Source organism: Pseudomonas sp. S12(2018), assembly GCF_024355235.1.
Lineage (GTDB): Bacteria > Pseudomonadota > Gammaproteobacteria > Pseudomonadales > Pseudomonadaceae > Aquipseudomonas > Aquipseudomonas palmensis.
This window is the reverse complement of sequence record NZ_QLAD01000005.1, coordinates 113,745-225,919: the sequence shown is the minus strand read 5'-3', so window position 1 is coordinate 225,919 and position 112,175 is coordinate 113,745. Positions and strand designations below refer to the sequence as shown.

The following is a 112,175-nucleotide window of genomic DNA, read 5'->3' as shown; positions in this document are numbered from 1 at the left end:
GTTGGGCATCATAAACCCGAAATGCGCTTTGAGCATGTACCTGTGTTCGGCTTTCGGGCCCCTTCGCCGGCAAGGCCGGCTCCTACCGGTTCGCAACCGTCTGCAGGAGCCGGCCTTGCCGGCGAAGGCAGCGCCGCGGTCCTATGCCGGGTAACGCTCGCGCCCCCACCCCAGCATCGCCACCAGCATCTGCTCCAGCACCCGCTGGGTCGGCTGCGCCAGATCGTCGCGGTAGGTGAACGGCGCCACCTCCTCCATGTAGTTGCACTGCGCCAGTTCCATCTGCACCGCATGCACGTCGTTGGCCGGGGCGCCATAGTGACGGGTGATGTGCCCGCCCTTGAAGCGCCCGTTGAGCACATGGCTGTAGCCCTGCGCGCCGGCCGCCACCGCCCTGACCCGCTCGGCCAGCGCCGCGTCGCAGCTCGCGCCATTGAAGGTGCCGATGTTGAAGTCCGGCAACGTGCCGTCGAACAGGTGAGGGATCACCGAGCGGATCGAGTGCGCATCCCATAGCAACGCATAGCCGAACTGCTCGCGCAGGCGCGCCAGCTCGCCGGTGAGGGTGTCGTGATACGGCCGCCAGATGGCCTCCAGGTAGCCCGCCCGTTCGGCCGCACTCGGCTCCAGCCCCGCCTTGAACAGCGGCTGCCCTTCGAACAGCGTGGCCGGGAACAGCCCGGTGGTGGCGCCGGCATACAGCGGCTGGTCATCCTCGGGCCGGTTCAGGTCGATGACGAAGCGCGAATACTCGCCCACCACCACGCTGGCGCCCAGCTCACGGGCAAAGGCGTAAAGGCGCGGAATGTGCCAGTCGGTGTCCGGCAGGCCCCTGGCCTCGTCCACCAGCCCGGCCTCGACCGCCGGGGTCAGCCTGAGCCCGGCATGGGGAATGCTGACCAGCAGCGGCAGCGTACCCTGGTGAAAACTCACGACCTTGTCCATGCAGCCTCCCCTTTATCGGTCAGTTCAACGCCGTGGCGCACCACCCGCTTGTGCAGGTCGCCGCCCAGCCAGTAGGCCAGGTCTGCCGGCCGTTCGATGTCCCAGGCCACGAAGTCGGCCACCTTGCCGACCTCCAGCGAGCCATGGCTGTCGCCCAGCCCCAACGCCGTGGCGGCATGCACGGTGACACCGGCCAGGGCTTCTTCGGGGGTCATGCGAAACAGGGTGCAGGCCATGTTCAGCATCAGGCGCAGCGACAAGGCCGGCGAGGTGCCGGGGTTGAGGTCGCTGGCAATCGCGATCTTCACGCCGTGCCTGCGCAGCGCGTCCATCGGCGGCAGCTGGGTTTCGCGCAAGAAGTAGAACGCCCCCGGCAGCAGCACCGCCACCGTACCGGCCTGGGCCATGGCGATGGCATCGGCCTCGTCCATGAACTCCAGGTGATCGGCCGACAGTGCCTGGTAGCGCGCCGCCAGGCTCGAACCGTGCAGCGACGACAGCTGCTCGGCATGCAGCTTGACCGGCAGGCCCAGCTCGCGGGCCTTGAGAAACACCCGCTCGACCTGCGCCGGCGAAAACGCCAGGTATTCGCAGAACGCATCCACCGCGTCCACCAGCCCTTCGCCAGCCAGCGCCGGGAGCATCTGCTCGCAGATGTGAGTGATGTAGTCGTCGGCGCGCTCGGCGTACTCGGGCGGCAAGGCATGCGCCGCCAGGCAGGTACTGCGCACGGTCAGCGGCAGCGTTTCGCCGAGCCGGCGCGCCACCTTGAGCATCTTGCGCTCGTTGTCCAGGTCCAGGCCGTAGCCGGACTTGATCTCCAGGGTGGTCACACCATCACGCATCAGGGCCTGCACCCGGCGCAGGGCGCTGGCATACAGCTCGTCTTCGCTGGCGGCGCGGGTGGCGCGCACGGTGCTGGCGATGCCACCCCCCTGGGCGGCGATCTCGGCGTAGCTCACGCCCTGCAGGCGCTGTTCGAACTCGCCGCTGCGGTTGCCGCCGAACACCGCGTGGGTGTGGCAGTCGATCAGCCCGGGGGTGACCCAGGCGCCGCCCAGGTCGACCGTGCTGTCAGGCACAGGGCCTGCCAGCGCCTGGCGCGGGCCGATCCATTCGATGCGCCCGGCGCAGGTGACGATGGCCGCGTCCTCGATGATCGAGTAGGCGCCGTGCGCCATGCTTGCCACATGGCAGTGCTGCCAGAGGGTTTTCATGCACAGTCTCCGTAACTATTGAGGCGTCGACACCGGCTGCGTGACCGTGCCACGCGGCTTGCACCACAGCCAGTAGGCGGCCACCAGGAACACCACCCACACCACGCCGACGATCAACGCCGCCTGGGTGTCGGGGAAGTAGCCCAGCACACCGAACACGAACAGCATGAAGGCGATGGCTGCGGCCGGCCCATACGGCCAGAACGGTACCGGGAACTTCAGTTGCGCGACCTCTTCGCGGCTCATGCTGCGGCGCATGGCCACCTGGGTCACCAGGATCATCAGCCACACCCATACCGTAGCAAAGGTGGCAATGGAGGCGATCAGCAGGAACACGTTTTCCGGAATCAGGTAGTTGAGCACCACGCCACCGAGCAGCGCAGCGCCCATCACTAGCACGGTCATCCACGGCACGCCGTGGCGCGAGATCTTCGAGAAGCCTTTGGGCGCGTGGCCCTGCTCGGCCAGGCCGTACATCATGCGCCCGGCACCGAAGATATCGCTGTTGATGGCCGACACCGCCGCCGAGATCACCACGATGTTGAGCACCGTGGCCGCCGAACCGATCCCCAGGTTGCTGAAGATCTGCACGAACGGGCTGCCCTGGCTGCCGATCTGCGGCCAGGGGTACAGGCACATCAGCACGAACAGGGTGAGCACATAGAACAGCAGGATGCGCAGCGGCACGGCGTTGATCGCCTTGGGGATCACGCGCTGCGGGTCCTTGGCTTCACCGGCGGTGATACCGATGATCTCGATGCCGCCGAAGGCGAACATCACCACCGCGAACGAGGCGATCAGGCCACCGACACCGTTGGGCATGAAGCCGCCGTGATCGAACAGGTTGCCGATGCCCACCGTGTTGCCCGCCTCGGCATTGGCCAGGCCGAAGGCCATGATGCCGAAACCGGCCAGGATCATCGCCACGATCGCGCCGACCTTGAGCAGCGACAGCCAGAACTCCATCTCGCCGAACACCTTGACGTTGCACAGGTTGAGCCCGCCGATCAGGAACACGATGCCCAGCACCCACACCCAGCGCGCCACCTCGGGAAACCAGAAGCCCATGTAGATGCCGAAGGCCGTGACGTCGGCCAGGCACACGATGATCATTTCAAAGGCGTAGGTCCAACCCAGCACGAAGCCGGCCATGGGCCCCAGGTAGGTGCTGGCGTATTTGCCGAACGAGCCGGACACCGGGTTGTGCACGGCCATTTCACCCAGTGCACGCATCACCATGAACACCGCCGCGCCGCCGATCAGGTAGGCCAGCAACACCGCAGGGCCGGCCATCTGGATGGCCGCGGCCGAACCGTAGAACAGCCCGGTGCCGATGGCCGAGCCCAGTGCCATGAATCGAATGTGCCGGGCCGTAAGCCCGCGCTTGAGACCTTGTGCTTGAGATTGCATTTCGCGTTCCTGTTTTTTTTGTAGGCGAAAAGCAGCGCGAACCCGCCAGGGTTCGCGCGGCAGACGGCTGGCCTGCACGGCCAGCCGGTGGCGTCAGAGGCTGGGCAGCACCTTGGCCGGCAGCAGGCCGGTCAGCGTGCCCGCTGCCAGCAGGGCGATGGCCGCCTCGATGTCGGGGGCGAAGAAACGGTCCTTGTCGTAGTGCGCGACCTGGCCGCGCAGGGCCTGGCGCGCCTGCTCCAGCTTGGGCGAGGTCTTGAGGCCGGTGCGCAGGTCCAGGCCCTGGCAGGCGGCCAGCCATTCCACGGCCAGCACACCGCGGGTGTTCTCGGCCATTTCCCACAGGCGCTTGCCGGCGGCCGGGGCCATCGACACGTGGTCTTCCTGGTTGGCCGAGGTGGGAATGCTGTCGACGCTGTGCGGGTGCGCCAGCGCCTTGTTCTCGCTGGCCAGCGCGGCGGCGGTGACCTGGGCGATCATGAAGCCGGAGTTGACCCCGCCATTGGCCACCAGGAACGGCGGCAACTGCGACATGTGCTTGTCCATCATCAGCGAGATGCGCCGCTCGCTCAGCGAACCGATTTCGGCGATGGCCAGGGCCATGTTGTCGGCGGCCATGGCCACCGGCTCGGCGTGGAAGTTGCCACCGGAGATCACGTCACCCTCCTTGGCGAATACCAGCGGGTTGTCGGACACCGCGTTGGCCTCCACCACCAGTACCTCGGCGGCCTGGCGCAACTGGGTCAGGCAGGCGCCCATCACCTGTGGCTGGCAACGCAGGGAGTACGGGTCCTGCACCTTGCCGCAGTTCTGGTGCGAGGCCGACACTTCGCTGCCGTCGCCCAGCAGGTCGCGGTAGCAGGCGGCCGAGTCGATCTGGCCACGCTGGCCGCGGGCCTGATGAATGCGGTCATCGAAGGGCGAGCGCGAGCCCAGCACCGCTTCGACGGTGAGGCTGCCGCAGGCGACGGCGGCAGCGAACAGGTCTTCGCCTTCGAACAGCCCGCGCAGCGCATAGGCAGTGGACGCCTGGGTGCCATTGAGCAGGGCCAGGCCCTCCTTGGCAGCCAGGGTCAGCGGCTCGAGGCCGGCCACCGCCAGCGCTTCGGTGGCCGACAGCCATTGGCCCTTGTGGCGGGCCTTGCCTTCGCCCAGCAGCACCAGCGACATGTGCGCCAGCGGTGCGAGGTCGCCGGAGGCGCCCACCGAGCCCTTGAGCGGAATGTGCGGGTAGACCTCGGCGTTGATCAGGGCGATCAGCGCGTCGATCACCTTGCGCCGGATGCCGGAAAAACCACGGCTCAGGCTGTTGACCTTGAGCACCATGATCAGGCGCACCAGGGCGTCGTCCAGCGGCGCGCCGACGCCGGCGGCGTGGGACAGCACCAGCGAGCGCTGCAGGTTCTCCAGGTCGTGGCTGGCGATGCGGGTCGAGGCCAGCAGGCCGAAACCGGTATTGATACCGTAGGCGGTGCGGTCCTCGGCAAGGATCTGCTCGACGCAGGCCACGCTGTCTTCGATCTGCTTATCGGCGCTGGCGTCCAGTTGCAGGGTCAGCGGTTGCTGGTAGATCGCACGCAGCTGAGCCAAGGTCAGGGTGCCAGGCTTCAGGGTCAGTTGGGTCACGTTATTGCTCCGTCTCGAAAGGCGTTCACGCCCGTCATGAATTCAGTATCGACCAGGGCGCCGCTCAGCGCGTGATCATCGGCAGGTTCAGGCCCTGCTCTTTCGCGCAGTCGATGGCGATCTGATAACCGGCATCGGCATGGCGCATCACGCCGGTGGCCGGGTCGTTGTGCAGGACGCGGGCAATACGCTCGGCGGCTTCGTCGGTGCCGTCGCACACGATGACCATGCCCGAGTGCTGCGAGAAGCCCATGCCCACCCCGCCGCCGTGGTGCAGCGATACCCAGGTCGCGCCGCTGGCGGTGTTGAGCAGGGCATTGAGCAGCGGCCAGTCGGACACGGCGTCGGAGCCGTCCTGCATGGCTTCGGTTTCACGGTTGGGGCTCGAGACGGAGCCGGAGTCCAGGTGGTCGCGGCCGATCACGATCGGTGCCGACAGCTCGCCGCTGCGCACCATTTCGTTGAACGCCAGGCCCAGCTTGGCGCGCAGGCCCAGGCCGACCCAGCAGATACGTGCCGGCAGGCCCTGGAAGCTGATGCGCTCGCGGGCCATGTCCAGCCAGTTGTGCAGGTGCGCGTCGTCGGGGATCAGCTCCTTGACCTTGGCGTCGGTCTTGTAGATGTCCTGGGCGTCGCCCGACAGCGCGGCCCAGCGGAACGGGCCCACGCCGCGGCAGAACAGCGGGCGGATATAGGCAGGTACGAAGCCGGGGAAGTCGAAGGCGTTGGTCACACCCTCTTCCTTGGCCATCTGACGAATGTTGTTGCCGTAGTCGAAGGTCGGGATGCCCTGCTTCTGGAAGTCGAGCATGGCCTGCACGTGCACGGCCATCGACTGCCTGGCAGCCTTGACCACCGCCGCCGGTTCGGTCTGCGCGCGGTCGCGGTACTGCTCCCAGGTCCAGCCGGCCGGCAGGTAGCCATTGAGCGGGTCGTGGGCGCTGGTCTGGTCGGTGACCATGTCGGGGCGCACGCCGCGCTTGACCAGCTCGGGCAGGATTTCGGCGGCATTGCCCAGCAGGGCGATGGAGATGGCCTTGCCTTCGCCCGTGTATCTGGCGATGCGCGCCAGGGCGTCGTCCAGGTCGGTGGCCTGTTCATCCACGTAGCGGCTGCTCAGGCGGAAGTCGATGCGGCTCTGCTGGCATTCGATGTTCAGCGAGCAGGCGCCGGCCAGGGTCGCGGCCAGTGGCTGCGCGCCGCCCATGCCGCCCAGGCCCGCGGTGAGCACCCACTTGCCCTTGAGGCTGCCGTTGTAGTGCTGGCGGCCGGCTTCGACGAAGGTTTCGTAGGTGCCCTGCACGATGCCCTGGCTGCCGATGTAGATCCAGCTGCCGGCGGTCATCTGGCCGTACATGGCCAGGCCCTTGGCATCGAGTTCGTTGAAATGTTCCCAGTTGGCCCAGTGCGGCACCAGGTTGGAGTTGGCGATCAGTACGCGCGGGGCGTTGCTGTGGGTCTTGAACACGCCGACCGGCTTGCCGGATTGCACCAGCAGGGTCTCGTCGTCATTCAGGTGGGTGAGGCTCTCGACGATCTTGTCGTAGCACTCCCAGTTGCGCGCGGCGCGGCCGATGCCGCCGTACACCACCAGCTCCTTGGGGTTCTCGGCAACTTGCGGGTCGAGGTTGTTCATCAGCATGCGCAGTGGCGCTTCGGTCAGCCAGCTCTTGGCGGTGAGCTGGGTGCCGCGCGGGGCGCGAATTTCGACGTCACGGAATTTATTGTGCTTGTTCGTCACGTAAGGGCTCCTCGAGCGAAAGGCGAATTCGGGATGGCACTGCCATGGATGCAATACAAACATATATTTACTTGTATGTACAAGTACAGGCAACCAAAAAACAGTGTCGTCCGCTTCGCCGGCAAGGCCGGCTCCCACACGCAAAAAAAGAATGGAACCTGCAGGAGCCAGCCTTGCTGGCGAAGCCCTTAACGTTCGGTCAGCTCGATCAGGCAGATCTGCCCACTGACCTCGAACTCCAGCAACCCGTGATTGCCGTCCAGCCGCAGGCAGTCATAGCGACCCAGCCACTGCTCGGCATGCCCTGCGACCTTGACCCGCACCCGCTCGTGCGCCGCGAACACCAGCAGCGTCTGGGCCGAGCTGTACACCCGGCTTTCACCCGGCAGCCACTGCAACCGCGCGGCAAACCGCTGCGGCGCATAGATCAGGTTGAAGTCGCGAATCGGTCCGCCCAGCAGGTTGCAGCTCACTGCACTTTCGCCGCTGAAGGCGAAGGCATCGAACGCCAGCAGCTCGCGGCTGGCCTGGCCATCCACCATCAGGCGCATGCCATCGCCCTGCAGCACGCTGATCACGCGCTGATACCCGGCAAAGCTGGAGAACCCGCCCGACTCGGCGATGTCGGCAATCGACAGGCGCCAGCCAAAGCCCTCCAGGCCGGCCCCGCCATCGCGGGTGATCTCTTCGGTACTGCCGCCGCCGTTCTTCCACGGCATGCGCGGGTAGTCGGCGGCACGTAACAGGGTCAACGAACTCATTTGCTGAAGCGTCCTTCCAGGCGGTGACGGGAACCGGGGTGAATCAGGCGCGCCGCCGTGACCGGCTGGCGACCCGACCAGGTGCGCCGGCGGATCAGCAGGCACGGCTCGCCCGGCTCGATCTGCAGCAGGCGGCATTCCTCGGGTTCGGCCAGGATCGCCTCGACCACGTGCTCGCCTTCGGTCAGCGGCGCCACCTGGGACAGGTAGGCGTAGGGGGTCTGGCGGGTGAAGTCCTGCTTGAGGTAGTCAGGGGCGACCTGGGCGTTGACGAAGCGGTCCTCGATCTGCACCGGGATGCCGTTTTCGTAGTGCACGATCAGCGAATGGAACACCCGCTGCCCTTCGCGCATGTCCAGCGCCAGCGCCCGCTCCGAGCCTGCCGCCTCTTCGGTCAGGGTGATCACCTTGCAGCTGTGCTGGTGGCCGCGCGCGGCGATCTCGTCGGCGATGTTGTTGACCTCGAACAGCGCCGAGCGGCTCTTGGGCTCGGCGACGAAGGTGCCGACGCCCTGCATGCGCACCAGCAGGCCTTCGGCGGTCAGCTCGCGCAAGGCGCGGTTGATGGTCATGCGGCTGAAGCCCAGCTCGGTGACCAGTTCGCTCTCGGACGGTACGCGGTGATGCGGCGGCCAGCTGCCGTTCTGGATCTGCTGGGCGATCATCTGCTTGACCCGCGCATACAGCGGCGCCGGGCCCTCGCCCATGTGGGCAACCAACGCGGAGACAGGAGGTGTCGACACGGCAAAAATCCTTGGTGATGAGTATGACCGGTAGAGTGCCGCAGTTTACCGGGCAGGCAAACGTCTGTATATGTATATACAAATAACCAGAAAAGGGTGGCGTACCGATGTCCGTGTTCTTTGCCGAACGTGCTTTGTTGCCTACAGGCTGGGCAGAAAACGTGCGAATCGAGACAGGCCCCGACGGCCTGTTGAATAGCGTACAGCCAGGCGCCTCGGCAGATGGCGCCGAGCGCCTGGCCGGGCCGTTGCTGCCGGGCATGCCGAACCTGCACTCGCACGCCTTCCAGCGCGCCATGGCCGGCCTGGCGGAAGTGGCCGGCAACCCCAACGACAGCTTCTGGACCTGGCGCGAGCTGATGTACCGGCTGGTGGGCCGGATCAGCCCCGAGCAACTGGGCATCATCGCGCGCCAGCTGTACATCGAGATGCTCAAGGCCGGCTACACCTCGGTGGCCGAATTCCATTACGTGCACCATGACGCCCAGGGCAAGGCCTATGCCGACCCGGCCGAACTGTCGCTGCGCATCAGCCAGGCCGCCGCCGACACCGGCATCGGCCTGACCTTGCTGCCGGTGCTGTACAGCCACTCGGGTTTCGGCGGGCAGGCGCCCAATGACGGGCAACGTCGCTTCATCAACGGCACCGAGCAGTACCTGCACCTGCACACGCAACTGGCGCCGCTGCTCGCCCAGCAACCGGCGCAGCGCCTGGGGCTGTGCTTTCACTCCCTGCGCGCGGTCACCCCGCAGCAGATCGCCCAGGTCATGGCTGCCAGTGACAAGGCCTGCCCAGTGCACATCCATATTGCCGAACAGCAGAAGGAAGTCGACGACTGCCTGGCCTGGAGTGGCCGCCGGCCGTTGCAGTGGCTGTATGAAAACGTCGACGTCGACCAGCGCTGGTGCCTGGTGCATGCCACCCACGCCGAGCCCGACGAAGTCAGCGCCATGGCGCGCAGCAAGGCGGTGGCCGGCCTGTGCCTGACCACCGAGGCCAACCTGGGCGACGGCATCTTCCCTGCCGTCGACTACCTGGCCCAGGGCGGGCGCATGGGCATCGGCTCGGACAGCCATGTGTCGCTGAGCGTGGTGGAGGAATTGCGCTGGCTCGAATATGGCCAACGCCTGCGCGACCAGCGGCGCAACCGGTTGCATGGAGCCGATCAGCCGATGGTGGGGCGCACCCTGTTCGATGCGGCCCTGGCCGGCGGTGCGCAGGCGCTGGGGCAGCCGGTTGGCGAACTGGCGGTGGGCCGGCGGGCCGACTGGATCGTGCTGGATGGGGCCGATCCGTATATCGCCACGGCGAGCGGGGACGGTGTTCTCAATCGCTGGCTGTTTGCCGGCGGCGACCGGCAGGTGCGCGATGTGATGGTGAATGGCAAGTGGGTGGTCAAGCAGGGTCGGCATGCGGGTGAAGAACAGAGTTCGCGGGCGTTTGCCGGGGTGCTTCGCGAAGTGCTGGGCTGAGCCAGAACCACGCCGTGATTATCGCGGGTCAAGCCCGCTCCCACAGGGTTTATGCTGATCCTGTGGGAGCGGGCTTGGCCCGCGAAGAGGCCCTCACTGACTGTGCGCGATGTCCCTGTCCGAAACCCGCCAGATCAGCCGCGTGGTGTCATACCCCTGCTGACGCGCCCGCGCCAGCAGGCTCTCGCGCTCCAGCGCCGGAATCGTCGGCGTGCGCGACAGTATCCACAGGTACTTGCGGTCCGGGTTGCCCACCAGTGCCGTCTGGTAGTCCTTGTCCACGTACAGCACCCAGTAATCGCCCTTCGTCACCCCCGGCAGTAACCGCGAGAACCAGTTGTCGAACTCCACCCACAGCTTGTCGGTCTTGCCCTGCACCTGTGGCGTCGCCGTACCACTGGCCTCCTCCCACTCGCCCTCGAGCGTGATGCAGCGGTTGAGCACGCCCACCGTGCCGTCCGGCTTGAGGTTGTAATGCGCTTCGCTCTGCGCGCAATTGCGCTGGAAGAACATCGGCAGCCGCGCCAGTTCGAACCACTTGCCCTGGTAACGCTTGAGGTCGACGCTGTCGACGGTCTTGGGCGGCAACGGCCCGTCGTCGCGCGAATGCGCACAACCGGTCAGCAGCAGGCCGGCGCACAGGCTCAACAGCAGGGGCAGGCGTTTCATTTGAGACCCTGCCCCGAGTACATCAGCACCTTGTCGGCGGCGTACTGCACGCTGATGAAGGCTTTCTGGTCGCCCCAGGTACAACTGGTCATGCCCAGTGCGCCGGAACACTCGGTGGGGCTGCCCAGCAGTCGCTCGACCTCGGCCTTGGGCATGCCGGCCTGGAGCTTGGAATAGTTTTCCTGGTTGATCTTGCTGCATGCGGCCAGCAACACGCACAACGACAACAGGGCGAGGGAACGCAACGACATGGGGTCACTCCTGAACATGAGGGTGCAAGCACGGGGCCTGACTCGAGCTTAGAAGCAAAAACCCCTATCCGGTTCCCGGCAACCCCATTTACCTGCACGGTTATCGTTGCCATTTGTCGACTAGTCGCACATCCGCCTCATTTTTTGCCCGGCGCGGACGACACAGGAGGGCGCTGCGACGTTTCGCCGCGCCCTCCCCGTTGACCGCCTTGTGCAGACAGACCTCGCAATGACCAAAAACCTGAAGTTCAGCCACAAGATCCTGCTGGCCGCCGCCCTCGTGGTCGCGGTGGCGTTTACCTGTTTCATCCTGTTCAACGATTACCGCCAGCGCCAGTCGCTGCGCAGCAACACCGAGGCCACGATGCAGGAGCTCGGCAGCCTTACCACCAGCAACATCCAGACCTGGCTGCAGAGCCGCATCCAGCTGCAGCATTCGTTTGCCCAGCAGGTGGCCGTGGATGGCCCCGGCAAGCCGAGCCTGGACCGGCTGATGGCGTTGCCGGTGTATGCCAACAACTTCACCCTGACCTACTTCGGCGGCCAGGACGGCAGCATGCAATCGGTGCCCACGGGCAACCGCGCCGCCGACTACGACCCACGGGTACGCGGCTGGTACAAGGGCGCCAGCGAGGCCGGGCGCAGCATCGTTACCGAACCCTACGTCTCGGCCTCCTCGGGCAAGCTGGTGATCACCATTGCCACCCCGGTGCAGCAGGCTGGCCGCCTGATCGGTGTCAGCGGTGCCGACACCGACCTGGACACCATTAGCAGCATCATCAACTCGCTGAACTTCGACGGCCACGGCCTGGCGTTCATCGTCAATGCCGAGGGCAAGATCCTGATCCACCCGGACAGCTCGCTGACCCTCAAGCGCCTGGCCGATGCCTACCCGCAGGGCACGCCGCAGCCGGGTAGCGGCCTCAAGGAAGTCGAGCAGGACGGGCGCCGGCAGTTCATCAGTTTCACCCGCGTCAACGGCGTGCCTTCGGCCGACTGGTACGTGGCGATGGTGGTCGACCAGGACTACGCCTTTGCCATGCTCGGCGAGTTTCGTACCTCGGCCATCGTGGCCACGGCCATCGCCGTGTTGATCATCATCGCCTTGCTCGGCGTGCTGATCCGTGTCCTGATGGAGCCGCTGCATGTGATGGGCCGCGCCATGCACGATATCGCCGAAGGCGAAGGCGACCTGACCCGGCGCCTGCGCATTCATGCCCATGACGAGTTCGGCGCGCTGGGCTCCTCGTTCAACCGCTTCGTGGAACGTATCCACAACTCGATCAGCGAAGTGTCCTCGGCCACCGGTCGGGTCAATGAAGTGGCCCTGCGCGTGGTCAGCGCCTCGAACGCGTCGATCCACAATGCCGACCAGCAGTCGGGCCGCACCAGCAGCGTGGCGGCGGCGATCAACCAGCTGGGCGCCGCCGCCCATGAGATCGCCCACAACGCCGCCCTTGCCTCACAGCACTCCAGCGAAGCACGCAACCTGGCCGAAGACGGCCAGCAGGTGGTCGACCAGACCATTGCGGTGATGAACCAGCTGTCGAGCAAGATCAGCGACGCCAGCACCCATATCGAGACGCTCAACGCCAACACGGTGAACATCGGTCAGATTCTCGAGGTGATCAGCGGCATTTCCCAGCAGACCAACCTGCTGGCACTGAACGCGGCCATCGAGGCGGCACGTGCCGGCGAGGCCGGTCGCGGGTTTGCGGTGGTGGCCGACGAGGTGCGCAACCTGGCCCACCGTACCCAGGACTCGGCGCAACAGGTGCAGAAGATCATCGAGCAGTTGCAGGCCGGCGCACAGGTGGCGGTGGGCACCATGACCGAGAGTCAGCGCCAGAGCGAGCACAGCGTGGGCATTGCCAACCAGGCCGGCGAGCGCCTGGGCAGCGTGACCGTGCGCATTGGCGAAATCGACGGGATGAACCAATCGGTGGCCACCGCCACCGAAGAGCAGACGGCCGTGGTGGAATCGATCAATGTCGACATCACCGAGATCAATACGCTGAATCAGGAAGGGGTGGAGAATCTGCAGGCGACGCTGCGGGCCTGCAATGACCTGCAGAGCCAGGTGGACAGGTTGAAGCAGCTGGTGGGCAGCTTCAGGATCTAGGGTGAAACAATCGCGGGTCAAGCCCGCTCCCACAAGGACAGCGATAGTCCTAGTGGGAGCGGGCTTGACCCGCGATTGGGTTCAGCTCAGAACCGCGAGCCCGGCTCCAGCAGAAAGTCCATCTCTTCATCGGTGCTCGGGCGCCCCAGCACCAGGTTGCGGTGCGGGAAGCGGCCGAACCGCGCAATCACCCGCTGGTGCTGCTCGGCATAGTCCAGGAAACCTTCGAACAGGCGCCGGTCACTGTCCGGCTGCGCATCCAGCAGCAACTGATAGCGCTCGATGCTGATGTTCTGCCAGTCCAGCACCTCGGCATGCTCCAGCACCAGCAGGATGAACACCCGCTGGATCGGCAGCAGCTGGTAGTCCCAGGCCTTGTCCAGGCCCTGCATCACCAGCACCTGCGCACGCCGGTCGCCATCGAAGGCGTGCTGGGTGTCGCGGTGGATCATGCGGGGCAGCTGGTCCAGCAGCAGCACCAGGCCCAGCCAGCCCTGGGGGCTTGCCAGCCATTCGTCCAGCTCGCCGGCCAGCGCCTGCGCGGCCAGCTCTCCGAAGCGCTCGCGCGCCTCGTCGTCGTGGTGCTTGCCGAACCACAGCGTACTCTTCTCGTCAGCCACGGCCTGGGGGCTGGTGCCCCAGCCGAACCACCACTCCAGCAACGGCTGCCAAGGTGCGAGCATGATTTACTCCTGGTGATAACCGGTGACGCGCTCGACTTCCTGCTTCGAACCCAGGAACACCGCCACACGCTGGTGCAGGCTCTCGGGCTGGATGTCGAGGATGCGCTGGCGACCGTCGGTGGAAGCACCGCCGGCCTGTTCGATGATGAACGACATCGGGTTGGCTTCGTACATCAGGCGCAGCTTGCCCGGCTTGGATGGCTCGCGCGCATCGCGCGGGTACATGAACAGGCCGCCACGGGTCAGGATGCGGTGCACGTCGGCAACCATCGAGGCGATCCAGCGCATGTTGTAGTTCTTTTTCAGCGGGCCGGTCTCGCCAGCCAGCAGTTCGCCCACATAGCGGGTCACCGGGGCTTCCCAATGGCGCTGGTTGGACATGTTGATGGCGAACTCGGCGGTGGTTTCCGGCACCTGGATGTTCTCGTGGGTCAGCACGAAACTGCCCAGCTCGCGGTCCAGGGTGAAACCCTTGACGCCGTTGCCCAGGGTCAGGATCAGCATGGTCTGCGGGCCGTAGATCGCGTAACCGGCGGCCACCTGCTTGGTGCCCGGCTGCAGGAAGGCCTGTTCGTTGAGGCTTTCGTTCTGGCTCAGGTACTCGTTGGGGCAGCGCAGTACCGAGAAGATGGTGCCGACCGAGACGTTGACGTCGATGTTCGACGAACCGTCCAGCGGGTCGAATACCAGCAGGTAGGCACCCTTGGGGTACTTGCCCGGGATCTGGTAGGCATTGTCCATCTCTTCGGACGCCATGCCGGCCAGGTGGCCGCCCCACTCGTTGGCTTCGAGCAGGATGTCGTTGGAAATCACGTCCAGTTTCTTCTGGACTTCGCCCTGCACGTTTTCAGTGCCCATGCTGCCCAGCACGCCGCCAAGGGCGCCCTTGGACACGTTGTGGCTGATTTCCTTGCACGCACGCGCCACCACTTCGATAAGGAAGCGCAGATCGGCAGGGGTGCTGTTGCTGCGGGTCTGCTCAATCAGATAGCGACTCAGGGTAACGCGGGACATGTAAGGCTCCGGAGGATGGGGTAGAAAAAACCCACGCAGTTTACAGGGAGAGTGAAGCGCTAGCGAGCAATAGGACATGCTCGCCCGATCAGACGACACATCGGCCCGAAGGTTCACGCCCCCGGGCCCGATGCCAGGTGCCTACTCCAGCGCGTTCCAGATCTCCCCGGCGTATTCGCGAATGGTGCGGTCCGACGAGAACCAGCCCATGCGCGCGGTATTGAGCACGGCCGAGCGCCACCACTGCTGGGGGTCGTGCCACAGCTCCTCGACGCGGCGCTGGGCCTCCCAGTAGGCATCGAAGTCGGCGCACACCAGGAAGCGGTCATACGGCACCAGTGAATCGATCAGCCCCACGTAGCGCGCCGGGTCGTCCGGCGAGAACACCCCGCCGCGGATCGCCTGGAGCACGTCGTTGAGCCGGTACGAGGCGCCGATGGCGGAGCTGGCACCGAAATCGCCGCTGCGCTTGCGCGCCTCCACCTGCTGGGAGGTCAGACCGAAGATGAACATGTGCTCGGCCCCCACCTGCTCGCACATCTCGACGTTGGCGCCGTCCAGGGTGCCGATGGTCAGCGCGCCATTGAGGCCGAACTTCATGTTGCTGGTGCCCGAAGCCTCGTAGCCGGCGGTGGAGATCTGCTCGGACAGGTCCGCCGCCGGGATGATGCTCTCGGCCAGGCTCACGTTGTAGTTGGGCAGGAACACCACCTTGAGCAGCCCGCGCACGGTCGGGTCGTTGTTGACCACCCTGGCGATGTCGTTGGCCAGCTTGATGATCAGCTTGGCCTGGTGGTAGCTGGCGGCTGCCTTGCCGGCGAAGATCTTCACCCGCGGCGCCCAGTGCGTGCCCGGCTCGGCGCGGATCGCCTGGTACAGCGCCACGGTATGCAGCAGGTTGAGCAGCTGGCGCTTGTATTCGTGGATGCGCTTGACCTGCACATCGAACATCGCCTCGGGGTCGACCGTGATACCCAGGCGCTCCTGGATCAGGTTGGCCAGGGCCTTCTTGCTGTGCAGGCGCTGCTGGGCGAAGGCCTTGCGAAACGCCGGCTTGTCGGCGAACGGCTCGAGGCGCCGCAGGTGCTTCTCGGGGTCGTCCAGCACCTCGGGCCCCAGCGCCTCCACCAGCATGCGGGTGAGCGGCGGGTTGGCCTGGTACAGCCAGCGGCGGAAGGTGATGCCGTTGGTCTTGTTGTTGATCCGCTCGGGGTAGAGCTTGTGCAGTTCGGCGAACACGGTGCTGCGCATCAGCTTGGTGTGCAGCCCCGACACGCCGTTGACGCTGTGCGACCCGAGGAACGCCAGGTTGCCCATGCGCACCCGCCGGCCGTTGTCCTCCTCGATCAGCGACACCGCGCGCAGCACGTCGAAGTCATGGATGCCCTTGGCCCGCAGCGCGTCGATATGAAAGGCGTTGATCAGGTAGATGATCTGCATGTGGCGCGGCAGCATGCGCTCCATCAGGCCCACCGACCAGGTTTCCAGCGCCTCGGGCAGCAGGGTGTGGTTGGTGTAGGCCAGGGTGTCGACGGTGAGCTGCCAGGCGGTGTCCCACGGCAGTTCGTGCTGGTCCACCAGCAGGCGCATCAGCTCGGCCACGGCAATCGAGGGGTGGGTGTCGTTGAGCTGGATGGCGGCCTTTTCGTGCAGGTTGAGCAGCGTGGGGTTCATGTTCAGGTGGCGGCGCAGCAGGTCCTGCAGCGAGGCCGAGACGAAGAAGTACTCCTGGCGCAGGCGCAGCTCCTGGCCGGCCTCGGTGCTGTCGGCCGGGTACAGTACCCGCGAGATGCTCTCGGCGCGGGCCACTTCGGCCACCGCGCCCAGGTGGTCGCCGGCATTGAAACGCTCCAGGTGCAGCTCTTCCAGGGCCCGTGCGCGCCACAGGCGCAGGGTATTGACGCTGGCACCACGCCAGCCCACCACGGGCGTGTCGTAGGCCACCGCACGCACCGTTTCGGCCGGCCACCACACCTGGCGCGGCTGGCCGGATTCGTCGTGCCGGGTCTCGACGCTGCCGCCGAAACTGATCGGGTAGATCACCTCGGCACGCTCGAACTCCCAGGGGTTGCCGAAATCCAGCCAGTTTTCGGTCTGCTCCTGCTGCCAGCCGTCGACCACGGCCTGGCGAAACAGCCCGTGCTCATAGCGGATACCGTAGCCGTGGGCGGCGATGCCCAGGGTCGACATGCTCTCCATGAAGCACGCCGCCAGGCGCCCGAGGCCGCCGTTGCCCAGCGCCGCATCGGGTTCGAGCAGGCGGATGCGCTCCAGGTCCACGTCCAGCCCGGTCATTGCTTCACGGGCGATGTCCAGCAGGCCGAGGTTGCTCAGGCTGTCGTACAGCAGGCGGCCGATGAGAAATTCGAGGGAGAGGTAATAGACGCGCTTCTGGCTCTTGCGGTAGATCTGCCGCGTGTGGTCCATCCAGTGGTCGACCATGTGGTCGCGGGCGGCCAGGGCAATGGCCTCGAACCAGTCGTGGTCGAAGGCGTGCTCGGGGTCCTTGCCGACGGCATAGGTCAGTTTTTCCAGTACAGCGGTGCGAAAGGCAGCCACCTGTGCGTCACGTGCGAGTGGTTCCTGAGACATACGACGTCCTCGGGCAAGTTGACGAATGCGGATGGGGATTTCTCAGCCTAGACGGTTCGACCGGGCGCGGTAGCGCGGGTTCGTTTGTTTCTGTGCAAAAGCGGTACCGGGTTGGCACGAACCCGGCAAATGGTTGTTCACATTTTGACCAACTCCGGTATGATCGCGCGCCCACCCGACCATCTGAAAAACCGAACCTGATGAAACCGACCCTGATTGCCGCCGCCGAACTCGACCGCCTGGATACCTGGCAGAGGTATTCCAGCCACATGTGCGGGGGCTGCATGTCCAGTTGCTGCACCTTGCCGGTGGAGGTCAAGCTCACGGATCTGATCCGCATTGGCGTGGTGGACGAATTCGAACGGGGCGAGCCGCCCAAGAACATCGCCAAGCGCCTGCAGAAGGATGGGATCGTCGAGCGCTTCAACCAGAAGTCCGGGATCTTCACCTTGCAGCGCATGAGCAACGACGATTGCCTGTACCTGGACCGCAAGACGCGGTTCTGCACCATTTACGACAAGCGCCCCGACACCTGCCGCAACCACCCAAGGATCGGCCCGCGGCCGGGGTACTGCGCGTACAAGCCAAAGCCCGTGGCCCGCTGAAAAGCATCGCGGGTCAAGCCCGCTCCCACAAGGTTGTGCATTTACCTGTGGGAGCGGGCTTGACCCGCGATTCGGCCAGCGCAAGTTTCAGGCCTTGCACAAACAAAAACGCCCCCGGCCTTTCGACCGGGGGCGTTTTCATTCAGCCTGAGCTAACTCAGTTCTTGGCTTTCTTGGCAGCGCGGGTACGCTCGCCTTCGTCCAGGATCTTCTTGCGCAGACGGATCGACTTGGGCGTGACTTCGCACAGCTCGTCGTCCTGGATGAATTCCAGGGCCTGTTCCAGGGTGAAGCGAACAGGTGGCACCAGAGCGATGGTTTCGTCTTTGCCCGAAGCACGCATGTTGTCGAGCTTCTTGCCCTTGGTAGGGTTGACGCCCAGGTCGTTGTCACGGCTGTTCAGACCGACGATCTGACCGTTGTAGATCTCCTGGCCGTGCTCGACGAACAGCTTGCCGCGCGCCTGCAGGGTTTCCAGCGAGTAGGTCAGCGCCTTGCCGGTCTCTACCGATACCAGTACGCCGTTCTGACGGCCGGACATGTGGCCGGACTTCATTGGCGCGTAGCGATCGAAGATCGAGGTCAGGATGCCTGCACCGTTGGTCAGGGTCAGGAACTGGTTGCGGAAACCGATCAGACCACGGGCTGGAATGTTGTATTCCAGACGTACACGGCCCTTGCCATCCGGCACCATGTTGGTCAGGTCGCCTTTACGCAGGCCCATTTCTTCCATGACCTTGCCCTGCGAATCTTCAGGGATGTCGATGGTGACGTTCTCGAACGGCTCGTGCTTGGCACCGTCGACTTCGCGGATGATCACTTCCGGACGACCAACACCCATTTCGAAGCCTTCGCGACGCATGGTTTCGATCAGTACCGACAGGTGCAGCTCACCACGGCCCGATACTTTGAACTTGTCGGCCGAGTCGCCTTCTTCAACGCGCAGTGCAACGTTGTACAGCAGCTCCTTGTCCAGACGCTCCTTGATGTTGCGGCTGGTGACGAACTTGCCTTCCTTACCGCAGAACGGCGAGTCGTTGACCTGGAAGGTCATCGAAACGGTCGGCTCGTCGACGGTCAGCGGCTTCATCGCCTCGACTGCGTCCGGGGAGCACAGGGTGTCGGAGATGAACAGCTCGTCGAAACCGCTGATGCAGACGATGTCGCCAGCCTGGGCTTCTTCGACGTCGACGCGGTGCAGGCCGTGGTGACCCATCAGCTTGAGGATACGACCGTTGCGGCGCTTGCCGTCAACGTCGATGGCCACAACCGGGGTGTTCGGCTTGACGCGACCACGGGCGATGCGGCCAACACCGATCACGCCCAGGAAGCTGTTGTAGTCCAGTGCCGAGATCTGCATCTGGAACGGACCGTCGCGGTCGACGCTTGGCGCTGGCACGTTGTCGACGATCGACTGGTACAGCGGGGTCATGTCTTCGGCCATTTCGGTGTGGTCCAGACCGGCAATGCCGTTCAGGGCCGAGGCGTAGACGACCTTGAAGTCCAGCTGTTCGTCGGTGGCACCCAGGTTGTCGAACAGGTCGAAGATCTGGTCCAGAACCCAGTCAGGACGCGCGCCCGGACGGTCGACCTTGTTGATCACCACGATCGGACGCAGGCCGGCTTCGAAAGCCTTCTTGGTCACGAAACGGGTTTGCGGCATAGGGCCGTCCTGGGCGTCAACCAGCAGCAGCACGGAGTCGACCATCGACATCACGCGCTCTACTTCACCACCGAAGTCGGCGTGGCCCGGGGTGTCCACGATGTTGATGTGGTAGCCGTTCCAGTTGATGGCGGTGTTTTTCGCCAGAATGGTAATGCCGCGCTCTTTTTCCTGGTCGTTGGAGTCCATCACGCGCTCGTCGTTGAGCTCGTTGCGCTCCAGGGTGCCGGACTGACGCAGCAGTTTGTCTACCAGGGTGGTCTTGCCATGGTCAACGTGGGCGATGATGGCGATGTTGCGTAGATTTTCGATCACTTGTGTATCTCGATCAGAGGATTCGGGTTGCCGCCCAGTCTAGGCGGCGAATGTGAATGAACGGCGCTCAACGGGCTCGTCGGTCGGGAGGGCGATGGCGGATACTGCCGCCATACAACCCCGGCATCTTATGTCGGACGATAAACGCGCACATTGGCATGCCCCTCACTCAGTAGATGGTGGGCATGCAGGCGACTCATCACTCCCTTGTCGCAATACAGCAAGTACTGGCGCGTGGGGTCCAGCTCCTTGAAGCGACTGTTGAGGGCGTAGAACGGCAAGGCCGTGACCTCGATGCCGTCCAGTTCCAGAGGCTGGTCTTCCTGGGCGTCGGGGTGACGAATGTCGATCACCACCTGCCCGGCCAGCGCCTGGCTGACTTCTTCGATCTGGATATCCTGGCCCAGTTCATCGATCACGTGGTCGATGGACACCAGGCGGGCGCGTTCCAGGGCGCGCTCGAGCACGGCCATGTCGAACTGCTTCTCTTCATGGTCGACACGGTGACGCTTGGCACAGGTGGTCGGGTTCACCGAGATCACGCCGCAGTACTCGGGCATGTGCTTGGCGAACTCGGCGGTGCCGATTTCATTGGCCTGGTCGATGATGTCCTGCTTGTGGCTGGCCAGCAGCGGGCGCAGCACCAGCTTCTCGGTGGCCGAGTCGATCACCGCCAGGTTGGGCAATGTCTGGCTGGACACCTGGGAAATCGCCTCGCCGGTGACCAGCGCGTCGATCTGCAGGCGGTCGGCGATGTTGGTGGCGGCGCGCAGCATCATGCGCTTGAGGGTCACGCCCATGTAGCTGTTGTCGACCTTGCCGAGGATCTCGCCCACCACCTCTTCGAACGGCACGCTGACGAACAGCACGCGCTGGCTGCTGCCGTACTTCTTCCACAGGTAGTGCGCGACTTCCATCACGCCCAGCTCGTGGGCACGGCCGCCCAGGTTGAAGAAGCAGAAGTGGGTCATCAGGCCGCGGCGCATCATCTGGTAGGCCGCCACGGTGGAGTCGAAGCCGCCGGACATCAGCACCAGGGTCTGCTCCAGCGCGCCCAGCGGGTAGCCGCCGATGCCCTTGTGCTGGTTGTGGATCACGTACAGGCGCTTGTCGCGGATCTCGATGCGCACTTCCACTTCGGGGTTGCGCAGGTCGATGCCGGCGGCGCCGCACTGCTGGCGCAGCTGGCTGCCGACATAGCGGTCGACGTCCATCGAGCTGAAATCATGGTGGCCGCCGCGCTTGCAGCGCACGGCAAAGTGCTTGCCGGCCAGCAGGTGGCCGAAATGCGTCTTGCACTTGGCGACGATATCGTCGAAGTCGCCCAGCGGGTACTCATCGACCTGGAGGAAATGCGCGATGCCCGGCATGCAGCTCAGGCGCTCGGTCATTTCGCGCAGCACTTTCTCGTCGTCCAGGCGGGTGACCACCTCCAGATTGTCCCAGACACCATCGACCGCGAGCGCAGGATCCAGGTCCTTGAGCACGGTGCGGATGTTGCGGCCCAGTTGACGGATGAAGCGCTTTCGAACCGGGCGGCTCTTGATGGTGATCTCTGGAAAGACTTTGACGATTAGTTTCATGAAAACAGCGCGCGCGTGGCCAGCCGAAAAAGAAGGGGCGCGGATTATAGCGGAATTCGCTCAAGCTTTGAGCAACTTTTGTACAGAAGGTTTTACGCGCACCATTTTGGGTCACTCAAACGAAAAAACGCCTCCTAAGAGTGCAGGAAAAACCCCTGAAGCGCCGTTGGCACCCGCAAACGCGTGAGAATGGGGCGAAAAACCCAACTCGGGGCACTGGCATGCAATTTGCTCCCTTGTGAGGCAGGTTGCCTTGGCCGACTATTCGCGCCCGGCATCACCCAAATTACAAGGGCTGCACAGGCACGCTCTACCCCACCCGGAGGACACCATGTCGAAGTCGGTTCAACTCATCAAAGATCATGACGTTAAATGGATTGATCTGCGCTTCACTGACACCAAGGGCACCCAGCACCACGTCACCATGCCAGCCCGTGACGCGCTGGAAGACGACTTCTTCGAAGCCGGCAAGATGTTCGACGGTTCCTCCATCGCTGGCTGGAAAGGCATCGAAGCCTCCGACATGATCCTGATGCCGGACGACTCCACCGCCGTGCTCGACCCGTTCACCGAAGAGCCGACCCTGATCCTGGTCTGCGACATCATCGAACCGTCGACCATGCAAGGCTACGACCGCGACCCGCGCGCCATCGCCAAGCAGGCCGAAGAGTTCCTGCGCTCCACCGGCATCGGCGACACCGTATTCGCAGGCCCTGAGCCTGAGTTCTTCATCTTCGACGAAGTGAAGTTCAAGTCCGACATTTCGGGCTCGATGTTCAAGATCTACTCCGAGCAGGGCTCGTGGATGTCCGACCAGGACGTGGAAGGTGGCAACAAGGGCCACCGTCCAGGCGTCAAGGGCGGCTACTTCCCGGTTCCGCCGTTCGACCACGACCACGAGATCCGTACTGCCATGTGCAACGCACTGGAAGAAATGGGCCAGGTCGTCGAAGTGCACCACCACGAAGTGGCGACTGCCGGTCAGAACGAAATCGGCGTCAAGTTCAACACCCTGGTGAAAAAAGCTGACGAAGTTCAGACCCTGAAATACGTCGTGCACAACGTTGCCGACGCCTATGGCCGCACCGCTACCTTCATGCCAAAACCGCTGTACGGCGACAACGGCTCGGGCATGCACGTGCACATGTCGATCTGGAAAGACGGCAAGAACACCTTCGCCGGCGAAGGCTATGCCGGCCTGTCCGATACCGCCCTGTACTTCATCGGCGGCATCATCAAGCACGGCAAGGCCCTGAACGGCTTCACCAACCCGTCGACCAACTCCTACAAGCGTCTGGTCCCGGGCTTCGAAGCCCCGGTCATGCTGGCCTACTCGGCACGCAACCGTTCTGCCTCGATCCGCATTCCTTACGTGTCGAGCCCCAAGGCCCGCCGTATCGAAGCGCGCTTCCCGGACCCGGCGGCCAACCCGTACCTGGCCTTCGCTGCGCTGCTGATGGCCGGCCTGGACGGCATCCAGAACAAGATCCACCCAGGCGATGCCGCCGACAAGAACCTGTACGACCTGCCGCCTGAAGAGGCCAAAGAGATCCCGCAGGTCTGTGGCAGCCTGAAGGAAGCCCTGGAAGAGCTGGACAAGGGCCGTGCGTTCCTGACCAAGGGCGGCGTGTTCTCCGACGAGTTCATCGATGCCTACATCGCCCTGAAAAGCGAAGAAGAAATCAAGGTGCGCACCTTCGTACACCCACTGGAATACGAGCTGTACTACAGCTGCTAAGCCAGTGACGCTCGCTCACGCGGCGTAACGAGAGAGGCCTCCCATTCGGGAGGCCTTTTTTTTGCGCTGACTTCATCGCGGGTCAAGCCCGCTGCCACAAACCAGTGGGAGCGGGCTTGACCCGCGACGAAGTCAGCAGTGCTCTACAATGGTGCACAAGGCAGCGCTACCCCTGCACCAACAGCCCATTTTGGTTCAAAAACAGCCTGCAACCTGTTAACCCAGTCATTTTTTGCGCAGCCAAGGCCCGGTTTCAGGGAATTGCGCTTCTTTTCGGAGCCTTGGTTTGGTTCTTGCATTTTCCTGGCATCAGCCGATTACCAGCGCGCGCCACCCTGGCCCCGATCAGGGCGGTACTGTGCCAAAAGAGGTCAACGACGCCCCATGACCATCAGCGATGCACTGCACCGACTGCTACTGGACAACCTGACCACTGCCACCATTCTGCTCAATGCCGAATTGCGCCTGGAGTACATGAACCCGGCAGCGGAAATGCTCCTGGCCATCAGCGGCCAGCGCAGCCACGGGCAGTTCATCAGCGAGCTGTTCACCGAATCGACCGAAGCGCTCAACTCGCTGCGCCAGGCCGTGGAGCACGCGCACCCGTTCACCAAGCGCGAAGCCATGCTCACCGCCCTCACCGGCCAGACCCTGACCGTCGACTACGCCGTCACCCCGATCCTCAACCACGGCCGCACCCTGCTGCTGCTCGAAGTGCACCCGCGCGACCGCCTGCTGCGCATCACCAAGGAAGAGGCGCAGCTGTCCAAGCAGGAAACCACCAAGATGCTGGTGCGCGGCATGGCCCACGAAATCAAGAACCCGCTGGGCGGCATCCGTGGCGCCGCGCAGCTGCTGGCCCGCGAACTGCCCGACAACGGCCTCAAGGACTACACCAACGTCATCATCGAAGAGGCCGACCGCCTGCGTAACCTGGTCGACCGCATGCTCGGCTCCAACAAACTGCCGTCGCTGGCCATGACCAACATCCACGAAGTGCTCGAGCGCGTGTGCAGCCTGGTGGAGGCCGAAAGCCAGGGCGGCATCACCCTGGTGCGCGACTACGACCCGAGCCTGCCCGACGTGCTGGTGGACCGCGAGCAGATGATCCAGGCCGTGCTCAACATCGTGCGCAACGCCATGCAGGCCATCAGCGGGCAGAACGAGCTGCGCCTGGGCCGCATCACCCTGCGCAGCCGCGCCATGCGCCAGTTCACCATCGGCCACACCCGCCACCGCCTGGTGGCGCGCATCGAAATCATCGACAACGGCCCGGGCATACCCGCGGAACTGCAGGACACCCTCTTCTATCCCATGGTCAGCGGTCGCCCGGACGGTACCGGGCTGGGCCTGGCCATCACCCAGAACATCATCAGCCAGCACCAGGGCCTGATCGAATGTGACAGCCACCCTGGCCACACCACCTTCTCGATCTTCCTGCCGCTGGAACAAGGAGCCACTTCTTCATGAGCCGAAGCGAAACCGTCTGGATCGTCGACGACGACCGCTCCATCCGTTGGGTCCTGGAAAAAGCCCTGCAACAGGAAGGCATGACCACCCAGAGCTTCGACAGTGCCGATGGGGTCATGAGCCGCCTGGCCCGCCAGCAGCCGGACGTGATCATCTCCGACATTCGCATGCCCGGTGCCAGCGGCCTGGACCTGCTGGCGCAGATCCGCGAGCAGCACCCGCGTCTGCCGGTGATCATCATGACCGCGCACTCGGACCTGGACAGCGCCGTGGCCTCGTACCAGGGCGGCGCGTTCGAGTACCTGCCCAAGCCATTCGACGTGGACGAGGCAGTGTCGCTGGTCAAGCGCGCCAACCAGCACGCCCAGGAACAGCAGGGCATGGCCGAGCCCCAGGCGCTGACCCGCACCCCGGAAATCATCGGCGAAGCGCCGGCCATGCAGGAGGTGTTTCGCGCCATCGGCCGGCTCAGCCATTCCAACATCACCGTGCTGATCAACGGCGAATCGGGCACCGGCAAGGAGTTGGTGGCCCACGCCCTGCACCGTCACAGCCCACGCGCCGCCTCGCCGTTCATCGCGCTGAACATGGCGGCGATCCCCAAGGACCTGATGGAGTCCGAGCTGTTCGGTCATGAAAAGGGCGCGTTCACCGGCGCGGCCAACCTGCGCCGCGGGCGTTTCGAGCAGGCCGACGGCGGCACGCTGTTTCTCGACGAGATCGGCGACATGCCGGCCGACACCCAGACCCGCCTGCTGCGCGTGCTGGCCGATGGCGAGTTCTACCGGGTGGGCGGGCATGTGCCGGTGAAGGTGGACGTGCGCATCATTGCCGCCACCCACCAGAACCTGGAAACCCTGGTGCAGGCCGGCAAGTTCCGTGAAGACCTGTTCCACCGCCTGAACGTGATCCGCATCCACATCCCGCGCCTGGCCGACCGCCGCGAAGACATCCCGACCCTGGCCCGGCACTTTCTGGGGCGTGCGGCGCAGGAGCTGTCGGTGGAGCCCAAGCTGCTCAAGCCCGAGACCGAGGAGTTCATGCGCAACCTGCCGTGGCCGGGCAACGTGCGCCAGCTGGAGAACACCTGCCGCTGGATCACGGTGATGGCCTCGGGGCGCGAGGTGCATATCGGCGACTTGCCGCCGGAGCTGCTGAACCTGCCGCAGGACGCGGCGCCGGTGACCAACTGGGAGCAGGCGCTGCGCCAGTGGGCCGACCAGGCACTGAGCCGTGGCCAGTCGAACCTGCTGGACAGCGCAGTGCCGAGTTTCGAGCGGATCATGATCGAGACGGCGCTCAAGCACACCGCCGGGCGGCGGCGCGATGCGGCGGTGCTGCTGGGCTGGGGGCGCAACACCCTGACGCGCAAGATCAAGGAACTGGGCATGAAGGTCGACGGCGGGGACGACGAGGGCGACGACGAGGCCTGAATCAGGGGCCTCTTCGCCGGCAAGGCCGGCTCCTACAAACGCCGCCGTACCTGTAGGAGCCGGCCTTGCCGGCGAACGGCTTGCCCCATTGCTGCACCATGCCTGCCCCCGCTGCACCGCCTGAAGGCAAAAACACCCCTCACAACCGCATAAAACCCAGCAAAACCCCAGGTTCCATTGCCCCAGGCCAACTTGGCACACCCCCTGCATATACCTAAGCACAACCCAGTTTTGGGGACCTTGGTACAGGCAGGCCGGGGAATCCCCTCTTTTATTCGTGCAGTTTCACCTGCACCCTCCAGCGGCCCTGCACCGTCTCGCCGGCCCAGTCGCCGCGCAGCGGCCGGGCCGCCACCAGGCTCAGCAACAGGCCCTGGTCGCTGTTCTGCAGGCGCCAGCTCACGGGCTTGCCCGCCAACTGCAACTGACCCTTCTGGCTCCGCCCGCTGGCCTGGAACACCAGCGCCAGCGTGCCCTCGACCTCCTCGCCATGCAGTTGCGGCTCTTCGTTGAACCACAGGTTCAGGCCATCGGCCACCACCTCCACTCGCTCCAGTACCCGTGGTTCAGGCGCGGTGAGGCGGCCGATCATCAGGCCCACCAGCATGCCGAACAGCGCCATGGAGAACAGCACCCGCGGCCACAGTTTCGAACGCGGGTCCGGTTCGGGGGTAGAATGCTCGTCATCTTTATGCTCGGAGCCGTGCATGTTTCACGTCATCCTTTTTCAACCGGAAATTCCACCGAATACCGGCAACATTATACGGCTGTGCGCCAACAGCGGCTGCCAGCTGCACCTGATCGACCCGATCGGCTTCGAACTGGACGACAAGCGCCTGCGCCGTGCGGGCCTGGATTACCACGAGTACGCCACCCTCAAGCGCCACAGCGACCTGCCCAACTGCCTCGAGAGCCTGGGCAACCCGCGCCTGTTCGCCTTCACCACCAAGGGCTCGCGGCCGTTTCACGACGTGGCCTTCGCCCCCGGCGACGCCTTTCTGTTCGGCCCCGAAAGCCGTGGCCTGCCGCCCGAGGTGCTCGACCCGCTGGGCAGCGACCAGCGCCTGCGCCTGCCCATGCGTGAAGGCTGCCGCAGCCTGAACCTGTCCAACACCGTGGCCGTGGCGGTGTACGAAGCCTGGCGCCAGCAAGGTTTTGCCTGAGGCATGAAAAAAGCGCCCCGAAGGGCGCTTTCAACGTACCGCAGTCAGCTTACTGCAGCGAAGGCGCTTCGCCTGCTTCCTGCATGCGCTGCATCTCTTGCGCGTACAGGGCATCGAAGTTCACCGGCGACAGCATCAGGGCCGGGAACGAACCACGGGTCACCAGGTTGTCCAGCGCTTCACGCGCATACGGGAACAGGATGTTCGGGCAGAACGCGCCCAGGGTGTGGCTCATCGAAGCCGGGTCGAGGTTCTTGATCAGGAAGATACCCGCCTGCTGAACTTCGGCGATGAAGGCAACCTCTTCACCGTTCTTGACCGTGACCGACAGGGTCAGCACGACCTCGTGGAAATCGCCTTCCAGGCCTTTCTGTTTGGTGTTCAGGTCCAGCGCGACGCTCGGTTCCCACTGCTGGCGGAAGATCGCCGGGCTTTTCGGCGCTTCGAACGACAGGTCACGCACATAGATGCGCTGCAGGGAGAATTGCGGGGAGCTTTCGTCGGCTGCCGCAGCGCCGTTGTTCTGTTCTTCAGTCATGACAGATCCTTCTTTGCAGGGTCTTGTAGGGAATTCAGGCCTTGAGCAGCGCGTCGAGCTTGCCGGCGCGCTCAAGGGCAAACAGGTCGTCGCAACCGCCGACGTGGGTGCTGCCGATCCAGATCTGCGGCACCGAGGTGCGGCCGGCCTTCTGGCTCATCTCTGCGCGCAGCTGGGGCTTGCCATCGACCTTGATCTCTTCGAAGGCCACACCTTTGCTGGACAGCAGCTGCTTGGCACGCGAGCAGTAAGGGCAGTAGTCGCTGGAGTAGACGATGACGTTGCTCATGTCACTTCACCAGCGGCAGGTTGTCGGCCTTCCAGCTCGACACGCCGCCCGACAGCTTGGCGGCGTTGAAGCCGGCCTTGAGCAGGTCGCGGCACACGGCGCCGGCATGCTGGCCCAGGTTGTCGACCACGATCAGGGTCTTGGTCGCCTTGTGCTTTTCCAGCTCGCCGATACGCGCGGCGAACTTGTCCTGCGGGATGTTCAGCGCACCGACGATGTGCCCGGCGGAGAACTCCTTGCTCGCACGGATATCGATGACCAGGCCCTTGTCGGCGTTGACCAGCGCGGTCAGTTCGCCGTTGCTCAGGCTGCGGCCGCCCTTGCGCGCTTCGGTGACGATCAGCAGGACCAGCAGAACGACGAAGATACCAACCAGCAGATAGTGAGATGTCGCGAATTCGATCAGGTGAGCAACCATCAGAGGGTTCCGGGCCGTTAAAAATGATGGGCAGTATACACAGCACCCAAGGCCGGCCAAAGCCCACCGGCACTGGTTGTCGACAGTAATTCTCATTGCCGGGCTGCTACCCGTCGGGCGGCAATGGCGGGCGCGCAAGGTTAATTCGTCACTGCTGACCAATTTGCCCTAAAATGCGTGTCTTTATCACCTGACAAAAGCGCGAGTGGGATAGATGACTAGCACGCCAAAACCCTTGGTCCTGATCATCCTGGATGGTTTCGGTCACAGCGAAAGCCACGAATACAACGCCATCTATTCGGCCACCACGCCGGTTTACGACCGCCTGCGCGCCACCCAGCCGCACGGCCTGATCTCGGGCTCGGGCATGGACGTGGGCCTGCCCGACGGGCAGATGGGCAACTCCGAAGTCGGCCACATGAACCTGGGTGCCGGGCGCGTGGTGTACCAGGATTTCACCCGCGTGACCAAGGCCATCAAGGATGGCGAGTTCTTCCAGAACCCGGTGCTGTGCGACGCCGTGGACAAGGCTGCCGGTGCCGGCAAGGCCGTGCACATCCTCGGCCTGCTGTCCGACGGTGGCGTGCACAGCCACCAGGATCACCTGGTGGCCATGGCCGAACTGGCCGCGCAACGCGGCGCCGAGAAGATCTACCTGCACGCCTTCCTCGACGGCCGCGACACCCCGCCCAAGAGTGCTCAGTCTTCCATCGAACTGCTCGACGCCACCTTCGCCCGCCTGGGCAAGGGCCGCATCGCCAGCCTCATCGGCCGTTATTTCGCGATGGACCGCGACAACCGCTGGGACCGCGTCAGCGCCGCCTACAACCTGATCGTCGACAGCACCGCCGAATTCAGCGCCAGCACCGCCACCGCCGGCCTTGAAGCCGCCTATGCACGCGGCGAGAGCGACGAGTTCGTCAAGGCCACCCGCGTGGGCGAGGCCGTCAGGGTCGAGGACGGCGACGCGGTGATCTTCATGAACTTTCGCGCCGACCGCGCCCGCGAGCTGTCGCGGGTATTCGTCGAGCCGGACTTCAACGAGTTCCCGCGCGCACGCCTGCCCAAACTGGCCGCCTATATCGGCCTGACCCAGTACTCGGCCAAGATCGCCGCCCCGGCGGCGTTCGCCCCAGGCAGCCTGAACAACGTACTGGGCGAGTACCTGGCCAAGAAGGGCAAAACCCAGCTGCGCATCGCCGAAACCGAAAAGTACGCCCACGTCACCTTCTTCTTCTCCGGCGGGCGCGAAGAACCGTTCGAAGGCGAAGAGCGCATCCTGATCCCGTCGCCGAAGGTCGCCACCTACGACCTGCAGCCGGAAATGAGCGCTCCGGAGGTCACCGACCGCATCGTCGAGGCCATCGAACAGCAGCGCCATGACGTGATCGTGGTCAACTACGCCAACGGCGACATGGTCGGCCACAGCGGCGTGTTCGACGCTGCGGTCAAGGCCGTGGAGGCCCTGGACCTGTGCGTGGGCCGCATCGTCGAGGCCCTCGACAAGGTGGGTGGCGAAGCGCTGATCACCGCCGACCACGGCAACGTCGAGCAGATGGAAGACGCGTGCACCGGCCAGGCCCACACCGCCCACACCACCGAGCCGGTGCCGTTCATCTATGTCGGCAAGCGCAACCTCAAGGTGCGTGAAGGCGGCGTGCTGGCGGACGTGGCGCCGACCATGCTCAAGCTGCTGGGCCTGGAAAAACCGGCCGAAATGACCGGTACTTCGATTCTCGTAGACGTCTGAACGGCACGCCCTACGCTGCACGGTTCAAGCTGCAGGAGCCAGCGCCACGTGCGCTGCGCCTCTTGCGGCGTGCAGCTTGAAACAGGCAGCTGAATCGCATCCCGCTTGAAGGTCGTTTTTTTTGATCGCCATGGCGGGCATACTAGGCCAGTCTCCATCCTGGGTTCCGCCTACTCCATGCTTCGCGCACTTATCCTCATAGCCCTGACCTGCCTGTTCGGCCCGGCATTCGCCGACGAGCGCGCGCAAACCCAGCAGCAACTGGACGCCACGCGCCAGGACATTGCCGAGCTGAAAAAGCTGCTTGGCCAGTTGCAGCAGGAAAAGTCCGGCGTGCAGAAAGACCTGCGCGGCACCGAAACCGAAATCGGCAAGCTGCAAAAGCAGGTGGAGGCCCTGCAGCAGGAACTAAAAAAGACTGAAGGCGAGCTGGAGCGCCTCGACAAAGAGAAAAAAAAACTCCAGAGCGCCCGCGTTGAACAGCAACGCCTGATCGCCATCCAGGCCCGTTCGGCCTACCAGAACGGTCGCGAGGAATACCTCAAGCTGCTGCTCAACCAGCAGAACCCCGAGAAGTTCGCGCGCACCCTCACCTATTACGACTACCTGAGCCAGGCCCGCCTGGAGCAGCTGCGCAGCTTCAACGAGACCCTGCGCCAGCTGGCCAATGTGGAAAAGGACATCGCCCTGCAGCAGGCCCAGTTGCTGGCCCAGCAAGGCACCCTCGAAACCCAGCGCCAGGACCTGGAAAAGGTCCGCGCCGAGCGCCAGCAGGTGCTGGCCAAGCTCAACAGCGACGTCAAGGCACGCGACCAGAAGCTGGCCGCCCGCGAACAGGACCAGGCCGACCTCGCCCAGGTGCTCAAGACCATCGAGCAGACCCTGGCACGCCAGGCGCGCGAAGCCGAAGAGGCGCGTCAGCGGGCCCTGCTGGCCGCCCAGGAAGCCGAGAAGCAGCGCCAGCGCGAAGCCCTGGCCGCCAACCAGGACGCCACCCCGAAAAAGCCCAGGGCAGTGCCCGGGCCGCTGGTTTCCAGCGACGGCGCCACCTTCGGCGGCGCTTTTTCTGCAGCACGGGGCAAACTTCCATGGCCGGTCAATGGTCGATTGCTGGCACGTTTTGGTGAAACCCGCGGCGACGACTCGCGAGCCAAGTGGGACGGGGTGATGATCAGCGCCTCCGCCGGCAGCCAGGTACATGCGGTGCATGGCGGGCGCGTGGTGTTCGCCGACTGGTTGCGCGGCGCCGGACTTCTGGTCATTCTCGACCATGGCAACGGCTACCTGAGCCTGTACGGGCACAACCAGAGCCTGCTCAAGAATGCCGGCGACGTGGTCAAGTCGGGCGAGGCGATCTCCACCGTCGGCAACAGCGGCGGCCAGGACACCGCCGCCCTGTACTTCGCGATTCGCCAGCAAGGCCGCCCGAGCGACCCGACACAATGGTGCCGTGCCCAGGGATAGGGGCACATCGTTCATTTCACGCTAGCCCCGCCAACCGGTGCCAGCGACGCTCCCCCGGGGGCAAAACCAGGATCAGGAGTTCGTTCGACATGCTGCATACGCCTCGCCTTACCTCGCTGGCCCTGACCATTGCCCTGGTCATCGGCGCGCCACTGGCCCACGCGGCCGAGCCTGCCAAGCCAGCCACGGTGGCACCGACCACGGTCACTGCCCAGGCGCCGCTGCCGCTGGAAGAGCTGCGCACCTTCGCCGAGGTGATGGACCGCATCAAGGCCGCCTATGTCGAGCCGGTGGACGACAAGACCCTGCTCGAAAACGCCATCAAGGGCATGCTCAGCAACCTCGACCCGCACTCCGCCTACCTGGGCCCGGAAGACTTCCAGGAGCTGCAGGAGAGCACCAGCGGCGAGTTCGGCGGCCTGGGCATCGAAGTGGGCATGGAGGACGGCTTCGTCAAGGTGGTATCGCCCATCGACGACACCCCGGCCTCGCGTGCCGGCATCGAGGCGGGCGACCTGATCGTCAAGATCGACGGCCAGCCGACCCGCGGCCAGACCATGACCGAGGCGGTCGACAAGATGCGCGGCAAGATCGGCCAGAAGATCACCCTGACCCTGGTGCGCGACGGCGGCACGCCGTTCGACGTGACCCTGGCCCGCGCGGTCATCCAGGTCAAGAGCGTCAAGTCGCAGCTGCTCGAGGACGGCTACGGCTATATCCGCATCACCCAGTTCCAGGTCAAGACCGGCGAAGAGGTAGGCAAGGCCCTGGCCAAGCTGCGCAAGGACAACGGCAAGAAACTGCGCGGCCTGGTGCTGGACCTGCGCAACAACCCCGGTGGCGTGCTGCAGGCCGCCGTCGAAGTGGCCGACCACTTCCTGACCAAGGGCCTGATCGTGTACACCAAGGGCCGCATCGCCAACTCCGAACTGCGCTTCTCGGCCGACCCGGCCGATGCCAGCGAAGGCGTGCCGCTGGTGGTGCTGATCAACGGCGGCAGCGCCTCGGCCTCCGAGATTGTCGCCGGCGCCCTGCAGGACCAGAAGCGCGGCGTGCTGATGGGCACCGACAGTTTCGGCAAGGGCTCGGTGCAGACCGTGCTGCCGCTGAACAACGACCGCGCCCTGAAGATTACCACCGCGCTGTACTACACCCCCAACGGCCGCTCGATCCAGGCCCAGGGCATCGTGCCGGACATCGAGGTGCGCCGCGCCAAGATCACCAGCGAGCAGGACAACGACAACTTCAAGGAAGCCGACCTGCAAGGTCACCTGGGCAACGGCAACGGCGGCGCCGACCGGCCTTCGGGCAAGGCCGCGAGCAAGAAGGACCGTCCGCAGGACGACGACTTCCAGCTCAGCCAGGCGCTGAACCTGCTCAAGGGCCTGAGCATCACCAGCGGCAAGTGATGCGCTATCTGCTGTTCGCCCTGCTCTGCCTGGCCGGTACCGCACACGCGGCACCGGCCAAGGCCTACCTCACGCTGATCATCGACGACCTGGGGCAGAGCCCTGCGCGAGATGCGCGCACCCTGGCCCTGCCCGGCCCGGTCACCCTCGCGATCATACCCGATACCCCGCACGCCACCGCGTTCGCCCGCCAGGCGCACAAGGCCGGCAAGACGGTGATCCTGCACATGCCCATGGACCCGGCCACCGGCCCCTACGCCTGGCACCCGGATACCCCGCTGCCGGAGCTGGAACAACGCCTGGGCGCAGCCCTGGCCAAGGTGCCCTATGCCAGCGGCATCAACAACCACATGGGCAGCCGCATGACTGCACAGCCGCTGCCCATGGCCTGGCTGATGGGCGAGTTGCAGCGCCGCCATCTGTTCTTTGTCGACAGCCGCACCAGCGCCGCCACGGTCGCTGCGGCCAAGGCGCAGGAACAGGGGCTGGCAAGCCTGTCGCGGGATGTGTTCCTGGATGACGTGCGCACCCCCGAGGCGATTGCCGGGCAACTGCGCATCGCCGTGGAGCTGGCGCGCCGGCAGGGCTCGGCCGTGCTGATCGGCCACCCCTACCCGCAAACCCTGGAGGTGCTCGAACGCGAGCTGCCTCGCCTGAAGGCGCAGGGCATCGAGTGGGTCGAGATCCACCAGATGATTGCCCTGCGCAGCAACCAGGCGATGGCGGCCCACGGTGCCGGCGGGCGCTATCGCGCCAGCGCCGGCGGCCAGTGAGGCGCCTACGCCAGGGGGCGTAGCGGAAACCAGCCCTTGATGAAGGCCGGGGTGAGGTCGGCGCGCCAGATCACGCCCATCTTGCCGGTGGTTTTCGCCTCTTCGAGCAGGTCGGCATAGCCTTTGGTGCGTTGCGCCTCCAGTTTGATGTGGCCCTTGCTGAACGCTGCCGTGGGCGTGTCCAGGGCAGGATAGTGCAGGTGCACGTACCATTTGTCGCCGCCCGCCACACGCACTTCGTACTCGTCGATGAAGTCGCCGGCCGCCAGGGCCTTGCGCGGCGCCTTGAATTCGATGTGCAGTTGCTTGCGCTCCCACAGATACAGCAGGTTGCGCGCGGTGGGCTTCTGCGCCTTGCACATGCTCAGGCGCAGGGCATCGGCTGCGTCCCTGAGCCCCTGGGCCTCCTGGCGCAGCTGGGCAACGGTGGCCTGCTCGGTATCGGGCAGGCCGCTGTGGCGCTCGAAGTCATCCGCCACGCGGATCAGCCGATCGGCCAGGATGGTCAGCGGGAACACGATATCCCCCGGTTGATGCCCGCTGCCGGACAACCCCTGCTGCTTGGCCTTGAGCGGGGCGACCTGATCGAGCACCTGGCGCGCCTCGCTGCGCAGGGCCTTGCGCGGCTTGAGGCCGACCGGCGTGGCGGGCAATACGGTCTTGATCGGGTTCCAGTCATCGCCGCCGTGCTCGCGGTAGGACGCCACGATGCGGTGGTTGGCATCCTCGATATCCACGATCGGCACCGGCTCGCCGGGCGATGGCGCCCGTACCCGCCCCACCACCACCCGGCGGGTACGCGTGACGATCACCTTGCGCTTGCGCGTCGGCCGGGGCGTCGTGCTGGTGGCCGGCACCGTGACCAGGCTGTCCAGTTCTGCCCTGGCGCTGGCATCGAGCTCGTCGAGGGTCTGCACGAACGCCGCCAGATAGTCCTTGCCGGGCACCGGCGCGAACAGGTCGCCCACATACTGGGCAACCGCCTTGGCCCGCGAGTAGCAGTGCGAGGCCTCGCGCAGCACCTGGATGCGCTCCTGGGGCGTGAACTCCTGGGCATCGATGCCCAGCTGCTCATGCGAAAGCACCCCGGCGACGATGTCCGGGTCCAGCAGCAAGTCCTTGTAGAACGGGCGCTGGGTGGCGTCCGCGATACGCGTGTCCAGGCTCATGTAGCCGAGGATTTCCAGGTAGGCCGTGCGGATGCGCTGGGCGCTGAACACCTTGAGCTCTTCACGCTTGGCCTCGCCATAGCGGATGATCTCGTCGGCCGTGGCCTTGACCGCCGGCTCGCGGCGAACCTCCTCGACCAGGGCGCTGCAGGCCTCGGCCTGCTCCAGGGCCAGCAGGTGGAACGTCTCGTTCTGCGTGTTGGCCTCCAGCAACGCGGAAAACGGCTGTGCGGTATCACCCAGAGTGACCTGGAACGCATTCTCGATCCAGGCATCGTGCAACGAGATCTTGAACTGCTTGCTGTGGTACTGGGCCTGCAACTGCAGGCGCGCCTGGAAGTTCATCCTGAAGTTCAGGTTCAGTGCCTTGCTGTAGTCGGCCGCAGTGATATGGCCGTAGAAATCCGCCAGTTTCAGGGTTTCGCGGGCTTCGAGGGTGGTGCGCAGCAGGTCCTTGGCCACCTCGATGAAGGCGTCCTGCTCGACCTTGAGTGCCTGCTCGGCCACTTGCGCACGCGTGCGTGCCTGCTTCATCGCTACCAGCCGGGTCGCCGTGCGATCGAGCTGGTACTCGCGCTGGGCCTTGAACATCGGGTCGAGCAAGGCGTTGAGCTCGTTGACCTTGGGGGTCATGGCCACAATGCGCCTGAGGCAATCCTGCTGCGCCGACTCCAGCGTGGCGTTGAGCTGCTGAAGCTGCAGCCTGTTCTGCGCCTTCTTCTCCTGCAGGCTCATGCGCTTTTTCGGCCCGCCCCCGCGCAGCCCCAGGCGCAGGTCCAGTTGCCAGCTGCCTTCGCTGCTGCGCCGCAGCCACGGGCCACGGCGGCTGCTGTCGAGGGGGTCGACGATGCAGAAGCGCCCCTCCACCTCCAGCACGCGGTACCAGCGGTCATCGAGTTTTACATGCGCGTTCCCGTCGATCAGCGCCAGGCCGCGGCGCTCCCCCGTCTCGATCAGGCCGGTCGGCTCCTGGCCGGGCGTGACCTGCATCGGGCGCAGGAACGCACGCAGCTCGGGCGTCGCTTCGTTGCGCATGCCGCTCCAGGAGAAGTCCATGGCTGTCGGCAACGCACCGGCACTGCGCAGTTGCGGGCCCAGGGGCTGCTGCACCGGTACCAGCACGCCGGTCACTGGCAGCTCGCCGCGCACCGGCAACGTTTGCTGCAGCATCGAGGGCTGCACCTTGATCGGCGTCGCGCGCGCCATGCCGACCTCCCCGGCCCCGTGCATGAACACCGTGCTCAGGTTGAACAGCAGGTCGACCACGGCCTGGGCGCGCGTGGTGTCATCCCCCTCGCGCAGCGCCTTGAAGTCGCTGTCCAGGCTGCTGACCAGTTGCACCAGCCATCCGGCGACAGCTGTCGGCCCACGCAGGTAGGGCAGCGCGATATTGAACAGCAGCCAGCCCGCCTCCTTGAAGCGCAGCCAGCGATCTTCGGCGTTGGATACCGATTGCCGGTCACCCAGGGTGATCAGCGCGTCCACCGTACTGGTGTAGAAATGCGCCAGCAGGTCACCGGTCAGCGCAGCGCCGCCAAGACGCGGCACGTTCGCCCCCGGCACAGCCACCGGGTCATCCACCGTGATACCCAGGTGAGGGTTGGCAAAGCCGCCGTTGGCATAGATGCGCCGGGCGTCCCGTCCCATCCAGCTCAGCACGCTGGCTTGCAGCTCGGGCTCCTCGAGGGCCTTGAACAATGCAGCCTCGCTGGCAAATTCGCGCAGCAGGGGCTCGAACAGCGGTCGGTACAGCACGCGCTCGGGCCTGCCGGGCAGGGCGAACACGAACATGTTGTCGACCACGTCGGGGCTGGCCCCTTCGCCACTGAGGAAGGTCAGCGGGCGCACCTCGACCCGGTCGGTCTGGTCGGTGCTCATGGCGTAGTCCACGCAGCGCAGGCCCTGGCGGGTGAAGCCCTGCTCGCCCCTGATCCGGTACTCCAGCGCCAGCAATGGCAGTTGTGCGCGCAGCGTGTCGGCGAACAGCTGCCGACGCTCGTCGGCCTGGCGTGCATCGGTGCGCATGGCGTGTTCGATCACTGCCAGGTAGTTGGCCCCGACATCCACGGCGGTGATGAGTGTCATCACATACTCGGCGCTCAGCCATGCGGCGATCTCGTCGCCATCGGCATGGGCAATGCTCATCGGGCCCTTGGGCAGGCCGGACAGGTTTTCCAGCGCGGCATCCACCAGCAGCAGCCTGACCGTCTCGACGAAGCCGAAGCCACCCTGGCCATAGGGCACCTGGAAGGTCAGCACCAGCTTGTAGGGGTCGTAGGTCGGCCCGCCCGGTTGATCTGCCGCCATGCGCTCGCCCAGCGCCTTGGCGGCATAGTCGCGCAGGGTCGGGATACCGTGGTCATAGGCCTTGCCGGCATTGTGCTGGTGCGCCAGCGCCATGCTCAGCCATTGCATGCGGTAGTCCAGGTAATCGGCCCCCGAAGCCTGCTTGAGCCATGCCGGCAGTTGGCCAAGCACCTGGGTGTCGGCAGGCGTCGGCACGAATGCCCGGTTGCCGGCCAGGCGCGCAGCCACATCGGACACCGTGGCAAACAACCCCTCGAGCTCAGTCACCGACTGCCCGCCCAGGCGCAGCGCCTGCACGTCACGCAGTTGCTGATCGAGCAACGCCTCGGCCTGGACCCTGAACGGATTGCCTTCGACCTCCAGCAACTGCCACTGCAGCCCGACCAGCCGATAGGCGCCTTCGAGTTCGTCGGTCAACGCCTCGCCGAACGCCTTCAGCGAGGCGTGGGCGCTGACCTGACCTGCGGGCGTACAGCGCAGCACCTGCTCGCCGCGGACCAACACCAGATCGCTGAGCAGCATCTGCGTGCTGGTCAGGCTGGCGTCGAGCTGCAGTTGCACCAGGTACACCCGCACGGCCTGCTCGCCCTGGGCCTGACGCAGCGACCAGCGTGGCCATTGCAGCACCTGGCCCAGCATCCCGGCCCAGGCCTGTTTGCCGCCGGCGTGTGGCACCAGGGCCTGGGCCAGGGTTCTGGCCAGCCAGCTCAGGCGCGGAACGCCTTCACTGCCCCTGGCCTGCCAGTAGTTCATCAGAGCCCGCTGGAACTCGGCCACGATGCCGTCGGCAAACACCTTGATCATTTCGCGCAGGGTGTCCGCATCAAGTACATGGTCCTGCAGCTTGAGTTTCCGCGTCGGCCTGGCCCAGAAAACCGGACAAGCCACCCGCATGCATCTGCAACGGTTCCCAGGTGCACAGGTTGTCCAGTGCAGCGTCCACCAGCGGGCGTACCTGATAGAACTGCGCGCTGCTATCGGGCACGTACAAACGCAGCGCCTCCACATCGGCGGACAGCCCGGGGAAGTACTCGCGCAGCAAACGCTCCAGCAGCGTGGCGCTGGCGCTGCGCAGGGTCGGGCGGCTGGCGAACTGCTCGGCCACCATGGCGGCGAGGGCATTGTCGGGTTCGGGCGTGGGCAGGTCTTGCAGGATATGCAGTGGCATCTAACACCTTCCATGAGTGATCGGGCTGTGCAATTCACAGCGACGATCCATCACAGCAGCCCGGTGCATGGCCGCGGCACTACATAGTTAGGCGCTTACAGGTAGCGGGCGAAGGTGGCGTCGACGAAGCCTTCGTCGCGCAACTGGTCCAGGCTGCGCTGGAGCTTTTCCACCACCGCATCGGGTACCTGGCGGTTGAGTGCCAGGTACAGCTGGGCGCCGTTGAAGCGCAGCACGGTCTTGAGCTGGGTGATGCCGATCTGGCGGGCCAGGTAGCGCCCGGCGGGGTCGCCGGTGGCCCACAGGTCGATCTGGCCTTCGAGCAACTTGCGCGCGTTGTCCTGGTCGCGCAGCACGGTGATCGGCTTGAGCCCCTTGCTGCTCAGGTGCTGGGCGATGGCATCGCCTTTATAGGCACCGATCCGGTAGCCGCGCGCGTCGCCGAGGTGTTCGAGAGTGATGGGGCTGTCGGGGCGGGCCAGCAGAATCCAGTCGTCGGGGCCCAGCGGCCCGACCCACTTGAAGAGCTTTTCGCGGTCGGGTTGGCGGGCCATCACGAACACACCGTGATTGGGGCTGTTCAGGGCCTGCTGGTACACGCGTTCCCACGGGAAGCGCAGGGTCATGCTGTAGGGGATGGCGGCGCGCTTGAACATCTCGCGAACCAGGTCGGCGGCGATGCCCTGGATCTTGTCTTCGCGGGCGAAGTTCTTGCCGTCGCTGGCCATGTTGTAGGGCGGGAAGTTTTCGGTGAGCAGCACCATCGGGTCAGCGGCGCGGACGGTGGCAGCGAGGGAGAAGAGGCTGACGAGCACGACGAGCAAGCGTGTGAACATAGGATGGACCCGATTCCCTGGCGATGTGCCTGCATTACCTTAACAGCAAATGCTTCGCCGGCAAGGCCGGCTCCTACAGGTTCGCTGCAGTGTAGGAGCCGGCCTTGCCGGCGAATGCGGCCGCTCAGCGCACGCAGATGCCGCGCTGCGCCATGTAGGCCTTGGCTTCAGGCACCGTGTACTCGCCGAAGTGGAAGATGCTGGCCGCCAGCACTGCGCTGGCATGCCCTTCCAGGATGCCGTCGGCCAGGTGCTGCAGGTTGCCCACACCACCGGAGGCGATCACCGGAATGCCCAGCGCGTCGCTGATGGCGCGGGTCACGCCCAGGTCGAAGCCGCTCTTCATGCCGTCCTGGTCCATGCTGGTGAGCAGGATCTCGCCCGCGCCCAGGCCTTCCATCTTCTTCGCCCACTCCACCGCATCCAGCCCGGTAGGCTTGCGCCCGCCGTGGGTGAAGATCTCCCAGCGCGGGGTTTCGCCCGGGCCGGAGACCTTCTTGGCATCGATGGCAACCACGATGCACTGCGAGCCGAAATGCTGCGCGGCCTCGCCCACGAACTCGGGGTTGAACACCGCTGCGGTGTTGATCGAGACCTTGTCGGCACCGGCGTTGAGCAGGTTGCGGATATCCTGCACAGTGCGCACGCCGCCGCCCACGGTCAGCGGAATGAACACCTGGCTGGCCATGCGCTCGACGGTATGCAACGTGGTGTCGCGGCCATCGACGCTGGCAGTGATGTCGAGGAAGGTGATCTCGTCGGCACCCTGCTCATCGTAGCGACGGGCGATTTCCACCGGGTCGCCGGCATCACGGATGTTCTCGAACTTGACGCCCTTGACCACTCGACCGTTGTCGACGTCCAGGCAAGGGATGATGCGTTTGGCCAGCGCCATGCCGTTCTCCTCAGCCTTTGTAGCTGTCGCAGAAGGCTTGCGCCTCGGCCACATCCAGCGTGCCTTCGTAGATCGCACGGCCGGTGATGGCGCCGATGATCCCCGGTGCCCTGGCGTCGAGCAGGGCCTTGATGTCACCCAGGTTGTGGATGCCACCGGAGGCGATCACCGGGATCTTGGTGGCGGCAGCCAGGGCGGCGGTGAACGGCACGTTGCAGCCTTGCATCATGCCGTCCTTGGCGATGTCGGTGTAGACGATCGCCGAGACGCCATCGGCCTCGAAACGCTTGGCCAGGTCGATGACCTGCACCGAGCTGACCTCGGCCCAGCCGTCGGTGGCCACGAAGCCGTCCTTGGCGTCCAGGCCCACGATCACCTTGCCGGGGAACGCACGGCAGGCTTCGGCCACGAACTCGGGTTGCTTGACCGCCTTGGTGCCGATGATCACGTAGCTGACGCCGGCCTTGACGTAGTGCTCGATGGTTTCCAGCGAGCGGATGCCGCCGCCGATCTGGATCGGCAGGTTCGGGTAGCGCTTGGCAATGGCAGTCACCACCTCGCCGTTGACCGGCTGGCCTTCGAAGGCACCGTTCAGGTCGACCAGGTGCAGGCGGCGGCAGCCACCGTCGACCCATTTGGCGGCCATGCTCACCGGGTCATCGGAAAATACCGTGGAATCTTCCATGCGGCCTTGGCGCAAACGTACGCAAGCACCGTCCTTGAGATCGATAGCGGGAATAATCAGCATCTGGGGAACCTGTCTATTCGGTAAACAGTGAGCTCGGGAAGTCAGTTCTTCTCGAGCGACCACAAGTCGCTTTCAATGCTTTCGAACCTCTCTTTGAGGTGCGCCTGCACATCGAAAATCGCCCTGTTGTAGTAATGCGGTGCAATCTCCTGGCTGAACAGCTCCAGCACTTCAGCCACCTCGAACGAACCCAGCTCAAGCTCGAAGCGGTCTTCGAGAAAACGCTTGAGCTTGGCCAGCGCCTCGCGCTCTTCTTCAGGCGCGAGGGTGAGGATCGGCCGCTTGGCGCGGGACTTGCCCATTACCGGCGACCATCCCAGCCGGCGAAGTTCTGCAGCAGCTGCAGGCCATGGGTATGGCTCTTCTCCGGGTGGAACTGCACGGCAAAGCGCGAGCCGTCGGCCAGCGCGGCGGCAAAGTCGACGCCATAGTGACCACTGCCCGCCACCTGCGCCGCGTTGGCGGCGGTGATGTAGTAGCTGTGCACGAAGTAGAAGCGCGCACGGTCGGGGATGTCGTGCCACAGCGGGTGGTCGATGGCCTGGGATACTTCGTTCCAGCCCATGTGCGGCACCTTAAGGTGCTCGCCGTCCTCGTGCAGGCCCTTGCCGAAGAAGCGCACATTGCCCGGGAACAGGCCGATGCAATCGACGCCGTCGTTCTCTTCGCTGTGGTCGAGCAGGGCCTGCATGCCCACGCAGATGCCGAGGAAGGGGCGGTCCTGGCTGACTTCACGCACCAGGCTGTCGAAGCCCAGGCGGCGAATCTCGGCCATGCAGTCGCGGATCGCGCCCACACCCGGGAACACCACGCGGTCGGCCTCGCGGATCACCGCAGCATCGCTGGTGATCAGCACCTTGCCGGCGCCCACGTGCTCCAGGGCCTTGGCCACCGAGTGCAGGTTGCCCATGCCGTAGTCGATAACGGCTACCGTCTGCATTACAGGCAGCCCTTGGTCGACGGCATCTGGCCGGCCATGCGTTCGTCCAGCTCGATGGCCATGCGCAGTGCGCGGCCGAAGGCCTTGAACACGGTCTCGATCTGGTGGTGGGTGTTGTGCCCGCGCAGGTTGTCGATGTGCAGCGAGACGTTGGCGTGGTTGACGAAGCCCTGGAAGAATTCCTGGAACAGGTCGACGTCGAAACCGCCCACGGTGGCGCGGGTGAAGGGCACGTGCATCTCCAGGCCCGGGCGGCCGGAGAAGTCGATGACCACGCGCGACAGCGCCTCGTCCAGCGGCACGTAGGCATGGCCGTAGCGGCGGATGCCCTTCTTGTCGCCGATGGCCTGGTTGAATGCCTGGCCCAGGGTGATACCGACGTCTTCGACGGTATGGTGATCGTCGATGTGCAGGTCGCCCTTGCACTCGATGTCAAGATCGATCAGCCCATGTCGGGCGATCTGGTCGAGCATGTGTTCGAGGAAAGGCACACCGATATCGAATCGGGCCTTGCCGCTGCCATCCAGGTTAATCGAGGCCTTGATCTGGGTTTCCAGAGTATTGCGCTCGACGCTAGCCGTACGTTCGACCATCACCAGCTCCGCAAAATCATTGGGCGAAAAAGGTGTCCATTATAGGCCTAGATACGCGTGGCTTGGAACGAAGAAGACAGTTGGCGGGGAATTTGCGTCAGCAGTACCGGCCTCATCGCGGGTCAAGCCCGCTCCCACACGGTCAGCAGAGATCCTTGTAGGAGCGGGCTTGACCCGCGATGCCTTTAATGGAACAGCACCGCAGTCTTCTGCAGGGTCACCCACACCCCCCACGCCAGCGGAATGCCCACCACCAGCCACGCGGCAATCACCAGCGGCCGGCTGCCCGGCGCGGCCTTCCACTCCAGCACGGTGCTGCCATTGGCGCCCTTGTCGTGCCCCAGCGCCTGTTCGGCCGCCAGTTGCGCATCGGTCATGAAGTACTTGTCGGCCACCGGCCGCACCAGCGCGTTGCACAAAAAGCCCAGCGCCAGCAGCCCGGCCAGGATGTACAGGGTCATGTCATACGCCGCCGCCCGCTCCACGCCCATCTCCAGCTGATATTCGCGCAGGTAGGTGATCAGCACCGGGCCCAGCACCCCGGCTGCCGCCCAGGCGGTCAGCAGGCGACCGTGAATGGCGCCCACCATCTGCGTGCCGAACAGGTCGGCCAGGTACGCCGGCACCGTGGCGAAGCCGCCACCGTACATCGACAGGATGATGCAGAACGCCGCCACGAACAGCGCGATGTTGCCCAGGTGGCCCATGTTCGGGATCAGCGCATACAGCGCCACGCCCAGGGCGAAGAAGGCGAAATAGGTGTTCTTGCGCCCGATGTAGTCGGAGAACGAGGCCCAGAAGAAACGCCCGCCGATGTTGAACAGGCTCAGCAACCCGGTGAAGCCCGCGGCAATGGCGGCAATCTGTGCCAGTTGCGTGGCATCCAGCTGGCTGAAGCTCAGGTCGTTGCCCAGTAGCTTGCCGGCGAACACTTCCTGCAGCAGCGGCGAGGCCATGCCCAGAATGCCGATGCCGGCCGACACGTTAAGGCACAGCACCAGCCAGATCAGCGCGAACTGCGGCGTCTTCCACGCCACGCTGACGTGCACGTGGCGGTGGGTGATCATCGCGTTGCCGGCCTTTTTCTGCGGTGCGCTCCAGCCTTCGGGCTTCCAGCCGGTGGGCGGCACGCGGTAGGCCAGGGCGCCGCCGAGCATGAACACGAAGTAGATCAGCGCCATCACCACGAAGCTCTGCCACACGCCCACCCCGTCAGGGCCGGCGAAGTGGCTCATCAGCGCCGCCGCCAGTGGCGCGCCGACCATGGCGCCGCCGCCAAAGCCCATGATCGCCATGCCGGTGGCCATGCCGCGCTTGTCCGGGAACCACTTGATCAGCGTCGATACCGGCGAAATGTAGCCCAGCCCCAGGCCGATACCGCCGATCACGCCACTGCCCAGCCACATCAGCCACAGCTGGTGGGTGTACACCCCCAGCGCCGACATCAGCAGGCCACCGCACCAGCACAGGGTCGAGACCACCCCGGCCTTGCGCGGCCCGGCATGCTCCAGCCAGCCGCCCCAGATGGCCGCCGAACAACCGAGGAACACGAAGAACAGCGTGTAGATCCAGCTCAGCATCGAGATCGGCCAGTCGCACTCGGCGGTGAACAGGCGCCCCACGAAGCTCATCTCCGGCGCACACGCCACCGGCGCACTGATACCGATGGCCTGCGACAGCGGCAGCCAGAACACCGAAAAGCCATAGGCCATGCCGATGCACAGGTGAATGGCCAGGGCCGCCGGTGGCACCAGCCAGCGGTTGAAACCGGCCCTGGCGACAATGCGTTCCTTGGACAGGAAGCCGGGCGTAATGGCGATGCCGCCCACCGTAGTGCTGCTCATTGTTGTTCCCCTCGTGATATGGATGCTCCACCGACCAGGCCTGCTGCCTGCGACTTTGGCTGCCAGGGGCAGCACGTCGTTTATCTGGCAGCCGGCCCTTTGACGCGACAATCGGCCGCAACGGGACCGTGGAGGCGCGAGAGAGTATCATTCGCCGCACTCGCTGAAATTAGGCTGATACTGTGGTTTTTGCGAAAACTGATACCCCCGTGTCAGGAACTGCCCCGCCGGTTGCTGTCCAAACCCGGGTCGCGCCGCGCCCGCGCGCCCTGCACGGGGCTATACTCTGCGGCTGAATTTTACAATCGGACTACAAGGACTCGCCCATGAAAGCGTTCGGCAAAATCCTGGGGCTGGTGATACTCGGGTTGTTGCTGATCATTGTGGCGCTGGGCTTTGCCCTGACCCACCTCTTCGATCCCAACGACTACAAAGACGAGATCCGCCAGCTGGCACGCGACAAGGCCCACGTCGAGCTGACGCTCAACGGCGACATCGGCTGGAGCCTGTTCCCGTGGCTGGGGCTGGAACTGCACGAGGCGAGCATCGCCACGCTCAACAATCCCAAGGTGCCATTCGCCGACCTGCAGATGCTCGGCCTGTCGGTGCGTGTACTGCCGCTGCTGCGCCGTGAAGTGCAGATGAGCGACGTGCGCGTCGAGGGCCTTAACCTGACCCTGGCCCGCGACGAGCACGGCCACGGCAACTGGGAAGACATCGGCAAGCCGCTGCCGGCCGCCACCCCGGCTGCACCGGCCGAAGGCAGCGCCGGCACACCCGCCCCAGGCGAGGACCCGGCCAAGCCGGCCGCCGCCGAGCGCCCGGTCAAGCTGGACATCGACAGCCTCACCGTGAACAACGCCAAGGTGCAGTACAGCGATGCGCAAAGCGGCCAGAGTTTCAGCGCCGAGAGCATCCAGCTGAGCACCGGCGCGGTTCACGAAGGGGTCAACATTCCGCTGACCATGACCGCCTTCTTCAGCGCTGGCCAGCCGGCCCTGCGCGCCCGCACCGAGCTCAAGGGCGAACTGCGCTTCGACCGTGCGCTCAAGCGCTACCAGTTCGAAGACATGAAGCTCAGCGGCGAAGCCTCCGGCGAGCCGCTGCAGGGCAAGACCATGACCTTCGCCGCCCAGGGCCAGTTGCTGGTGGACATGGCCGCGAACGTCGCCGAATGGAACGGCCTGAAGCTGTCGGCCAACCAGCTGCGCGCCCTGGGCGAGCTTAACGTGCGTGACCTGAACAGCACGCCCAAGCTCACCGGCGGCCTGTCCATCGCCCAGCTCGACCTGCGCACGTTCCTCGACAGCGTCGGCGTGGCAGTGCCACCGATGGCCGATGCCGCCACCCTGGGCAAGTTCGAGCTGGTCAGCCGCCTGGAAGGCAGCCCCACCCGCCTGGCCCTGGAAGACCTGGCAGTGAAGCTCGACGACAGCACCTTCACCGGCCGCCTGGCGGTGGATGACTTCGCCAAGCAGGCCCTGCGCGTGCAGCTAAAAGCCGACACGTTCAATGCCGACCGCTACCTGCCAGCCAAGAGCGAGGCCGCCACCGGCGCCAAGGCCGCGCGCCAGGCCGAGGTGCAGCAGAACGAAGCCGGCGCGCTGGCAGGAGCCGGCACCACACCGCTGCCGGACGCACCCACCAAGACCGCCTGGAGCACCGACAAGCTGCTGCCGGTGGACCGCCTGCGCGTACTCGACCTGCAGGCAGACCTGAGCTTCGGCGTGCTCACCCTTGAACAGCTGCCTATCCAGAACGCCGTGCTCAAGGCCCGTGGCCAGGGCGGCCTGATCACCCTGGACACCCTGCAGGGCGGCCTCTACAACGGCGACTTCGCTACCAAGGGCACCCTCGACGTGCGCCCTGCGGTACCGCAGATCGGCCTGAGTACCCAGGTCAACCGCGTACCGGTGGAGCACTTCATCAAGAGCCAGACCGACACCCCGCCGGTCAAGGGCCTGCTGACCCTGAGCAGCAACCTGACCGGCAGCGGCAACAGCCAGAAGGCGCTGATCGACACCCTCAATGGCAACGCCAGCTTCGTCATCAACAACGGTGTGCTGGTCAATGCCAACCTCGAGCAGCAGCTGTGCCAGGGCATCGCCACCCTCAACCGCAAGGCCCTGAGCGGGGAACCGCGCGGCAAGGACACCCCGTTCCAGGAACTCAAGGGCAGCCTGGTGCTGCGCAACGGCGTGGCCAGCAACCCGGACCTGAAGGTGCGCATCCCGGGCCTGACCGTCAACGGCCACGGCGACCTCGACCTGCGTGTGCTGGGCATGGACTACCGCGTGGGCGTGATCGTCGAGGGCGACAAGCGCGACATGCCCGACCCGGCCTGCCAGGTCAACGAGCGCTACGTGGGGCTGGAATTCCCGCTGCGCTGCCGTGGCCCGCTGGAGCTGGGTGCCAAGGCCTGCCGCGTGGACAAGGACGGCCTGGGCAAGCTGGCCGGCAAGGCGCTGGGCAACAAGCTGCAGGAAAAGCTCAACGAAAAGCTGGGTGACAAGGTCAGTCCCGAACTCAAAGACGCACTCAAGGGCCTGTTCAAACGATGAATCCCGAGCAGTTTTCCAGCGCCGTGCTGGAATGGTACGACCGTAACGGCCGCCACGACCTGCCCTGGCAACAGGGCATCACCCCGTACCGGGTGTGGGTGTCGGAGATCATGCTGCAACAGACCCAGGTAAGCACCGTGCTCAACTACTTCGGGCGCTTCATGCAAGCCCTGCCCAGCGTCGAGGCCCTGGCCGCGGCGCCGGAGGACGAGGTGCTGCACCTGTGGACCGGGCTGGGCTACTACACCCGCGCGCGCAACCTGCAGAAGACCGCGAAGATCGTGGTGGAACAGTACGCCGGCCAATTCCCGCGCGATGTCGAGAAGCTCACCGAGCTGCCCGGCATCGGCCTGTCCACTGCCGGGGCAATTGCCAGCATCAGCATGGGCCTGCGTGCGCCGATCCTGGACGGCAACGTCAAGCGCGTGCTGGCCCGCTACACCGCGCAGGAAGGCTACCCGGGCGAGCCCAAGGTGGCCAAGGCGCTGTGGGCCAACGCCGAGCGCTTTACCCCCCACAGCCGGGTCAACCACTACACCCAGGCGATGATGGACCTGGGCGCCACCCTGTGCACGCGCAGCAAGCCCAGTTGCCTGCTGTGCCCGCTGGAGCGCGGCTGCGAGGCGCACATGCTCGGCCAGGAGATCCGCTACCCGATCCCCAAGCCGCGCAAGACCCTGCCCCAGCGCAGCACACTGATGCCGCTGCTGGCCAACAACGAGGGCGCCATCCTGCTGTACCGGCGCCCGTCCAGCGGCCTGTGGGGCGGTTTGTGGAGCCTGCCGGAGCTGGACAGCCTCGACGACCTGCAACACCTGGCCGAGCAGCACGGGGTGAACCTGGGCGAGCCCGTGGCGCTGGACAGCCTGACCCACACCTTCAGCCACTTCCAGCTGGCGATCCAACCCTGGCTGGTGCCGGTGGCCCCCCAGGGTGACCACGTGGCCGAGGCCGACTGGCTCTGGTATAACCTCGCCACCCCGCCGCGCCTGGGCCTTGCTGCCCCGGTCAAGAAACTGCTCAAACGCGCGGCCCACGTATTGAATGCAGGAGAGTCGTCATGACCCGCACCGTAATGTGCCGCAAGTACAAAGAAGAGCTGCCTGGCCTGGAGCGCCCGCCGTATCCCGGCGCCAAGGGCCAGGACATTTTCGAGCATATCTCGCAGAAGGCCTGGGCCGACTGGCAGAAGGAACAGACCATGCTGATCAACGAGAAGCGCCTGAACATGATGAACGCCGAGGACCGCAAGTACCTCCAGGGCGAGATGGACAAGTTCTTCTCCGGCGAAGAATACGAGAAGGCCGAAGGCTACGTGCCGCCTGCCGAATAACCCCGGAAATTCGTAAGCGACGGAATTAATTTAATAAATTTTCAAAAAGTCGTTGACGCAAATCCGAAAAACGCTTTTAATGCGCCCCGTTGCCCAGATAGCTCAGTCGGTAGAGCAGGGGATTGAAAATCCCCGTGTCGGCGGTTCGATTCCGTCTCTGGGCACCACTAATACCGAAAAGCCCCAAGCGAAGTGATTCCTTGGGGTTTTTTATTGCCTGCGATTTGGTGCTCCCCAGGTCGTCACCTTCGCCGGCCAGGCCGGCGCCTACCAGGGTTCATGGATGAAAAGGCTTGTGATGACGGCGCTTGCGCTGGTGTGCCTGAACGGTTGCGTCGGCTTCAAGTCCGCCTCGCCCCAGACCCGCGTCGAAAAGACCGACACCTACCGCCAGTTGCTCGGCCGTGATATCACCCCGCACATCACCCGCACCGAACGTTCCGAAGCCACCCGGGAATGGTGCGGCATCAGCCTGTGGCTGGTGGTGCTGCCCGTGCCGCTGAAGCTGCCGGTGTGCTCGACCTACACCGAAGCCGCGTTCGGCCACGACAGGTTCGGCGACGAGCGCGTGCTGATGTACACCACCCACAGCGTCGACAAGAACCCCTACCTCAATGCCTGCGGCCCGTTCATGTTCCTGGCGCCGATCATGCACGGCTATGAAGGCAATGCGCTGTGCGGGCGGCTGCCCTAGCGGCACGCCCCTGCTGCACGCGGCGACACAGGCTTGGGTTTGCCGAGGGAGTGAGGTTCAATAGCGCCACGCATCACCTTCTTTCAAGGATTACCCGCAATGGCTTCCAGCAGCAAACAGCAAAAACGCGCCAAGCGCGCCGCCAGCAAGGCCCGCGAGAACCGCATGGTACGCAGCGGCCAGGCGGTCAAGAGCAGCGGCGAGAGCGCCAGCGCCAGCGTCGAGCAGGTGTTCACCAAGGCCATGGAATCGGGCAGCTACACCGCGCTGTTCGAAAAGATGAAACAGGCCCAGGACACCGGCCTGGCCTCGATGATTGCCGTGTTCCTGGTCGACCCGCTGCTGGCCCTGGTGCTCAAGGGGCACAAGGAAGAACACTCCACCGACTACATCTGCAAGGTGTTCTGCGCCTACCGCCACTGGCTGGACGGCACCGAAGAGGCCCAAGCGATGCAGTGGCTGGAGAGCGACGAGTTCCAGGACGCCTATGTGCAGGCCTCGGAGATCGTCTCCAAGCAGAAGAAATTCGGTTGAGCAACGACCCGGGTTGCGCCGCAGCCCAGGGCCGGCAAAACCCCCGGATGCTGTGCAACCGGTCAAAAACGGCTTTCCAGCATCGGCCAAAACTGGCACCATCGCGCCTTTTTTCATCACGGCTACGGCCCGTGGAAATGGGGCGCGCGGTCATCCGCGCGACAGTCCGCTGCATCGATGCGACACCCACCTGCCCACAGGCCCTTCGCCCCGCCCGCCGTTGTTGGCTGTCGTTCGAGCGCTATGCTAGCGTTGCGCCTCGCCAGGAAGGCCGACAACAGCAGGCACGCACCAGAACTCAAGAGGACCGCACATGGCCCAGGCCACGCCCGCGCTGGAAATCCGCAACCTGCACAAGCGCTACGGCGCGCAGGAGATTCTCAAGGGCATTTCGCTGACCGCCCGCGACGGCGACGTGATTTCGATCCTGGGGTCGTCCGGTTCCGGCAAGTCCACCTTGCTGCGCTGCATCAACCTGCTGGAAAACCCCCACGAAGGCCAGATCCTGGTCGCCGGTGAAGAGCTCAGGCTCAAGGCCGGCAAGAACGGCGAACTGGTCGCCGCCGACAACAGGCAGATCAACCGCCTGCGCAGCGAGATCGGCTTCGTGTTCCAGAACTTCAACCTGTGGCCGCACATGAGCGTGCTCGACAACATCATCGAGGCGCCGCGCCGGGTGCTCGGCCAGAGCAAGGCCGAGGCCATCGAGCACGCCGAGGCGCTGCTGGACAAGGTCGGCATCCACAACAAGCGCCACAGCTACCCGGCCGAACTCTCCGGCGGCCAGCAGCAGCGTGCCGCCATTGCGCGCACCCTGGCGATGAAGCCCAAGGTCATTCTGTTCGACGAGCCCACCTCGGCGCTGGACCCGGAAATGGTCCAGGAAGTGCTCAACGTGATCCGCGCGCTGGCCGAAGAAGGCCGTACCATGCTACTGGTTACCCATGAAATGAGCTTCGCCCGGCAGGTGTCCAGTGAAGTCATCTTCCTGCACCAGGGCCTGGTGGAAGAGCAAGGATCGCCGCAGCAGGTTTTCGAAAACCCGAACTCGGCGCGTTGTAAACAATTCATGTCCAGCAACCGCTAACGGAGCAACACGCATGCAGAACTACAAGAAATTCCTCCTGGCCGCTGCCGCCACCCTGGTGTTCTCGGCCAACGCCATGGCCGCCGAAAAGCTGAAAATGGGCATCGAAGCAGCCTACCCGCCCTTCAACAACAAGGATGCCAGCGGCCAGGTCGTAGGCTTCGACAAGGACATCGGCGACGCCCTGTGCGCCAAGATGAAGGTCGAATGCGAAGTGGTCACCTCCGACTGGGACGGCATCATCCCGGCCCTGAACGCCAAGAAATTCGACTTCCTGATCTCGTCGCTGTCGATCACCGACGAGCGCAAGCAGGCCGTTGACTTCACCGACCCGTACTACTCCAACAAGCAGCAGTTCATCGCCCCGAAAAACGTCGACTTCAAGACCGACCGCGCCTCGCTCAAGGGCAAGACCATCGGCACCCAGCGCGCCACCCAGGCCGCAACCTGGCTGGACGACAACGGCGGCATGGACGGCGACTTCAAGGTCAACCTGTACGACGGCCAGGAAAACGCCTACCTGGACCTGACCTCCGGCCGCCTGGACGCCATCCTGGCCGACAAGTACGCCAACTACGACTGGCTCAAGTCCGATGCCGGCAAGAACTACGAGTTCAAGGGCGACCCGGTCAACGAGAGCGACAAGGTCGGCATTGCCGTGCGCAAGGGTGACACCCAGCTGCGCGACAGGCTGAACGCCGCCCTCAAGGAAATCGTTGCCGACGGCACCTACAAGAAGATCAACGACAAGTACTTCCCTTTCAGCATCTATTGATTCGCCCGACCGGCACCGCCCCTGCGGCGGTGCCCGTCCCTGAACAAGCCTGCCCATGAATATTGATCTCTACGGATTCGGTCCGGCCCTGGCGGCTGGCACCCTGATGACCGTGCAACTGGCGCTGTCGGCCCTGTGCCTGGGGCTGGTGCTGGGGTTGCTCGGCGCCCTGGCCAAGACCTCGCCGTACAAGCCGCTGCAGTGGCTTGGCGGTTTCTACTCGACCCTGGTGCGCGGCGTGCCCGAGCTGCTGTGGGTGTTGCTGATCTACTTCGGCACCGTCAGCCTGATGAGCAAGCTGGGCGACCTCCTGAATATTCCCGGCCTTGAGCTGAGCGCCTTTGCTGCCGGCGTGATCGCTCTGGGCCTGTGCTTCGGTGCCTATGCCACCGAAGTGTTCCGTGGCGCGATCCTGGCCATCCCCAAGGGCCACCGCGAAGCGGGCCTGGCCCTGGGCCTGTCCAAGGCGCGGATCTTCTCGCGGCTGATCCTGCCGCAGATGTGGCGCATCGCCCTGCCCGGCCTGGGCAACCTGTTCATGATCCTGATGAAGGACACCGCGCTGGTGTCGGTGATCGGCCTTGAAGAGATCATGCGCCACTCGCAGGTGGCCGTGACCGTGACCAAGCAGCCGTTCACCTTCTACATGGTGGCGGCAATCATCTACCTGGGCCTGACCATCCTTGCGATGATCGGCATGCACTTCCTGGAAAAACGCGCCGCACGCGGCTTCGCGAGGGCCAACCAATGAACTGGGAAGTGATCATCAAGTGGCTGCCACGCCTGGCCCAGGGCGCAACCCTGACCCTGGAGCTGGTGGCCATCGCGGTCATCGCCGGGCTGATCCTGGCCATCCCGCTGGGCATCGCCCGCTCCTCGCGCCACTGGTACGTGCGCGCGCTGCCGTATGGCTACATCTTCTTCTTCCGTGGCACGCCGCTGCTGGTGCAGCTGTTTCTGGTGTACTACGGCATGGCGCAGTTCGAGATCGTGCGCAACAGCGCCCTGTGGCCGTACCTGCGCGATCCGTTCTGGTGCACCGTGCTGACCATGACCCTGCACACTGCCGCCTACATCGCCGAGATCCTGCGAGGCGCGCTGCAGGCCATCCCGCGCGGGGAGATCGAGGCGGCGCGGGCGCTGGGCATGTCCCGGGCCAAGGCGCTGTTCTACATCATGCTGCCGCGCGCGGCGCGCATCGGCCTGCCGGCCTACAGCAACGAAGTGATCCTGATGCTCAAGGCCAGCGCCCTGGCCAGTACCGTGACCCTGCTGGAACTGACCGGCATGGCACGCACGATCATCGCGCGTACCTACCTGCCGGTGGAGATCTTCTTTGCCGCCGGCCTGTTCTACCTGCTGATCTCGTTCCTGCTGGTGCAGGGCTTCAAGGTGCTCGAGCGCTGGTTGCGGGTCGATGCCTGCCAGGGCCGCTGAGGTACTGCAGGGCGAGCCACTGCATAGCCGCTTCCAGGCCCTGGACAGCTTTTTGCTGGAGCACCAGGGCCTGTGGCGGCCGCGGCCGTTTACCCAGCTGCACCTGCCGTGGGAGCGCGAGCACCCCGCCCTGAGTCACTGGCTGCGCCAGCGGCCGCTGAGCGAGGCCGACACCCCGCCTGAACATGCCCCCGCGCCTTATCCACAGCTGGCCGCACAGTGCCAGGCGCTGTCGGCGGTGGGCGAGTTATCCACAATCGAGCTGGCCCCTGCCAACCCGCGCCTGAACGTGGACGTGCCAGGGCGCAAATGGCAGCAGATCGAGGCCTTTGCCGGGCGCCTTGATTTTGCCCGCCAGCCCACGCACTGGCTGGACTGGTGTGCGGGCAAGGGGCACCTGGGCCGGCGCCTGCTGGGCCCGGCGCAGCAACTGACCTGCCTGGAACACGACCCCGCGCTGGTGTTGGCCGGCGAACAGCTCAGCCAGCACCACCGCTTGCCTGCGGAGCATCGCCTGCAGGACGTGATGGCCGCCGATGCCGCCACCCAGCTGGGCAGCCAGCACACCGCCGTTGCGCTGCATGCCTGCGGCGACCTGCACGTGCGCCTGATGCAACTGGCCAGCGCTGGCGGCTGCCGTCAGCTGGCGATTGCGCCGTGCTGCTACAACCGTATCAGCGCAGCGCACTACCAACCGTTATCCACAGCCGCTCAAGCTTCGACGTTGAGCCTGTCGGTCGACGACCTGGGCCTGCCGCTGAGCGAAACCGTCACCGCCGGCAACCGCGTGCGCCGCCAGCGTGACGCGTCGATGGCGCGGCGCCTGGGCTTCGACCTGCTGCAGCGCGAGGTACGCGGCTGCGACAGCTACCTGCCCACCCCTTCGCTGCCCAGCCACTGGCTGCACAAGCCCTTCGCCCAGTACTGCCAGGACCTGGCCGAACTCAAGGGGCTGCAGGTAACGGGTGCGCCCGACTGGGCGGCACTGGAACAGGCTGGCTGGGCGCGACTGGCCCGGGTGCGCAACCTTGAACAGGTGCGCAACCTGTTCCGCCGCCCGCTGGAGCTATGGCTGGTGTTGGATCGCGCACTGTACCTGGGCGAACAGGGCTTCAAGGTGCGCCTTGGCAGCTTCTGCCCCTACCCTCTCACGCCTCGGAATCTGATGCTTTTGGCAGAGCGCGGTTGACGTGCAAACCTGTGGATAAGTCTGTGCGCAACATTTTGATGAATCGCTGAAAAAGCCGCCCGACAAGGGCTGGCGACAGCTGGTCATTTTTTGTTCACCTTCTAAACCTGAGCAAAAACAGCCATTTGCGCAAAGACGAACGGGCTGGCCACTGGCGATGCACTACGCGCCGAGTTGGCATGCAGCTTGTGCATAAGCATTTTCGCGAATGGCTCTAAGGGCTGCGATCAGGCCAGTTTCAGCAGGCCCATGCCGCCCAGCAGAAGCAGCAGGCCAAGCCAGCCGCGGCCGGCCAGGCGCTGGCCGAACAGGGCCCAGCCCATGGCCACGGTGGCAAGAATGCCGAAGCCGCCCCAGATGGCGTAGGCCATCGACAGGGGGATGTCCTTGACCGCCTGGGCCAGCGCCGTGAAGGCAGCCAGCACGCAGACGATCGACGCCGCCGCGACCCAGCGCTTGCGCAGGCCGTCGGAGTACTTGAGCAGCAGGTTGGCGAGCACTTCGAGCACGATGGCCAGTGCCAACCAGGCAAAGGGGATCACTTGCAGGCTCAGCATGGCAGGGCCTCCCCGGTGGTTTCACGGCGGGCACTGCGGGTACCGGACTTGATCAGCAGGATACCCGCGATCATCACGCCCAGGCCCAGGGCCTTGAGCAGGCCGATGCTTTCACCCAGCCAGGTGACGCTGACCACGGTGATCAGCACGATGCCGATGCCTTCCCACAGGGCGTAGGCCACACCCAGCGGCACGCGCTTCACGGCGAGCGCGAGGAAGCCGTAGGACAGGCCGATCATGGCGTACATGAGGGCGTGACCGAGAATCGGCGAATGATCGGCGGCGAATTTCATCGACGTGGTGCCGATCACTTCGGCCACGATGGCGATGAACAGATAGATCCAGGAACGCATGGTGCCCTCCCATGGGCATTACGAAAAACGCGAGGGGCTGACGGGGCGTCAGCAAAAAAGCCGGGGTTTGGGAGGGTGGCGCTAGAGGTCGCCGGTCCAGTGACGTTCACGGGAAACCAGGCGGGAGGTGAGGAGCGGCAACGCTTGAGTGTTCAACATAATGCACAACAAATTAGCTGAAGGCATTGTGGAAGTCAAATCGATAGAGAATGCCTAATGAATTTTGCTGCGGATCATTCGTTATTTGGTGAAAGCCCCTGAAAGGTGGCTGCAAGGCCCGTAAATTATAATTACCAAACCCGGCGTAGCCTGTAAGGCCCAATCGCGGGTCAAGCCCGCGCCCACAAGTGTTGGCGGCGACCCCTGTGGGAGCGGGCCTGAACCGCGAAGGCCGCAACGCTGACCCCGCCCCCCTGCGAGTCAAATCGCCACACCACCTCATCCCACACAAATTAATTATTGTACTGCGATAATTTTTGCTCAATAATCCGCCCCGTTCAAACCAGACCAAGGAAAAACCATGAACAGCAAAACAGTGGCCTACGCACGCTCGCGTCTGCGTGCAATCGGTGCCTTTGCGGCGTTGCTGGCGTGGGGTACGGCGCTGGCCGAATTTGGCTGCAATGCCTGGTTCTGGCTTTTCGACCGGCACGACGTGCTGGCCGCCTACCTGCAAAGCTTCGCCGACCAGATGCCCCTGCTGGTGGCGCCGGGCTTCCAGCCCAGCGTCCTGGCCCAGGCACTGGTCATCACCCTGGACATGATCCCGGCCAGCCTGTCGGTACTGGCCCTGTACCTCACCGGCCTGTTCTTCATCCGCCTGTCACGCGGGCAGACGTGGACGGCCTCCAACATCAAGCTGCTGTGGTGGGTGGGCCTGCTGTGCATCGGCCTGCCGTTGCTGTGGCCGGTGATCGCCACCTTGCAGGGCCTGGCCTTCTGCATCGACCTGCCGCCAGGCGAAAGGAGCTTCAGCGTGGGGATCGGTGTATCATCCGCGGCGGTTTACGAGATCATGAAGGGCATATTGCTGTGTGCCTTCTCCCTCCTCATGCGTGACGCCAAGACCATCAGCGATGAACACAACTGTTATGTCTAGCCTAGCCCCATGCCGATAATCATCAGGCTCGACGTCGTGATGGCCCGGAACAAGATCCGTTCCAAAGACCTGGCCGAGATTATTGGCATTACCGAAGCTAACTTATCGTTGCTGAAGAACGGCAAGATCAAGGGTTTCAAGATCGAGACCCTGGAGAAGCTGTGTCGCGCGCTGAAGTGCCAGCCGGGAGACCTGCTGGAATTCAGCGAGGACTGAACAAGGAACACCCTCTCGTGAGCATCACCTTTCACTGGCGCGCAGCGCTGCTGCTGGCCGCCGGCCTGCTGGGCGGCTGTGGGCCGAGCTACACCTATCGCTATTCGCCACCGCCGAGCCAGCACGGCATGCAGTGCATCAGCGCGTGCTCGCAGCAGCGCAACTACTGCGGGCAACTGGCACGCATGCAGGACAACGCCAACCAGGCCCTGTACCAGTCCGAGATGCGCAGTTACCAGTACTGCCAGCAGGGCAAGAGCAAGAAGGATGCGCGGCGCAGTTGCTACTACCCGAGCTACCCCTACAGCGCGGGGCTGTCGAGTGATTGCGGGCGCGAGTACGACCAGTGCTACCAGGGTTGTGGCGGCACGATTCACCGGATATTGAACAAGGACTGACGGCTTGCGGGCCGCATGATGCAATCGGGAAAACACACATGACCATGAACACCTTCAACACCATCGCCCTGGTGGCCTTTGCCCTGCTGCTGGGTGGCTGTGCCGGTGGGCACGCCAGCCGCGGCGACAGCCTTGCGGGCTGGGACATGCCGCAGATGCAGGTGCTGGGCGACAACGGCCTGCCGGCGCAGCCGCATCGCTACGTGAAATGCGGCAAGCGTGGCTGCCATGAACAGAAGCCGATGCTGTTCGACCCGGCCAAGGCCGAACCGACGGCCGAAAGCCTGCATCGCGGGTGGTAGTAGAAGGGCTGCAGGCCACGTGAACCGTGGCCTTGCGCAAGATTGAGCGGAAGTGGTTTACAGAACCAAACCGATCGCTATAATAGCGCCCCTATGCCGGTATAGCTCAGTTGGTAGAGCAACTGACTTGTAATCAGTAGGTCCCGGGTTCGACTCCTGGTGCCGGCACCATCACAAGGTTGCAGAGACAGTTTTCAGTGTTTCTGAAACCCCCGAAAAACCCGCCTTTTGGCGGGTTTTTTCGTTTTTGGCGTACTGAGTGTGCAGCGGCCCTTCCTACGAAGCTGCAACCACCGACAGCTCGATACGCTGGCCAAGCACTTGCAGTGCATGCTCGACCTGTTCGATCTTGGAGCGGTGCAGCAAATCTACCAACCGATCTACTTGGGGGCGATTCACCCCCAGCCGGCGCGCTAACTCGGTCTTGGTCACCTTCTGCTTGATCATGGTATTCCACAGTGCAGCCTTGGCCGCAGTCAAAGCAGGTAGCCGAACCACAGGCTGGCCAGGTGCAGGTGGAGACGGCAGCGGTATGGCAATGCGCTGATCCACGTAAAAGGAAAGCGCCGACTCCAGGGCATCTACCGCGTCGAAAAGTGCTTCCTCAACCGTATCACCGGCGCTGGACATTTCAGGGACGTCGGCGCAGCTCACCCATGGGCCGCCTTCTTCCTCGTGCACGGTTACTGGATAGTCATACATGGCCTTTGGGCCTCCCATAGGGCTCGACTTCAATCACCGAGGCCCAGGTCTTTGATGATTTTTCTTCTCAGACCTTCGCTGATTTCCTTAGCGCCATGGTCTGGGAATATGGTTTGTCGGTTGCCGAGGTAAACCTTGAAATGGCTTCCCTTCGCAGGCACGAACGTAACGCCATTTGCTCGCAACCATCGTCGAAACTCGCTGTACTTCATGTGCAGTCCCACCATCTCGACACCGCCACACTGCAACAGTCATGTTGCGTAAGCAACAAAAATGTTGCTTCTTCGCACGGCCGAAAAATGGCGATGGTAGCTCAGGCGCTGGTCTGTCCAACCTGCTTAAGGGTGACCAGATATGGCGGCGCGAACGGCGGCAACGGGCTTCGCCAAGCTGACAGCGAGATCAAAGACGAGGCGGTCGAGTGGGAGGTAGAGGCCCAGGACAACACCGAGACTTTCCAGAGCCACACCAGGACGGTGGACGACCATTCGACCGAGTCAGTGGGTGGGATCAAGAAGATCGAGGCGCTGGGCGCGCTCAAGCTGCTTTCAGGTGGATCCGCGAGCCTAGCGGCTGTGGATGACCTGCACCAGGCCACCGGCCGCGACCTCAACCTGGTGGTGGGGCAGAAGATCAACACCACGGTGGGTGGCGACCTGCAGGAGCAGATCCAGGGCCTGCGCAAAAGCGTGGCCGGGGTCAGTCAGCGCCTGCAGGCGCCCAAAACATGGTTAGGATCGGATGAGTCAAACGTGTTGCAGGTGCTGTGTGATCTACTCGACTTAGTCGTGCAAATGAATTTTCAAATAGCAGCGCTCGCTCATGGGCCAAGTCCGAGGTCTAATAATTCAGCATTGTTTAGCTCAGCGTCAGCTAAAACTAAAGTTTACGTCACATGCAGGCTATTACTGATTAGCATGCTTAGAACATGTAGGTTAAGTAGCAATCGGAGTTTCTTTGAGGTATGTTTTTCGATATACGCTATTCAATATCTCATTTTTATATAGATCTATAAGATCGGTTGTTTCACTGTAGAGACTATCGAACTCTTCCTCGCTTATTGGTGCGCGCTCACCGTGACAAATTCTATTCCGGAAATCGATCAGGGTCCCATCAATCCAATTGGCTTTCAATTCAAAGATCTTATAATCAACTCCGACCTTCACACTTATCTCGCGCAACACTTCGGAGTTGAGATTCGATTTGGCATCAATAAAACTTATAGAGCTTGAGCTTAAAGGCTGCGCTAGGTTTATTTTCCCACTTGTAATCTCAACCCAAGCCTCAAAGCGCTTAGCTGGTAGCTGGCCTTCGTTTGCATCTAGTATCGCATACACATGAAAGCATGGATGCAAATCGCAGTACTTGAATTTTTGAGAGATCAGGTACTTCATTTTTGCAACCGAGACATATTTTACAAAGCCTTCCCAGTGCGCATAAATAATTGGAATAGCAGTTCGAAACAACGTTTCTTGCATTCCTTTGCGTCCCCCTCGCGCTACGTTTGAAATGTTAGTTAGTTCCTTTCGCCGCCAAGCGTACTCACTAGCTACATAGTCTTCGAACTCGAGACTTGATCGAATTTTCATATCCGCAAAAGCTCGACACCGAGTGGAAGTATATGTGGAAGTCTATCAGAGGCCTTGTATCCAGCTCCCCGCTTTGCTGTGTAGCGTTCTTCTTGAAGCAAACCTTTCGAAACGCTCACTATTTTTTCAAGATGATCAGCATTGTTCAAATCGTAAGCTTGTACGTTATTTCCGAGTCCAAGCGCCATAACCTCGTAGATCGACAGAGAAAATCCACCGGTATACCGACCGCCCTCATATTTTCTAAATGCGTTGTCCATTAAAGCTGAGCTGAGCAAGTCAAAAGTTTTTCTAAACTTCTCAGCCTCTGCCGCTCTATCATAATCAGGATTAGACGCAATATCTTTTATTTGCTTGGTAATGTAGTCACCGATATCAGGTATTCCGCGAAGATCCGCTAGCGCCTTATCTTTAAGGATCAAAAAACGAACAGCCAATTCTAAATGGTACTGCTCATCAAACTGCCTGCCGGTAATAGTGAGCGTTGAAAGGAAAGGCTCGTAGGTTGCCAGTTCCTTAATCCAATCAAAGAAGGTTTTGTCGATCATGATGAGAAGGCAGTTCCGTACCTCCTGATCAGATAATGAGCTACCAAAAGTATTCAGCCGCTGGAACAGTTCATACTTTGTTTGATCATCGCTTTCTTTTTTGATGATTTTCAAGTCAACTTTTTCGCGTTTGAATGCTCGCTGGAGATCCACTGAGAAAAAATTGTTTGGAGATGTTTCTTCATTCCAAGCAATACCTTCAAGTGCTGGTAAATACTCCGTACCTTTTAGCACAAGAGGTGGCTCAACTTCTCCGTTTTCGTTTTTATATATTCCCAAGAACGAAAAAATCGTTGATAGGCGTTGTAGACCGTCAACGACATCCCAAATACCATCTTCACGCTGAGCAACGAAAAATGATGGGAGCGGTATTCCCAATAAAATCGATTCAATAAGACGGCTTTTTTGAACCTCTGTCCACCTATATATTCTTTGAAACTCAGGGTGAATATCAAGGTCACTATCCAAATATAAATTGACCAACTCACCGATTGACATCGGGTATGCATCCGTATGAATTTCTTTCCTTTTTTCTTCGATTTGAACAACCAGCGTCATTGGTGCACATCCTTTTGAGTGGAGGGGCGGATCAGGGGTGGCATTTCGGTATTAGTCAATACAGAGCATACGGAAAAAAAAGTGGATAGAAAATCACTTATCCCCCCTCCCGCCCATTAGCTTTGCGTTGGAAAATTGTGCAAAGCCGAATGGGGGTGCTTCCTCAACCGTTCACCGGCACAGGCCATTTCAGGCAAGTCGGCGTAGCGCCCCCATGAGCTACCATCTTCCTCGTACACGGCTACAGGGTAGTCGTCCTGAACCCAAATTAAAGCGAATTTCTCTTTGTGCCTTGATATTGCAGGGCGATTGTAGAGTGTGATGTAATGCATCACACTTTATCGACGATAAAGAGCTTTCAACACAAAGGCCTCAAGGCGTTTTACGAAACCGGCTCGACTCGAGGGATCCGGGCCGACCATGCCAAGCGGCTTGCGCGCCTGCTTCCATTTCTGGATCGCGCAACCTGTGCGGGCGACATCGACATGCCCGGTTGGAGGCTCCACCCGCTCAAAGGCGACTTGACCTTGTATTGGTCAGTGACCATCAGCGGAAACTGGAGGGTAATTTTCCGATTCGACGGCACAGACGTTGAACTGGTTGATTACCTCGACTACCACTGAGGAGTTCCCCCAAATGGCCATGTTCAACCCCCCGCACCCAGGCGAAACCTTGCGCGAAGATGTGTTGCCCGCCCTGGATATCAAGGTGGCCGAGTTTGCACGCCGGCTCGGTTACGCCAGAGAAACACTGTCTCGAATCCTTCACGGCCATGCACCTGTCAGCCCGGACCTCGCCGTTCGGCTTGAACGAGCCGGCATCGGCAAGGCTCGAACCTGGCTAGCCATTCAGGCTGACTGGGATCTGTGGCAGGCCGAGCATCGCGAACAACCTGTGATCGAGCGCTTTGCGTCTATCGCGTGATACTGAAAAAGCCGACGCCGATGGTTTTTCAGTTATCCACAAGCATGGCGCTCGAGCGCACGCTCAAGGTCAGCCAACTCAACACCTGCCCCCTCGCCGCACCTCGCGACACGCCTCGCGCAATCAACCCTCACCCGTAACCCTTCCCCTGTCAGATGCCCTGGATACTTGCCCAACATCAGCTCGACCTACGTATCGCTCAACCATGCCGCACGGTCCAGAGACCAGCGTTTGTCCTCGACCTCAAACAGGCAAGCGCCTGATTCTGCGTCGATGATGTGCGGTGGATTGGGTTTCACTCTGGCCCAATGGCGTATCGCTCATGGGGTGGCAGCTGTACGCGAGTTGGCGGGCCTCATCGCCGGCAAGGCCGGCTCCTACAAAGGACCACGCCGTCGGTAGGAGCCAGCCTTGCTGGCGAATGGCACCCCACGCTAGTGGGCGCTCTGCCCTTCAAGCAACGCCAGAATCCGCGGCCAACCGGCAATGCCTGCCAACGCCAGCGAAGTCTGGCCGTTGCCGTTTGGCAGCAACGGGTCAGCACCATGACGCAACAGCGCATCCACCACCGTGTAATTGCCCGCCAGCACCTCGCGGTGTAGCATCAGCCATCCCTCGTCATCCGAGTCTCGGGCCACCTGCGGCTGTGCGCTCACGCCCTCCTCGATCTTGTCGCGCATGTTCAAGGCCATCGGGTGCTCGGTGCATTCCAGCACCGCCAGCGTCTGCCGGTCTTCAGCACGGTTCAACGTACGGGAGAGCAGCCAAGGCTGCTGACCTTCTGCAGCCGGGACGACTTCGACCAAACCCGGCTCACCGAAATCCATACCCCAGGCCTCATCGTGCTCCAGGCGCTCGTCTTCGGGCATGGCCGCGCGTATCGCATCGACGGTGAAGCCGCCGTATACATGGCCCTGGCGCACATACATCCAGTCGTTCAGCAAGGCCAACGGCAGCGTCACAGGCTCCCAGGCCTTGAACGAGGTGGCCCAGCTTGGCTCATTCATCAGCACGCCGGTGATGGACTGCCCATCGAACTCGATCTCGCTCACCCACATGTTCTCGACGCTGGGTACCTCGGGGTCGTCGCTCTCGATGGGGAAGGACATTTTTACAGCCGCCATGTCCAGGCCCTTCACGATCCTGCGCGCCTCCCACGACAGCTCTCGCCAGAAATACTTGAACGTCGCCTGAGCACTGGCCACGGCGGCCTTGAACTCGTCGCTTTCGCCTTCAACACCGTAGATGATCTGTTCGGTCATAGGTAAATCGTTCCATCGCCTGGTTCACTGAAATGCTCAAGCCAGAGCACTTGCGGCCTGTGCCGCCACTTGAAAAACGGGAGCAGGATAACCCGATCCAGCGAACGTGGCAGCCTTGCCCCCAAGCCCCCGTTACGCTAAAAACCTGCACCCTTGGATACCACGCAAAAGGACAGGCCCAATGTTTGAAAACATCACTGTTACCGGCAGCCCGCTGGTGCTGTCCACAGACGCCGAAGTGGACCAGGCACAAGCTGTGCTGGGTACCCGCTTCCCCACTGGCTACCGCGAGTACGTCACGCAGTTCGGCGAAGGCATTCTTGGCGGCGTGTACGTGCGCATCTACCCGCCCCATCAACTGCTGCACGGCGAAAACAGCCAGGCCCAGTGGGTTGAGCGCATCAACCAGTACTGGTTCTGGGACGACGACAAGGAGCTGATGCCCAAAGAAAAGGCCTTGCAGTGCATCATCATTGGCGACACCTACGACGGCGACGAACTCATCATTCACCCCAGCGACCCGGAGCGCATCTATGTGCTGCCACGTCACAGTGAAGCCGCCCTCGTCGCGGGTAACGGGCTGGTGGAAGCGATCGAATGGCTGTGCAGTTCGAATGTGCTGACAGAAGCGTTCACCGAGCGCGACTTCGAACCGTTCGACAGCCGTGTACAGCCCTGACATGAAACGAATACCCAGGCGCACCCACGCCGGGTATTCGCCCGAACAATGAAATCCCGGTCGTCATCCAGAAAGACCCAACATCCGGCCATGGCCTGACCGGGCCCTGCACTTCGAATCGCTGGTAGCCGATGGATTTTCAGTTACCCACAAGCATGGCGCTCGAGTGCACGCTCAAGGTCAGCAAACTCAACACCTGCCCCCTCACCGCATCTCGCGACACGCCCCGCGCAATCAAACCACACCCTTATTCCTTGCCCTGTAAGTTGCCCTGGATACCTGCGCAACATCAGCTCGACCTGCGTATCACTCAACCATGCCGCGCGGTCCAGGGACCAGCGCTGGTCCTGGAACTCGAACAGGCAGGCACCCGACACGGCATCGATAATCCGTGGCGGGTACACCCAGTGCGAGTTGCCGGCTTCCCACGGTGCAGCCTCGATGCGATAGCGGCCGTCGGGTGAGGTGGATTGGGTTTCAAATTGGGTCATCGGCATCGCGCTCCGAGCATGATCGGAAAGTCTGTCACAACAGGGGCTGAACAGGTCGGCCCCTGTTGCTTCCTCTACGCAGTGGCCTTGCGATTGCCCATGCCATCGAGCACCGCATCCACCAGCACCTTGGCTAATTCCGTCGAATGCAACGAGACCCACAGCAGAACTTTGCTGGTGGAGTCCTCGGGGTGCAAACAGGCTTTCTGGAGGGTGTCGAAGATGCCTCTGAGCAACAGCGAGGCATGCATCAGGGCGTCTTCTTCGGGTATGTCAGCACGTACCAGGAAGAACGGGGCATGCCCGGTACAGAAGACACCAGTGTTGCAACGGGGAGAAGTCGGGGGATCGGGAACAAGTTTTTTCACGATGAAACTCCTGCTGGAAGGAGCCATCACCCACTGCGACCAAACAAATAGGTGACAGCTGTACGCAGGTTGGTCGACCGGATCAGCAGGCAAAACCGGCAGGCACGAATGCCTCCCACGTACAGCCGTCATAACTCGAGATAACTGGCGAACTAACGCCGTCACGTCGATTGACTGCATAGAATTGCGTACTGGTTTCGGGCGACCAAACCCGATCGCTGATGCTCAGCGACCGCAGGAGCCTAACGGCCTGCCTGAACCCCAGCAAGGCGCACCGCCCACGCAAAATCTGTCCGCATATTACAGTCCTTCAGACGTGTCTGGCCAAGCGTGTGTAAACGCAGCCCTGCGCCGCAGTGGACGGCCTCTTCGCCGGCAATGCCGGCTCCTGCAGGGTGGCACCCACAAACGTACAAGCCAGCCGCAGGCCAGCCGTTTAACGTCACCTGCACACCACCTACCCACACTCGCAGGGGACACAATGGAAATCTTTCTCTACGCCTTCAGCGTGATGTACAGCCCCGGCCCGGTGAACGTGATGGGCCTGAACGCCGGCCTTACAGGCCAGTTCCGCCGTACCGCAGGCTTCTTCGTTGGCGTGGGCGGCGCGATGTTCGTGCTGTTCATCCTGTTCGGCTACACCGGCGAAGCCATCATCTCCAAGGCCGCGCTGCCCTACCTCGCCCTGGCCGGCGGGCTCTACACCAGCTACCTGGCCTTCAAGGTCTACACCGCCAGGGTCCAGCTCACCCAATCGTCCGATGCCCCCGCCAAGGCGCTGACCTTCTGGAACGGCTTTCTGATCCAGGCCCTCAACCCCAAGGGCATGATGGTGGTGCTGCCGATCACCAGCGTGATGTTCCCCGCCGCGCACCTCAGCGGCGCCAGCATCGCCGCGGTGTCGGCGCTGATCGCCCTGGGCGCTGCCGGCGCGCCGGGCCTTTACGCCTTGCTGGGCGCCGTGCTGGGCAAGCGCATCAGCAAAGAGGTGTACTTCAACCTGTTCAACCGCCTGATGGGCATCGCCCTGGCCGTGTGCGCCGCCTTCATGTTCCATGATTTCTACATTCACATTCAGGCAAACGCCGGCACGCTGTAACCTGTGTTGTCGCCGGCCTGACTTTATCGCTCGAAAGGTGAGCAGAATGCTCGATCTACCGTCACCGCAAGACTGGGTGAAACACGCCCCACCGTCCCCCAGGGTCGAACGCCTGGAGGCCTTCTTCAGCGCCCACGGTTTCGACCCGCACCGCCACGATACCTATGCCATCGGCCGCACCCTGGCCGGGGTGCAGAGCTTCAGCTACCGCGGCGCCAGCCGGCACAGCCTGCCGGGGGAGATCCTGGTGCTGCACCCGGACGAGGTGCACGACGGGCATGCGGGCTCGGCGTCGGGGTTTCGCTATCGCATGCTCTACCTCACCCCGGCGCTGGTGCAGGAGGTGCTCGGGGGCCAGCCGTTGCCGTTTCTCAAGGGCGGGATCTCCCGCGACCCGCGCCTGGCGGCCGCCACCCACGCGATGCTCGCGAGCATGGACGACAGGCTAGACCCGCTCGAAGAGGACGACGCGCTGCTGGGCCTGGTAAGCGCGCTGCAGGCCGTGTGCGGGCGCCCGGCATCAAGGCAGGCCCACGACTACGCCGCCGCCCGGCGTGCCCGCGAGTACATGGATGACAGCCTGGAGCAGCCCATCACCCTGGATGACCTGGCCGCCTGCGCCAACCGCGACCGCTGGAGCCTGTCCAAGGACTTTCGCGCCTACTTCGGCACCAGCCCCCACCGCTACCTGACCCTGCGCCGCCTCGACCGTTTCAAGGCCTCGGTGTTCGCCGGTCAGTGCCTGGCGGACGCAGCCGTAGAGGCCGGTTTCTTCGACCAGAGCCATATGTCCAGGCACTTCAAGAACGCCTACGGCATCACCCCCTCGCGCTGGTGCAAACCCTTGCTCGGGCGCCTTGATTGAGTTTGCGCGCTGGCGGGCGGTGGGGTCGCCGACCTTGATATCCCCACCCCCATCCGTTATAGATAAAAAGGAAACCATAACGAAAAGAGGCCATTCCAGCCCCCCATGAACGAGATCACACGCATCTTTCGCCCTTCAGGCCCCCATTTTGCGCCCTGCGCTGATGGCTACGGGCCGAACACAGTCACCCCTTCCCCGCTCTCGACCCTGTTCCACGCACTGTCGATTCCGCCAGGCAACATCCTGCTGGCCCAGATGCGCAAGCGTCCCGTCCCTCCACCTGCACCGTAGCGCCTGAATTCCACCACCCTCGGCTTTTGCCGCTCGGGGTTGGGGAGCCTTTGCATTTTTTTCAGCGTTCAACTGTTCAGGAATCTCTATGACTCTTCGTGTAGCCATCATCGGTGCCGGCCCGTCCGGCCTTGCGCAACTGCGTGCCTTCCAATCCGCCCATGCCCAGGGCGCCCCCATGCCCGAAATCGTCTGCTTCGAAAAGCAGGCCGACTGGGGCGGCATGTGGAACTACACCTGGCGCACCGGCCTCGACCAGCACGGCGAACCGGTGCACGGCAGCATGTACCGCTACCTGTGGTCCAACGGCCCCAAGGAATGCCTTGAATTCGCCGACTACAGCTTCGACGAACACTTCGGCCGGCCGATCTCCTCGTACCCACCGCGCGAAGTGCTGTGGGACTACATTCAGGGCCGCGTGAAAAAAGCCGGGGTGCGCGACTACATCCGCTTCAACACCGCGGTCAAGAACGTCAGCTTCGATGAAACCACCCGCGAGTTCACCGTCAGCGCCTACGACTACAGCGCCGGGCAGGGCATCGAGCAGGTGTTCGATTACGTGGTGGTCGCCAGCGGGCACTTCTCTACGCCGCACGTACCGGAATTCGAAGGGTTCGAGCGCTTCGCCGGGCGCATCCTGCACGCCCACGACTTTCGCGAGGCGATGGAGTTCAAGGGCCAGGACCTGCTCATCGTCGGCAGCAGCTACTCGGCCGAAGACATCGGCTCGCAGTGCTACAAGTACGGCGCGCGCTCGATCACCACGGCCTACCGCACCCAGCCGATGGGCTACAAATGGCCCAAGGGCTGGGAAGAGCGCCCGCAGCTGGTACGTGTCGAGGGCAACCTGGCGTTCTTCGCCGACGGCTCGAACAAGCGCGTGGATGCGATCATCCTGTGCACCGGCTACCAGCATCACTTCCCGTTCCTGCCCGACGAACTGACCCTCAAGACCAACAACCGCCTGTGGCCAACCGGCCTGTACCAGGGCGTGGTGTGGGAGCAGAACCCGCAGCTGATCTACCTGGGCATGCAGGACCTGTGGTACAGCTTCAACCTGTTCGACGCCCAGGCCTGGTTCGCCCGCGACTACATGCTGGGGCGCATCAAGTTGCCGGCCAAGGCCGACATGCAGGCCGACAGTGCCAGCTGGCGCGCCGATGAAGAGGCCCTGGACACAACCGCCTCGATGTACGAATTCCAGGGCCGCTACATCAAGCACCTGATCGCGCAGACCGACTACCCCAGCTTCGATATCGATGCCGTGAACCGCATCTTCCTCAAGTGGAAGAGCGACAAGAAGAGCGACATCATGGGCTATCGCGACAAGTCGTACCGTTCGGTGATCACCGGCACGGCAGCGGTGCCGCACCATACGCGGTGGCTGAAGGCGATGGACGATTCGCTGGAGGAGTACCTGCGCGAAACGGACGGCAAGAAGGGCGAAGTGAAGGCACTGCGCGGGTAGCCCCGCCGACGCCCGAAACCGGTGCCCCCACAAGACCGGCCCTTGCCGGCGCGGCCTCTACTGCGGGCACTGGTAACCGGTTTGCCCCCGCTGCAGGCCGATGACCTCGCGATGCACCTGGCTGGGCCCGTAGTCGGCATTCCAGCCACGGCGTTCGGCCACCGGCTGCGGCGTATAGCCGTCCTTGCAGGCCAGCAGGTTGAGCATCACGTTCGCCTCGCCCATCAGCGGCTCCAGCTTGAGGGTGCGCCTGGGCGCCAGTTGTACCCTCCCCTGCGCGTCGCTGCGGGCCACCACCACCCCTGCATCAATAATGCTCACCCCGGCCAGTGGCTGCCGGGTGTGCTGATCGACGACCGTGGTGTCGAGCCCGTCGTGCACGATCACCGAGCGCGGCATGCAGCCTTGCAGCAGCAACAGCGCGGGCAAAGCGGTGTACCTCCACCAGCGGAATCGGACTGTCATGGCAAGCTCCTGCAAGGCCTGAAACACGGCAGTCTACTTGCGTGACCGGATTTGTGCAGAAGCGTCGACATCGACACGCAGGTGCCTTTCCGTCGCCCGTGGCGCTCACGTATCATCCGCCCCCTGCCCCGGCCCACATGGACGTCCGATGACCCCCGCCGCCCGCCTGTTCACCCTGCTGGCTTCCAGCACCCTGCTTGCCCTTGCCCTGCACACTCCGGCCGCCGTCGCCGCCGGCTTCGATTGCAGCAAGGCACGCACCCTCATTGAAAAGTCGGTGTGCGACACGCCAACGCTGTCGGCCAAGGACGACCAGCTCAACGCGCTGTACAAGCCACTGATGACCCGGCGCATCTATCGCGAACTGGAAACCCGTTGGGTAAACGAGGTGCGCGACCGCTGCCAGACCGCCACCTGCCTTGAGCGCGCCTACGACCTGCAGATCCGCAACCTGACCGCGCTGCCGCCACCGCCCGTGCCCGGCCTGCGCGACGCGGTGCCGCTGCCCCAGGGCAGCGCCTACCGTACCCTGCAGGACGAGCCGTGGCCGCGCTTTGCGCTGGCGGCTATCCCGGACATGTACCCCGATTCGCTGGCCCAGCTGATCGATGTGGGCATCAAGGACGGCGTGCTGTACGCACTGCTCTACGTGGCAAATTCGTCCGACGGCCCCGGCTACAACCAGGACAACTGGTCGGTGCAGCCGTCTTCGGGCGTGCTGCTCGAATACGCCGACAACCGCCCCGGCCTGCATGTGATCGACCGCGACGTGCGCTTTGCCGGCTGGCGCATCAGCGAGCTGATGGACCAGGGTGAACGCTATGCCGGCATCCAGGACGGCGCGTTCTACTACCGCCAGCGCACCGAGGGCGAGCTGCAGCAGGCCATGGTCTACACCCTGGGCAGCCGCCAGCCGCCGCAGGCCACCACCACGGTGTTCCACGCCCAGTCGCGCACGCTGCGCTTTGCCAAGGCAAGGGTGCTGGGCAACATGAACGACGAGAACAGCGACCTGCGCCTGAACTACGAACACGCCCTGCCGCGCCCCGCCAGCGAAACCGTGCTCGACCCCGAGAGCGGCGGCTGGAGCCTGTCCAACCTGGCCTGGAGCGAGCGCCGCCAGGTGCTGTACTTCGAGAACAGCGGCGCCATGGCCTGCATCTGGCGGGTCGACCTGAGCGGCAAGGTGCTGTCCAAGATCGTGCCCGAACACACGGCCGGGCAACCGCTGGCGGTGGAGCTCGACGGCCGTGAGGCGATCGTGTACGTCGAGCACGACCAGTTGATGTTCGCCCTGTCGCCCGACCTGTAAGGACACCCCCATGCACATCGTGACCCGCCTGCTCACCCTGCCCGCCTTGCTGGCCCTGGCCCTGCACGCGCCGGTGGCCTCGGCCGCCGGTTTCGATTGCAGCAGGGCCAACACGATTCTGGAAACCGCGATTTGCAACACGCCCTCGCTGTCGGCCAAGGACGACCAGCTGAATGCGCTGTACACCCCGCTCAAAGCGCAGAAGATATTCCGCGAGCTGGAAACCGACTGGCTGAAGAACGTGCGTAACCAGTGCAAGACCCCCGAGTGCCTGGAGAGCGCCTACGACCGCCAGATCCGCCGGCTGACCGCCTTGCCGGCACCGGCGCCGGTTGCCTCCGACAGCCTCGCACCTCTGCCCAAGGGCGAGGTGTACGCAAAGGTCGAGGACGCGCCGTGGCAGCGCTTTGCCTTGGCCCCGTTCATCGGCATGAGCGAGGACTCGGTGGCGCAACTGATCGATGTGACCGTCAAGGACGGCGTACTGCACGCGTTCGTGTACGTCTCCGGCGACCCTGACGGGCCCACCTACGTGCAGGACAAACACGTGATGCGGGCCACCTCCGGTACCCTGCTCGAATACGCCGACGATCACCCCGGCTGGCATGTGATCGCGCGCAACGTGCGCTTTGCCGGCTGGTCTCACAGCGGCTTCAACGACCAGCGCGAGCGCTATGCCGGGGTGCAGGACGGCGCGTTCTACTACCGCCAGCGCAGCAACGGCGAGCTGGAGCAGTCGATGGTGTATGCCGTGGGCAGCCAGCAGCCGCCGCAACCGACCACCCAGGGCTATCACGCCGGCTCCAACACCGTGCGCTTTGCCAAGGCGCGTGTGCTCGAAGACCTCAACGTGGCCAACGACCAGTTGCGCCTGGCCTACGAAAGCGACGGCAACTCGCGCGGCTACGAGAGCGTGATGGCGCCCGACTCCAGTGGCTGGAGCCTGGTCAACCCGACCTGGAGCGAACACCGCCCGGTGCTGTACTTCGACAACAGTGGCGGCATGGCCTGCGTCTGGCGGGTCGACCTGGTGAACAAGGTGCTGTCCAAGGTCGTGCCCGAGCACGAGGCGGTGTCGGCCCGCCCGGTGGACATCAATGGCCGCGAAGCGCTGGTGTATGTGCAGGAGAACCAGCTGATGTTCGCCATCGCCCCGGATCAGTAACCCTGTGGCAGCGCTCGGGCCCGCCAGCGACCGAACAGCCGGCCCACGCTCACCAGCCAGTTGAGCAGCGCCACGCACAGCACGCTGAGCAGCAGCGCATGCGGGCCGCCCTGCACGATCAGGGTGCCGGCCAGCAGCGGGAAGCCGAACACGCCGATGAAGTACCCCAGGCTGAACAGCAGCAGTGCCTGCGGCGTGTAGCCGGTAGGCGCTTCGTTGGCCGCCAGGCCGTTGATGACCGAATAGTTGAGCCCGTAGCCCACCCCCAGCAACGCCGCCGCCAGCAGGTAGCTGAGGGCGTCCTGCACCCACCAGCCCAGTGCGATGACGGCCAGCACCATCAGCCCGGTCAGCAGGCACGAGGTGCGGTAGGCGTCATGCCGCACCACCCAGCCGGCGATCAGCAGCCGGCAGCCGATGGCGGCGAGCATGAAGCCGACGAAGAACAGCGAATAGTCCAGCCCGCGACTGGCCGCGTAGGTGGTCTGAAAGCTGCCCAGCCCGCCGAACACCGCGCCGCCCAGGCCCACCATCAGGATCGGCCAGCGCGCCGATGAGCGCAGCACCTGGATGCCGCCGTGGCGGCTGATGCGGGCGCTGGCCGCCTGTGCCGGGTGCTGGCGGGCCAGCCAGGCGAAGACCAGCATACCCACAGCGGCGGCCAGGGCGGCGGTGTAGAACGCGGTTTCCAGTGGCAGGTGCAGCAGCGAGGCGAGCTTGCCGGCCAGCGGGCCGGAGCCGATACCACTCATCATGCTGCCTGACAGCAGCGCGAAGCAGTGGGTGCGCCGGGCCGGCTCGACCAGCGCGGCAACCAGGATCGGGCCCAGGGTGTAGAACGCGCCCCAGCCCAGGCCCAGCAGCAGGCCGCACAGCCACAGGCTGAAGTCGACGCCAGGTACCAGGGCAAAGCCCAGGCAGGCGCCGATCAGGCACAGCGCCGACTGCGCGATGGCGCGGGCGGTGCCGAGCCAGTCGGCGAGATGGCCGCTGCCGAGCACGGCGATCACGGTGCTGAGCATGGCGATGGCGATGATGCTGCCGGCGTCCTGTTCGTTGCCACCTCGGGAAGTGACCAGCAGCGAGAGCAGAAAGGTTGAGCCGTAGGACAGTGACAGCAGGTAGCTGGCCAGGCACAGCAGGCCGAAATGCGGGGTGGTTGTTTTTGTCATGGTGGGTCCGCCGATGGGTATGGCTGTTTTAGCATGGGGATTGGCGGTGGCAGTTGTGGATGTACCGGAGTTGGGATCTGTGCCGACCGGACTAACGCATCGCGGGTCAAGCCCGCTCCCACAAGGATCCCCGCTGTCCTTGTGGGAGCGGGCTTGACCCGCGAAGGGGCCGAAGGGTTCAGCGCCAGCCCACCCGCCCGATCAACATGAACACCACCTGAAACCCCAGAATCAGCACCACGCACCCGGTCCAGCCCCACTGCTGCCACAGCACCGCCGGCAACAGCGCGCCGGCACTCCCGCCCAGGTAATAGCAGGTCAGGTAGCGCCCGATCGCCCCGGCCTTGTTCGCGCCGGCCGTGGTCGCAATGAAAGTGTTGGCCGCCGCCTGCGCCAGGAACACCCCGGTCGAGCTCAACGCCAGCCCCAGCACGATAACCCACAGCGTGGGCACAAGCGTCAGGCCGATGCCCACCGCGCCGACAACGCCCGCCACCATCAGCAGGTGCAACGGCGGGCGAGCCCTGGCCAGGCGGCCGGCAATCGGCGTGACCACCAGCGCCAGCAGAAACACCGCATAGATCGACCCCAGCGCCGCCGCCCCCAGCCCGAACGGCGCCCGGCTCAGGTGCAGCCCCGCATAGGTGAACGACGCCACCTGTGAAAACAGCACGCAGAACCCCACCGCGCACGCCGACCACAATGGCCAGCCAAACCGTGGTGGCGCACTGGCCCTGCGCGTGCTCGCCGGCATCGGTTCGAGCACCAGCAGCCAGCGAATCCCCAGCCCCATCAGCAGCACCACCAGCGCCAGCACCTCGAACGCTTCGCGCCAGCCCCAGTACTCGGTCACCCACGCCACCACGAAGCGCCCGGCAAAGCCGCCCAGGATGGTGCCGGTCACGTACAGGCTGGTGACCTCGGTCACGCTCGCGCCCTGCCATCGCTCACCAATCAGCGCCACGCTGCAGGCGAAGATCACCGGTATCAGCAAGCCCTGCACCGCCCGCCACAGCAGCAGCTCGGCAAAGCTGCCCACCGTGGCCATCAGCAGCACCGGGGTGGCCAGCAGCAACGCCGCCATCACGATCAGCGTCACCGGCGACCAGCGCCGCGCCAGCCAGCCGACCCAGGGCGCAGTCAACGCCACCATCAGGGTGGTGATGGTCAGGCTCCAGCTCACCTGGCCAATGTCCACGGCAAACTGCCGGGCCAGTTGCGCGAGGATGCCCTGGGTGGCGTACAAGGGGAGGAACGCCGCGCAGCCGCACAACAACATCGCGACCCGCGCAGCCGAAGAAGGCGCCTGCATGGCAAAACTCGTTAAAGTGTGTGGCGCCCTTTATACGGCGCCCCACTCGCCCCGGGCCAATACCGATTTCGGACCGATCGATACCTCAAGGTGCACCATGCTCGACCTCCGCAAACTGCGCTATTTCCTGGCCGTGGCCCAGGCCCTGCATTTCGGCCGCGCCGCCCAGGCCCTGCACCTGGCCCAGCCCGCGCTGACCCGGCAGATCTCGGCGCTGGAAGCCCAGCTGGGGTTCAGCCTGTTCGAGCGCAGCAGCCGCAACGTCAGCCTCACCGTGCAGGGCCAGGCCTTCGTGCCCTATGCACGCAACGTGATCGAGCAACTGGCGCTGGCCGAAACCATGGCCGCCAGGCTCGCCAGCGGCATGGCCGGCCACCTGAGCCTGGGCTATGCCAGCTCCGTGGCCCTGAGCGACCGCTTTACCCAGGCCATCCAGCGCTTCGCCCAGGCCTTCCCCGAGGTGCAGTTGAACCTGATCGAACAGGCGTCGATGAACCAGTGGGCGCAGCTGCGCGACGGCACCCTGGACATCGGCCTGAGCCGCCTGCCGCCCCCCGCCGAGCACAACCTGCACACCGACACCCTGGAGCACGAACCCCTGCTGCTGGCGCTGCCGGTCAGCGACCCGCTCAGTGAACAGGCACAGGTCAGCCTGGCGCAGTTGCAGCAGCGCCCGGTGATCCTCTACCCCGAGCAGCACGGCACCGGCCTCAACCTGGCTATCGAGACCCTGTTCGCCAACGCCGGCCTGGCGCTGCACCGCGGCCCCAGCGGCCAGCAGACCACCACCATCATCGCCCTGGTCGCCGCCGGCCAGGGCGTGGCGGTGGTGCCGGCCTGCACCAGCGCGCTGGAACGCAAGGGCGTGTGCTACCGCCCGCTGAGCGATGCCGATGCACACATCGCGCTGCATGCCATCAGCCGCAGGCACGGCCGTTCGCGGGCGGCCGAGGCGTTCCTGGCGATCATCAACCAGCCGGGCCCATGAGCCCCGGCGCCTGGCAAGCACGGCGCGGATAAAACTGTTTTACCGAAACCACGGGTTTTCCGCCGCGGTGCTTTGCCTATCCTAGGCGCGACAAACACCATCAGCGGAAGATTCATGCGCCTCTCGTTTCCCAGCCGTTATGCCTGCCTGGCGGCGTGCCTCACGTTCAGCCTGGCCAGCCTGCCGTTTCTTGCCACTCACGCCTGGCTCTGGCCATTGACCCTGATCGGCACGCTGCTCTCGCTGGTGGGCCTGAACGACCTGCGCCAGCGCCAGCACGCAGTGCGGCGCAACTACCCGATCCTGGGCAACCTGCGCTACCTGATCGAGACCATCCGACCCGAGATCCGCCAGTACCTGCTCGAAGGCGACGACGACAAGCTGCCCTTCTCCCGCGCGCAGCGCTCGCTGGTGTACGCACGGGCCAAGAACGAAAGCGCCGAGAAAGCCTTCGGCACGCTCAATGACGTGTACCGCCCGGGCTTCGAGTTCATCAGCCATTCGATGCTGCCGGTCAACACCCCCGACCCGGCCTCGTTTCGCATCGCCATCGGCGGCCCGCAATGCCGCCAGCCTTACTCGGCGTCGATCTTCAACATTTCGGCCATGAGCTTCGGCGCCCTCAGCGCCAACGCCATCGGCGCGCTGAACAAGGGCGCCAGCCTTGGCCGTTTTGCCCACGACACCGGCGAGGGCAGCATCAGCCCCTACCACCGCGAACATGGCGGCGACCTGATCTGGGAAATCGGCAGCGGCTATTTCGGCTGCCGCGACGCCCACGGCCGCTTCGACCCGCAGCGCTTCGCCGAACAGGCCCGCGACCCGCAGGTGAAGATGATCGAGATCAAGCTCAGCCAGGGCGCCAAGCCCGGCCACGGCGGCATCCTGCCGGGGCACAAGGTGAGCGCCGAGATCGCCGCCACGCGCGGTGTGGCGCCCGGCGAAGACTGCATCTCGCCCGCCGCCCACAGCGCCTTCAACACGCCGGTGGGGTTGCTCGAGTTCGTGGCGCAGTTGCGCGAGCTGTCCGGCGGCAAACCGGTGGGCTTCAAGTTCTGCTTGGGCCACCCCTGGGAGTTCATGGGCATCGCCAAGGCCATGCTGGCCACCCAGATCGTGCCCGACTTCATCGTGGTCGACGGCAAGGAAGGGGGCACCGGCGCTGCGCCACGCGAATTCAGCGACAACATCGGCGTGCCCATGCGCGAGGGCCTGATGTTCGTGCACAACACCCTGGTGGGCCTGAACCTGCGCCACAAGGTGCGCATCGGCGCCGCCGGCAAGATCGTCAGCGCGTTCGACATCGCCGGCGTGCTGGCCCTGGGCGCCGACTGGGTGAACTCGGCGCGCGGCTTCATGTTCGCCATCGGCTGCATCCAGTCGCAAAGCTGCCACACCAACCAGTGCCCCACCGGCGTGGCCACCCAGGACCCGTTGCGCCAGCGTGCACTGGTGGTGCCCGACAAGGCCGAACGGGTGTTCAGCTTTCATCGCAACACCCTGCATGCGCTGGCCGAGATGCTCGCGGCCGCCGGTCTCGAGCACCCCAGCGAACTCAAGCCCAAGCACCTGGTGCGCCGCGTCAGCGCCAGCGAGATCCGGCTGTTTTCGCAGTTGCACGTGTTCCTCAAGCCCGGCGAATTGCTCAGCGGCTCGATCGACAGCGAATTCTATGCACGGATGTGGCGGATGGCCCGCAGCGACAGCTTCGCGCCGCAATTGCAGGATGCGCCCGTGGCGCCGGCGAATGCGGTACGCCGAAAACAAACAACCCCGGCCTAGGCCGGGGTTGTTTGAAGGTCGAATCGATCAGAGGATGCTGATCGGGTACTCGACGAATACGCGGACTTCGTTGCCGTCTGCGGTGTAGTCGATAGCGTTGAGGTTGTTGGTGCCACGCAGGAACGAGCTACGCAGTTTGACGGACAGGTCCTTGGCCGGACCTTCCTGAACCACGTACTTGAACTGGTTGAAGATTTCGCGCTCTTTGCCTTCGCCGAAGCCGTGGGTGTTGATGTTGTCACCCGCTACGTATGCAAAGTTGTAGGTCAGACCCGGTACGCCGAAGGCGCTGAAGTCCAGGCCGTAGCCGATCTGCCACGAACGCTCGTCTTCGGCGTTGAAGTCGGACCAGTAGGAGTTGGCCAGGAAGATGGTCGAACCACCGTCACCCACGCCGCGGCGGTTCTGGTACCAGCCGTACTGGTAGCCGGTGTCGCCGGTGTTGCGCTGGTGCGCCAGGGTGATCGAGTGCGGGCCGAAGGCGTAGGTGGCCGCCAGGCTCCAGATGGTGTTGCGGTCACCGGTCAGGCCTGCACGGTTGACGTACTTCTTGTCGATGTCCGACTTGTAGCCGTTGAAATCCAGGGTCAGCGACTGGTCGTCGGAGATGGCGTGGACGTAGTTCAGGCCCAGGTAGTGCTTCTTCAGTACGTCTTCGACGTCGGAGGTGTACAGCGCACCGGTGAAATTCTCGGTGAACTGGTACTTGCCGCCGAACACGTTGATCGACTTCAGACCACCGCTATCGCGACCTTCGGCGCTCTTGCGCGCTTCCTGGGTGTAGCGACCGGCGTTCAGTTCCAGGCCCTTGATCTCCTTGGAGGTGATCGATGTGCCAGTGAAGCTCTCTGGCAGCAGGCGGCCGTCGTCATAGTTCAGCACTGGCAGGGTCGGCATCTGGTCGCCGTATGCCAGTACGGTATTGGAGACGCGGAACTTGATCGCAGCACCGGCACGCGCCAGGTTGTGCGGGGAGTTGCTCGGTTCGGTATCGCTTGGCTTGAAGAAGTCGATACCGGCGCCGCCGTTACGACCCTTGCCGCCGTCCAGGCGGATGGCGTACAGGCCGAAGGCATCGACGCCCACGCCCACGGTGCCCTGGGTGAAGCCCGACGAGAACTTGCCGATGAAGGCCTGGCCCCACTCGGACTGGTCACTGCTGCCATGCTTCTTGTCACGATTGATGAACGCGTTGCGCAGCAGAACGCTGGCCTTGCTGTCTTCCTGGAAACCGTTCGACGCGGCCTGGTCGTTGGCCATTGCCTGAGTCGCCGCCATAAGCCCCAGCGCGATCAGACTGATCCGTGTTTTCAACATGTTATTTTCCTTATTTCGGAGTGTTTTACGCTCTGCGACCAACGCCAGGAACCACGCCCCCTGCGTGGGTTGACGCTCACGGGTCTGCAAATAAAAAGCCCGCCTGCAACAAGGGTGCAGCGGGCCTTTTCTTGGGACTCTTGGCCGATGGGCCTACAGGCGTTGGGTCCGATCCTAGCCGTGCGTACAAGGCCATGTCAAAAATTCGTGAAAACTACAAGTCATATGGCCATTACGCCGTCTTCAGCGGCGCAGACAAGGCAGCCCGCAATCGGTTGCGTCCCGGTGGAAATACCTGGATACGACCGCACCACAACGGTGCGTAAATAGCGCTAACATTTGGGAATGCAAAGCATTACCATTCGCACCCTTTTCATCACCAAGTACCTTTGCCGATGCGTGCCACGCCTGTCCCTTGCCGTCTTTCCCCTGTGTCTCTGGGGCTTTGCGCCCTGTTCAGCTCCAGCCTGGCGTGTGCTGCCAGCACCACGTTGCCCGAGCTGTCGGTAACCGCCGACAGCGACCGGGATGACCCTCGGGTCAAGGAAGTGACCACCGCCACCCGCACCTCCACCCCGGCGCGCTACGTGCCCCAGGCCATCGATTCGATCAAGACTGCCAGCGTGCACGACTACGGCACCCATGACCTGGGCAAGGCCCTGAGCGGCATCCCCAACGTCAGCAACAGCGCCGACACCCGCTTCGACAGCCTGCGCATCCGAGGCTTCGACGCCAGCAACGACTTCTACCTGGACGGCATCCGCGACGACAGCCAGTACGTGCGCGACCTGTACAACATCGAACGGATCGAGGTGCTCAAGGGGCCGGCGGCGGTGCTGTACGGCCGCGGCAGCCAGGGCGGTATCATCAACCGCGTGAGCAAGGCGCCCGAAGCCGGCCGACGCTCCAGCATCGAGGCCCAGGGCGGCAGCGACGACCTGCGCAGCCTGTATGCCGACCTCAGTGCCGACCCCAGCGACACCCTCAGCCTGCGCCTGAACATGGGCAACCGCGACAACAACAGCTTCCGCCACGGCATCGACGGCAGCCGCCAGCTGTTCGCGCCCTCGATGAGCTGGCAGCTCAGCCCGGACCTGAACTGGCTGCAGTACGAATACAGCCGCTACAACCGCACGCCCGACCGCGGTATCCCCGGCGATCCGCGCACCGGTCGCCCGGTGGATGTCAGCCGCAGCACCACCTATGGCGACCCGCAGCGCGACTACATCGACGACACCGCGCAGTCGCTGCGCTCGCGCCTGAACTACCAGCTCAACGATGCCTGGCAACTGCGCCATACCCTGGGCCTGTTCCAGCTCGACAGCGACTTCGACAACACCTACCTCACCGGCTACAACGCCAGCACCGGCCTGGTCGGGCGCCAGCGCTGGCAGCAGGACCTGAACACGCGCAACCTGTTCAACACCGTGGAAATCGAAGGCAACGTGTCGACCTTCGGCCTGGAGCACACCCTGCTCACAGGGCTCGAACTGGGCGAGCAGCGCCGTCACTCGCTGCTGCGCAGCGGCAAGGGCGTGCCGGGCGTCGACCTGTTCAACCCGGACCGCGGCCAGCAACACAACGGCGTGCTGACGGTGTCCAGCAACAACCATACAGACGTGCACAGCCGTGGCCTGTATGTGCAGGACCAGGTCCGCCTGAACGATCAGTGGCAACTGCTCGTGGGCCTGCGCCATGACCGGTTCGAGGTGGACACCACCAGCAAGGTCAGCGGCCTGAGCGAAAAGCAGCAGAGCAACAGCACCAGCCCGCGCCTGGGCGTGGTGTGGACGCCGCTCAGGGACCACGCTTTCTATGCCTCGTGGAGCAAGACCTTTTCGCCGGTGGGCGGCGGCCTGATCGGCATCACCCCGGGGGCGGCGGGCAACGCCAACGAAACCGGGCCTGAACATACCCGGCAGAAGGAGATCGGGGTCAAGAGCGAGTGGCTGGACGAGCGCCTGAGCACCACCCTGGCGGTGTACGAGCTGGAGCTGTACGACCGCCGCAGCCGCGACCCGGACAACGCCGACCGCTACATCCTCACCGGCCTGCAGCGTTCGCGCGGGGTCGAACTGACCGCCACCGGCAAGCTGGGAGGCAACTGGTATGTGCGCGGGGGCATCGGCCTGCAGGACGCCACCATCGTCGAAGACACCGAAGGCAATGCCGGCAACCGCATCAACGACGTGGCGCGGCGCAACGCCAGCCTGTTCGTCACCTGGAAACCGGAAATGGGCTGGTACGCCGAAACGGGTGTGACACTGGTGGGGCAGCGTTATGCCGATACCAGGAACACCATCGTGCTGCCGGGGTATGGCAGCTGGGACGCGCTGGTGGGCTGGCGCACGCAGGATTGGGATGTGCGCGCGGCGCTGAGCAACATTGCCGACAAGACCTACTACAGTTCGGCGACCAGTGCCGGGCAGATCCAGTTCGGTGATCCGCGCAGCCTGGTGGTGACGGGTACCTACAACTTCTAGAACTGCGGTGCTGCCATCGCGGGTCAAGCCCGCTCCCACAAAGACCGCGCCACCCCCTGTGGGAGCGGGCTTGACCCGCGATCAGGCCAGTACAGCCTCCACAAAAAAGGGCACCACCGCAATCGGTGGCGCCCTTTCCAGTTCAGCGGTAGCACACCCCCAGCAGCGCATCGAGCTCTGCCTCGGTGATCAACCCCTGTGGATAACGTTCCACCAGTGCACGTCGTGGATCGGTCTTCCTGACCCGGAGGGTTCCATGGTGTTTCAACCACTGCGCCACTGCCTCAAGCGCCTCGAGGTTCACCACCGATGGGTGCGAAACCGGTTCACTTGTCGCATTCATTTCCACACGTACTCCCAGAAGTGTGAGCGGCTACCTTAATCAAACTTTGTGACAGAACTGCGCCGTCGTACTTGCTTGAAATACAAGGCAAAACGAATACAAGAGGTGTGCCAGTTGCGTCGCCGGCCATCGCGCAGGCAAAAAAAAGCCCGTCGATGACGGGCTTGATTTGCCAGGCCGCTCTCAGCGCTTGGTAGGGGCGGGTTGCTGCTGGGTCAGGCAATGGATGTTGCCACCGCCCAGCAACAGCTCGCGGCCCGGCACCATGACCACTTCGTGGTCGGGGAACAGACGCGCCAGGACCGCTCTGGCCTCGGCATCGGCGGGGTCGTCGAAGCTCGGCGCGATGATCCCGCCGTTGACGATCAGGAAGTTCACGTAGGAACCGGCCAGGCGTACCGACGGGTTGCGCTCCTGGCTGCCGGCCACCAGATCGACCCCGGCGCACTCCTCTTCGGTAGCGTACAACGGGCCCGGGATCGGCATCTTGTGCACCACGAATTCACGGCCCTTGGCATCGCGCTGGCTTTGCAGCACCGCCAGGGCAGCGCGGCAGCGTGCGTAGTTGGGGTCTTGCGAATCATCGGTCCAGGCCAGTAACACTTCGCCCGGGCGCACGTAACAACAGAAGTTGTCCACATGCCCGTCGGTTTCGTCGTTGTACAGGCCCTCGGGCAGCCACACGATGGTGTCCACCGCCAGTTGATCGCGCAGAATCGCCTCGATCTGCTCGCGATTCAGGTGCGGGTTGCGGTTGTGGTTGAGCAGGCACTCCTCGGTGGTGATCAGGGTGCCTTCGCCATCCACGTGAATCGAGCCGCCTTCGAGCACGAAGCCCTCGATGCGGTAACGCTGGCAGCGCTCCATTTCCAGCACCTTGGCCGCCACCTGTTCGTCGCGGTTCCACGGCGCGTACAGGCCGCCCTCGAAGCCGCCCCAGCTGTTGAAGCCCCAGTGCACGCCGCGCACTTCGCCGCTGTCGTTGATCACGAAGGTCGGGCCGGTGTCACGCACCCAGGCGTCGTCGTTGCTGATTTCCACCACACGGATGTTGGGCATGTCCAGTTGCGCACTGGCGTTTTCGTACTGGCCGGCCGACACACCCACGGTGACCGGCTCGAAACGCGCGATGGCCTTGGCCACCGCCACGTGGGCGGCCTGGGCCGGCTTGCCGCCCAGGCGCCAGTTGTCCGGGCGCTCGGGCCACAGCATCCATACCTGGGTTTGCGGTGCCCACTCGGCAGGCATGTGGAAGCCGTCGGCGCGCGGGGTAGTGTTCAGGGTCTTCATGGTCAGGATTCCAGTGAACCGTCGAGGGTTTTGATCGCACCATACAGGTTCGGACGGCGGTCACGGAAGGTGCCCCAGGCGCTGCGCACGTGTTCCAGTTTGTCCAGGTCGAAGCTGTGCACCAGCACGCCCTCTTCGGTCTGGTCCAGTTCCTCGACCTTTTCGCCGAACTGGTTGGCGATGAACGACGAGCCGTAGAAGGTGATGGCGTAGCCGTCCTGTTCTTCGCGGCCGATGCGGTTGCTGGCCACCAGCGGCATCAGGTTGGCGCCGGCGTGCCCCTGCTGCACACGCTGCCAGTGCTCGCGGGAGAGGATATTGGCATCGTGCGGTTCGCTGCCGATGGCGGTGGGGTAGAACAAAATCTCCGCGCCCAGCAGCGCCATGCTGCGGGCGCACTCGGGGAACCACTGGTCCCAGCAGATGCCCACGCCGATCTTGGCGTAGCGGGTCTGCCACACCTTGAAGCCGGTGTCGCCGGGGTTGAAGTAGTACTTCTCGTGGTAGCCGGGGCCGTCGGGGATGTGGCTCTTGCGGTACACGCCCAGGTTGCTGCCGTCGGCGTCGATGATCGCGATGCTGTTGAAGCGGGCGCGGCCGGCCAGCTCGTAGTAGCTGATGGGCAGCACCACCTGCAGCTCCCTGGCGAGCGTCTGGAAGTGCGCGATGGCGGCGTTGGTTTCGGTGCGCGTAGCCAGTTGCAGGTAGTCGGCATTGGGCTTCTGGCAGAAGTACGGGGTTTCGAACAGTTCCTGGATCAGGATGATCTGCGCGCCCTTGGCGGCGGCTTCGCGCACCAGTTTTTCGGCGGTGGCGAGATTTGCCTGGCGGTCCCAGGAACAAGCCATCTGGGTGGCGGCGACGGTGACGGTACGGCTCATGGGAACCTCCTTGGGAAGGTACAAGGGAAGACGATGAGCACTTTATAGCCGATAAATATCGGCTTTAAAAGCCAAAAATAATTAAACCTCTCAGGTTCGTGCGATTATTAATCGATATTAATCGGCGCTAGGGAGGATTCGTTGACTGCTTCGCTGGCAAGCCAGCGAATGCAGGACAGCGCCCTCCCGACTCCGCCTCTACACCCCCTGCGCCAACACCCGCTCCACACTGTCCACAAAGAAATCCACGCTCGCCCGCGTAGTGCACATGGGCGGCTTGATCTTGAGGATGTTCAGGTAGTCACCGGTCGGCTGCATGAAGATGCCCAGCTCGCGCAGACGCTCGCACAGCGCCGCCGTCTCTTCGGTGGCCGGTTCCAGGCTGACGGCATTGCGCACCAGCTCCAGGCCCAGGTAGAACCCCGACCCATGCACCGCACCCGCCAGCGGATACTTATCGACAAGCGCCTGCAGACGCGCCTTGAAGTACCCACCCACCTCGCGCGCGTTGTCCCACAGGCCCTCCTCCTCCATCACGTCCAGCACCGCCATGCCGATACGGCAGCTCACCGGGCTGCCACCGGCCGACGAGAAGAAGTAACCCTCGGCCTCCAGCGCCTCGGCGATCTCGCGCCGAGTGATCACCGCGCCCAGCGGCTGGCCGTTGCCCATGCCCTTGGCCATGGTGATGATATCCGGCACCACACCCTGCTGCTCGAAGCCCCAGAAGTACTCGCCCAGCCGCCCGTAGCCCACCTGCACCTCGTCGGCGATGCATACCCCGCCCCGCGCGCGCACCCTGGCATACACCTGCTGCAGATACCCCGCCGGCAACGGAATGCCGCCGGCATTGCCGTACACCGGCTCGCAGATGAACCCCGCCAGCTGACGCTCGCCGATCTCGGCCAGGCGTTCGTCGACATCGCGCACATAGTCGGCGGTGGTGTCCTGCCCACGGTACTTGCCGCGGTAGGTGTTCGGTGCGGTCACCGGGTGCACCCAGTCGGGCCGGGTGCTCAATGCCTGCGGGTTGTCGGCGATGGAGGTCGAGATGGCATCGGTGGCCACCGACCAGCCGTGGTACGCCTCCAGCACGCTGAGCATGTCGCGCCCGCCGCTGGCCGCCCACGCCAGGCGGATCGCCAGGTCGTTGGCCTCGGTGCCGCTGTTGACCAGGAACACCCGGTCCATCCCCGGCGGCGCCAGCGCCAGCAGGCGCTCGGAAAACTCGGCGATGGCCGCATAGTGAAAGCGCGAGTTGGTGTTGAGCAGCGACCACTGGCGCGCCGACTCGCTCACCATGCGCGGGTGCCCATGGCCCAGCACCGCGACGTTGTTGAGCATGTCCAGGTACGAGCGCCCCTGCATGTCGATCAGGTAGTTGCGCCAGCCGCGCTCGATATGTGGCGGCTGCTGGTAGTAGTGCTTCTGCGAGCGCGCGAAGCTGGCGTCGCGACGCGCCAGCAGGGCATGCGGGTCGGGCAGTGGCGCGGCGTCGCAGTCAAAGCCCAGCAGCGCAGCCGGCGAAGGGCACAGCGCCTGCCACGCCAGCGCACGCGAAGGCGCGACGAAGTTCGGCGGTTGCAGGCCGGCCACGCGGCACAGCTGCACCTCGAGCTCGGTGGCGTGCCCCAGCGGCTCGCCCTGGGCGATGACCGCGCCCGATGCGGGGCTTTGCACCACCCCGCGCAGCCACAGGCTGGAGGCGTCACCTTCAAGGCACGCCCAGCCCTGCTCGCCGTGGCGCCAGGTGCCGGCAAACGGCGCCACCAGCGCACTGTCCACGGGCAGGTGCAGCTCCACGTGCAGCGCACAGGTGTGCGGTTCCAGCGGGTTGTCGATATGGGTCTGCGACAGGCGGTACTGGGCATACAACGTGCTGGCCGGGGCCGCATGGGTACGCAGCAGGTGCTGGTCGATGCCGGGCTGCTGCCAGTTGCCGGCGCTGAAGTGCTCGCTCAGCACGCCAAGATCGACCCGCGCCACAGCCTGGTCGCGCAACCCCGGCAGCAGCATGCCCGTGGCCGGCAGCGGCGCGGGCGCAAGGCCGGCTAGTTGCATGATCGCCGCCTCCATCAATGCAAACGGCACACCGGCTGCCACCTCGAAGATCTCCCACTCATGGGCCAGGTTGTCGCGGCTGTAGGTGTTGCCGGGGTCGACGCCCACCTGCTGCTCGCCACTGAGCACCAGCACCGCCGCGCGCGCCACGATCATCGGCCATAGCGCTCGCAGCTCGGCCTCGTGCAGCGGGTTGAGCGCATGGTAGGCAGCGATGGCCGGCAGGATGCGCAGCGGGTCGCCGTCGACATGATGCAGCAGCGCCGCGCAGGTCACCGACAGGTCGGCGATGCGCCAGGTGTGCAGCAGGTCGCCGAAATCGATCACCCCCTGCAACTGCCACTCGCGTGCGCCATCGCGCTGCCACACGGCGTTGTCATCGGTAATGTCCAGGTGCACCGCCTGCATCGGCAGCTGCGCCAGAAGCGGCTCTAGCGCCACGCGGGCCTGCTCGGCAATGGCCTGCACCCGCACCTTGCGCGGCCCGTCGGCCAGCACCGGGAGCAGGTGGGCGATCACCGCCTGGGCATGGCGCGGGTCCCATTGCAGGGTGCGCTCCAGCCCGGGGTGGGTGAAGTCCGCCAGCGCCAGGTCGACCCGTGCACACAGCGCCCCCAGCTCGTGCATCAGGCGCGGCGCCATGTACGGCAGGCGGGTCAGGGTCTGGCCCTCGATGTAGGTGAGCACCCGGGCGCGCACCGGCTGGCCGTCGATCGTCAGTGCCAGCAACGGCTCGCCACCGTTGGCACGACGAACGGCCGGTACCGGCACACCCTGACGATGCAGGTGCTCCAGCGCCGAATGCTGGGCTTCAAGCTCCTGCTGCGCATAGTCGCCATGGCAGACCTTGAGCACGAAGCGCCCGTGGGGCGAATCGACGCGAAAGTTCAGGTCCTGCTGGCTGCCCAGCGGCTGCAGCGTGCCTTGCAGCCCGTAATGCGCCTGCAGCAGCTGCGCCGCCTGGGCCGGGTCGAGATCGGGGCATGCCAGGCTGGCGCGGTGAATGAGGGTGTTCAGCGACATGGAGAAGGCCTCGATTTTTTTTGTCGCTTATATCGCCACCGCTGCTGCCGATAAGCAAGGGGAGTGACGAAGAGAAAGAATTGAACGTATTCTGACCCGCCGTCGATTTCGCCCTCCAACCCCGGGACAGACGCTTGAAGCAGGTTGCCATCCTCCAATCCAACTACATTCCCTGGAAGGGGTACTTCGACCTGATTGCGGCCGTGGACGAGTTCATCGTCTACGACGACATGCAGTACACCAAGAACGACTGGCGCAACCGCAACCGCATCAAGACCCCCAACGGCCTGGAGTGGCTGACTATCCCGACCGGGCAGAACATCAACCGGCGCATCCGCGACGTCGAGCTGGCCCCGGGCAACTGGCAGGCCAAGCACTGGAAGAGCCTGGTGGCCAACTACGCCAAGGCGCCTTGCTGGCACGAAGTGGCCGCATGGCTGCAACCGCTGTACCTGGACCGCCAGCACCGCAACCTGAGCGAGCTCAACGTGCTGCTGATACAGGCCGTGTGCGACTACCTGGGCATCACCACGCGCATCACCCGCTCGTGGGACTACACCCTGGGCGAAGGCAAGACCGAACGTCTGGTCGATCTGTGCCAGCAGGCCGGAGCCACGCACTATGTGTCCGGGCCGGCAGCCAGGGACTACCTTGATGAGCGCCAGTTCGCCGACAGCGCCATCGAGCTCAGCTGGTTCGACTATGACGGCTATCCCACCTATCCACAGCAATGGGGCGATTTCAGTCACGCGGTCAGCATTCTCGACCTGCTGTTCAACTGCGGGCCCCGCGCCGCGCACTACATGAGGTATGCCCCACGATGACCCGCGACATTTCCACCCCACGTCCACCTCTCGGCAGCCTGGTCATCGGCAGCACCTCCGTGATCGGCCAGGCCATCGCGCACGGCCTGGCGCAACTGGGCCCGGTGCAGACCGCAGGGCGGCGTGATGCCGACGTGTTCTTCGACCTGAGCCAGCCCGACCGCGTACCCGCCAGCGTGCCGCCGTTCGACGTGGTGGTACTGGCCGCCGCCGACTTTGGCGGCCCCGGCATCGACGACCTGATCCGCGCCGAGCAGGTCAACGCGGTCGGCACGCTGGCCGCCTGCCAACTGGCACAACGCAGCGGGGCCAGGCACCTGATACTGATTTCGTCGGTGTTTGCCAGCCACGTCCCGGGCGACCCTCACTACAGCATCTACTCGCTGTCCAAACGCCACGCCGAGGAGCTCGCCAGCCTGTTCTGCAGCGCGCACGGCATCGCCCTGACCATCCTGCGCCCCAGCCAGGTGTATGACGCCGCCGGTGCCTGCCGCACCCATCAGCCGCTGCTGTATGCCTTCGCCGACCAGGCCCAGGCCGGCAACGACATCAGCCTGTTCGGCAACAACGACGCGCGGCGCAACTACCTGCACCTGGACGACCTGGTGCAGATCTGCACCCGTGTGGCCGCCACCACGACCACCGGGCTGTTCAACTGTGTCCACCCCGACAGCCCTGCACTGAGCGAAATCGCCCAGGCCGCGTTGTCCGCCTTCGGCCAGCAGGGCCAGGTGCGCTTTCTGCGCGAAAAGCCGGATGTGCCCGACCTGCCAGCGCAGCTGCTCGACCCGGCGTTGCACGCCGCCATCGACTTCATGCCGCAGGTGAATATCCACCAGGGTTTCGAAATGATCCGACAGCATCGGGAGCGCACGGCATGAGCACGGTCATGGTTACCGGCGTGGGCGCCATCATGGGCTACGGCCTGCTCAAGTCGTTGCGTGCCAGCGACCCGGCCGTGGTGCTGGTAGGCACCGATATCTACGACGATGCCGCCGGCAGGGCCTGGTGCGACGCCTTCGCGCAGGCGCCCCTGACCGCCAGCGCCGACTACCCGGCGTGGCTCGAACGGGTGATCAGGCAGCACGCGGTCGACCTGGTGATACCTGGCATCGAGCAGGACCTGCACTGGTTTTCGGACCACCGTGAACAGGTGGCGCAACTGGGCTGTGGCGTGGTGCTCAACAGCCGAGCGCTGATCGATCTGTCCCGCGACAAGTGGGCAATGGACCAGGCGCTGGCCGCCGCCGACGAGCCGGCGCGAATCCCCAGCTACCTGTCGGGCAGTTTCGCCGAGCTGGTCCGGACCCTGGGCCTGCCCTTCCTGCTCAAGCCACGTCGCAGTTATGCCTCCAAGGGCCTGGTGTGGGTACAAAGCGCCAGCGACTTCGAACCCCATGCGCACCTGCTGGGCGAGGTGCTGATGGCCCAACCGATCATCGGCAGCGCCGAGCAGGAGTTCACCGTGGCGGTGTTCGGCGATGGCGAAGGCGGTAGCTTCGGGTCGATCACCCTGCAGCGCAAGCTGGCCGCCGACGGTTCAACCGCCAAGGCCTGGGTGCGCCAGGAGGCTTCGCTGGATGAAGTGGTGGCGCGCCTGTGTGCACACTTCAGGCCCGTGGGCCCGACCAACCTGCAGTTTCGCCGCGACGCCGACGGCAGCTGGAAACTGCTGGAGATCAACCCGCGTATCTCCTCCACCAGCTCCATGCGCCGGGCCTTCGGCTACAACGAGGCGGCCATGTGCCTGGACTTCTTCCTGAACCGCAAGGCGCCCCCCACTCCCGAGATCCGACCGGGGTTCGCGGTGCGCTACATCGAGGAGCTCGTGGTCCATGATCGGGATCATTTCTGATATCCACGGCAACTTCGTCGCACTCTCGGCGGTGCTCGACGAGCTGGAGCGCCTGGGCGTGTCGCAGATCATCTGTCTGGGCGACACGGCCGGGTACTACTGCCAGATCAACGAGTGCTGCGACGCGCTGCGCGAACGCGGCATCTTCAGCCTGATGGGCAACCACGACTGGTACCTGTCGAGCAACACGCCCTGCCCACGCTCCAACAGTGCCAACGCCTGCCTGGACTACCAGAAGGGCATCCTCACGGCCGCCAACGCGGCATGGCTCGCGGCATTGCCCGCACGCGGCCGGCAACACGGCATCGAAGTGGTGCACGGCGGCTGGAACGACCCCATCGAAGAGTACCTGCGCCCCTCGCAGGCATATTTCGGGGCGCTGCCCGGCACGCACTTCGCCTCGGGCCACACCCATGTGCAGATGCTCTGGCAGGGCCGCGGCAAGGTCTACTGCAACCCCGGCTCGGTCGGCCAGCCACGCGACGGCGACCCGCGTGCGGCCTTCGCGACCTGGCACGCCGGCCAGTTCACCCTGCACCGTGTGGCCTACGACATCCCGCGCATGCAGCAGGCGATGAGCGACGCCGGGTTCACCGCGTACTTTTCCGACAACCTGCCCCTCGGCGCGCAGATCGGCGGCAGGATCAGCCACTATTAACTACGCGGGCATTCGGCCGATAGCCTGACGTCGGCCAGCGCTGCGTTGCCCTTGCACCGGCCGGCGCGTGGCGACAAGCTACGAGCCACCTGAACACCACCCGCTGCACCAAAGGCCATTCGACATGCGCATACTCATCACCGGCGGTGCCGGCTTCATCGGTTCGGCGCTGGTCCGCCACCTGATCGAGCACACCGACCACCACGTGCTCAACCTGGACAAGCTGACCTACGCCGGCAACCTGGAGTCGCTGCACAGCATCGCCAGCAACACCCGCTACGAGTTCGTGCAGGCCGATATCGTCGACCAGGCCACGGTGAGCGCGGTGCTGGAGCGCTTCCGGCCCCAGGCGATCATGCACCTGGCAGCCGAGTCGCATGTCGACCGCTCCATCGACGGGCCAGCGGCGTTCATCCAGACCAACATCGTCGGCACCTACAGCCTGCTCGAAGCCACCCGCGCCTACTGGGGCACGCTGCCGGCCGCCGAGCGCGAGGCGTTTCGCTTCCATCACGTGTCCACCGACGAGGTGTATGGCGACCTGCATGGGGTCGACGACCTGTTCACCGAAACCACTCCCTACGCACCCAGTTCGCCCTACTCGGCGAGCAAGGCCGCGTCCGACCACCTGGTGCGCGCCTGGCAGCGCACCTACGGGCTGCCGGTGCTGCTGACCAACTGCTCGAACAACTACGGGCCGTACCACTTCCCGGAAAAACTCATCCCGCTGGTGATCCTCAACGCCCTGGCGGGCAAGCCGCTGCCGGTGTACGGCAATGGCCAGCAGGTGCGCGACTGGCTGTTCGTCGAGGACCATGCCCGCGCCCTGCTCAAGGTGGTCACCGCAGGTGAGGTGGCCCAGACCTACAACATCGGCGGGCACAACGAGCAGACCAACCTCGAGGTGGTGCACGCCATCTGCGCACTGCTCGAAGAGCTGGCCCCCGCACACCCGGCGGGCGTGGCGCGCTATGCCGACCTGATCACCTTCGTGCAGGACCGCCCCGGCCACGACCTGCGCTACGCCATCGACGCCGGCAAGATCGAGCGCGAGCTGGGCTGGCGCCCTGAAGAAACCTTCGCCACCGGCCTGCGCAAGACCGTGCAGTGGTACCTGGATAACCTGGAATGGTGCCGCCATGTGCAGGACGGCAGCTACCAGGGCCAGCGCCTGGGCAACAGCGATTTCAAGGACCTGATTGCATGACCAAAGGCATCGTACTGGCAGGCGGCTCCGGCACGCGCCTGCACCCCATCACCCTGGGCATTTCCAAACAGCTGCTGCCGGTTTACGACAAGCCGATGATCTACTACCCGATCTCGGTGCTGATGCTGGCCGGCATCCGCGAGATCCTGATCATCTCCACCCCTCACGACCTGCCACACTTTCGCCAGCTGCTGGGCGACGGCAGCCAGTTCGGGGTGCACTTCGAGTATGCAGAGCAGCCCTCGCCCGACGGCCTGGCCCAGGCGTTCCTGATCGGCGAATCGTTCCTCGGTGACGACTCGGTGTGCCTGATCCTGGGCGACAACGTGTTCCACGGCCAGCGTTTCACCGAGCAACTGCTGCGCGCCGCCGCCCACTCCAGCGGCGCAACGGTGTTCGGCTATTGGGTCAAGGACCCGGAGCGTTTCGGCGTGATCGAGTTCGACGCGGCAGGCAACGCCTTGTCGATCGAGGAAAAACCCGCGCAGCCCAGGTCCAGCTACGCGGTCACCGGCCTGTACTTCTACGACAACGACGTGGTGCGCATCGCCCGCGACATCAAGCCTTCGCCGCGTGGGGAGCTTGAGATCACCGATGTCAACAATGCCTACCTGCGCCGTGGCGACCTGCGCGTGGAGCGCTTCGGGCGTGGCTTCGCCTGGCTCGACACCGGCACCCACGACAGCCTGCTGGAGGCCTCGCAGTACGTGCAGACCATCGAGCATCGCCAGGGCCTGAAGGTCGCCTGCCTTGAAGAGATCGCCTTCCAGCAGGGCTGGATCTGCCAGGAGCGTCTGCTGCAACGGGCCAAGGCCTTCGGCAAGACCGGCTACGGCCAGTACCTGTACGGCCTGACCGGAGACCAGCAATGGAAGTGATCGCCACCGCGCTACCGGACGTGCTGATCCTCGAACCCAGGGTGTTCGGCGATGACCGCGGGTTCTTCTACGAGAGCTTCAACGCCCAGGCCTTCAGGGCCGCAACCGGCATCGATGCACAGTTCGTGCAGGACAATCATTCGCGCTCGCTTCGCGGCGTGCTGCGCGGCCTGCACTATCAGGTGCACAACCCCCAGGGCAAGCTGGTGCGCGTGACCCAGGGCGAGGTGCTGGACGTGGCGGTGGATATCCGCCGCAGCTCGCCGACCTTCGGGCAATGGGTGGCGGTACACCTGTCGGCCGCCAACCACCGGCAGGTGTGGATCCCCCAGGGGTTTGCCCACGGTTTCCGGGTGCTCAGCGACAGCGCCGAGTTCCTGTACAAGACCACCGACTACTACAACCCGAGCGCCGAGCGCTGCATTCGCTGGGACGACCCGCAGCTGGCCATCGACTGGCAACTGGACGCACCGCCGCAGCTGTCGGCCAAGGATCAGGTCGGCCAGTTGCTCAAGGACGCCGACCTGTTCCCATGAAAATCCTCATCACCGGGCGCAATGGCCAGCTCGCCCAGGCCCTGCAGCAGCGCCTGGCCGGGTTGGGCCAGGTGCATGTACTGGGCCGCGAACAGCTTGACCTGGCCGAGCCCGAACGCATCCGCCAGGTAGTACGCGAGCTGAGCCCCGACCTGCTGGTGAACGCCGCCGCCTATACCGCAGTCGACCAGGCCGAAAACGAACCTGCGCTGGCCTTCGCCATCAACGCCACTGCACCCGGCGTACTTGCCGAGGAGGCCGCACGGCTGGGCGTACCGCTGCTGCACTACTCCACCGACTACGTGTTCGACGGCAGCAAGGCCACGCCCTACACCGAAGACGACGCGCCCAACCCCCTGAGCGTGTACGGACGCAGCAAGCTGGCTGGCGAGCAGGCCATCCATGCCGTGGGCGGCGCGCACCTGACACTGCGCACCAGCTGGGTGTACTCGTTGCACGGGCGCAATTTTCTGCTGACCATGCAGCGTCTGCTGCAGGAAAAACCGCAGCTGCGCGTGGTCGCCGACCAGATCGGTGCACCGACCTGGGCCGGTAGCCTGGCCGCCAGCACCCTGGCGTTGATCCAGCGCTGGCAGGCCGGGCAGGCGGGTGCGTGGGGCACCTACCACATGACCGCGCAGGGCCAGACCTCCTGGTTCGGTTTCGCCCAGGCCATCGGCGAGCATCTGAAGGCTCAGGGCAGGCCCTGCGCGCAGCTGCTGCCGATCCCGTCCAGCGAATACCCGACCCCGGCGCAGCGCCCACTGAACTCGCGCCTGGACTGCAGCCGCCTGCGCCAGCAGTGGCAGGTGGAGCAGCCAGACTGGCTTCAAGCGCTGATCGAGTGCCTGAAGTAGCGCATAATGCGCCCAACGTTTCTGCGCCCTTTGCGACGCCATCGCGGGTCAAGCCCGCTCCCACGGGATAATCAGTGGCCTTGTGGGAGCGGGCTTGACCCGCGATGGGCTGCAACGCAGGCCCCCCACCAAAGCCCGGTTTGCGATGACCATGACCCCGACCCTCCCCCGCCGTCCGCGCTGGCGCAGCCTGGCCCTCCTGGCGCTGTGCCTGGCGCCGCTGCTGTGGCCGCTGCAACGCCTGGCCGAGCACTACTACCAGGAGGAACTGGCCAGCCAGAACCGCCAGACCCTGGACCTGTACGTGGCCAACCTGCTGGGCACCCTGCACCGCTACGAGACCCTGCCGCAGATCCTCGGTGACCTGCCGGCATTGCGCGCGGTGCTGGCCGACCCGATACGCCTCGAGACCCTGACCAACGCCAACCGCCTGCTCGACGACATCTGCGCGCAGACCGGCGCCGAGGTGATGTACCTGATGGACGTCAACGGCAACACCCTGGCGGCCTCCAACTGGAACAAGCACGACAACTTTGCCGGGCGCAACTTCTCGTTCCGCCCCTACTTCAGCGAAGCCATGCAGGGCCGGCTGGGGCGTTTCTTCGGCCAGGGCACCACCTCGGCCAAGCGCGGCTACTTCTTCGCCGCAGCAGTGCGCGACGGCGACCAGGTGATCGGCGTACTGGTGGCCAAGATCGACCTGGACCACACCGAAACCCTGTGGGGCAAGACCCCCGAGCAACTGCTGGTGACCGACCACAACGGCGTGGTGATCCTCACCTCGCGCCCCGACTGGCGCTTTCGCGCCACGCGCCCGCTCAGCGAGGCCGAGCGCGATGCGATCGTGGCGATCCAGCCCTACCCCACCACCACGCCCAAGCCCCTCAGGCTCAACCCCGATGCCTGGCTGACCCAGACCCAGGCCATCCCCGAGACCGGCTGGCAGGTCAGCATCCTGGCCCCGCGCACCCTGGTCGACCGCTCGGTGAGCACGGTGCTGTTCATCGGCGCCGCCACCCTGCTGGTGGTGATGCTGCTGCTCGGGCTGGTGATGCAGCGCCGGCGCAACTACATGGACCGCCTCGACTTCGAGGCCCGCGCCCGCCAGGAGCTGGAGCTGCGCGTGGCCGAACGCACCGCCGCCCTCGAAGGCCTCAACAGCCGCCTCAAGACCGAAGTGCTTGAGCGCGAGCAGGCCCAGCAGGAACTGGTGCGCGCCCAGGACGAGCTGGTGCAGGCCGGCAAGCTGTCGGTGCTGGGCACCATGTCGGCAAGCATCAGCCATGAGCTCAACCAGCCGCTGGCGGCGATCCGCAGCTACGCCGAGAACGCCGAGATCCTGCTCGACCACCAGCGCACCGACGATGCGCGCAGCAACCTCAAGCTGATCAGCGAACTGACCGGGCGCATGGCCTCGATCATCGCCCACCTGCGCGCCTTCGCCCGGCGTGACCGGCATGCGCCGGAAAGCGTGGCGCTGCAGCCGGCACTCGACGACGCCCTGGCCCTGCTGGCCAAGCGGCGCCGGGCGATGGCGGTGGAACTGGTGCGCGACCTGCCCGAGGCCACTCTGTGGGTGCAGGCCGGCGAAACCCGCCTGCGCCAGGTACTGGGCAACCTGCTGGCCAACGCCCTCGACGCACTGACCGAAAAGGCCAACCCGCGCAAGCTCTGGCTAAGTGCCGAACGCCGCGAAGACAGCGTCTACCTGACCATTCGCGACAACGGCCCGGGCTTCAGCAGCCAGGCCCTGCTGCGCGCACGCGAGCCGTTCTTCACCACCAAGACCCGCACCCAGGGCCTGGGCCTGGGCCTAGCGATCTGCGATACGCTGATCAACGCGCTGGGCGGTGAGCTGGTGCTGGCCAACCACCCGGAAGGCGGTGCGCTGCTGACCCTGCAACTGCGCGTGGCCACCCCCGGCGCCGCGCTTCAAACCTCGGAGGACTCCTCGGCATGACGACCGACACACTGATCGACAGCCGCACCCAGGTCGTCCTGGTCGATGACGACCCGCACCTGCGTCAGGCCCTGAGCCAGACCCTGGACCTCGCCGGCCTGCGCGTGCTGCCCCTGAGCGACGCCCAGGGCCTGGCCGCGCGCCTGGAAAGCGACTGGCCCGGGGTGGTGGTGAGCGATATCCGCATGCCTGGCATCGACGGCCTGCAACTGCTCGAACAACTGCATGCCCAGGACCCGGACCTGCCGGTGCTGCTGATCACCGGCCACGGCGACGTGCCGCTGGCGGTGCAGGCGATGCGCGCCGGGGCCTACGACTTTCTCGAAAAGCCCTTCGCCAGCGACGCCCTGCTCGACAGCGTGCGCCGCGGCCTGGCGCTGCGCCGCCTGGTGCTGGACAACCGCAGCCTGCGCCTGGCCCTGAGCGATCGCCAGCAACTGAGCACGCGCCTGGTGGGCCAGTCGACCCCGATGGCCCGACTGCGCGAGCAGATCGGCGCGCTGGCCGGCACCCGCGCCGATGTGCTGATACTGGGCGAGACCGGCGCCGGCAAGGAGGTGGTGGCGCGCGCGCTGCACGACCTGTCGAGCCGGCGCGACGGCCCGTTCGTGGCGATCAACGCCGGTGCACTGGCCGAATCGGTTGTCGAGAGCGAGCTGTTCGGCCACGAGCCCGGGGCCTTTACCGGGGCGCAGAAGCGGCGCATCGGCAAGTTCGAATTCGCCAATGGCGGCACGCTGTTTCTCGATGAAATCGAGAGCATGAGCCTGGATGTACAGGTCAAGCTGCTGCGCCTGCTGCAGGAGCGGGTGGTCGAGCGCCTGGGCGGCAACCAGCTGATCCCGCTGGATATCCGCATCATCGCCGCCACCAAGGAAGACCTGCGCCAGGCCGCCGACCAGGGGCGTTTTCGGGCCGACCTGTATTACCGCCTAAACGTCGCGCCGCTGCGCATCCCCCCCCTGCGCGAGCGCGGCGACGATGTGCTGATGCTGTTCCAGCACTTTGCCGACGCCGCCAGCGAACGCCACGGCCTGCCCCCCCACGTGCTGCAACCGGCGCAACGTGCGACGCTGCTGCGCCATGCGTGGCCGGGCAACGTGCGCGAGCTGCAGAACGCCGCCGAGCGCTTCGCCCTGGGCCTGGAGCTGGCCTTGGACGGCGACAGCCCAGGCCCGGTCGATCAGGCGCAGGCAGCGCCGGGCAGCGGCAACCTCAGCGACCAGGTCGAGCAGTTCGAACGCTCGCTGATCGCCGCCGAACTGACCCGACCGCACAGCTCGATGCGCAGCCTGGCCGAAGCCCTCGGCGTGCCGCGCAAGACCCTGCACGACAAGCTGCGCAAACACGGCCTGAGCTTTGCCGACAGCAATGCCAGTGGCACCGACGACACCGAGGACAACCGCTGATGAACCCGAGCCATTACCTGCAGGACGTGCTGCACGCCGACATCCCGCTGACCCGCGAGATGGGCCTGCAGGTGCTCGACTGGCAGCACCAGCGGCTGCGCCTGCAATTGCCGCTGGCGGCCAACGTTAACCACAAGAGCACCATGTTCGGCGGCAGCCTGTATTGCGCGGCCGTGCTGGCAGGCTGGGGCTGGCTGCACCTGCGCCTGCGCGAGGCGGGCATCGGCGACGGGCATATCGTCATCCAGGAAGGCCAGATCAGCTACCCGCTGCCGGTCACCGGCGCCGGCGTGGCGGTGTGCGCGGCGCCCGAGGCCAAGGTCTGGGAGCGCTTCGTGGCCACCTACCAGCGCTACGGCCGCGCGCGCCTGACCCTGCACACCCAGGTGTTCAACGAAGGCAGTGAAACGCCCGCCGTGCAGTTCGGCGGGCAGTACGTGCTACACCGCTGAGGCGAGCGCGAGCAGGCTGGCGCGCCACGGCGCTGCGGCTGGCAGGGCAAGGAAGAAAGGATTGAGCAGGCTTTCGCGGGATGGGTAGGCGAACGGCTGGCCGTCCAGGCCCAGCACTTCGCCGCCGGCGCCTTCGAGCACGCCCTGGGCGGCGGCGGTGTCCCACTGCGAGGTCGGCGCCAGGCGCGGGTAGCAGTCGGCGGCGCCTTCGGCGAGCAGACAGAACTTGAGCGAGCTGCCCACGGAGGTCAGCTCCAGCTCACCCACCGCCGCACTCAGGCCGGCCAGCAAGCGCTCCTGCTCGGGGCTGCTGTGGCGGCGGCTGGCGACCACGGTGAACGGGGTGCCGGCAGGCGGCGCCGCACGCACGCTGATCGGCGCTGCCGGCGCGTGCGGGTCTTCGTGCCAGGCGCCCAGGCCCTGGCCACCGTAGTAGCAACGCCCCGTGGTGGGCACCCCGACCACGCCGAATACCACCCGGCCCTGTTCGATCAGGGCGATGTTGACGGTGAACTCTTCGCTGCCGGCGATGAACTCCTTGGTGCCGTCCAGCGGGTCCACCAGCCACCAGCGCTGCCACTGTTGGCGCTCGGCCAGGCCGATGTCGCAGTCTTCCTCGGACAGCACCGGAATGTGTGGCGCCAGCCGCTGCAGGCCGGCGGCGATCACGTCGTGGGCGGCGATATCGGCTGCGGTCACCGGCGAGGCATCGAGCTTGGTCTGCACAGCCACGTCCGCACGCCAGAAGGGCAGGATGGCAGCGCCCGCCTGCCGGGTCAGCTGCACCACCTGCTGCATCAGTTCGCGGTCGTTCATGCGCCGAACACGCCGCGCTGGGTCAGCAGGTCACGCACCAGGTACAGCGCCGCCAGCGCCCGCCCTTCGGAGAACTGCGGATGCTGGGCCAGGGCCGAGAGCTCGCGCAGGTTGACCTTGTCGACACGCATCGGCTCGGGCTCGTCGCCCTCCAGGCGCTCTTCGAACAGGTCGGTGGCCAGCACCACCTGGATCTTCTGGCTCATGTAGCCGGGCGACAGCGACAGCTCGGTCAGGTGTTCCAGCTGCCGGGCGCCGAAGCCGGCTTCTTCCTTGAGTTCACGGTTGGCCGCCGCCAGCACGTCTTCACCGGGCTCGATCAGGCCCTTGGGCAGCGACAGCTCGTACTCGTCGGTGCCGCCGCAGTATTCCTCCACCAGCACCGCGTGCTCGGCATCGAGCATCGCCACGATCATCACCGCGCCATAGCCGTTACCGCGCCCGACCAGGCGTTCATAGGTACGTTCGGTGCCGTTGCTGAAGCGCAGCTCGACCGCTTCGACACGGAACAGGCGGCTGCTTGCAACAATTTCGCGGCTGAGGACAGTGGGTTTCTGGCGCATGAGGGGGCGGCTCCTTGGCGGTAACGGGGTACTATACCGTCCACCGAGTCTGGATCGAACGAGAATATTTCACATGCCCTCCCTGGCCTGGCACGACATCGATACCGTATTGCTGGATATGGACGGCACCCTGCTGGACCTGCACTACGACAACCACTTCTGGTTGGAGCACCTGCCCCAGCGCTACGCCGAGCTGCATGGCATCAGCCGTGCGATGGCCGAGCTGGAAATGCAGCCACTGTTCGAACGCCACGCCGGCTCGCTGAACTGGTACTGCCTGGATTTCTGGAGTGCCGAGCTGAAGCTGCCGGTTCGCGAGCTGAAACTGGAAACGGCCGACCTGATCGCACTGCGCCCGGACGCCGACACCTTTCTGCAGGCGATCCGCCAGGCCGGCAAGCGGGTGATCCTGATCACCAATGCCCATCGCGATTCGTTGTCGTTGAAGCTGGAGCGGGTGGCGCTGGCGCCCTATTTCGAGCGGCTGATCAGCTCCCATGACTATGGCTTCCCCAAGGAAGACCAGCAATTCTGGAGCGCATTGCACGCGGATACCGGGTTCGACCCGGCACGCAGCCTGTTCATCGACGACACCCTGGCGATACTGCGCAGCGCGCGCGACTTTGGCGTGGCGCACCTGCTGGCAGTGCGCCAGCCGGACAGCCGCAAGGGGCCGCGGGATACGGCGGAGTTTGCGGCGCAGGAAGATTATCGGGACTTGTTGCAGGGGCTGTAGGCCGCTTCGCCGGCTCCTACACAAGGCATCTTACCTGTAGGAGCCGGCGTTGCCGGCGAAGACCGCACCACCAAGCTGGAGCCTTACTCCGGAATACGCAGCGTCTGCCCCGGGTAGATCTTGTCGGGATGGCTCAGCAACGGCTTGTTGGCCTCGAAGATCTTGTTGTACTGGTTGGCATTGCCATACACCGCCAACGAAATCGCACTCAGCGTGTCGCCCTTCTTCACCACCACGAAACGCGCCGCCGCCACGACCGGGCCGGTCACGGTGAGCTGGTCGTCCACCGACGCCACGCCGGCAATGTTGCCCAGCGCCAGCAGGATCTTCTCCTTCTCTTCCTGGCTGCCTACCTCGCCCTTGACCGTGACCTTGTCGCCGTCGACGGTGGTCTGGATGTTCGGGTTGCCCAGGCCGACCTTCTGCACGTGCTCCTTCAACTGGTCGTCAGCCTTGGCGTTGCCGGGGGTGAGCAGGTCGATCAGTTTTTCACCCGCTTCTTTCACGAAACTAAAAATGCTCATCCTGTGCTCCTTAGGTATCAATGACCGGAGCAGGCAGTCTAGGACAAGATAGAATGCTTCGCCTGCCAATGCCCCGGAACGACGATGGATATCAAACAACTCAAATTCCTCATCGCCCTGGATGAAACCCGCCACTTCGGCCAGGCCGCCGCGCGCTGCCACGTGACCCAGCCCACGCTGTCGATGCGCCTGCGCAACCTGGAGCGCGAACTGGGCCTGCCGCTGGTCAACCGCGGCCAGCGTTTCGAGGGCTTCACCGCCCAGGGCGAGCGCGTGCTGGCCTGGGCGCGCTCGGTACTCTCGGCCTACGACGGCCTGTACGCCGAGGCCGCCGCCTGTCGCGGGCACCTGGCCGGCACGTTGCGCCTGGGGGTGGTGCCGCTGTCGAGCTTCGACCCGCTGCCGCTACTGCAGCGCCTGCACCGCCAGCACCCCGAGCTGCGTTTCGAGCTGAGCGCGTTGAGCTCCGAACAGATTCTCGACCAGCTGGCGAGCAACCGCCTGGACCTGGGCGTGTCGTACCTGGAGCGTCTCGACAGCGAGCGCTTCGAGGCCCTGCCCCTGGGCGACACACGCATGGGCCTGCTGTTCGACCCACGTCACTTCGCATTCGCCGAACAGCCGTTGAGCTGGGAGGCCGTGGCCGAGCTGCCGCTGGGCCTGCTGACCGCCGGCATGCACTTTCGCCAGTCCATCGACCACGCCTTCCATACCCGCGGCCTGGCCCCGCAGTTGCTGTTGCAGACCGACGCCGTTCATCAGCTGGTGCAAGCGGTGGAGGGTGGCCTGTGCTGCGCGGTGATGCCGCTGAACGCCGGGCTCGAAGCACTCACCGGGCAACTGCGCCTGCAACCGATAGACCAGGCCACCACGCTGGCGCCCCTGGGGCTGATCATGCGCCGCAGCGCGCCGCGCTCGGCCCTGGCCGAGGCCTGCATCGCCGAGTACCGCCTGTCGCTCGACCCGGCGTGATCGACGCGCTCTATCAATGCATCGGCAGTAGCGATTAGACGATACCCGAGTGCAGGCCTAGGCTTAAGGCTGACCTGCCTGCCGGTACCTGCCGATGACCATCAAACCCCCGGCCTGCGGGGCGTCCACGCCCCTGGCCGCGCCCGCTGCCAGCAACCGCTACGACTACCGCCAGCTTGACGACAACAGCCAGGGTGGCGCCGACCTCGCCGAAGAGGTGGCCCTGGCGATCGCCTACAACGGCATCAGCCAGGCGGTGATGCTGGTGAGCCCTACCGATCTGCACGACTTCATCGTCGGTTTCAGCATCGGCAGCGGCATCATCGCCTCCCCCGACGACATCTATGACGTGAGCTTCACGGCCAGCGGCTCGGCCATCCATGCCGAGGTGCAGATAGCCAGCCGCGCCTTCTGGAACCTCAAGAACCAGCGCCGCCAACTGGCCGGCACCAGCGGCTGCGGCCTGTGTGGCGTCGAGGCGGTGGAGCAGGCGCTGCCCGATCTGCAGGTGCTGCCCGGCGCGCCCCTGCCGCCGCCGCACTGGCTGGACGGCCTGCGCCAGCGCATCAGCGCCTTCCAGCCACTGGGCCAGCACTGCGGCGCGGTGCACGCGGCACTGTTCATGAACGATCAGGGCGAACTGGCGCTGGGCCGCGAAGACATCGGCCGGCACAACGCCCTGGACAAGCTGATCGGCGCCCTGGTGCGTCAGCACATCGCCCTCGACGGCGGCCTGGCGGTAGTCACCAGCCGCTGCAGCCTGGAGCTGATCCAGAAGGTGCTGCGCGCCGGCATCCAGACCCTGGTGAGCCTGTCTGCGCCCACCGGCCTGGCGCTGCAATGGGCGCGCCGCCACCAGCTCAACCTTATCCACCTGCCGCACCACAGTGCGCCAAGGGTCTACAGCCCGGCGCAGGAGAGTCGCCCGTGAGCCTGCATCATCAAGCCGACCAGAAGCCGGTCCCCCGCTACAAGCCCTACCACGGCGCCGCCGGCGGCTGGGGCGCGCTGCGCAGTGTGGCGCAAGCCTGGATCGGCAGCGACAACGCGCTGAAGAACATCCGCGCCCTGCTCAAGACCAACCAGAACGGCGGCTTCGACTGCCCGGGCTGCGCCTGGGGCGACTCGCCGGAAAGCGGCATGGTCAAGTTCTGCGAGAACGGCGCCAAGGCGGTCAACTGGGAGGCCACCAAGCGCCGGGTCGATGCGGCCTTCTTCGCCCGCCACAGCGTCACCTCGCTGCTGGGCCAGAGCGACTACTGGCTGGAGTACCAGGGGCGGCTCACCGAGCCGATGGTGTACAACCCCTCCAACGACCGTTACCAGCCGATCAGCTGGGACAACGCCTTCGCCCTGATCGCGCGCCACCTCAACGGCCTGACCAGCCCCGACCAGGCGGAGTTCTATACCTCGGGCCGGGCCAGCAACGAGGCGGCCTACCTGTACCAGCTGTTCGTGCGCGCCTACGGCACCAACAACTTCCCGGACTGCTCGAACATGTGCCACGAGGCCAGCGGCGTGGCCCTGGGCCAGAGCGTCGGGGTAGGCAAGGGTACGGTGACCTTCGACGATTTCGAGCACGCCGACGCGATCTTCGTGTGGGGCCAGAACCCCGGCACCAACCACCCGCGCATGCTTGAACCGCTGCGCGAGGCGGTCAAGCGCGGTGCCCAGGTGGTGTGCGTGAACCCACTCAAGGAGCGCGGCCTGGAGCGCTTCCAGCACCCGCAGCACCCGCTGGAGATGCTTACCAACGGTGATCGTCCGACCAACACCGCCTATTTTCGCCCCGCCCTGGGCGGCGACATGGCGCTGCTGCGCGGCATGGCCAAGTTCCTCCTGCAGTGGGAGCGCGAGGCGCAGGCAACAGGTGCGCCAGCGGTGTTCGACCATGCCTTCATCGCCGAACACACCGCGGCCGTGGAGGCCTATCTTGAAGTGGTCGAGGCCAGCAGCTGGGAGCAGATCGTGCAGCAGTCGGGCCTGGGCCTGGCCGATATCGAGCAGGCCGCACGCATGTATGCGCGGGCCGAAAAAGTCATCATGTGCTGGGCCATGGGCATCACCCAGCACCGTCACTCGGTGCCGACCATCCAGGAAATCGCCAACCTGATGCTGCTGCGCGGCAACCTTGGGGTGCCAGGGGCCGGGCTATGCCCCGTGCGCGGCCACAGCAACGTGCAGGGCGACCGTACCATGGGCATCAACGAACGCCCGCCGGTGGCGCTGCTGGATGCACTGGAGCGCCGCTTCGGCTTTGCCGTGCCGCGCCACAACGGCCACAACACGGTGGAGGCGATTCGCGCCATGCTCGATGGCAAGGCGCGGGTGTTCATCGGGCTGGGCGGCAACTTCGCCCAGGCCACCCCCGACACCGAACGCACTGCACAGGCGCTGCGCAACTGCGAGCTGACGGTGCAGATCAGCACCAAGCTCAACCGCAGCCACCTGATCCACGGGCAGCAGGCGCTGATTCTGCCCTGCCTGGGACGCACCGATATCGACCTGCAGGGCGAAGGCCCACAGGCAGTGACGGTGGAAGACTCGTTCAGCATGGTGCATGCCTCCAACGGCCAGCTCAAACCGCTGTCGCGCCAGATGCGCTCGGAGCCGGCGGTGATCGCCGGAATCGCTGCCGCCACCCTGGGCAGCAAACCGGTGGACTGGCACTGGCTGGTGGCCGACTATGGGCGCATTCGCGAACTGATCGCCGACACCATTCCAGGGTTCGAGGGGTTCAACCAGCGCCTGCAGCACCCCGGTGGCTTCTACCTGGGCAACAGCGCCGGCCAGCGCCAGTGGAAGACACCCAGCGGGCGGGCCAACTTCAAGGCCAATGCGTTGCCCGACGACCTGCTGCACGAGAGCGTGCGCGCCAGCGGCCAGGTGCCGGACCTGATCATGCAGTCGATGCGTTCCCACGATCAGTACAACACCACCATCTACGGGTTGGATGACCGTTACCGTGGGGTCAAGGGGCAGCGCGACGTGCTGTTCGCCAACGAGGCGGATATCATCCGGCTGGGTTTCAACCCCGGTGACAAGGCCGATATCGTGTCGTTGTGGGGCGATGGCCGCGAGCGCCGGGTCAAGGGCTTCACCTTGCTGGCATTCGACATTCCAGCGGGGCAGGCGGCAGCGTACTACCCCGAGGTGAACCCGCTGGTGCCGCTGGAAAGCGTGGGCGATGGCAGCCATACGCCGACGTCGAAGTTCGTGGCGATCAGGATCGAGGCGGCCAGCGCCACGGCCAGGATCATCTAGGCCCCTTCGCCGGCAACGCCGGCTCCCACAGGGTCTTGCGGCGCATGCAGAACGCTGTGGGAGCTGGCTTGCCAGCAGTTCGTTCAGCGCATAACTGCAGGCAAGAAAAAGGCCCTGGCATCACTGCCAGGGCCTTCGTCCCAAGTAAGCTCAGACCCGCAAAAACGCATTAAGTTTCACTGTAAAAACAGTAACTTATAAAATTGTATACACGTCGTGCCAATCGTCGGATTTGCGTTGCCAGCGCGTGTTGCAGAGCCTCAGGATCGCCTCGTCATCCCTTTGAGGCTCCCTTATGAAGTACTCCTCGATTCTGCTGTTGTCTCTCGGCCTGCTCAGTGGCGTTGCCTCGGCAGGTGGCTCCACCGAAGCCGGTATCGGCGGCGCATTGGGCGGGGTATTGGGTTCGGTGGTTGGCCAGTCGATCGGTGGCAGCACCGGTTCGGCCATCGGCGCCGGCCTGGGCGGTGCAGCCGGTAGCGCGGTAGGTGCCGACAAGCGCAGCCGCGGCGAGGCGGCCATCGGTGGCGCACTGGGTGCGGCCGGCGGCAACGTGGTGGGCCGCAGCGTGGGCGGCAACACCGGCAGCCTGATCGGCGCCGCAGCCGGCGGCGGTGCGGGCGGTGCACTGGGCAACTACATGGGCAACAAGAGCGACGACGAAGACCGCCGCTACAACAACCGCGGCCGCGGCTACGATGACCGCCGCCACTACCGCGATCGCGGCCACCACTACGGCCATCGCAAGCACGACAAACGCTGGCGTCACCGCTGAATTCCATCGACGCTGCCGGCCCCGCGCCGGCAGCGCCGCAGTTGTACCCGCAAACGTAGCAATCAAGCCATGTGCCATCACGCCATTGGCTTAAGCCATTCACCTAAGCCTTTCCCCGCCCCGGCCCCTGTGCGAAAACCTTCGAGCCTGTTGTCCGGCCAGCTTTCCAGCCTTTTATATTGACTGTCCGATCAACATCGGCAGGGGCCTGTTTGCATCGACTGTTTTGTGACTGATGGGTCGGCTTAAGGGGCGTCCCGATTTTGACGTCAAATAGCAATCGCTATGATCCGCCCCACCTTAAGCGACGCAGTGGGCGCACGGAATGCGGATGTACCTGGGAATATGGATCGGCACGGCCCTCGGCGCCTGCGGCCTGCTGCTCGACCTGCTGCCCCTGGGCCTGGCCGGGCTGTCGCTGGTGCTGCTTGCCAGCACCTTGCTACGCCCGCGCCCCGTGGCACAGGTGGCTGCGGTCAGCGACGCGCCCATCGTGCTCGAACAGCCGCCACTGCACACCCTGCTGCCGGTGGTGGCGCCCAGCTGGATCGACAGCCTCCAACAGAGCCGAACCCTGCTGGGCGACAACATCAGCCAGTTGCTCGAACGCTTCGGCGCCATCAACCAACGCCTGGAACACAGCCTCAACGACGCCGACAACGTGCTGGCCAATGGCGGCGTGGGCGAGAACCTGCGCGAGGCCAACCAGCGCCTGCGCCGGGTCACCGAAAGCTTCGCCGCCAGCAGCCAGCGCCAGCATGAATTTCTGACCACCATCAATCATCTGGGCAGCTACGCCGGCCAGCTCCAGCAGATGGCCAAGCGCGTGCAGGAAGTTGCCAGCCAGACCAACCTGCTGGCGCTCAATGCCGCCATCGAAGCTGCCCGCGCCGGCGAGTTCGGCCGCGGCTTCTCGGTGGTCGCCGACGAGGTGCGCAAGCTCTCCAGCCTGTCGGCCGAGACCGGCCAGTCGATGGACGCCAAGGTGGGCGAGATCAACCAGTCGATCCAGTCCAGCATCGATGCCGCCACCGCGCTGGGCAGCGAAGAGCAGGCCAACCTGCGCGAGCTGGAGCAGGTACTCGACGAGGTGATCAGCGACCTGGGCGGTAACCTCGACGCCCTCGACGGCGCCTCGCGGGCGCTGCAACAGGATGCCCGCGCCACCCAGGCAGATATCCACGCGATCATGGTCAGCCTGCAGTTCCAGGATCGCGCCGACCAGATGCTCGACCACCTGCAGGCCGACCTGCTGCAACTGCTCGATGCCCTGGCGCACGACGACCCGCGCCTGCACGACCCGCAAGGCTGGCTGCAGCAATTGCGCCAGCGCTTCACCACCAGCGAGGAACGGGCTGGCCACAGCCAGTCGGCATCCAGCAGCGACGTGACCTTTTTCTAACTCCGGAAGCCCTGAACATGGCCAAGACCATCCTGATCGTGGACGACTCCGCCTCGATGCGCCAACTCGTGAAAATCAGCCTGGCCAGCGCCGGCCACCAGGTCATCGAAGCCTGTGACGGGCGCGACGCGCTGAACAAGCTCACCGGGCAGAAGATCAACCTGGTGATCAGCGACGTGAACATGCCCAACCTGGACGGCATCGGCCTGGTCAAGGCGCTCAAGGCGCGCAACGAATACCGCTTCACCCCGATCATGATGCTCACCACCGAAAGCGAGCAGGCCAAGAAGGCCGAGGGCCAGGCCGCCGGAGCGCGGGCCTGGATCGTCAAGCCGTTCCAGCCCCAGCAGTTGCTGGCGGCTGTCGAAAAGCTGATTGGCTGACGCGCATGTTCACACTCGCCGCAGCCACCGCCGACACCCCCGCACGGCTACGCCTGGACGGCGACCTGACCATCTATGAGGTGCGCGCCGCACGCGAGCAGCTGCTGGCCCTGTTGCCCGCTCAACCAGTGCCCTGGCAACTGGACCTGGGCGGCCTGGACGAGCTCGACAGTGCCGGCGTGCAACTGCTGCTGAGCCTGCACAAGACCCTCTGCGCAAATGGCCACGACGCCGAGGTGATCGCCCTGCCGGGCAACGCCCGGGCGTTGCTGGAGCTGCTGCGCCTGCCCGCATTGTGCCCGGCCGGTAGCCCCGTGCCGTGCGAGGAGTGAGCATGTTCGACGCCGAGCAATGGAGCCAGCTGCTGCAGGGCTTTCTCGAAGAGGCCCGCGACCTGCTCAAGGAAGCCGAAGACAGCCTGCTGCGCCTGGAAACCCGCCCCGATGACGACGCGGCGATCAACGCGCTGTTTCGCGCCGTGCACACGCTCAAGGGCTCGGCGGGGATCTTCTCCCTCGACCCACTGGTGGCGCTGGCGCACCAGCTGGAAAACCTGCTGATGGGGGTACGCGACGGTGCGCGGGTGCTGGACGCTCCGCTCACCTCGTTGATGCTGCAGTGCATGGACGAACTGGGGGTGATGCTCGACAGCATCGACCCGCAGCAGGTCAGCATGCCAGCACACACGCCGCACCAGGCCGCCCTGCTGGCGGCATTGCAGGCGCATCAGGGCGAGCTGCCCGCGTCTGTGGACAACCCGCTGGCAGCCCCGCCCGGTGCGCCCCGCTTGCGTACCTGGCACCTGTCGATCCGCTTTGCCAGCGAGCTGCTGAGCAACGGCTTCGACCCGGCGGCGTTCATCCGCTACCTGGCGCGGCTGGGCGACATCCTCAGCCTGCAGACCCTCACCTGGGCCGTGCCGGAGCTCGACAGCCTCGACCCGGAGGCCTGCTACCTGGGCTTCGAAGTGAGCCTGCACAGCGACGCCAGCCGCGAGCAGCTCGAAGACGTGTTCGCCCTGGTGCAGGACTTCTGCACCCTGCGCCTGCAGGCCCAGGAGCCGACCGATACCGCCTTGCCGGCCAAACCCCGCGCACCGGCGCAAACGTTGGCGCCTGCAACCGCCACACCCTTGCCATCGATGCCCGCTGGCGAGCCGCGCACTGCCTCCAGCAGCCAGGTCAAGGTGGCTGCGCAAAAGCTCGACGAGCTGATCAACCTGGTCGGCGAGCTGGTCATCGCCACCGCCGGCGCCCAGATGCAGGCCCTGCGCAGTGCCCACGCCGCCTGCATCGAAAGCGTGCAGGCGGTGCAGCAGCATGTGGAGCAGATCCGCGAGCGGGCGCTGAAACTGCGCATGGTCGAAGTGGGCGAGACCTTCAACCGCTTCCACCGCGTGGTGCGCGATGTGAGTCAGGCGCTGGACAAGCAGATTGCGCTGACCATCAGCGGCGGCGACACCGAGCTGGACAAGACCCTGATCGACCGCATCGCCGACCCGCTGGTGCACCTGGTGCGCAACGCCATCGACCACGGCATCGAGGCCCCTGCCGAGCGCCGCGCCGCCGGCAAGCCCGAGCAGGGTCAGCTGCGCCTGAACGCCTACCACGACTCGGGCATGATCGTGCTCGAGATCCAGGATGACGGGCGCGGCCTGAACACCGCGAAGATCCGCGAGAAGGCCATCGCCCGCGGCATGCTCGACAGCGATTCGCCGATGAGCGAACAGGACATCCACCTGCTGATCTTCGAAGCGGGTTTTTCCACCGCCGAGCAGGTGTCCAACCTGTCCGGACGCGGGGTGGGCATGGACGTGGTGCGCAGCGCCATCGACCAGTTGCGCGGGGTCATCGAGATCGACTCCAGGGCCGGCCATGGCTGCACCTTCCGCATCCGCCTGCCGCTGACCCTGGCGATCATCGACGGGTTTCTGGTGAGCGTGGGCGAGGAGCACTTCGTGATCCCGCTGGACATGGTCACCGAATGCATGGAGGCCCCCGCCAACCAGGCCGAGCAGGGCCACCTGAACCTGCGCGGGCGGCCGCTGCCGTGCATCGACCTGCAACCGCATTTCGGCCTGCCGCGCAGCGCCTGCGTGCGCCGCAACATCGTGGTGGTCAGCCAGGGCCGGCAGCATGCCGGGCTGATCGTCGACCAATTGCACGGCGAACTGCAGACCGTGATCAAGCCCTTGGGGCAACTGTTCCAACACCTCAGTGGCATCAGCGGCTCGACCATCCTCGGCTCTGGCCAGGTGGCGCTGATACTCGATATCCCCAGCCTGTTCCGCCAGTCGCAGCAACGCGCCGAAGGCGAGACGCCGCACCTGTTGCCAAGCCCTTCCGGAGAATAGACATGCAGTTGATCAGCAATATGAAGATAGGCGTGCGCCTGACCCTGGGCTTTCTGCTGGTGGTGGCGCTGACCGCGCTCATCGGCGTCATCGGCCTGCGCAACCTGGAGCAGGTCAACGGCCTGTCGGACCGCATGTACGAGCTGGACGTGGCCGGCCTGAGCTCCTTGCAGCAAGCCAACATCCAGCTGCTGATGGCCAACCGCGCCGTGCGCCAGAGCCTGCTCTCCACCACCGCCCAGGAGCGCGACCAGTCGGCCGCCACCGCCCGCGCGGCGATGGAAAAGACCCGCGAACTGCTGATCAAGGCGCGCGAGCACTTCATCACCAAGGAAGGCCGCGCCCAGGTGGAAAGAATCGACGCGCCGCTGCAGGCCTACATCAGCGTGGCCAACCAGTTGCTGGGGGTGCACCAGCAGTCGGGCGACCTGCAGATTGCTTCCGAAGCGCTGGCGCTGATGCCGCAGAACGTCGCGGCGGCCAACGCGGTCGACCAGTTGCTGGGTGAGGCCAGCGCTGCCAAGCAGGCGCGCGCCGGCGAGGCGAACGCCGAGATCAGCGTCATCTACGAACGCTCGCGGGTGCAGATGATCGCCCTGGTCGCCGCCGCAACCCTGATCGGCATGCTGATCGGCGTGCTGGTCACCCGCAGCATCACCCGGCCGCTGGCAGGCGCAGTGCAGGCCGCCGACCGCATGGCCGCAGGCGATCTGAGCCAGGACCTGGTAGTGACCCACAAGGACGAGACCGGGCAGTTGCTGGGCTCGATGCAGAACATGACCCTGCGCCTGCGCAGCATCCTGGGCGATGTGCGCAGCGCCGCCGATGCGCTGTCGTCGGCCTCCGAACAGGTCAGTTCGACCTCGCAATCGCTGAGCCAGGCGGCCAACGAGCAAGCCGCCAGCGTCGAGCAGACCAGCGCTTCGGTCGAGCAGATGTCGGCCTCGATCGCGCAGAACACCGAAAGCGCCAAGGTCACCGACGGCATCGCCGGCAAGGCGGCCAACGACGCGGTGCAGGGCGGCGGCGCAGTGGGCGACACGGTGCTGGCGATGAAGCAGATCGCCGAGAAGATCGGCATCATCGACGACATTGCCTACCAGACCAACCTGCTGGCGCTCAACGCCGCCATCGAGGCCGCCCGTGCCGGCGATCACGGCAAGGGCTTTGCCGTGGTGGCCGCCGAGGTGCGCAAGCTGGCCGAACGCAGCCAGGTGGCAGCGCAGGAAATCGGCCAGGTGGCCTCCAGCAGCGTGCAACTGGCCGAACAGGCCGGCAGCCTGCTCAGCGAGATCGTGCCCAACATCCAGAAGACCTCGGACCTGGTGCAGGAAATCACCGCCGCCTCGCAGGAGCAGAGCAGCGCCGCCGGGCAGATCAACATCGCCATGGGCCAGATGAACCAGATCACCCAGCAGAACGCCTCGGCTTCCGAAGAGCTGGCCGCCACCGCCGAAGAGATGAACGCCCAGGCCGGCCAGTTGCAGGAGCTGATCGGCTTCTTCCGCTTCGAGGCCGGCAGCACTGCGCGTGCCCTGCCCCGGGTGGGCGAACCGCAAGTCGGCGCCTACAAGCCCACCCACAAGGCGCTGATCGATGAAGGCCAGTTCGTCAGCTTCACTTGACCGAGGCGTCCCCATGCACACCCTAGAGTCTGCGGCGCCCGCGCCGCACCTGCCCACCAGTGTCCAGCACCTGACCTTTCGCGTGCGCGAGGCCGGCTATGCACTGCCCATCGAACTGGTGCGCGAGATCATCGAGTACGCCGAGATCACCCGCGTGCCGATGATGCCCGCCTACATTCACGGCGTGCTCAACCTGCGCGGCAACGTGGTGCCGGTACTGGACCTGGCAGCACGCTTCGGCATGGAACTGACCGAGGCCGGCAAGCGCACCTGCATCGTGATCATCGCCCTGCCCCTCGAGGACGGTGTGCAGCGCATCGGCCTGGTTGTGGATGCGGTGGACGCGGTACTCGACATCGACCCGCACGGGGTGGTGCCGGCGCCACCGTTCGGCACCGGCATCCGTGCCGACTTCATTGCCGGCATGGCCCAGCAGGAGCAGGGCTTTTTGATCATCCTGAACATGCCCCAGGTGCTGTCGCTGGAAGATATCCGCTACCTCAGCCAGGCCGCGAAGGGCTCCTGAATGCCCTCGACCTTCAAACTGCCGGTGCTGGGCGAACAGGAGTTCAGCCGCCTGCAGACGCTGATGAGCAGCGCCTCGGGCATCCACCTGGCCAGCAACAAGCGCTCGCTGGTGGCCGGGCGCCTGATGAAACGCCTGCGTCACTACCACCTGGACAACTACCGCGACTACCTGCACCTGATCGAGCGCCCGACCCACAGCCGCGAGCGGCGCCTGGTGATCGACCTGCTGACCACCAACGAGACCTACTTCTTTCGCGAGTTCCCGCACTTCGAATTCCTTGGCCAGTGGCTGGGCCGGCGCAAGGGGCCGCTGCGGCTGTGGAGCGCGGCCTGCTCGTCGGGCGAGGAGCCCTACAGCCTGGCCATGACCGTGGCCGAGCACGCTACCGGCAGCGACTGGTCGATCCTGGCCAGCGACCTCAGCCAGAGCATGCTGACGCTGGCCGAGCAAGGCATCTACGACATCGCCCAGGCGCGCTACTTTCCCGATGGCTGGATGCAGCGCCACTGCCTGTGCGGGGTCGGCGACATGCACGGGCGCCTGCGCGTGCAGGCGCACCTGCGAGCGCGGGTGAGCCTGCGCGAGATCAACCTGGTGCAGCCGCTGCCCGAGGGCCTGGGGCCGTTCGACGTGATATTCCTGCGCAACATCCTGATCTACTTCGACACCCCGCAGAAACAGCTGATCGTGCAGCGCCTGGTCAACCAGCTGCGCCCCGGCGGGCTGCTGTTCATCGGGCACGCCGAAAGCATCCACGGCTTCGAGCTGCCGCTCAGGCTGGTGCACCCCTCGGTGTTCGAGCGCGTATGACCGAGCGTGCGACGGCGCCGGTGCGGGTGTTCATCGTCGACGACTCGGCGCTGGTGCGCCAGGTGCTCAACCAGTGCCTGAACGACCACCCGCGCATCCGCGTGATCGGCATGGCCGCCGACCCGCTGTATGCCATCGAGAAGATGCGCCGTGACTGGCCCGATGTGCTGGTGCTGGACATCGAGATGCCGCGCATGGACGGCCTGACCTTTCTGCGCCAGATCATGGCCGAGCGCCCCACGCCGACGATCATCTGCTCGACCCTCACCGAAGCCGGCACCGACCTCAACCTCCAGGCCCTGGCCGCCGGGGCGGTCGGCGTGTTCACCAAGGCCCGGCTGGGCCTGCGCCAGAGCCTGGAGAACCTCGCCAGCGGGCTGATTCGCAGCATCGAGGAAGCAGCCCGCACCCGCCCGGTATTGTTACCTCTGTCGCAGGCGAAAGAAAAAACCAGTGCACTGCCTGCAACCCCAAGCAAAACCACCGAGCGAATCGTTACACTTGGCTGCTCGACCGGCGGCACCCAGGCGCTGGAATTCATCCTGCGTCAGCTGCCGCGCGATTGCCCGGGCATCGTGATCGTGCAGCACATGCCGGCCAGGTTCACTGCCGACTTCGCCAGGCGCCTGAACAGCCTCTGTCAGATCGAGGTGCGCGAGGCCAGGCATCTGGACCGTGTCCACAGCGGCCTGGCACTGCTGGCCCCGGGGGGCCTGCACATGCAGCTCAAACGCAGTGGTGCGCACTACCTGGTGGAGGTGCTCGACGGTCCCGCCGTCAATCGGCACAAACCCTCGGTCGATGTCCTGTTTCGCTCCGCCGCCCGGCATGCCGGGGGCAATGCCCTTGGCATCATCATGACCGGGATGGGCGATGACGGTGCCCGAGGCCTGCTGAGCATGCGTGAGCAAGGCGCCGCCACCGTGGCACAGGACGAGGCCAGTTGCATCGTGTTCGGCATGCCCAAGGAAGCCATACGGCTGGGTGCGGCCCAGGCGGTGGAACCGCTGACACGGTTGCCGGCGCTGATCGCCCAGTTCAGCGACAACCCACGTGCCAGCTGAGCCATACACCGCCCCTTACCTTGCGACACAGGCCTACCTATGCTTTGCCGAATACTCCTTGCAGACGAGTCGCCCCTGTTCAGAGCGGGGCTGCGCGCGCTGCTCGAACAAAAACAAGATTACGCAGTGGTGGGTGAAACCGGTGACGGCGTGAGCGCCGTCGAGCTCGCCGAACAGCTCAAGCCCGACATCATCATGCTGGACATGGCGCTGGATGCACTGGAGAGCGAAGAGATCCTGCGCGAGCTGTGCCTGCGCGTGCCGGCAAGCATGGTGCTGATGCTGTCGGCGCGTTCGGAGCTGGAGTTCGTGATGAAGTGCCTGCAGCAGGGTGCCCACGGCTTTCTGCTCAAGACTGCCACCGTGCTGGAACTGGAGCTGGCGTTGCAGGCG

Annotated in this window: 108 protein-coding genes and 2 tRNA genes (1 of these 110 only partly in view); 64 read left to right on the top strand and 46 right to left on the bottom strand. The window is 64.8% G+C overall.

The window, feature by feature from the left end; genetic code table 11:
* Positions 1-141 precede the first annotated feature (141 nt).
* The 7 genes from hutG to hutC form a co-directional block, all read right to left on the bottom strand.
* Positions 142-945, bottom strand: a complete 804-nt coding sequence (gene hutG, locus DN388_RS14005; RefSeq protein ID WP_255000504.1) for an N-formylglutamate deformylase — start codon at positions 943-945, stop codon at positions 142-144.
* Positions 930-2,162 carry an imidazolonepropionase gene (gene hutI / locus DN388_RS14000; protein WP_058541645.1) on the bottom strand — a complete coding sequence of 411 codons (1,233 nt, stop codon included), beginning with the start codon at positions 2,160-2,162 and terminating at the stop codon, positions 930-932. Before hutI ends, hutG begins: the two co-directional genes overlap by 16 nt.
* Before the next feature lie 15 nt (positions 2,163-2,177).
* On the bottom strand, positions 2,178-3,572 hold the full coding sequence (locus DN388_RS13995; RefSeq protein ID WP_123753321.1) for an amino acid permease: 1,395 nt from the start codon (positions 3,570-3,572) through the stop codon (positions 2,178-2,180).
* 93 nt (positions 3,573-3,665) lie between these two features.
* Positions 3,666-5,198, bottom strand: coding sequence for a histidine ammonia-lyase (gene hutH / locus DN388_RS13990; protein WP_255000501.1), 1,533 nt, complete (start codon positions 5,196-5,198; stop codon positions 3,666-3,668).
* A gap of 64 nt (positions 5,199-5,262) precedes the next feature.
* Complete coding sequence (hutU, locus tag DN388_RS13985) at positions 5,263-6,939, bottom strand: urocanate hydratase (RefSeq protein WP_043862179.1); 1,677 nt, start codon at positions 6,937-6,939, stop codon at positions 5,263-5,265.
* Positions 6,940-7,127: 188 nt separating this feature from the next.
* Positions 7,128-7,700: a HutD family protein gene (locus DN388_RS13980; protein ID WP_116052515.1), complete on the bottom strand. Its 573-nt coding sequence runs from the start codon at positions 7,698-7,700 to the stop codon at positions 7,128-7,130.
* Positions 7,697-8,407, bottom strand: coding sequence for a histidine utilization repressor (gene hutC / locus DN388_RS13975; RefSeq protein WP_162484873.1), 711 nt, complete (start codon positions 8,405-8,407; stop codon positions 7,697-7,699). Before hutC ends, DN388_RS13980 begins: the two co-directional genes overlap by 4 nt.
* Before the next feature lie 143 nt (positions 8,408-8,550).
* Between hutC and DN388_RS13970 the strand changes: the two genes are divergently transcribed.
* Entirely contained in the window at positions 8,551-9,915 is a 1,365-nt protein-coding gene (locus DN388_RS13970) for a formimidoylglutamate deiminase (RefSeq protein WP_255000495.1), read from the top strand.
* 93 nt (positions 9,916-10,008) lie between these two features.
* Here the strand turns inward: DN388_RS13970 and DN388_RS13965 are convergent, their stop codons facing one another.
* Complete coding sequence (locus DN388_RS13965) at positions 10,009-10,584, bottom strand: lipocalin family protein (protein WP_043862183.1); 576 nt, start codon at positions 10,582-10,584, stop codon at positions 10,009-10,011.
* Positions 10,581-10,835: an outer membrane protein assembly factor BamE gene (bamE, locus tag DN388_RS13960; RefSeq protein ID WP_043862184.1), complete on the bottom strand. Its 255-nt coding sequence runs from the start codon at positions 10,833-10,835 to the stop codon at positions 10,581-10,583. The genes DN388_RS13965 and bamE overlap by 4 nt, the downstream gene beginning before the upstream one ends.
* A gap of 229 nt (positions 10,836-11,064) precedes the next feature.
* On the opposite strand from bamE, the gene DN388_RS13955 reads away from it, so the two are divergent.
* Entirely contained in the window at positions 11,065-12,957 is a 1,893-nt protein-coding gene (locus DN388_RS13955) for a methyl-accepting chemotaxis protein (RefSeq protein WP_255000493.1), read from the top strand.
* Between the two features lie 86 nt (positions 12,958-13,043).
* Here the strand turns inward: DN388_RS13955 and DN388_RS13950 are convergent, their stop codons facing one another.
* The 3 genes from DN388_RS13950 to DN388_RS13940 form a co-directional block, all read right to left on the bottom strand.
* Positions 13,044-13,640, bottom strand: coding sequence for a DUF924 family protein (locus tag DN388_RS13950; protein WP_043862186.1), 597 nt, complete (start codon positions 13,638-13,640; stop codon positions 13,044-13,046).
* Between the two features lie 3 nt (positions 13,641-13,643).
* On the bottom strand, positions 13,644-14,654 hold the full coding sequence (locus DN388_RS13945; protein WP_043862187.1) for a class 1 fructose-bisphosphatase: 1,011 nt from the start codon (positions 14,652-14,654) through the stop codon (positions 13,644-13,646).
* A 141-nt stretch (positions 14,655-14,795) separates the two neighbouring features.
* On the bottom strand, positions 14,796-17,246 hold the full coding sequence (locus tag DN388_RS13940; RefSeq protein WP_058541651.1) for a glycogen/starch/alpha-glucan phosphorylase: 2,451 nt from the start codon (positions 17,244-17,246) through the stop codon (positions 14,796-14,798).
* Positions 17,247-17,446: 200 nt separating this feature from the next.
* Between DN388_RS13940 and DN388_RS13935 the strand changes: the two genes are divergently transcribed.
* Positions 17,447-17,851, top strand: coding sequence for a YkgJ family cysteine cluster protein (locus DN388_RS13935; protein WP_043862189.1), 405 nt, complete (start codon positions 17,447-17,449; stop codon positions 17,849-17,851).
* Positions 17,852-18,008: 157 nt separating this feature from the next.
* Here DN388_RS13935 and typA read toward each other — a convergent pair whose 3' ends face one another.
* Both typA and thiI read right to left on the bottom strand, forming a co-directional pair.
* The gene (typA, locus tag DN388_RS13930) at positions 18,009-19,829 is read right to left on the bottom strand and encodes a translational GTPase TypA (RefSeq protein WP_210013908.1); all 1,821 of its coding nucleotides are present in this window, start codon (positions 19,827-19,829) and stop codon (positions 18,009-18,011) included.
* A gap of 128 nt (positions 19,830-19,957) precedes the next feature.
* Positions 19,958-21,412 (bottom strand): tRNA uracil 4-sulfurtransferase ThiI, encoded by a 1,455-nt coding sequence (thiI, locus tag DN388_RS13925; RefSeq protein WP_255000487.1) that lies wholly within the window; start codon positions 21,410-21,412, stop codon positions 19,958-19,960.
* A gap of 331 nt (positions 21,413-21,743) precedes the next feature.
* On the opposite strand from thiI, the gene glnA reads away from it, so the two are divergent.
* From glnA to ntrC, 3 genes are all read left to right on the top strand, one after another.
* Positions 21,744-23,150: a glutamate--ammonia ligase gene (gene glnA / locus DN388_RS13920; RefSeq protein ID WP_043862192.1), complete on the top strand. Its 1,407-nt coding sequence runs from the start codon at positions 21,744-21,746 to the stop codon at positions 23,148-23,150.
* Positions 23,151-23,534: 384 nt separating this feature from the next.
* Entirely contained in the window at positions 23,535-24,620 is a 1,086-nt protein-coding gene (glnL, locus tag DN388_RS13915; RefSeq protein ID WP_043862193.1) for a nitrogen regulation protein NR(II), read from the top strand.
* Positions 24,617-26,053, top strand: a complete 1,437-nt coding sequence (gene ntrC / locus DN388_RS13910) for a nitrogen regulation protein NR(I) (protein ID WP_043862194.1) — start codon at positions 24,617-24,619, stop codon at positions 26,051-26,053. Before glnL ends, ntrC begins: the two co-directional genes overlap by 4 nt.
* 271 nt (positions 26,054-26,324) lie before the next feature.
* On the opposite strand, the gene DN388_RS13905 is transcribed toward ntrC, so the two are convergent.
* On the bottom strand, positions 26,325-26,762 hold the full coding sequence (locus tag DN388_RS13905) for a hypothetical protein (protein ID WP_255000484.1): 438 nt from the start codon (positions 26,760-26,762) through the stop codon (positions 26,325-26,327).
* On the opposite strand from DN388_RS13905, the gene trmL reads away from it, so the two are divergent.
* Complete coding sequence (gene trmL / locus DN388_RS13900; protein WP_255000482.1) at positions 26,761-27,216, top strand: tRNA (uridine(34)/cytosine(34)/5-carboxymethylaminomethyluridine(34)-2'-O)-methyltransferase TrmL; 456 nt, start codon at positions 26,761-26,763, stop codon at positions 27,214-27,216. The two genes, DN388_RS13905 and trmL, sit on opposite strands and share 2 nt — an antisense overlap.
* 49 nt (positions 27,217-27,265) lie before the next feature.
* Here the strand turns inward: trmL and secB are convergent, their stop codons facing one another.
* The 3 genes from secB to DN388_RS13885 are packed head-to-tail and all read right to left on the bottom strand — an operon-like array spanning position 27,266 to position 28,461.
* Positions 27,266-27,754 carry a protein-export chaperone SecB gene (secB, locus tag DN388_RS13895; RefSeq protein ID WP_043862197.1) on the bottom strand — a complete coding sequence of 163 codons (489 nt, stop codon included), beginning with the start codon at positions 27,752-27,754 and terminating at the stop codon, positions 27,266-27,268.
* A 34-nt stretch (positions 27,755-27,788) separates the two neighbouring features.
* Positions 27,789-28,043 (bottom strand): glutaredoxin 3, encoded by a 255-nt coding sequence (grxC, locus tag DN388_RS13890; protein ID WP_043862198.1) that lies wholly within the window; start codon positions 28,041-28,043, stop codon positions 27,789-27,791.
* Between the two features lies 1 nt (position 28,044).
* Complete coding sequence (locus DN388_RS13885) at positions 28,045-28,461, bottom strand: rhodanese-like domain-containing protein (RefSeq protein WP_043862199.1); 417 nt, start codon at positions 28,459-28,461, stop codon at positions 28,045-28,047.
* Between the two features lie 214 nt (positions 28,462-28,675).
* On the opposite strand from DN388_RS13885, the gene gpmI reads away from it, so the two are divergent.
* The 4 genes from gpmI to DN388_RS13865 all read left to right on the top strand — a co-directional run bounded on the left by gpmI (position 28,676) and on the right by DN388_RS13865 (position 33,857).
* Positions 28,676-30,211: a 2,3-bisphosphoglycerate-independent phosphoglycerate mutase gene (gpmI, locus tag DN388_RS13880; RefSeq protein ID WP_088514671.1), complete on the top strand. Its 1,536-nt coding sequence runs from the start codon at positions 28,676-28,678 to the stop codon at positions 30,209-30,211.
* Positions 30,212-30,388: 177 nt separating this feature from the next.
* Positions 30,389-31,675, top strand: coding sequence for a murein hydrolase activator EnvC (locus DN388_RS13875; RefSeq protein WP_043862201.1), 1,287 nt, complete (start codon positions 30,389-30,391; stop codon positions 31,673-31,675).
* A gap of 89 nt (positions 31,676-31,764) precedes the next feature.
* A complete protein-coding gene (locus DN388_RS13870; RefSeq protein ID WP_043862202.1) occupies positions 31,765-33,084 on the top strand; it encodes a S41 family peptidase in 1,320 nt (439 codons plus the stop codon).
* Positions 33,084-33,857, top strand: coding sequence for a divergent polysaccharide deacetylase family protein (locus DN388_RS13865; protein WP_255000467.1), 774 nt, complete (start codon positions 33,084-33,086; stop codon positions 33,855-33,857). The genes DN388_RS13870 and DN388_RS13865 overlap by 1 nt, the downstream gene beginning before the upstream one ends.
* Before the next feature lie 5 nt (positions 33,858-33,862).
* Here the strand turns inward: DN388_RS13865 and DN388_RS13860 are convergent, their stop codons facing one another.
* The 9 genes from DN388_RS13860 to DN388_RS13820 form a co-directional block, all read right to left on the bottom strand.
* Complete coding sequence (locus DN388_RS13860; protein WP_255000465.1) at positions 33,863-38,137, bottom strand: hypothetical protein; 4,275 nt, start codon at positions 38,135-38,137, stop codon at positions 33,863-33,865.
* 19 nt (positions 38,138-38,156) lie between these two features.
* Positions 38,157-38,501 carry a hypothetical protein gene (locus tag DN388_RS13855; protein ID WP_255000463.1) on the bottom strand — a complete coding sequence of 115 codons (345 nt, stop codon included), beginning with the start codon at positions 38,499-38,501 and terminating at the stop codon, positions 38,157-38,159.
* 95 nt (positions 38,502-38,596) lie between these two features.
* Positions 38,597-39,337 carry an ABC transporter substrate-binding protein gene (locus tag DN388_RS13850; protein ID WP_058541656.1) on the bottom strand — a complete coding sequence of 247 codons (741 nt, stop codon included), beginning with the start codon at positions 39,335-39,337 and terminating at the stop codon, positions 38,597-38,599.
* A 124-nt stretch (positions 39,338-39,461) separates the two neighbouring features.
* Positions 39,462-40,232: an imidazole glycerol phosphate synthase subunit HisF gene (gene hisF / locus DN388_RS13845; RefSeq protein ID WP_043862206.1), complete on the bottom strand. Its 771-nt coding sequence runs from the start codon at positions 40,230-40,232 to the stop codon at positions 39,462-39,464.
* Between the two features lie 10 nt (positions 40,233-40,242).
* Positions 40,243-40,980, bottom strand: a complete 738-nt coding sequence (gene hisA, locus DN388_RS13840) for a 1-(5-phosphoribosyl)-5-[(5-phosphoribosylamino)methylideneamino]imidazole-4-carboxamide isomerase (protein WP_043862207.1) — start codon at positions 40,978-40,980, stop codon at positions 40,243-40,245.
* A 41-nt stretch (positions 40,981-41,021) separates the two neighbouring features.
* Positions 41,022-41,282 (bottom strand): DUF2164 domain-containing protein, encoded by a 261-nt coding sequence (locus DN388_RS13835; protein ID WP_043862208.1) that lies wholly within the window; start codon positions 41,280-41,282, stop codon positions 41,022-41,024.
* On the bottom strand, positions 41,282-41,920 hold the full coding sequence (gene hisH / locus DN388_RS13830) for an imidazole glycerol phosphate synthase subunit HisH (RefSeq protein ID WP_043862209.1): 639 nt from the start codon (positions 41,918-41,920) through the stop codon (positions 41,282-41,284). The genes DN388_RS13835 and hisH overlap by 1 nt, the downstream gene beginning before the upstream one ends.
* The gene (gene hisB, locus DN388_RS13825) at positions 41,920-42,513 is read right to left on the bottom strand and encodes an imidazoleglycerol-phosphate dehydratase HisB (RefSeq protein WP_043862210.1); all 594 of its coding nucleotides are present in this window, start codon (positions 42,511-42,513) and stop codon (positions 41,920-41,922) included. The genes hisH and hisB overlap by 1 nt, the downstream gene beginning before the upstream one ends.
* A gap of 185 nt (positions 42,514-42,698) precedes the next feature.
* Positions 42,699-44,357 (bottom strand): OFA family MFS transporter, encoded by a 1,659-nt coding sequence (locus DN388_RS13820; protein ID WP_255000446.1) that lies wholly within the window; start codon positions 44,355-44,357, stop codon positions 42,699-42,701.
* 326 nt (positions 44,358-44,683) lie between these two features.
* Between DN388_RS13820 and DN388_RS13815 the strand changes: the two genes are divergently transcribed.
* From DN388_RS13815 to DN388_RS13765, 11 genes are all read left to right on the top strand, one after another.
* Positions 44,684-46,918, top strand: a complete 2,235-nt coding sequence (locus DN388_RS13815; protein ID WP_255000444.1) for an AsmA family protein — start codon at positions 44,684-44,686, stop codon at positions 46,916-46,918.
* Entirely contained in the window at positions 46,915-47,982 is a 1,068-nt protein-coding gene (mutY, locus tag DN388_RS13810) for an A/G-specific adenine glycosylase (protein ID WP_043862213.1), read from the top strand. Before DN388_RS13815 ends, mutY begins: the two co-directional genes overlap by 4 nt.
* Positions 47,979-48,251 (top strand): oxidative damage protection protein, encoded by a 273-nt coding sequence (locus DN388_RS13805; protein ID WP_043862214.1) that lies wholly within the window; start codon positions 47,979-47,981, stop codon positions 48,249-48,251. The genes mutY and DN388_RS13805 overlap by 4 nt, the downstream gene beginning before the upstream one ends.
* A 91-nt stretch (positions 48,252-48,342) precedes the next feature.
* Positions 48,343-48,418: transfer RNA gene (locus tag DN388_RS13800), tRNA-Phe, on the top strand.
* 116 nt (positions 48,419-48,534) lie between these two features.
* A complete protein-coding gene (locus DN388_RS13795; RefSeq protein ID WP_054915790.1) occupies positions 48,535-48,945 on the top strand; it encodes a hypothetical protein in 411 nt (136 codons plus the stop codon).
* 99 nt (positions 48,946-49,044) lie between these two features.
* A complete protein-coding gene (locus DN388_RS13790) occupies positions 49,045-49,479 on the top strand; it encodes a hypothetical protein (protein WP_043862216.1) in 435 nt (144 codons plus the stop codon).
* Positions 49,480-49,792: 313 nt separating this feature from the next.
* A complete protein-coding gene (locus DN388_RS13785; protein ID WP_054915791.1) occupies positions 49,793-50,566 on the top strand; it encodes an ABC transporter ATP-binding protein in 774 nt (257 codons plus the stop codon).
* Positions 50,567-50,579: 13 nt separating this feature from the next.
* Positions 50,580-51,341 (top strand): ABC transporter substrate-binding protein, encoded by a 762-nt coding sequence (locus tag DN388_RS13780; protein ID WP_043862218.1) that lies wholly within the window; start codon positions 50,580-50,582, stop codon positions 51,339-51,341.
* A gap of 55 nt (positions 51,342-51,396) precedes the next feature.
* Positions 51,397-52,092, top strand: a complete 696-nt coding sequence (locus DN388_RS13775; RefSeq protein ID WP_043862219.1) for an ABC transporter permease — start codon at positions 51,397-51,399, stop codon at positions 52,090-52,092.
* Entirely contained in the window at positions 52,089-52,778 is a 690-nt protein-coding gene (locus DN388_RS13770) for an ABC transporter permease (RefSeq protein WP_043862220.1), read from the top strand. Before DN388_RS13775 ends, DN388_RS13770 begins: the two co-directional genes overlap by 4 nt.
* Positions 52,759-53,967, top strand: coding sequence for a methyltransferase (locus tag DN388_RS13765; protein WP_058541658.1), 1,209 nt, complete (start codon positions 52,759-52,761; stop codon positions 53,965-53,967). Before DN388_RS13770 ends, DN388_RS13765 begins: the two co-directional genes overlap by 20 nt.
* Positions 53,968-54,194: 227 nt before the next feature.
* Here the strand turns inward: DN388_RS13765 and mdtI are convergent, their stop codons facing one another.
* Both mdtI and DN388_RS13755 read right to left on the bottom strand, forming a co-directional pair.
* Complete coding sequence (gene mdtI, locus DN388_RS13760; RefSeq protein WP_043862222.1) at positions 54,195-54,524, bottom strand: multidrug/spermidine efflux SMR transporter subunit MdtI; 330 nt, start codon at positions 54,522-54,524, stop codon at positions 54,195-54,197.
* Positions 54,518-54,877 carry a multidrug/spermidine efflux SMR transporter subunit MdtJ gene (locus DN388_RS13755; RefSeq protein WP_043862223.1) on the bottom strand — a complete coding sequence of 120 codons (360 nt, stop codon included), beginning with the start codon at positions 54,875-54,877 and terminating at the stop codon, positions 54,518-54,520. The genes mdtI and DN388_RS13755 overlap by 7 nt, the downstream gene beginning before the upstream one ends.
* A gap of 520 nt (positions 54,878-55,397) precedes the next feature.
* On the opposite strand from DN388_RS13755, the gene DN388_RS13750 reads away from it, so the two are divergent.
* From DN388_RS13750 to DN388_RS13730, 5 genes are all read left to right on the top strand, one after another.
* Positions 55,398-55,976: a hypothetical protein gene (locus DN388_RS13750; RefSeq protein WP_043862224.1), complete on the top strand. Its 579-nt coding sequence runs from the start codon at positions 55,398-55,400 to the stop codon at positions 55,974-55,976.
* 9 nt (positions 55,977-55,985) lie between these two features.
* Positions 55,986-56,192, top strand: a complete 207-nt coding sequence (locus DN388_RS13745) for a helix-turn-helix transcriptional regulator (protein ID WP_043862225.1) — start codon at positions 55,986-55,988, stop codon at positions 56,190-56,192.
* Positions 56,193-56,209: 17 nt separating this feature from the next.
* Positions 56,210-56,590: a hypothetical protein gene (locus DN388_RS13740; RefSeq protein ID WP_043862226.1), complete on the top strand. Its 381-nt coding sequence runs from the start codon at positions 56,210-56,212 to the stop codon at positions 56,588-56,590.
* A 38-nt stretch (positions 56,591-56,628) separates the two neighbouring features.
* The gene (locus DN388_RS13735; RefSeq protein WP_054915796.1) at positions 56,629-56,892 is read left to right on the top strand and encodes a hypothetical protein; all 264 of its coding nucleotides are present in this window, start codon (positions 56,629-56,631) and stop codon (positions 56,890-56,892) included.
* 95 nt (positions 56,893-56,987) lie between these two features.
* Positions 56,988-57,063: transfer RNA gene (locus DN388_RS13730), tRNA-Thr, on the top strand.
* A 105-nt stretch (positions 57,064-57,168) separates the two neighbouring features.
* Here DN388_RS13730 and DN388_RS13725 read toward each other — a convergent pair.
* Together DN388_RS13725 and DN388_RS13720 are read right to left on the bottom strand one after the other, a co-directional pair.
* Complete coding sequence (locus tag DN388_RS13725; protein ID WP_255000434.1) at positions 57,169-57,594, bottom strand: type II toxin-antitoxin system HicB family antitoxin; 426 nt, start codon at positions 57,592-57,594, stop codon at positions 57,169-57,171.
* A 29-nt stretch (positions 57,595-57,623) separates the two neighbouring features.
* On the bottom strand, positions 57,624-57,806 hold the full coding sequence (locus DN388_RS13720) for a type II toxin-antitoxin system HicA family toxin (protein WP_255000431.1): 183 nt from the start codon (positions 57,804-57,806) through the stop codon (positions 57,624-57,626).
* Here DN388_RS13720 and DN388_RS13715 point away from each other — a divergent pair.
* Positions 57,735-58,601, top strand: coding sequence for a hypothetical protein (locus DN388_RS13715; protein WP_255000429.1), 867 nt, complete (start codon positions 57,735-57,737; stop codon positions 58,599-58,601). The genes DN388_RS13720 and DN388_RS13715 overlap by 72 nt on opposite strands.
* Here DN388_RS13715 and DN388_RS13710 read toward each other — a convergent pair.
* On the bottom strand, positions 58,530-59,183 hold the full coding sequence (locus tag DN388_RS13710) for an MAE_28990/MAE_18760 family HEPN-like nuclease (RefSeq protein WP_255000427.1): 654 nt from the start codon (positions 59,181-59,183) through the stop codon (positions 58,530-58,532). The genes DN388_RS13715 and DN388_RS13710 overlap by 72 nt on opposite strands.
* Positions 59,180-60,289 carry a DUF262 domain-containing protein gene (locus DN388_RS13705; protein WP_255000425.1) on the bottom strand — a complete coding sequence of 370 codons (1,110 nt, stop codon included), beginning with the start codon at positions 60,287-60,289 and terminating at the stop codon, positions 59,180-59,182. Before DN388_RS13705 ends, DN388_RS13710 begins: the two co-directional genes overlap by 4 nt.
* Positions 60,290-60,615: 326 nt before the next feature.
* Between DN388_RS13705 and DN388_RS13700 the strand changes: the two genes are divergently transcribed.
* Both DN388_RS13700 and DN388_RS13695 read left to right on the top strand, forming a co-directional pair.
* The gene (locus DN388_RS13700; protein WP_255000423.1) at positions 60,616-60,912 is read left to right on the top strand and encodes a type II toxin-antitoxin system RelE/ParE family toxin; all 297 of its coding nucleotides are present in this window, start codon (positions 60,616-60,618) and stop codon (positions 60,910-60,912) included.
* A gap of 13 nt (positions 60,913-60,925) precedes the next feature.
* The gene (locus tag DN388_RS13695) at positions 60,926-61,213 is read left to right on the top strand and encodes a HigA family addiction module antitoxin (protein WP_043859808.1); all 288 of its coding nucleotides are present in this window, start codon (positions 60,926-60,928) and stop codon (positions 61,211-61,213) included.
* A gap of 434 nt (positions 61,214-61,647) precedes the next feature.
* Here the strand turns inward: DN388_RS13695 and DN388_RS13690 are convergent, their stop codons facing one another.
* Positions 61,648-62,475: a DUF2314 domain-containing protein gene (locus DN388_RS13690; protein WP_255000420.1), complete on the bottom strand. Its 828-nt coding sequence runs from the start codon at positions 62,473-62,475 to the stop codon at positions 61,648-61,650.
* A 181-nt stretch (positions 62,476-62,656) separates the two neighbouring features.
* Here DN388_RS13690 and DN388_RS13685 point away from each other — a divergent pair, with 181 nt between their 5' ends.
* Positions 62,657-63,154, top strand: coding sequence for an SMI1/KNR4 family protein (locus DN388_RS13685; RefSeq protein ID WP_043859806.1), 498 nt, complete (start codon positions 62,657-62,659; stop codon positions 63,152-63,154).
* Between the two features lie 565 nt (positions 63,155-63,719).
* On the opposite strand, the gene DN388_RS13680 is transcribed toward DN388_RS13685, so the two are convergent.
* Positions 63,720-64,013, bottom strand: a complete 294-nt coding sequence (locus DN388_RS13680) for a DUF3077 domain-containing protein (protein ID WP_082405771.1) — start codon at positions 64,011-64,013, stop codon at positions 63,720-63,722.
* A 481-nt stretch (positions 64,014-64,494) separates the two neighbouring features.
* On the opposite strand from DN388_RS13680, the gene DN388_RS13675 reads away from it, so the two are divergent.
* The 3 genes from DN388_RS13675 (at position 64,495) to DN388_RS13665 (ending at position 67,736) form a co-directional block, all read left to right on the top strand.
* Entirely contained in the window at positions 64,495-65,112 is a 618-nt protein-coding gene (locus DN388_RS13675; protein WP_043859804.1) for a LysE family translocator, read from the top strand.
* 46 nt (positions 65,113-65,158) lie between these two features.
* Positions 65,159-65,977, top strand: a complete 819-nt coding sequence (locus DN388_RS13670; protein ID WP_054915940.1) for an AraC family transcriptional regulator — start codon at positions 65,159-65,161, stop codon at positions 65,975-65,977.
* Between the two features lie 379 nt (positions 65,978-66,356).
* A complete protein-coding gene (locus tag DN388_RS13665) occupies positions 66,357-67,736 on the top strand; it encodes an NAD(P)-binding domain-containing protein (RefSeq protein ID WP_100632945.1) in 1,380 nt (459 codons plus the stop codon).
* Between the two features lie 57 nt (positions 67,737-67,793).
* Here DN388_RS13665 and DN388_RS13660 read toward each other — a convergent pair whose 3' ends face one another.
* Entirely contained in the window at positions 67,794-68,201 is a 408-nt protein-coding gene (locus tag DN388_RS13660; RefSeq protein ID WP_255000412.1) for a hypothetical protein, read from the bottom strand.
* A 148-nt stretch (positions 68,202-68,349) separates the two neighbouring features.
* Here DN388_RS13660 and DN388_RS13655 point away from each other — a divergent pair, with 148 nt between their 5' ends.
* Positions 68,350-69,513, top strand: coding sequence for a lysozyme inhibitor LprI family protein (locus tag DN388_RS13655; protein ID WP_043861668.1), 1,164 nt, complete (start codon positions 68,350-68,352; stop codon positions 69,511-69,513).
* Between the two features lie 10 nt (positions 69,514-69,523).
* Positions 69,524-70,678, top strand: coding sequence for a lysozyme inhibitor LprI family protein (locus DN388_RS13650; protein ID WP_255000410.1), 1,155 nt, complete (start codon positions 69,524-69,526; stop codon positions 70,676-70,678).
* Here DN388_RS13650 and DN388_RS13645 read toward each other — a convergent pair.
* Entirely contained in the window at positions 70,672-71,850 is a 1,179-nt protein-coding gene (locus DN388_RS13645; protein WP_255000408.1) for an MFS transporter, read from the bottom strand. The genes DN388_RS13650 and DN388_RS13645 overlap by 7 nt on opposite strands.
* 178 nt (positions 71,851-72,028) lie before the next feature.
* Positions 72,029-73,162, bottom strand: coding sequence for an MFS transporter (locus tag DN388_RS13640; RefSeq protein WP_255000406.1), 1,134 nt, complete (start codon positions 73,160-73,162; stop codon positions 72,029-72,031).
* Positions 73,163-73,259: 97 nt separating this feature from the next.
* On the opposite strand from DN388_RS13640, the gene DN388_RS13635 reads away from it, so the two are divergent.
* The gene (locus tag DN388_RS13635) at positions 73,260-74,150 is read left to right on the top strand and encodes a LysR family transcriptional regulator (protein WP_210015236.1); all 891 of its coding nucleotides are present in this window, start codon (positions 73,260-73,262) and stop codon (positions 74,148-74,150) included.
* Positions 74,151-74,264: 114 nt separating this feature from the next.
* Positions 74,265-75,932, top strand: coding sequence for an FMN-binding glutamate synthase family protein (locus tag DN388_RS13630; protein ID WP_255000402.1), 1,668 nt, complete (start codon positions 74,265-74,267; stop codon positions 75,930-75,932).
* A 27-nt stretch (positions 75,933-75,959) separates the two neighbouring features.
* Here DN388_RS13630 and DN388_RS13625 read toward each other — a convergent pair whose 3' ends face one another.
* On the bottom strand, positions 75,960-77,249 hold the full coding sequence (locus tag DN388_RS13625) for an OprD family porin (protein WP_043861662.1): 1,290 nt from the start codon (positions 77,247-77,249) through the stop codon (positions 75,960-75,962).
* A gap of 395 nt (positions 77,250-77,644) precedes the next feature.
* Between DN388_RS13625 and DN388_RS13620 the strand changes: the two genes are divergently transcribed.
* Entirely contained in the window at positions 77,645-79,732 is a 2,088-nt protein-coding gene (locus tag DN388_RS13620) for a TonB-dependent siderophore receptor (protein WP_255000400.1), read from the top strand.
* Between the two features lie 142 nt (positions 79,733-79,874).
* On the opposite strand, the gene DN388_RS13615 is transcribed toward DN388_RS13620, so the two are convergent.
* From DN388_RS13615 to DN388_RS13600, 4 genes are all read right to left on the bottom strand, one after another.
* Positions 79,875-80,075, bottom strand: coding sequence for a hypothetical protein (locus DN388_RS13615; protein ID WP_078481589.1), 201 nt, complete (start codon positions 80,073-80,075; stop codon positions 79,875-79,877).
* Positions 80,076-80,258: 183 nt separating this feature from the next.
* On the bottom strand, positions 80,259-81,365 hold the full coding sequence (gene aguA / locus DN388_RS13610; protein ID WP_255000397.1) for an agmatine deiminase: 1,107 nt from the start codon (positions 81,363-81,365) through the stop codon (positions 80,259-80,261).
* A gap of 2 nt (positions 81,366-81,367) precedes the next feature.
* A complete protein-coding gene (gene aguB, locus DN388_RS13605) occupies positions 81,368-82,246 on the bottom strand; it encodes an N-carbamoylputrescine amidase (RefSeq protein ID WP_054915930.1) in 879 nt (292 codons plus the stop codon).
* Between the two features lie 198 nt (positions 82,247-82,444).
* Positions 82,445-85,330 carry an aminotransferase gene (locus DN388_RS13600; RefSeq protein WP_255000395.1) on the bottom strand — a complete coding sequence of 962 codons (2,886 nt, stop codon included), beginning with the start codon at positions 85,328-85,330 and terminating at the stop codon, positions 82,445-82,447.
* A 134-nt stretch (positions 85,331-85,464) separates the two neighbouring features.
* On the opposite strand from DN388_RS13600, the gene DN388_RS13595 reads away from it, so the two are divergent.
* From DN388_RS13595 to DN388_RS13545, 11 genes are all read left to right on the top strand, one after another.
* Entirely contained in the window at positions 85,465-86,154 is a 690-nt protein-coding gene (locus DN388_RS13595; RefSeq protein ID WP_255000392.1) for a WbqC family protein, read from the top strand.
* Positions 86,151-87,035, top strand: a complete 885-nt coding sequence (locus tag DN388_RS13590; protein WP_255000391.1) for an NAD(P)-dependent oxidoreductase — start codon at positions 86,151-86,153, stop codon at positions 87,033-87,035. Before DN388_RS13595 ends, DN388_RS13590 begins: the two co-directional genes overlap by 4 nt.
* Entirely contained in the window at positions 87,032-88,009 is a 978-nt protein-coding gene (locus DN388_RS13585; protein ID WP_255000389.1) for an ATP-grasp domain-containing protein, read from the top strand. Before DN388_RS13590 ends, DN388_RS13585 begins: the two co-directional genes overlap by 4 nt.
* A complete protein-coding gene (locus tag DN388_RS13580; RefSeq protein ID WP_255000386.1) occupies positions 87,990-88,667 on the top strand; it encodes a metallophosphoesterase in 678 nt (225 codons plus the stop codon). The genes DN388_RS13585 and DN388_RS13580 overlap by 20 nt, the downstream gene beginning before the upstream one ends.
* A gap of 124 nt (positions 88,668-88,791) precedes the next feature.
* Positions 88,792-89,874, top strand: a complete 1,083-nt coding sequence (gene rfbB, locus DN388_RS13575; protein ID WP_255000384.1) for a dTDP-glucose 4,6-dehydratase — start codon at positions 88,792-88,794, stop codon at positions 89,872-89,874.
* Positions 89,871-90,752 (top strand): glucose-1-phosphate thymidylyltransferase RfbA, encoded by an 882-nt coding sequence (rfbA, locus tag DN388_RS13570; RefSeq protein WP_255000382.1) that lies wholly within the window; start codon positions 89,871-89,873, stop codon positions 90,750-90,752. The genes rfbB and rfbA overlap by 4 nt, the downstream gene beginning before the upstream one ends.
* Positions 90,743-91,288 (top strand): dTDP-4-dehydrorhamnose 3,5-epimerase, encoded by a 546-nt coding sequence (gene rfbC, locus DN388_RS13565; RefSeq protein WP_043861650.1) that lies wholly within the window; start codon positions 90,743-90,745, stop codon positions 91,286-91,288. The genes rfbA and rfbC overlap by 10 nt, the downstream gene beginning before the upstream one ends.
* Positions 91,285-92,145 (top strand): dTDP-4-dehydrorhamnose reductase, encoded by an 861-nt coding sequence (rfbD, locus tag DN388_RS13560; protein WP_255000380.1) that lies wholly within the window; start codon positions 91,285-91,287, stop codon positions 92,143-92,145. The genes rfbC and rfbD overlap by 4 nt, the downstream gene beginning before the upstream one ends.
* Positions 92,146-92,290: 145 nt before the next feature.
* Positions 92,291-94,105 (top strand): ATP-binding protein, encoded by a 1,815-nt coding sequence (locus DN388_RS13555; protein WP_255000378.1) that lies wholly within the window; start codon positions 92,291-92,293, stop codon positions 94,103-94,105.
* Positions 94,102-95,514 carry a sigma-54 dependent transcriptional regulator gene (locus DN388_RS13550; RefSeq protein WP_043861648.1) on the top strand — a complete coding sequence of 471 codons (1,413 nt, stop codon included), beginning with the start codon at positions 94,102-94,104 and terminating at the stop codon, positions 95,512-95,514. Before DN388_RS13555 ends, DN388_RS13550 begins: the two co-directional genes overlap by 4 nt.
* The gene (locus DN388_RS13545) at positions 95,514-95,966 is read left to right on the top strand and encodes a YiiD C-terminal domain-containing protein (RefSeq protein WP_043861647.1); all 453 of its coding nucleotides are present in this window, start codon (positions 95,514-95,516) and stop codon (positions 95,964-95,966) included. Before DN388_RS13550 ends, DN388_RS13545 begins: the two co-directional genes overlap by 1 nt.
* On the opposite strand, the gene cysQ is transcribed toward DN388_RS13545, so the two are convergent.
* On the bottom strand, positions 95,955-96,782 hold the full coding sequence (gene cysQ / locus DN388_RS13540; protein ID WP_229589770.1) for a 3'(2'),5'-bisphosphate nucleotidase CysQ: 828 nt from the start codon (positions 96,780-96,782) through the stop codon (positions 95,955-95,957). The two genes, DN388_RS13545 and cysQ, sit on opposite strands and share 12 nt — an antisense overlap.
* The gene (gene nudE / locus DN388_RS13535) at positions 96,779-97,345 is read right to left on the bottom strand and encodes an ADP compounds hydrolase NudE (RefSeq protein ID WP_043861645.1); all 567 of its coding nucleotides are present in this window, start codon (positions 97,343-97,345) and stop codon (positions 96,779-96,781) included. The genes cysQ and nudE overlap by 4 nt, the downstream gene beginning before the upstream one ends.
* 73 nt (positions 97,346-97,418) lie before the next feature.
* Between nudE and yrfG the strand changes: the two genes are divergently transcribed.
* Entirely contained in the window at positions 97,419-98,081 is a 663-nt protein-coding gene (gene yrfG / locus DN388_RS13530) for a GMP/IMP nucleotidase (protein ID WP_043861644.1), read from the top strand.
* Positions 98,082-98,164: 83 nt separating this feature from the next.
* On the opposite strand, the gene lysM is transcribed toward yrfG, so the two are convergent.
* Positions 98,165-98,605 carry a peptidoglycan-binding protein LysM gene (lysM, locus tag DN388_RS13525; RefSeq protein WP_058541679.1) on the bottom strand — a complete coding sequence of 147 codons (441 nt, stop codon included), beginning with the start codon at positions 98,603-98,605 and terminating at the stop codon, positions 98,165-98,167.
* Positions 98,606-98,689: 84 nt separating this feature from the next.
* Here lysM and DN388_RS13520 point away from each other — a divergent pair, with 84 nt between their 5' ends.
* The 13 genes from DN388_RS13520 to DN388_RS13460 all read left to right on the top strand — a co-directional run.
* Entirely contained in the window at positions 98,690-99,577 is an 888-nt protein-coding gene (locus DN388_RS13520; protein ID WP_255000371.1) for a LysR family transcriptional regulator, read from the top strand.
* Between the two features lie 94 nt (positions 99,578-99,671).
* A complete protein-coding gene (gene fdhD / locus DN388_RS13515) occupies positions 99,672-100,508 on the top strand; it encodes a formate dehydrogenase accessory sulfurtransferase FdhD (RefSeq protein WP_255000369.1) in 837 nt (278 codons plus the stop codon).
* Complete coding sequence (locus tag DN388_RS13510) at positions 100,505-102,841, top strand: FdhF/YdeP family oxidoreductase (RefSeq protein WP_054915919.1); 2,337 nt, start codon at positions 100,505-100,507, stop codon at positions 102,839-102,841. Before fdhD ends, DN388_RS13510 begins: the two co-directional genes overlap by 4 nt.
* Positions 102,842-103,136: 295 nt before the next feature.
* Positions 103,137-103,616 carry a glycine zipper domain-containing protein gene (locus tag DN388_RS13505; RefSeq protein WP_043861639.1) on the top strand — a complete coding sequence of 160 codons (480 nt, stop codon included), beginning with the start codon at positions 103,137-103,139 and terminating at the stop codon, positions 103,614-103,616.
* A gap of 331 nt (positions 103,617-103,947) precedes the next feature.
* Positions 103,948-105,018 carry a methyl-accepting chemotaxis protein gene (locus DN388_RS13500; RefSeq protein WP_255000363.1) on the top strand — a complete coding sequence of 357 codons (1,071 nt, stop codon included), beginning with the start codon at positions 103,948-103,950 and terminating at the stop codon, positions 105,016-105,018.
* A 17-nt stretch (positions 105,019-105,035) separates the two neighbouring features.
* A complete protein-coding gene (locus DN388_RS13495; protein ID WP_043861637.1) occupies positions 105,036-105,401 on the top strand; it encodes a response regulator in 366 nt (121 codons plus the stop codon).
* Positions 105,402-105,406: 5 nt separating this feature from the next.
* Positions 105,407-105,733, top strand: coding sequence for a lipid asymmetry maintenance protein MlaB (locus tag DN388_RS13490; protein ID WP_043861636.1), 327 nt, complete (start codon positions 105,407-105,409; stop codon positions 105,731-105,733).
* A 2-nt stretch (positions 105,734-105,735) separates the two neighbouring features.
* Entirely contained in the window at positions 105,736-107,754 is a 2,019-nt protein-coding gene (locus DN388_RS13485) for a chemotaxis protein CheA (RefSeq protein ID WP_255000360.1), read from the top strand.
* 2 nt (positions 107,755-107,756) lie between these two features.
* Positions 107,757-109,379 carry a methyl-accepting chemotaxis protein gene (locus DN388_RS13480; RefSeq protein ID WP_255000358.1) on the top strand — a complete coding sequence of 541 codons (1,623 nt, stop codon included), beginning with the start codon at positions 107,757-107,759 and terminating at the stop codon, positions 109,377-109,379.
* Positions 109,380-109,392: 13 nt separating this feature from the next.
* Complete coding sequence (locus DN388_RS13475; protein ID WP_043861633.1) at positions 109,393-109,905, top strand: chemotaxis protein CheW; 513 nt, start codon at positions 109,393-109,395, stop codon at positions 109,903-109,905.
* A complete protein-coding gene (locus DN388_RS13470; RefSeq protein WP_043861632.1) occupies positions 109,906-110,718 on the top strand; it encodes a protein-glutamate O-methyltransferase CheR in 813 nt (270 codons plus the stop codon).
* Entirely contained in the window at positions 110,715-111,782 is a 1,068-nt protein-coding gene (locus tag DN388_RS13465) for a chemotaxis response regulator protein-glutamate methylesterase (RefSeq protein WP_213606707.1), read from the top strand. The genes DN388_RS13470 and DN388_RS13465 overlap by 4 nt, the downstream gene beginning before the upstream one ends.
* A 39-nt stretch (positions 111,783-111,821) precedes the next feature.
* Positions 111,822-112,175, top strand: partial view of a response regulator transcription factor gene (locus DN388_RS13460; protein ID WP_043861630.1) — the 5' portion only. The gene runs 303 nt beyond the window's last position; 354 of the gene's 657 nt are visible here — the first part of the coding sequence; it begins with the start codon at positions 111,822-111,824; its stop codon lies off the right edge, out of view.

What these genes read in the sequence shown, in the direction of transcription:
- DN388_RS13750 (WP_043862224.1), top strand. Translation starts at nt 55,398, where the DNA reads ATGAACAGCAAAACAGTGGCCTACGCACGCTCGCGTCTGCGTGCAATC.
- DN388_RS13860 (WP_255000465.1), bottom strand. Translation starts at nt 38,137, where the DNA reads ATGATCAAGGTGTTTGCCGACGGCATCGTGGCCGAGTTCCAGCGGGCT.
- hisF (WP_043862206.1), bottom strand. Translation starts at nt 40,232, where the DNA reads ATGGCGCTGGCCAAACGCATCATCCCTTGCCTGGACGTCGACAACGGT.
- DN388_RS13580 (WP_255000386.1), top strand. Translation starts at nt 87,990, where the DNA reads ATGATCGGGATCATTTCTGATATCCACGGCAACTTCGTCGCACTCTCG.
- lysM (WP_058541679.1), bottom strand. Translation starts at nt 98,605, where the DNA reads ATGAGCATTTTTAGTTTCGTGAAAGAAGCGGGTGAAAAACTGATCGAC.
- secB (WP_043862197.1), bottom strand. Translation starts at nt 27,754, where the DNA reads ATGACTGAAGAACAGAACAACGGCGCTGCGGCAGCCGACGAAAGCTCC.
- DN388_RS13555 (WP_255000378.1), top strand. Translation starts at nt 92,291, where the DNA reads ATGACCATGACCCCGACCCTCCCCCGCCGTCCGCGCTGGCGCAGCCTG.
- DN388_RS13970 (WP_255000495.1), top strand. Translation starts at nt 8,551, where the DNA reads ATGTCCGTGTTCTTTGCCGAACGTGCTTTGTTGCCTACAGGCTGGGCA.
- DN388_RS13725 (WP_255000434.1), bottom strand. Translation starts at nt 57,594, where the DNA reads ATGTATGACTATCCAGTAACCGTGCACGAGGAAGAAGGCGGCCCATGG.
- glnL (WP_043862193.1), top strand. Translation starts at nt 23,535, where the DNA reads ATGACCATCAGCGATGCACTGCACCGACTGCTACTGGACAACCTGACC.
- DN388_RS13690 (WP_255000420.1), bottom strand. Translation starts at nt 62,475, where the DNA reads ATGACCGAACAGATCATCTACGGTGTTGAAGGCGAAAGCGACGAGTTC.
- yrfG (WP_043861644.1), top strand. Translation starts at nt 97,419, where the DNA reads ATGCCCTCCCTGGCCTGGCACGACATCGATACCGTATTGCTGGATATG.
- DN388_RS13660 (WP_255000412.1), bottom strand. Translation starts at nt 68,201, where the DNA reads ATGACAGTCCGATTCCGCTGGTGGAGGTACACCGCTTTGCCCGCGCTG.
- DN388_RS13715 (WP_255000429.1), top strand. Translation starts at nt 57,735, where the DNA reads ATGGCTTCCCTTCGCAGGCACGAACGTAACGCCATTTGCTCGCAACCA.
- DN388_RS13675 (WP_043859804.1), top strand. Translation starts at nt 64,495, where the DNA reads ATGGAAATCTTTCTCTACGCCTTCAGCGTGATGTACAGCCCCGGCCCG.
- DN388_RS13615 (WP_078481589.1), bottom strand. Translation starts at nt 80,075, where the DNA reads ATGAATGCGACAAGTGAACCGGTTTCGCACCCATCGGTGGTGAACCTC.
- DN388_RS13590 (WP_255000391.1), top strand. Translation starts at nt 86,151, where the DNA reads ATGACCCGCGACATTTCCACCCCACGTCCACCTCTCGGCAGCCTGGTC.
- DN388_RS13780 (WP_043862218.1), top strand. Translation starts at nt 50,580, where the DNA reads ATGCAGAACTACAAGAAATTCCTCCTGGCCGCTGCCGCCACCCTGGTG.
- DN388_RS13905 (WP_255000484.1), bottom strand. Translation starts at nt 26,762, where the DNA reads ATGCACGGCTCCGAGCATAAAGATGACGAGCATTCTACCCCCGAACCG.
- DN388_RS13600 (WP_255000395.1), bottom strand. Translation starts at nt 85,330, where the DNA reads ATGTCGCTGAACACCCTCATTCACCGCGCCAGCCTGGCATGCCCCGAT.
- hutG (WP_255000504.1), bottom strand. Translation starts at nt 945, where the DNA reads ATGGACAAGGTCGTGAGTTTTCACCAGGGTACGCTGCCGCTGCTGGTC.
- DN388_RS13940 (WP_058541651.1), bottom strand. Translation starts at nt 17,246, where the DNA reads ATGTCTCAGGAACCACTCGCACGTGACGCACAGGTGGCTGCCTTTCGC.
- DN388_RS13785 (WP_054915791.1), top strand. Translation starts at nt 49,793, where the DNA reads ATGGCCCAGGCCACGCCCGCGCTGGAAATCCGCAACCTGCACAAGCGC.
- DN388_RS13765 (WP_058541658.1), top strand. Translation starts at nt 52,759, where the DNA reads ATGCCTGCCAGGGCCGCTGAGGTACTGCAGGGCGAGCCACTGCATAGC.
- DN388_RS13710 (WP_255000427.1), bottom strand. Translation starts at nt 59,183, where the DNA reads ATGAAAATTCGATCAAGTCTCGAGTTCGAAGACTATGTAGCTAGTGAG.
- DN388_RS13875 (WP_043862201.1), top strand. Translation starts at nt 30,389, where the DNA reads ATGCTTCGCGCACTTATCCTCATAGCCCTGACCTGCCTGTTCGGCCCG.
- DN388_RS13500 (WP_255000363.1), top strand. Translation starts at nt 103,948, where the DNA reads ATGTACCTGGGAATATGGATCGGCACGGCCCTCGGCGCCTGCGGCCTG.
- mdtI (WP_043862222.1), bottom strand. Translation starts at nt 54,524, where the DNA reads ATGCTGAGCCTGCAAGTGATCCCCTTTGCCTGGTTGGCACTGGCCATC.
- DN388_RS13705 (WP_255000425.1), bottom strand. Translation starts at nt 60,289, where the DNA reads ATGACGCTGGTTGTTCAAATCGAAGAAAAAAGGAAAGAAATTCATACG.
- DN388_RS13495 (WP_043861637.1), top strand. Translation starts at nt 105,036, where the DNA reads ATGGCCAAGACCATCCTGATCGTGGACGACTCCGCCTCGATGCGCCAA.
- DN388_RS13835 (WP_043862208.1), bottom strand. Translation starts at nt 41,282, where the DNA reads ATGGGCAAGTCCCGCGCCAAGCGGCCGATCCTCACCCTCGCGCCTGAA.
- DN388_RS13955 (WP_255000493.1), top strand. Translation starts at nt 11,065, where the DNA reads ATGACCAAAAACCTGAAGTTCAGCCACAAGATCCTGCTGGCCGCCGCC.
- DN388_RS13755 (WP_043862223.1), bottom strand. Translation starts at nt 54,877, where the DNA reads ATGCGTTCCTGGATCTATCTGTTCATCGCCATCGTGGCCGAAGTGATC.
- DN388_RS13470 (WP_043861632.1), top strand. Translation starts at nt 109,906, where the DNA reads ATGCCCTCGACCTTCAAACTGCCGGTGCTGGGCGAACAGGAGTTCAGC.
- DN388_RS13650 (WP_255000410.1), top strand. Translation starts at nt 69,524, where the DNA reads ATGCACATCGTGACCCGCCTGCTCACCCTGCCCGCCTTGCTGGCCCTG.
- rfbC (WP_043861650.1), top strand. Translation starts at nt 90,743, where the DNA reads ATGGAAGTGATCGCCACCGCGCTACCGGACGTGCTGATCCTCGAACCC.
- DN388_RS13655 (WP_043861668.1), top strand. Translation starts at nt 68,350, where the DNA reads ATGACCCCCGCCGCCCGCCTGTTCACCCTGCTGGCTTCCAGCACCCTG.
- DN388_RS13965 (WP_043862183.1), bottom strand. Translation starts at nt 10,584, where the DNA reads ATGAAACGCCTGCCCCTGCTGTTGAGCCTGTGCGCCGGCCTGCTGCTG.
- DN388_RS13820 (WP_255000446.1), bottom strand. Translation starts at nt 44,357, where the DNA reads ATGAGCAGCACTACGGTGGGCGGCATCGCCATTACGCCCGGCTTCCTG.
- DN388_RS13885 (WP_043862199.1), bottom strand. Translation starts at nt 28,461, where the DNA reads ATGGTTGCTCACCTGATCGAATTCGCGACATCTCACTATCTGCTGGTT.
- DN388_RS13950 (WP_043862186.1), bottom strand. Translation starts at nt 13,640, where the DNA reads ATGCTCGCACCTTGGCAGCCGTTGCTGGAGTGGTGGTTCGGCTGGGGC.
- hisB (WP_043862210.1), bottom strand. Translation starts at nt 42,513, where the DNA reads ATGGTCGAACGTACGGCTAGCGTCGAGCGCAATACTCTGGAAACCCAG.
- DN388_RS13870 (WP_043862202.1), top strand. Translation starts at nt 31,765, where the DNA reads ATGCTGCATACGCCTCGCCTTACCTCGCTGGCCCTGACCATTGCCCTG.
- DN388_RS13720 (WP_255000431.1), bottom strand. Translation starts at nt 57,806, where the DNA reads ATGAAGTACAGCGAGTTTCGACGATGGTTGCGAGCAAATGGCGTTACG.
- DN388_RS13865 (WP_255000467.1), top strand. Translation starts at nt 33,084, where the DNA reads ATGCGCTATCTGCTGTTCGCCCTGCTCTGCCTGGCCGGTACCGCACAC.
- fdhD (WP_255000369.1), top strand. Translation starts at nt 99,672, where the DNA reads ATGACCATCAAACCCCCGGCCTGCGGGGCGTCCACGCCCCTGGCCGCG.
- rfbD (WP_255000380.1), top strand. Translation starts at nt 91,285, where the DNA reads ATGAAAATCCTCATCACCGGGCGCAATGGCCAGCTCGCCCAGGCCCTG.
- trmL (WP_255000482.1), top strand. Translation starts at nt 26,761, where the DNA reads ATGTTTCACGTCATCCTTTTTCAACCGGAAATTCCACCGAATACCGGC.
- rfbA (WP_255000382.1), top strand. Translation starts at nt 89,871, where the DNA reads ATGACCAAAGGCATCGTACTGGCAGGCGGCTCCGGCACGCGCCTGCAC.
- DN388_RS13485 (WP_255000360.1), top strand. Translation starts at nt 105,736, where the DNA reads ATGTTCGACGCCGAGCAATGGAGCCAGCTGCTGCAGGGCTTTCTCGAA.
- DN388_RS13520 (WP_255000371.1), top strand. Translation starts at nt 98,690, where the DNA reads ATGGATATCAAACAACTCAAATTCCTCATCGCCCTGGATGAAACCCGC.
- nudE (WP_043861645.1), bottom strand. Translation starts at nt 97,345, where the DNA reads ATGCGCCAGAAACCCACTGTCCTCAGCCGCGAAATTGTTGCAAGCAGC.
- DN388_RS13490 (WP_043861636.1), top strand. Translation starts at nt 105,407, where the DNA reads ATGTTCACACTCGCCGCAGCCACCGCCGACACCCCCGCACGGCTACGC.
- DN388_RS13550 (WP_043861648.1), top strand. Translation starts at nt 94,102, where the DNA reads ATGACGACCGACACACTGATCGACAGCCGCACCCAGGTCGTCCTGGTC.
- DN388_RS13945 (WP_043862187.1), bottom strand. Translation starts at nt 14,654, where the DNA reads ATGTCCCGCGTTACCCTGAGTCGCTATCTGATTGAGCAGACCCGCAGC.
- rfbB (WP_255000384.1), top strand. Translation starts at nt 88,792, where the DNA reads ATGCGCATACTCATCACCGGCGGTGCCGGCTTCATCGGTTCGGCGCTG.
- DN388_RS13775 (WP_043862219.1), top strand. Translation starts at nt 51,397, where the DNA reads ATGAATATTGATCTCTACGGATTCGGTCCGGCCCTGGCGGCTGGCACC.
- cysQ (WP_229589770.1), bottom strand. Translation starts at nt 96,782, where the DNA reads ATGAACGACCGCGAACTGATGCAGCAGGTGGTGCAGCTGACCCGGCAG.
- DN388_RS13770 (WP_043862220.1), top strand. Translation starts at nt 52,089, where the DNA reads ATGAACTGGGAAGTGATCATCAAGTGGCTGCCACGCCTGGCCCAGGGC.
- DN388_RS13640 (WP_255000406.1), bottom strand. Translation starts at nt 73,162, where the DNA reads ATGCAGGCGCCTTCTTCGGCTGCGCGGGTCGCGATGTTGTTGTGCGGC.
- DN388_RS13685 (WP_043859806.1), top strand. Translation starts at nt 62,657, where the DNA reads ATGTTTGAAAACATCACTGTTACCGGCAGCCCGCTGGTGCTGTCCACA.
- hutC (WP_162484873.1), bottom strand. Translation starts at nt 8,407, where the DNA reads ATGGGCGAGGGCCCGGCGCCGCTGTATGCGCGGGTCAAGCAGATGATC.
- hutI (WP_058541645.1), bottom strand. Translation starts at nt 2,162, where the DNA reads ATGAAAACCCTCTGGCAGCACTGCCATGTGGCAAGCATGGCGCACGGC.
- DN388_RS13505 (WP_043861639.1), top strand. Translation starts at nt 103,137, where the DNA reads ATGAAGTACTCCTCGATTCTGCTGTTGTCTCTCGGCCTGCTCAGTGGC.
- DN388_RS13480 (WP_255000358.1), top strand. Translation starts at nt 107,757, where the DNA reads ATGCAGTTGATCAGCAATATGAAGATAGGCGTGCGCCTGACCCTGGGC.
- DN388_RS13670 (WP_054915940.1), top strand. Translation starts at nt 65,159, where the DNA reads ATGCTCGATCTACCGTCACCGCAAGACTGGGTGAAACACGCCCCACCG.
- DN388_RS13665 (WP_100632945.1), top strand. Translation starts at nt 66,357, where the DNA reads ATGACTCTTCGTGTAGCCATCATCGGTGCCGGCCCGTCCGGCCTTGCG.
- DN388_RS13545 (WP_043861647.1), top strand. Translation starts at nt 95,514, where the DNA reads ATGAACCCGAGCCATTACCTGCAGGACGTGCTGCACGCCGACATCCCG.
- DN388_RS13980 (WP_116052515.1), bottom strand. Translation starts at nt 7,700, where the DNA reads ATGAGTTCGTTGACCCTGTTACGTGCCGCCGACTACCCGCGCATGCCG.
- mutY (WP_043862213.1), top strand. Translation starts at nt 46,915, where the DNA reads ATGAATCCCGAGCAGTTTTCCAGCGCCGTGCTGGAATGGTACGACCGT.
- DN388_RS13620 (WP_255000400.1), top strand. Translation starts at nt 77,645, where the DNA reads ATGCGTGCCACGCCTGTCCCTTGCCGTCTTTCCCCTGTGTCTCTGGGG.
- aguA (WP_255000397.1), bottom strand. Translation starts at nt 81,365, where the DNA reads ATGAAGACCCTGAACACTACCCCGCGCGCCGACGGCTTCCACATGCCT.
- DN388_RS13805 (WP_043862214.1), top strand. Translation starts at nt 47,979, where the DNA reads ATGACCCGCACCGTAATGTGCCGCAAGTACAAAGAAGAGCTGCCTGGC.
- hisA (WP_043862207.1), bottom strand. Translation starts at nt 40,980, where the DNA reads ATGCTGATTATTCCCGCTATCGATCTCAAGGACGGTGCTTGCGTACGT.
- bamE (WP_043862184.1), bottom strand. Translation starts at nt 10,835, where the DNA reads ATGTCGTTGCGTTCCCTCGCCCTGTTGTCGTTGTGCGTGTTGCTGGCC.
- DN388_RS13790 (WP_043862216.1), top strand. Translation starts at nt 49,045, where the DNA reads ATGGCTTCCAGCAGCAAACAGCAAAAACGCGCCAAGCGCGCCGCCAGC.
- DN388_RS13695 (WP_043859808.1), top strand. Translation starts at nt 60,926, where the DNA reads ATGGCCATGTTCAACCCCCCGCACCCAGGCGAAACCTTGCGCGAAGAT.
- DN388_RS13625 (WP_043861662.1), bottom strand. Translation starts at nt 77,249, where the DNA reads ATGTTGAAAACACGGATCAGTCTGATCGCGCTGGGGCTTATGGCGGCG.
- gpmI (WP_088514671.1), top strand. Translation starts at nt 28,676, where the DNA reads ATGACTAGCACGCCAAAACCCTTGGTCCTGATCATCCTGGATGGTTTC.
- DN388_RS13700 (WP_255000423.1), top strand. Translation starts at nt 60,616, where the DNA reads ATGCATCACACTTTATCGACGATAAAGAGCTTTCAACACAAAGGCCTC.
- DN388_RS13815 (WP_255000444.1), top strand. Translation starts at nt 44,684, where the DNA reads ATGAAAGCGTTCGGCAAAATCCTGGGGCTGGTGATACTCGGGTTGTTG.
- DN388_RS13855 (WP_255000463.1), bottom strand. Translation starts at nt 38,501, where the DNA reads ATGCCACTGCATATCCTGCAAGACCTGCCCACGCCCGAACCCGACAAT.
- DN388_RS13850 (WP_058541656.1), bottom strand. Translation starts at nt 39,337, where the DNA reads ATGTTCACACGCTTGCTCGTCGTGCTCGTCAGCCTCTTCTCCCTCGCT.
- hisH (WP_043862209.1), bottom strand. Translation starts at nt 41,920, where the DNA reads ATGCAGACGGTAGCCGTTATCGACTACGGCATGGGCAACCTGCACTCG.
- glnA (WP_043862192.1), top strand. Translation starts at nt 21,744, where the DNA reads ATGTCGAAGTCGGTTCAACTCATCAAAGATCATGACGTTAAATGGATT.
- DN388_RS13995 (WP_123753321.1), bottom strand. Translation starts at nt 3,572, where the DNA reads ATGCAATCTCAAGCACAAGGTCTCAAGCGCGGGCTTACGGCCCGGCAC.
- DN388_RS13935 (WP_043862189.1), top strand. Translation starts at nt 17,447, where the DNA reads ATGAAACCGACCCTGATTGCCGCCGCCGAACTCGACCGCCTGGATACC.
- DN388_RS13475 (WP_043861633.1), top strand. Translation starts at nt 109,393, where the DNA reads ATGCACACCCTAGAGTCTGCGGCGCCCGCGCCGCACCTGCCCACCAGT.
- thiI (WP_255000487.1), bottom strand. Translation starts at nt 21,412, where the DNA reads ATGAAACTAATCGTCAAAGTCTTTCCAGAGATCACCATCAAGAGCCGC.
- DN388_RS13635 (WP_210015236.1), top strand. Translation starts at nt 73,260, where the DNA reads ATGCTCGACCTCCGCAAACTGCGCTATTTCCTGGCCGTGGCCCAGGCC.
- DN388_RS13645 (WP_255000408.1), bottom strand. Translation starts at nt 71,850, where the DNA reads ATGACAAAAACAACCACCCCGCATTTCGGCCTGCTGTGCCTGGCCAGC.
- DN388_RS13630 (WP_255000402.1), top strand. Translation starts at nt 74,265, where the DNA reads ATGCGCCTCTCGTTTCCCAGCCGTTATGCCTGCCTGGCGGCGTGCCTC.
- DN388_RS13795 (WP_054915790.1), top strand. Translation starts at nt 48,535, where the DNA reads ATGAAAAGGCTTGTGATGACGGCGCTTGCGCTGGTGTGCCTGAACGGT.
- ntrC (WP_043862194.1), top strand. Translation starts at nt 24,617, where the DNA reads ATGAGCCGAAGCGAAACCGTCTGGATCGTCGACGACGACCGCTCCATC.
- DN388_RS13465 (WP_213606707.1), top strand. Translation starts at nt 110,715, where the DNA reads ATGACCGAGCGTGCGACGGCGCCGGTGCGGGTGTTCATCGTCGACGAC.
- DN388_RS13735 (WP_054915796.1), top strand. Translation starts at nt 56,629, where the DNA reads ATGACCATGAACACCTTCAACACCATCGCCCTGGTGGCCTTTGCCCTG.
- aguB (WP_054915930.1), bottom strand. Translation starts at nt 82,246, where the DNA reads ATGAGCCGTACCGTCACCGTCGCCGCCACCCAGATGGCTTGTTCCTGG.
- DN388_RS13585 (WP_255000389.1), top strand. Translation starts at nt 87,032, where the DNA reads ATGAGCACGGTCATGGTTACCGGCGTGGGCGCCATCATGGGCTACGGC.
- grxC (WP_043862198.1), bottom strand. Translation starts at nt 28,043, where the DNA reads ATGAGCAACGTCATCGTCTACTCCAGCGACTACTGCCCTTACTGCTCG.
- DN388_RS13745 (WP_043862225.1), top strand. Translation starts at nt 55,986, where the DNA reads ATGCCGATAATCATCAGGCTCGACGTCGTGATGGCCCGGAACAAGATC.